Origin of the sequence: Polynucleobacter sp. IMCC 29146 (assembly GCF_021395195.1) — a bacterium.
In the GTDB taxonomy this organism is placed as follows: Bacteria; Pseudomonadota; Gammaproteobacteria; order Burkholderiales; family Burkholderiaceae; genus Polynucleobacter.
The window spans coordinates 1-115,343 of record NZ_JAJVCR010000003.1; the positions used below are offsets into that span (position 1 = coordinate 1).

Sequence of the window (115,343 nt, forward strand, 5' to 3'; positions counted from 1 at the left end):
GCAAGAGCGGCTATGCGTTGATCGCTAAAGTGAGCAACAAAACCTCGGATCTGGTGAGCCAGGCCATCATTACTAAATTAAACCCCGTGACCCCACTCGTTAAAACCCTGACTTTTGACAACGGGAAAGAATTTGCCGAGCACGCTAGGATTGATAAGGCATTGCAATCAATAACGTATTTTGCTGATCCGTTTGCCAGCTGGCAACGCGGATCAAACGAAAACTTCAATGGTCTATTGCGTCAATATATCCCGAAAAAGAGACCTCTATCTACTGTGACCGATAAGGAGCTTAGAATGATTCAAGAAGAACTAAATAGTCGCCCTAGAAAGCGCTTGGGATTTAAAACCCCCAATGAAGTGTTTATGCAGTCCTTAAACCGTGTTGCACTTCGTGTTTGAATCTACGGGCTTTAACTAAGCGTAACTTAGGATAATTCGCTTTAGCGCCATCAAGGAAATTTTCAATTGATCGGGTTAAGTAGCCTTCAAAATTAATTTTAGTCTCGTGGTTAAAAATATATTTACGGGTAGCATAAGCAAAGAAACTACCATGTAAGACCCAAACAAATTCTCGCTCATCATCGGAGATTGGCCCCCAGCTTTTATCATCACCGCAGAGGGCTCTTAAGGCCATGCAAACTGGATCAATCAGCCGTTGACGAATCATCTTGAGGTATTTCTGATTCATGCCAGTGCCCGCTAAACCTGAATATAAATACACCCGAATCCACCGGCGCGAGAAGCTATCCTCAAAATATTGTTGATAAAAGGTTACGAGGCGCTTTTTTAGGGGAATAGTTTGGTTTTCTAGTAACGCATCCCACTCTTTTTGCCAAGAGTCTAAGAAGATGATTTCGAACACTTCTTCCATCAAGACCTGTTTTGAAGGGAAGTAGCGGTAGAGTAGGGGTTGGGTAATGCCTAGGCGCTCAGACAGTTCCCTAGTTTTGCCAGTAAAGCCTAGTTCAGCAAAGTAATCGATAGCCCCCGCCAAAATGAGCTCGCGCCGCTGACTCGGCGCCATTCTGATGCGCGATTTTTGTGGCGCCTTTTTGGCTGGTTTGCGTTTAGCAACTTTAAGGGGCATATGGTGTTATAAAACCTAGTAAATGCTGCAATATTGAAATACCCAAAAATCGTAAAAGGCTTGATAAGCTATTGTATTTACTTGGATGCCCCTTAGCGTTGCAGGTCGTCTAAGTAGTTTCCCTAATTAATTGTTGATAAATACTGTGAAATTTTTGCATTAATGTTGTATAGTTCTAATTATCAATAGATTAATTAAGCTTTAGGCCGTCTTCAGATAACCGTTAATTTTACAGAGGTTCAAATGCCAAGTGATATCGAAATAGCTCAAAAAGCGACCATGAAAAAGATCGCCGGCATTGCCAAGGAGCGCTTAGGCATTCCTGAAGACTCGCTAGAGCCATTTGGGCATTACAAGGCCAAGGTCTCATTAGCTTATTTAGATACCTTAAAAAACAAAAAAGACGGCAAACTTATCTTAGTAACAGCAATTAGTCCAACCCCCGCAGGCGAAGGTAAAACCACCACTACGGTTGGCTTGGGCGATGCGCTGAACCATATCGGCAAAAAAGCCATGATTTGTTTGCGTGAACCCTCTCTTGGCCCAGTGTTTGGCGTAAAGGGCGGGGCAGCCGGGGGAGGCTACGCCCAAATCGTGCCCATGGAAGATATTAATTTGCATTTCACGGGCGATTTTTCGGCGATTGCCTTGGCTAATAACTTGCTAGCGGCTTTAATTGATAACCATATTTATCATGGCAATACCTTGGGTATTGATGTGCGTCGTATTCAATGGAAGCGGGTAGTGGATATGAATGACCGCGCTCTACGCTCCATTACTGCTGGCTTGGGAGGCCCTGGTAATGGCTACCCCCGTGAAGATGGCTTTGATATTGTGGTTGCCTCAGAGATCATGGCAATTTTCTGTTTGGCCACGTCAATCGAGGATTTAAAAGAGCGTTTGTCAAAAATTGTGGTTGGCTATACCCGCGATTTAAAGCCCGTTTTAGCAAAAGATCTGAATGCGCATGGTGCCATGACGGTATTGCTTAAAGATGCGCTGGCACCTAATTTGGTGCAAACCTTAGAAAATAATCCAGCCTTTGTTCATGGTGGCCCCTTTGCCAATATTGCCCATGGTTGTAATTCAGTTATTGCCACTCAAGCCGCATTGAAGTTAGCGGATTATGTAGTGACAGAGGCAGGGTTTGGTGCGGACTTGGGCGCTGAAAAGTTTATTGATATTAAATGCCGTAAGTCAGGTTTGCGTCCTGCGGCTGTCGTGATCGTAGTAACAGTGCGCGCGATGAAGTATCACGGTGGAGTTGATGTTGCCAATTTAACTAAAGAAGACTTAATTGCCTTAGATAAGGGTTTGGTCAATTTGGAGCGTCACGTTGAAAACATTACTCAGGTCTATAACTTACCCTGCGTTGTTTCGATCAATCAATTCTTGAGTGATACCGATGCAGAAATCGATTTGATTCGTAAGCGGATGGATCGTTTTGGAGCAAAAGTAGTAGTGGCTTCGCATTGGGCCCATGGCGGTAAAGGTGCGGCAGATCTAGCCAAGATTGTTGTTGACCTTTGCGAATCTGATAAAAAAATGCAGTTTGTTTACGAAGAAGAAGATACGCTTTGGGAAAAAATTAATAAAATCGCAAAACGGGTTTACCGTGCTGGGGAAGTAAATGCGGATTCAAAAGTCCGTGCGCAAATTGCCAGTCTGCAGGAGCAGGGTTATGGGCATTACCCAGTATGTGTAGCCAAAACTCAAAGTTCTTTTTCAACCGATGCAAAATTACGTGGCGCTCCAGAGGGACACACCATTACTGTGCGTGAAGTTCGCTTGGCTGCTGGCGCTGAATTTATCGTCATGGTTTGTGGTGACATCATGACCATGCCTGGTTTACCTAAGGTACCTTCGGCAGAAAAAATTGACTATATTGACGGCAAAGTAACAGGCCTTTTTTAATCAGCAATCTTTTATCAGCGTAACTTCAATCAATTTATCTTAATTAGGGAGCGAAATATGTCTCGTAATTCTGCCGAATGGCTGCAAACCCCGAGTTTTCCGAACTCACATTTTGTCGACAGCCGCATTTACACCGATGAAGGTTTATTTAAAGAAGAGCAAGAAAAAATCTTTAACAAAAGCTGGATTATTGCTTGCCATGAGAGCGAGTTAGTTAATGCTTTCGATTATCGTACCTTTAGCCATCCAGGCGGAGCGCCCTTAATTATTGTGCGCGGTGAAGATATGCAGGTCCGCTCTTTTTACAATATTTGCCCACACCGTGGCAACACGTTGTTGTACGATCCGGTGGGCAATGCGAAGCGCATCACTTGTATTTTCCATGCTTGGATGTTTGATACCAAAGGTAAGTGTATTGAAATTTCACGTGGCACACAGGGCTACCAAGATCGTTATACCTGTGAAAATGCTGGCTTGAGAGAAGTTAGAACTGAAATTGGTTACGGTGGCTTCGTTTGGGTTAACGTTGATGATCAAGCGCCAACACTAAAAGAATATATCGGCGATTCGATGAATATGCTGGATGATAATTTATCGATGCCATTAGAAGTATTCCACTACCACAAGGCTATCGTCGATACGAACTATAAATTGTGGCACGACACTAACAGTGAGTTTTATCACGATTACATGCACTACTTCAATAAAGCTACAGGCATGATGCAGCCTGGTTATTTTGATCGCAAATATACCGGTTATCCCAATGGTCACGCAACGGTAGGTTCAATGGAAGTAAAGTATGACGCCTATACCAAAGGTAGCAAAGAACGTGCTGTAGGTTGGCCTGGGCTTGCGCCAGGGGGCTGGATCTTGATTGATATCTTTCCTGGGATGACATTTAATTTACGCACGTCGGTTTTACGCATGGATACCGCTATTCCACTCGGCCCTAATAAATTGATTATTGAATTTAGGGGTCTTGCACCGAAAAGCGATACTCCAGAACAGCGTGCTGAACGTATTCATGATCACAATGTCATTTGGGGTCCATTTGGCCGTAATCTGCATGAAGACTTGCTTGGCGTTCATGGTCAAGGCAGAGCGATGCGCGATGGGACTGATAGCAAGTGGGTGATTCATGGTCGCGAGGAAAATTCGACGATTCATGATGAAGTTGGTATGCGTCATTTTTATGCAGAGTGGAGCAAAAAAATGCAACGGCCCGCTTTTAATCCGCTTGGCGATAACAAGTTAAATGCTGTGAAAGAAGTTGCTTAACTTACAGACTGCTTTATTTTTGAGAGAGTAATAATGGATGATCGTATACAAATTTCAGAGCTTATTTATAAAAGTTTTTTGACTTTAGACGATTTGAATTTTGCCGGTTTTATAGCCTTATGTGATCCCCAGTACCACTACAAAATTACGGCTTATAGCCCTGAAATACGTAAAGAGATGATTTGGCTAGAGGAGTCGCGTGATTCTCTCAAGTTGTTATTTGATAACTTACCAAAACATAATAGCGATCACTCACGCCTCTCTCGCTTAGGGAATGTGTACTTAGTCAGTAAAGCAGGCGCCCATGAGTGGGATGCAGTCACTTTTCTAGAAGTTTTTAGAACCACCCTAGATGGGGGTGCAACCGAATTATTTGCGGTGGCTAAGGTGTATGACAAGATTACTGAAGCCAACAAAGAATTTAAATTACTGAGTCGTGAAATTAAGATGGAGACCCGCATGTTTGGCTTTGGTCACCATATTCCTTTTTAAGGCTTGATAAGTACCACGATGAAAGTTGAATTAATCGGCGCGGGCGAAACTACCCAAGTTTATGAGTCTAAAGCGAGCAGCCGCCTTTTATATTCTGGGTTAAAAGAGGGTGCGGATGTGCCCTATGAGTGTGCGACAGGAACCTGTGGTACTTGTAAGGTCAAGCGCATTTCTGGAGAATTTAGTTGGTTATGGGCTGAAGCTCCGGCACGTGCTCTGCTGAAATCGACGGATGATTTTTTATTATGCCAGTGTGCGGCCTCAACTGATTTAAAAATCGAGGTTCGTTCAAAATTAAAGCCGCTTAAGGCAGTCGACCAAAGGCCACAATGGTTAACCGGTGAAATTTATGCTGCGGCTACGGTTGCCCCAGGCGTAATGACTTTTTCGGTAAAACTTTCACAGCCAATCTCTTTTATGCCAGGGCAATTTATGGTCTTAGAGTTTGCAGGGATACAAGGTGGAAGAGCATGGTCAATGACCAATCAGGCCAAATTCACGGATACGCTAGATTTTGTCATTAAAAAGAAACCCCAAGGACACCTATCTGATTACTTATTTGAGCAAGAAAATGTAATTGGGCTGAAGGCTAATTTATTTGGCCCCATTGGCAAAGCAGTTTACGAGGGTGAGTTAGATCGAGATTTAGTCTGTATAGCAGGCGGGACTGGCATGGCTGGAATGATGTCGATTTTGGCAGCCTTCATCGCCTCTGGGGCATACCTGCGTAATCGTGCTGATGTATTTTTTGGTGTCCGCACTCCCGCCGATTTATTTTTTGTCAGCGAGCTAAGACAATTTGTCGAGCAGTCAAAAGGCGCTCTAAAGGTCTTGGTAGCCTTTTCAGATGGCCCTGCGAGCGCTGAATTAATCGCAGCAAACCCACTGCTAACCTTCGATCAGGGTTTTGTACATGAAGTGGCCATGCGCGTGATGGAAGGACAATTTACCCCCAAAACAAGAGCCTATTTGGCAGGACCGCCTCCCTTAGTAGATGGTGCCCTAAGAATGCTGTTATTAAAAGCGCGCATACCAGCAACAGAAATTTTATACGACAAATTTGGTTAATATCTGTCAAATTTTATGAAAATAATTCTCTACATTTATTGGAAATAGCATGGCTTCAACTTTTATCTGTAAAAAATCGGATATTCCGCAAGATGGATTTAAGGTTTTTGATGTTGCTGATGGCAAATTACTGATTGCCAATTCAGATGATGGCTACTATGGCTACAACGGCTATTGCCCACACCAAGAAGTTTGCCTTGCGGAAGCCCTTTATGACGGTAAGGTTTTAACTTGTCATGAGCACTTGTGGCAGTGGGACATTGTTTCTGGCGAGCCGCAGGGCTTGGCTGAAGGGCCTTTAGTTACAAAGCCAATTGAGCAAATTAATGATGAAATTCACTTGCTAGACGCCGCATAATCACCTATTTTTACGTATTTAAAAGAACTCTTGCAGAACTAAGGGATAACACCGATTCAGAATTTTATAAATTCCTATATTTTCCAATGGTAGGCTTATTTATAGGAATTTAAATAACGACCAGTTAATCAAACTGGGTAATAAATTGGGAGACACGAATGAAATTTGCATCAATTAAAAAAAATAGCTTGAAATATTTGTTGGCTGGGCTTGTAAGTGCTGGCTGTATTTCGCCTGGTTTAGCCCAAACAATTGATTATGGAAAAGTGGGCTCGCCAGTTAATTTAGTGGTGGGCTATCAACCCTATTACACAGAGGCTTGGTCGGGCGTGATTATGCGCGGTAAAAAGTTTTACGAAAAATATTTACCCAAAGGCTCAACAGTTGAGTTTCAAGTCGGCTTGCAGGGCGCTATTATTGTAAATAATATGTTGGCCGGTAAACAACAAATTGGTTACGTTGGCGATATGCCTGCGATTGTTTCCACTACCAAGCCAGAGGTTGCCGATATTCGTCTTGTTGGTGTGTTGGGTATGGGCAAGGATATGTGCAATATTGTTTTAGTAAGGCCTGATGCGCCAGATTTTAAAACGCCCAAAGATGCCTTTCAATGGTTAAACGGTAAAATTATGGCCTCACCGAAGGGCTCTTGTACCGACAGGTTTGTGCAAGATGCTTTCAAAAAAGAAAATGTTAAACCTGAAAATTACCTGAACCAAAATATTGAAGTAATTACCAGTAACTTTAGAGCGAAAAAAATTGATGGCGCTGCAATTTGGGAGCCAACTGCCTCTAAATTAGTTGAAGAAGGTTTGGCGAAGCGGGTTGCCTCGGGTTTTACGGTTGGCTTAAGCGACGGCGGTTTTTTAACCATGCGTGACGATTTAATTAAAGCTAGGCCTGACGTTGCCCAAGCTTGGTTGAACGCTGAGCTAGATGCGCAACTCTTTTTGGCTGATGAGAAAAATGCTAAAGAGGTAATTGATATTGCTATGGCCCAACTTACTGGCTTTACCCGTTCATCTATTTCTAAATCGGTGTATGGTCAAAGCCCAGATCAACTGGGTAGTAAAGTACGTTTTAATTTGCCATTTACCTTTACTCCTGATGTTCGCTCACTACTTACGGGGGCCACAACGTTTTTAAAAGATATGAAGGCAATTAATGTTTCTGAATTACGCAGTGATGCGATCGTTTCCAAGTTTGCTGACGAAGCTTTGAAGGCGAGAAATTTAAAAGCGCCAATTGGTGATGTAGCAGTAATTAATCCGGCACCAATTTAATTTTTATGCGACCCCCTTTGTAATTAAAGGGGGTTTTTTTCGAGTATTAATTTATCAAATGATTTTTAGTTTACCGATTATTGCTATTTCATGACGAAATCAAATGATTCAAATCCAACAGTAAAGCAGCAGCGGCTGAGTTTCGAAATTCGCGAAGGCTCGTTGTTGGCGAAAATTTTAAGCCCACGCCTTTTTTTGATGCTGGTAGGTTTCATTATTTTTTTAGGTTTTTGGCACTTATCCGTTGAGGTTTGGCGGTTACCACGTTTTGCACAAATGCCAGCTTTGCGCACCGTTGTTACCGAGATACTCAGCCCCAATCCCACTTATGGCATTTCTTTTTTTGTCGGCGAATACTATCAACATATTCTTGCCAGTTGCCTGCGTGTTTTCATTGCTTTTGCGTTGGCGACAATTTTAGGTGTGCCGCTTGGGCTTTTCTTAGGTTGGTCGACGAAATTTAGGGAATATGTCTTTCCGGTGTTTGAAATGTTGCGACCCATACCGATCTTAGCTTGGGTGCCACTGGCCATCATTATGTTTACTAGCCTAGAGGCGCCAGTCATTTTCTTGGCTTTTCTAGCTTCATTTTTTGTGACCGCCCTAAATACCATGCTCGGTGTCGAATCGATTGATGAGTCTTATTTCAGAGCTGCAAAGTGTTTAGGTGCTAAGGACTACCAAGTCTTTTTAAATGTGGTGATTCCAGGGGCTACGCCGTTTATTTTTACGGGCTTACAAATTTCGATTGGCGTTTGTTGGTTTTCTCTAGTGGCAGCTGAAATGGTCTCGGGGCAGTTTGGACTTGGCTACATTATTAATACTTCATATACCAATGTACGTTATCCAACCATCATTATTGGGATGGTGACTTTAGGGTTTATCGGTTACTTAACGAGCGCAATGGTGCGTGCGGTTGGTAAGCGATTGATGCAATGGCGTATGCGTGAGTTAGCGCTATCTGGAAATTAAGCAATGAATGAATCTGTAAAAACAAGCCAACATATGGGTCGTGGTCAAATTTCAATTGATAACGTCGTCAAAATTTATGATCCTGAAGGTGCTGCAGTGATGGCAGTCGATCATTGCTCGCTGGAAATCGCAGCTGGTGAAATTTGCATGATTGTTGGCCCATCAGGTTGCGGTAAAACTACTCTATTGAATGCGATAGCAGGCTTTCATAGTATTAATAGTGGCAGCATTACGCTGGATGGAAAACTTCTCTGTGGCCCCGGTAAGCCCCAAGCAACACCTGGCTCTGATCGCATCGTAGTCTTTCAAAACGGCGCTTTATTTCCCTGGAAAAATGTGCTGGATAACATGATGTTTGGGCCTGTAATGGCCGGCAAAATGGGTATCAAAGAAATTAAAGAAAAAGCCTTTTCGATGATGGCTGATGCAGGGCTCTCGGGTACTGAAAATAATTTTCCTGGTGAGCTTTCCTCAGGCGTTCGGCGCCGCGTTGAAATAGTGCGCGCGTTAATGAACGACCCGAGTGTGTTGTTGTTAGATGAGCCCTATCGCGCGCTAGATTCATTAACAAAATCGGTAATGCATGAAGCTCTGTTGGATATTTATTATAAAAATAAAGTTACTATATTTTTTATTACTCATGATTTACAAGAGGCTTTATTTTTGGGCAATAAAGTAGCGATTATGACAAGTCGCCCTTGTAAGCCAAAAAAGGTATTAACCGTTGATATTCCGTATCCAAGAAGTTATAGCGTAGTAACCGATCAACGCTTTAGAGATTTAATGGAAGAGACTAGTGATTTAGTGCATGAAGAGGCGAAAAAATCATTCGCTGCTGGCGAAAGGGAGGGCTAGTTGATGATTCGCTCAGTGCAAAAATTCTTTTTTAATCGCTCTTCCCGTCGAGCCACGATTGCAATCATTGTCTTTCTGTTGTTTTGGGAAACCTGTTCACGTTCAATGGGCTGGTTCGGTTTTCAAGTGCCGTGGATTGGCAAAATTCCCGCTCCCTCTGCTGTTATTACAGCCTGGATTCCATTGCTTACCGATAGCGGCTATTGGACGAGTTGGTACCTAAGCTCTAAACGCGTCTTCACCGGTTTCTTAATGGCCATGATTCTCGGTATTCCTTTCGGATTATTGTTAGCGATTAATCGGACGGCCTATGGAATCATGTTTCCAACTTTTGAGGTATTACGTCCCATACCACCTTTGGCATGGGTGCCTGCAGCGATTATTTTCTGGCCCACTGCCGAAATGTCAATTGCATTCGTCACCTTTTTAGGCGCCTTTTATACGATTGTGATTAATGTGCTTGGTGGAGCGCAATCGATTGACCAGCGTTTTTTCCAGGCTGCCCGCTCAATGGGTTCATCACAATGGGATATTTTTAAACGGATTGTCTTGCCAGCTACGGTACCCTCCATTGCGGTTGGTGCTTCAGTGGGAATGGGTATTACCTGGGAAGTAGTAGTTGCAGCTGAAATGATTTCTGGCGGCGGTTCAGACGGCGGTGGTAAGGGCGGTGGGCTTGGCTTCTTTATTTGGGACTCTTATTTAGGGGGCTCGTACCAACAAATTGTAGTGGGAATGATTTCGATTGGTATTGCGGGATATTTATCAAGCTCACTAATTCGCGTCTTAGGTGATCATTTCTCAAAATGGACTCGCAGGTAATTGGGTGCTAACGCTATGACAAATATCAATATGAAAAATAAAGCTACAGGCGAAATTGTGCTCAAGTCAGTGAGTAAATCTTATGGCTACGGTGACAGCCTTAAAGAAGTGATTAAAGATTGCTCGCTCACTATTGAGTCTGGAAGGTTAACGGTCATGATTGGCCCTTCAGGATGCGGTAAAAGTACCCTAATTCGTTTGTTAGCGGGCTTTGAAAAACCAACTAGTGGCGCTTTAACTATAGATGGCAAGTCGATTACTGGACCAGGTAAAGATCGCTTAGTGGTATTTCAAGAGTCGGCTTTATTTCCTTGGCAAACTACCGCAGATAATATTATGTTTGGTCCGATTGCCCGAGGTGAAAACACCAAAGAATCGCGCGATTTGGCCGGCTTTTTGTTAAATAAAGTAGGCTTAAGTCAATTTAAAGCAAAATTTCCAAATCAATTGTCGGGCGGTATGCAAAGGCGTTGTGAATTAGCGCGGGCTTTGGTTAATTTACCCGAGGTGATGGTGCTCGACGAACCATTTCGTGGTTTAGATGAAATGAGTAAAGAGTTAATGTGGGAATACTATGCAAATTTGTATGAAGAAAATCGACATACTAATTTTTTTGTGACCACTGATATTGATGAGGCAATTTTTTTGGCTGATCGCTTAATCATTATGACAAATATTCCTACTCAAGTAGCGCACGTTATCGAGGTTGATATTCCTAGGCCTAGAAGGCTAAAAAGCTTATTCGAGCTAGACCGTGCAAATGAAATAAAAATGGAAGCCTTAAAGATTTTGCATACTGAGGCAATGAAATCATTTAAGAGTGGAAGTAAGGCGGCTGCAGATTTTATTGACGCCTATTCAAAACGGGTTGAGCCGCTTGCGTCTTAATTTTATAGTGTGGTTTGTAATTTATGTTAATGAGGAGATTTAGAAATGTCTGATACACCAGTAAAAAGAAAAAAAATGACCATTCCGATGTTGAATGCGAAGAAAAAGAATAAAGAGCCGATCGTTCAGCTTGCAGTTTATGACTATGAGAATGCCATCATTGCCGATCGTTTAGGTATTGATATTCTTTGTGTTAGTGATACTGGTGGCATGGTGCTATTTGGCCATGAATCAACCACTTCAGTGTCATTTGAAGAAGTCATGTTTATGGCTCAAGCAGTAAAGCGTGGCTCGCAATATGGTTTACGCATGGTTGATATGCCCTACATGAGTTTTCATCTTTCCGAGCAACAGGCTGTTGATAATGCTGCTCAATATGTTGCAAAAGCTGGTGCCGAAGTGATGAAGTGCGAAGGCAATATTCATCACGCCCGCAATATTGAAGCAATTATTAAAGCTGGTATCCCTGTGCAAGGCCATATCGGTATTTGCCCAATGAGAATGCCTCAATTAGGCGGTTTCGTTGCCCAAGGTAAAACAGCACAACGCGCTAAGGAATTGGTTGAAGATGCACAGGCATTCGTCGACGCCGGTTGCTTCTCAATCATGACGGAAGTTTGTACTTCAGAAGTAAGTCAGTATTTGGCTGAAACGTTAGATGTGCCAGTCATTAGTCTGGGTTCCGGAAGCACCTCGGACGGCGTGCATATTATTGGTTCTGATTTATTCCATCTATATGAAAAGCATGTACCACGCCATTCTAAAATTTATTGTGATTTAGTGCCTATTTTAGAAAAAGGCTATACCGAATATATGCATGACGTTAAAACTCGTCAATATCCCGGTAAAGAGCATACCGTTTTTATGAGTCCAGAAGAGTTGGATAAATTTAAAAAACTGGTTAATTGGTAAGCGTTTTACTCAGAATTTTGAGATGCTATAAATAGAGGGCTGTAAGGCCCTCTATTTATTTAAGGAGATCGAACTGGGATTATTTTTATTAGCCACAACTGCATTATTGGCGGGAACATTTATTGGTGCGGTGGGTGTGGGTGGGGTACTTTTGATTCCAGCCCTAATTGCATTTGCTGGCTTAGATATTCATCAGGCTAGCGCTTCAGCGCTTATCACCTTTATCTTTACCGGCGCTTTAGGTACTTATTTATTTCAAAGACGGGGTTCAATTAATTGGCGGATGTCGGTACCAGTGTGCCTCGGTACATTAATAGCTAGTTATTTGGGTGCCGAAGTGAATGCTATTACAGGCGATCATTTACTAATTGGCATTATTGGTTTGTTGGTTATTGCGGCCGGTGTCTGGGCATTAACGGCGCCCATTTCATCAGACCTTGCAGGCAACTCGGCTTCTCAGGTATTGACAATTAAAAAAACAGTTGTACTAATACTAGTTGGTTTAATTGCCGGATTTGGTTCAGGTCTTTCTGGAGCTGGCGGCCCACTATTTTTTGTACCCTTGATGCTAGTCTTAAAATTTAGTCCGCTGCTGATTATTGGTATTGCCCAAGTGATTCAGATTATTGGTTCAAGCTCAGGATCGGTGGCGAACATTCTTAATAGTGCGGTTGATTTTAAAATTGTCGCCTTTATCTTGCCGTTTGAATTAATTGGAATCTGGATTGGCGTCATCATTGCTCATCGTGTTCGCGTTGATCGCTTAAAGAAGGTGGCAGCTTGGTTATGTATTTTGGTAGGCGTTTATATGACAGTCAACTCCTTGGTTTAGTGTGATGCAGTCATCAGCGCTAAGTGATTATTTTGCGCAGCGAAAAATTCCTTTATTGGCACTCGGCCCTAGTCTTCTTTTGCCAGCTGAATTTTCATCAGTTGAGCAAGAATACTGGGCAGTAAGAAGATCAGTTGGTATTTTTGATTTTTCTTTTATGAGTACAGTTGAGTTAGTGGGTAGTGATGCTCTTGCCTTGCTTAAGCTAATTCAAAACCGTGATTGCGAGAAATTGGCGATTGGTAAAATTGCCTACAGCATGTTGTTAAATGAAAATGGTGAAGTTTGGTTAGATGCCACTGTTTGGCGACTGGGCCCTGAACATTTTTATTTAATTACCGGCAGTGCCATTTTGTCTTTTTTGTTGACTGCCGCAAGACCTTATAGCAATTTGCGTTTGCTAGAAATTTCAGAACAATATCAAGTCATTGCCGTGCAAGGACGGCATAGCAGCGCCTTATTGGAGACTGTTTTGGGGCTTAAGGCTAGTGATTTACCACAATATTTTGCTTTTAATCGGCCAGCTCGCTACCCCTCGTTATTGATTGCTCGTCTAGGGTATACCGGTGAACTAGGTTATGAGTTATTAGTGCCTCGCGCAGAGGCTATTACACTGTGGCAGCAATTACAGGCTATAGCTACTTTACCTGCCTTAGAATGTGGTTTTCTAGCCGCTAATATCTTGCGTATTGAAGCGGGCTTTATTTTATTTAGCAATGAATTAACTAAGCCACGCACACTTGCAGCCCTCGGAAAATTATTTGGCGCCGCAAGCGAGAGTGGGGCAGCAGGTTTGCAAACCAAACTCGTGGGTTTGCATTTTCCGCAGAGCGCTAAGGCGATAAATAGTGAGGTAAATTTCGACCGTGATTTAGGTCAAAAAATCGAGCTGACTAGTCACGCTTTTTCCCCTCAATTGGGATATGAAATTGGGCTCGGTTTTAGCTCTCAAGCAGTCTTAGTAGATGGGCCCCTGAACCCTCAAGCACGCCATGTTGCAGTGCTCCCTGGGGGCAGCAATTTAGGCCCTGTTTATATAGAAAAATTACCCTTTTCTGGCCTGTGTGCAAAGACCTAAAATAAGCCCTTCAGCTAATTTATCTATTTCTTTATCGTTTGATAGATAAGGGTAAATACTTAAGGGATTTATCTATGTATAAATAAGCCTAATCGGGCTATCCTAATCAACACAAATAAGCGTATTTATATAAAATTAAAGAGGAGCGTAGATTGAAAGAATCGGAAAAGATGCAGGCCATAGTGGCGGCTTCGCAAAAAGAACTCCAAGCCTCTACCTCAATGTCGCAGGAAGTTACACGACGATCATTTTTACGCCAAACGGTTGCGCTGGCTGGGGGAGCAGGAACCCTAGGAATGGCCAGCACTGCAGTCTTGGCAGACCCATTACCCATTCCTGCCTCCAATCAAATTATGGGCGCACCCTTAGTTGCTGCTTACGGTATGCCATCGAAATATGAAGCGAATGTGATTCGGCGTCGCTCCGATGTTTTGGTTAATAAGCAAACCTTGTCGGACTGGAGTATGACGCCACTGCAATCTACGCCAGGCATTGTCACTCCTAACGGATTATTTTACGAGCGTCACCACAATGGGGTGCCTGATATTAATCCAGATACCCATAAATTAGTGGTACATGGCATGGTGAGCAAGCCACTGGTATTAACCATGTCAGATTTAATGCGTTATCCAACTGTTACCAAATTTTATTTTATGGAGTGTTCCGGTAATGGCTTAACCGATTGGCTTAAGCCCGCTTCGAAAACAGTTCAACAAACTCATGGTTTACTCTCTTGCGCGCAATGGACTGGCGTACCTCTTTCGTGGGTGCTCGATGAGGCTGGTATTGATCCCAAGGCTACTTGGATTGTGGCAGAGGGAGCCGATGCTTCAGGCCACTTGCGTAGTTTGCCCCTAGATCGCATTATTGATGAGGCCATGTTGGCTTATGCTATGAATGGCGAAATGCTGCGCAGTGAAAATGGATTTCCTTTGCGCTTAATGATTCCGGGTTGGGAAGGTAACGTCAGCATTAAATGGCTGCGCCGTATTAAAGCGGGCACAGAGCCTTGGCATGTGCGCGGCGAAACTGCTCGCTATACCGATCCAATGCCAGATGGCAAATGGCGTAAGTTTAGTTTTGAGATGGAAGCTAAATCAGTCATCACTAACCCATCGGGAAGTATGAAGATTAAGCCGGGATATAACGAAATTACCGGCTTTGCTTGGTCTGGTAAGGGCAAGATTGCTGCGGTTGACGTTTCAGTTGATGGTGGTAAAAATTGGCAACAAGCTCGCTTGGAAGAGCCCGTAATTGATAAGTGCCTAACGCGATTTAACTTCAACTGGAATTGGCAGGGTGGCCCTGCGGTTATTGCTAGCCGCGCGGTTGATAGCACTGGATATGTGCAGCCGACTGTTGATGATATAAAAAAGGTACGTGCAATTACAGGCTTTGTACAACATCACAATGGCATTTTCCCATGGAATGTCAGCGCAAATGGGGAGGTGACAAATGGCATTGGTTAAAAAAATAATAATAATTACAGCAGGCTTAACTTTATTGGCGGCTTGTTCAACAGCGCAAAATACGGCGCCTAAAAATACCTCTGGGGCTGCTTTTGGTAAACCTATTGCAGAGAAAGATCTGCAGGCTTGGAATATTGATATTCGCACCCAAGATGGTCAGGGGTTGCCAGCCGGACAAGGGAATGCTGTATTGGGGGAAAAAGTGTATAACGCCAAGTGCGCTTCGTGCCACGGACCTGATGCTAAGGGCGGCCCAGTATTTGGCCCGATGGTTGGTGGTATTGGTTCGTTTAAGACCAATGCACGCGTTCTAACTCCAGGCAGTATGTATCCCTATGCACCGATCTTATTTGATTACGTGCGGCGAGCAATGCCGATGGATAAGCCACAGTCTTTAACAAATGATGAAGTATATGCACTGTCAGCCTATATCCTGAATTTAAATGGCTTAGTGGGTAAAACGGATGAAATGAATAGCAAGACTTTGGCAGCAGTAAAGATGCCTAATCGCGATGGCTTTATGGTTGATGATCGGCCTGATACCAATGCAGTGCGTTGCATGACCAACTGCAAGCCATGAAGTCTTGATGCGGGAAATGAAAAATCGCCTGCGGGCGATTTTTTTATGGCTGTGCGGTTAAGCGCAGCGCCAGAGCGGTAGACGCCACTCGAGAAAATACAGAGTCAGCGCGCGAGGTCAAAATAATCGGTACTTGTGCACCCAGAATAACGCCAGCACATTCGGCGCCCGCCATATAAATTAAGGCCTTATACAAAATATTGCCGACCTGTAAATCCGGCACCAATAAGAGATCGGGTTCTCCCGCCACAATGGATTCAATTCCTTTGGTTTTGGCGGAAAGGGCAGAGAGCGCATTATCAAAGCCAAGTGGACCTTCAATGACTGCACCAGGATAAATGGGTGTAATTTGATGGGCATCGACAATGGATTTTGCATCCATGGTTGCTGGCATGGCAGGGTTGACAACTTCAGTGGCCGCAATGATTGCAACTTTAGCCTGATGAATTCCCAGGCGGTCGAGCGCCTCTAGGCTACTCAATAAAATTTGCTGCTTTTGCGCTACATTCGGCGCGATATTGACGACGCAATCGCTGATACCCAGTAATTTAGGGTAGCTAGCCATCTCAAAAAGAAAAAGATGGCTGGTACGCCGTTTGGTACGTAAGCCGTCACGATCAACGATGGGACCCATTAAATCTTCGGTATGTTGTGAGCCTTTCATCAGCGCAGCAAATTCTCCTTGCTTGACCATTTGTACTGCTAATTGTGCTGCGGCAATAGGATTGTCGGGGGTGTCAATGAGACGAATATGGGTTAAATCTAAACCCACCTCTTTAGCCAATGAAGTGATGCGCTGTGCGGGGCCAAGTAAAGTGGGAAGGCATAGTTGATGCGCGAGAAGCTCACGCACAGTTTCAAGGGCTGGCAAGCTTAAGGGATAAACCACGCCCAGCGGCAAATGACTTTTGGCAGAAGCAATGAGCTGCTGCAAGCGCGGATAGGTAAAGCGACTCATTAGCTCAGGGTTTGTGAGACGCGTTGAGCCGCCTCTTGTAGTTGCGGAATATATTCCATCGCTTGATTTAGTGGCAGCCTAGCTGTGGCTGCGTGAATGGCAATTGCAGCAACCACGTCTTGGTTACTGTCGTATACGGGTACAGCAACACAAGATACGCCAATCACATATTCTTCATTATCGACCGCATAACCCGTCGTCACAATGCGCTCTAATTCAGACTCTAAAAGCGTGCGATCGGTAATCGTGCGATGGGTAAAAGGTTGTAGTGGAATATTTTGTAATAGTTGGCGGCGCTCCTCGGCGACTTTAAAGGCAAGCAGTAATTTACCGCTTGCACTGCAATGTGGAGGGAGCACTGTACCGGGAGGTAAATGTAAGCGCAGTGGCCAATCAGCCTCAACGCGGTCTAAATAAAATAACTCACCTCTACGCAATACCGCAAGGTTGCAGGTTTCGCCAACTTCAGCGACTAATTTTCTCAATACGCTATGGCGAATTGCGGCCACACTATCGTGCGTAATCGTAGCAATAGCTAATTTAGCGAGGCGTTCGCCAGGGGCATAGGTTTTCCCCCCAGGTTCTCGTGAGACTAAGCCAGCTTCTTCAAAGATGGCTAAGGTGCGGTGCAAAGATGCCTTTGGCATGGCGGTAATTTGCATCAGTTGCGCCAAAGTAGCCGGTTGAGAAAGGGTAGCTAGTGCCTCCAAAATAACCACGCCCTTCAGCATGGACGAATTTTCATTGGCGGGGTCTTTTTTAATGCCCTCCACTAGGTCTGTCAGGGTCGTTTCAAACATGACTAATCAATCTCAGGAAATGGGTGAATTTGTTGATTTTAATTGAACGTTTCACTAATTAACCCATAAAATACCAGTATTTGCACTTATACGAAACAACTTGTTCCGTTGAGTAAGATTAGTTATTCTATAGGCTTTGGTCTGTGCGACCTTAAACGACCTTATTTATGATAAAAAAACGGGTACAAGAAGATAAAGGAATCAAGATGTCAAAATCATTTATTACCAAGTTACTAATTACCCTATTTATATCTAGTTTTGGGTTGATTTTTTCTGCGGGAGCTTGGGCCCAAGCATGGCCCACGAAGTCAATTAAATTTGTTGTGCCTTACCCGCCTGGAGGTGGAACTGATGTCATTGCGCGTATTGTGCAAGAGCCCTTGAGTCAGGCTTTGGGTCAGCAAATTATTATTGATAATCGCGGCGGCGCAGGGGGCTCGATTGGTACTGACGCGGTTGCTAAGTCACCAGCGGATGGCTACACCGTATTATTTACTTTATCCTCGCACACGATTAACCCGGCTATTTACCCCAAGCTTGCCTTTAATACCGAGAAAGATTTCTTGCCTGTATCTTTGGTGGCTTCCTTGCCGCAAATCTTAGTTGCTAATCCTGATTTTCCGGCAAAGACTGTTAAAGAAGCCATCGAGTTAGCTCGCCTTAAGCCCGATACGATTGCGTTTGCATCTGTCGGCAACGGCTCACCAGGGCATTTAGCAGGCGCGATGATGGCAACAGCAGCGAATGTGAAGATGACCCATATTCCATATCGTGGCGGCGGCCCAGCGGTTACTGATGTGATGGCAGGACAAGTACCCTTGTTATGGGTTTCAATACCTGCTGCAACCCAATATATTAAGGCCGGAAAATTGCGTGCTTTAGCGGTATCAACCACTAAACGCTCAGTGATTTTTCCCGATGTGCCAACCATGGCCGAGTCGGGTTTTAAAGATTTTGAGGTTGACTCTTGGTACGCTATGTTTGTGCCCGTGGGCACACCTCAAGCTAGTGTCGATGCGCTATATAACGCGGTAGTCAAGGTCTTAGCGCAATCGAGTACGAAAGAAAAATTAATCGCGCAGGGCGCTGAAGCTGTGGGCAGCACACCCGCGCAACTAGGAGCGATTGTGAAAGCTGAACTAGCTAAATGGAGTAAGGTCACTAAAGAGTCGAGCATTAAGGCGGAATAATGTCACCAGTAGAAAATTTAGTTGCGCGTGCCCGTGTGGCACAAAAGTCCTTTGAGCAACTAACTCAAAGTGAAGTAGATTTAGTCGTCGAGGCTGTGGCGTGGGCTATTTTGGAGCCGAAACGCAACCAAGAGTTGGCAGAGTTAGCTGTGTTCGATACAGGACTTGGCAATGTAGCAGATAAATTTAAGAAAAATTATCGGAAAACTTTGGGTTTGATGCGTGATTTACAGCATGCGAAGACCGTTGGTTTAATTGCCGAGGATGCGGCTACAGGATTATCGGAGTACGCCAGACCAGTCGGAGTGGTTGCGGCAATCACCCCTTCGACTAATCCTGGAGCTACCCCGATTAATAAAATTCTGAATGCCTTAAAGTGTCGCAACGCGATTATTGTTGCACCATCCCCTAAGGGCCAAACGACTTGCGCACGTCTATTAGAATTTGTGCATCAGCAGCTCGATTTAGTGAAGGCGCCACGTGATTTAGTACAAGTATTGCCAAGCCCCATCACCAAAGATGCCACCTATGAATTAATGCGCTTGGCTGACTTAGTGGTGGCGACAGGTTCACAAGCGAATATTCGAGCGGCTTATACCTCGGGAACACCCGCCTTTGGCGTTGGCGCTGGTAATGTCGTAGTCATCATTGACGAATTAGCCGATTTAACCGCGTCAGCTAAACGAATTGTTCAATCAAAAACATTTGATAACGCCACCAGTTGCTCGAGTGAAAATGGCGTGGTAATTTGTGCGCCCGTTTATGCTAAAGCTATCCAAGCTCTCGAGCTTGCAGGTGGCGTGATGCTTGATGCAGACGACAAACAACGCTTACAAGAAGTGATGTTTCAGAACGGTAAATTAACCGCCACGCTCACTGCACAAACGGCAGAGTTTATTGCTGAGCGAGCAGGATTAAAAAATCCACTTGCTAAGACAGCCCGTTTTTTAATGGTAGAAGAAGACAGCGCTGGTGCGAATGCCCCATTTTCTGGGGAAAAATTAAGTCCGGTACTAACAGTTTGGCAGGTTGCTGATTTTGCGGCTGCTAAAGCAATGGTTGCCAAAGTTTATGCGTATCAGGGCTCTGGGCATTCGGTGGGTTTGCATACTCAATTGCAGGGCCCAATAATGGATCAACGCGCTGCCGAGTTAGCTAATGAATTGCCTGTTGCTCGAGTTATTGTGAATCAAGCCCATGCGATCGCCACGGGCGGCAGTTTTGATAATGGCTTGCCCTTTTCCTTATCTATGGGCTGCGGCACTTGGGGCGGCAATAATTTTTCGGATAATCTGAATTATCGTCATTATTTGAATATTTCTCGCGTAGTTAGGCCCATACCTGAAATTGTGCCGACAGTTGAAGCTTTGCTGGAGAATTATTTCAGCAAATTTTCACGTTCTTAATTGTGTTTCTTTCCAATTAAATCTATTTAATTATTTAGATTTGACTTAATCATTATGTTAGATCACATGAATTCAACCTTACCGCCAAGCTCGTGTTTGACCATTGGCGACGTAATGACGTACTGGCATCAACAGCAAGCAGAGCACCCCTTTTTATATGCTCCCGAAACTGATGCTGTGCTGACCTATGGTGAGTTAGCTCAAGAGGCGCAACATCTTTTCACCTGGTTTGATGAGCAAGGTATTAGTGCGCACGGGCATGTGGGTTTATTTATGCATAACGGTCGCCAAACAGCGAGTGTTTTTCTGGCGACGATGGCGACTGGTCGCGTTGTCGTGCCAATGAATTTATTGGCACCAATAGATCAACTTGCTTGGGTGTTTGAGCACAGTGAAATTGAAATATTGTTTTATGCGCCTGAGAATAAAGCCCATTTATGGAATGCATTAAAAAAAATTCAAGCTAAATTTAAGCTAGTTGAATTAGACCCTGATGCGGCTCAGGGCCCATTTATGAGTTCAGCAGCGGGAGTTTTGCCACAGCTCAGGGCTCGTGATCCCGCTTTATTAATGTATACCTCTGGCACAACTGGCACGCCTAAGGGTGTGCTTCTAAGCCACGCTAATGTTCTCTATGCTGCCAAGACCGTAAGCGAGTGGCATGGGCTTACTCCAGCAGATACTGTTTTAAGTTCTTTACCGATTTATCACATTAATGGGCAAGTGATTGCAACAATTTCCCCCTTCTTTTCAGGGGGTGCCATTGTTGCGCCACATCAATTTTCGGTGAGTAACTGGTGGCAGGTAGCTATCAAGTATCGGTGTACTTGGATAAACATGGTGCCAACCATTATTGCTTATTTAATTAATGCAGCTAAAGCAAATAGAGTGGATACTCATTTAGCGGCGCAATTAAAACGAATCCGTTTTGGGCGTTCGGCTTCAGCACCGCTGCCACCCGAGCATCACCGCGAATTCGAAAGTCTATTTGGCATTCCTGTGATTGAGGGGATGGGCATGACTGAATCAGCCTCGATGGTATTTTGCAATCCGCAAGATGGTCCTCGCCGTTACGGCAGCCCTGGCTTACCTTGCGGGGTTGAAGCTAAAGTTGTTGATCCCGCTGGAATTGAATTAGCTAATAAGCAAATTGGTGAGGTCTGTTTACGCGGCGCAAATGTAATGCAAGCTTATTTCCATGGCGAAGCTGAAACAGCAAAAGCTTTTGCTACTGATGGCTGGTTAAAAACGGGCGACTTAGGCCTGCGAGATGATGATGGTTTTTATTTTATTACTGGCCGTTTGAAGGAGTTAATTATAAAGGGCGGCGAAAATATTGCGCCACGCGAAATCGATGAGGCCCTGTTAAAACATCCTGCCGTTCTCGATGCGGCTGCAGTCGGAATACCTGATGCGAACTATGGCCAAGAAATTTTGGCTTGCCTTGTTTTGCGTCCTGATGCTCATTGCACAGAGATTGAAATGCGCAATTTTTGTTTGGAGCACTTAGGCAAACTGCGCACACCTAAGGTGATTCTTTTTGTTAATGAGTTACCGCGTGGCGCCTCAGGAAAAATTCAGCGCTTAAAGTTACTCGATTTGCCCGGTGTAGCCAGTTCTACTTAGGGTGAGTTTTGGCTTTAAATAAATGGTGAGAGAGTAGCGAAGTAAAAATACCCGCCAGAATTGCCCATTCTAGTGAAATTGTAATGGTTCCAATAAATGTAATGACCATAGGTAGCCACTCTTTTGCCCCATGACGAAATTCTTTACGAATCTCTTTAGGATCAATTAAATTCCAAGCGACGACTAGTAATAAGGCGCCAATAACGGGATAAGGGAGATATTTAGCGAGCGGACCAACAAAGGCCAAAATAACCATTAAAAAAAGTGCCGCACTAATAGCTGATAAGGGTGTTTTTGCACCAGCAGATAAATTCACGCCAGTGCGATTAAATGAGCCACTTGCGGGGTAAGCCGAAAAAAACGATCCGGCGATATTGGCTAAGCCTTGACCAATAAATTCTTGATTGGCATTAAAGGTATCTTTTGTTTTTAGCGCAATCGCCCGGGCGATGGCCATGGCCTCAGTAGAGGCTAATAAAGCCATGATTAAGGTTGGACCAAATAATTGATTCAGGGTATTCATCTCTAACTGCGGAAAGGATATAGCTGGAAAAGCTCCTGGAATGCTACTCACGCGCTTAAAAGGGGCGAGCTCGGGGTAGAGGCTTTCGATATAGAGGGCAATAAGGCTGCCAATAATTACCGCCACTAGCATGCCAGGGAACCAGCGATTGAGTGGACGCCAGACAATAATAATTAAAATTGTTGCAATCACTAAACCAAGCACTGCGGGATGCCAAGGGTTTTGCATGAGGGCTAAATAGAGCTCATGCAGGGTTTCATGCGGGCTAATGCCCCGCGGAATAGCAAAACCTGTAACAGTGCCAATTTGACTATTCATAATCAGGATGGCAGCGCCTACAGTAAAGCCCACAATTACAGAGTGAGGCACTTTTTCTACCCACTTACCCACACCGCCAAATCCTAATGTAATTTGAATAAGGCCAATTAAAAAACTCAGGGTGAGTACTAAGCCAACGTATTCTGCCGACTCTGGGGTAGCGAGGGGGGTCATTAAGGCCATGGTTGTTAGGGAGATGGCATTTGCTGGTCCCGTAACCATGAGGCGACTTGAGCCAAATAGGGCAGCAATTAAACAAGGTACCATCGCGGCATAAAGACCATATTGGGGTGGCATACCAGCCAACATGGCAAAAGCAATACCTTGCGGCAAAACGACTACTGCACCAGTTAGACCTGCTAGTAAATCAGCGCGTATAGTGCCAGGGGTTTTGTATTCCGGTAGCCAGCGTGAAAAGGGCAGTTGAGGCATGGATGAATTTAAATTAGCGATTGATAATTAATTATATCAGCCGCTTTTTCAGCAATCATCACTACGGGCCAGTTGGTATTGCCCGAAACTAGTCGTGGCATGATAGAACAATCGATGACCCGTAAACCAGTAACGCCGCGAACCCGTAAATCAGCATCGACTACCGCCATCGAATCATCAGCAGTACCCATTTTGCAGGTTCCAGAGGGATGAAAAATAGTTGCGCCAGTTTCGCGACAAAACGCCAAAATTTCTTCATTGCTTTGCGGATTATTGGGCTTCACTTCGCGGGAAATTAAATTACTCAGCGGTTGGGTCTGCGTAATGCTACGAGCAAAGTTGACGGCGGCAATACTAATATCACGATCATATTGGGTGTCTAAATAGTTGGCAAAGATGCGTGGCGGTATGAGTGGGTCAGCCGATTGAATGTGTACATATCCTCGTGACTCTGGGCGTAACTGACAAACCGACATCGTAAAACCGGAAAAAGGGTGAACTTGTCCTCCAGCCATATCTGCCGAGAGCGTGCCTAAATGAAATTGAATATCCGGTCTACTTGAGGTGGGCATAACTTTAGTAAATAAACCACCTTGGTTAATGCCTATCGACAGCGGGCCACCTCGAAACAGTAACCAATCTAAGCCCATTTTTACTTTACCGAAGATCGAACGTAGCTGATCATTGGTCGAGATGGGTTGATTTAATTCATAAATTAAACGGTATTGCAAATGGTCTTGTAAATTTTCTCCCACGCCTGGTAAATCTTGAACCAGCGGGATACTCAATTCTTGCAGCAACTTCGCTGGACCAATACCAGAGAGCTGCAATAGTTGCGGGCTTTGAATTGCGCCTGCGCATAAGAGCACTTCTTTATTCGCTTGTAGCGTGATTTTTTTACCTTGGCGGAAAAGTTCAACCCCACTGGCTTTGCGACCTGTAAATAAAATCCGTGTGGCCTGGCTGTTGGTAAGCACCGTTAGATTCGAGCGCTTACGCGCAGGGCGCAAATAAGCGACTGCAGTGCTACAGCGCAAACCCTTATGGGTTGATAGCTGGTAGTAGCCAACACCTTCTTGCGTGAGATTGTTAAAGTCCTCGGTAGTAGGAACGCCGAGGGCATTAGCAGCCAGCTTAAAGGCTTCCACCAAGGGATGTTTTTTGGGAATCGACGAAGCCTTTAATGGCCCTTGTTGTGAGTGCAGTGGTTCACCTAGGCGATCATTTCCCTCAGCTTTTTTAAAGTAGGGCAGTACGTCATCCCAGCCCCAACCGACATTACCTAAGTCACGCCATTGGTCGTAATCTTCCTTTTGCCCGCGAATAAAAATTAAACCATTAATTGAACTCGAGCCTCCAAGACATTTGCCTCTTGGCCAATAAATTTCTCGGTTATTCATGCCCGGTTCAGGCGCAGTATTAAATTTCCAATTAACCCTGGCGTCCCACATGGTCTTGCCGTAGCCAATTGGCAAATGAATCCAAGGCAAGCTATCTTCTGGACCGGCTTCAAGTAAGCAGACGCGATTCTGCGGATTAGCAGATAGTCGATTAGCTAGAACACAACCTGCAGATCCACCGCCAATAATGATGTAATCAAACTGTTGGTTCGTTAAGGAAGTAGCTTCAGTCATACGGCGATAGGCCTTAAGCCTAACATTTCACGCGCTTGCTTGCCGCTTGCTACAGGGCGACCGCGATCGCGTGCCATTTTTGCGACCCGCGCAACTAGTTCCGCATTATCTTTAGCAACCCGGGTTTCATCGTAGCGTAGATTATCTTCTAAGCCCGTTCGTACATGGCCTCCCAGCTCTAGCGCCCATTCATTAACCGTTAATTGATGTTTACCAATACCCGCTGCTGTCCAAGTGGCAGTGGGCATCACATCTTTTAGTTCTTTTATTAAAAATTCTAAAATAGAGCGCCGTACCGGCATTGCATTCGGAACTCCCATGACAAATTGCACATGAGGCGGTGAGTTAAGCAGACCTTTTTTAACTAAATTCGCAGCGTTGTAGAGCATCGCTAAATCAAATATTTCAATTTCCGGTTTAATTTCATATTTCAACATCTCGCTCGCCAACCCCTCAACAAAATCAGTCGGATTTTCGTAAATACCTACTGGAAAGTTCGTTGAGCCGGTTGCTAAGGAAGCCATATCGGGTCGATGGAAGAGCATCGCCCCGCGCGCAGCTTGATCGCGACCACGACCACCAGTAGAAAATTGTACGATCATCTCGGGACAGTATTTTTTTACACCCTCTTGTACTGCGGCATATAGGTCTGGGTTAGAGCTGGGGCTTTCATCGGGGTTGCGCACATGAATATGTACCAATGAGGCTCCAGCTTCATAGGCTTTCTGAGTTTCTTCGATTTGTTCTGGCGGAGTAACGGGCAAACCCGCGCAATCTTTTTTGCGCGGAACTGCGCCAGTAATAGCAACGGTAATGATGACGGGTTGATTCATGAATACTCCAAAAAAATTAGAATAAGGTAATTTATTGGGTGAGGCTATTTTCTAATTCCAACGCTGCGGCACGTAAAATTGCGACCGATTGCTCGGCGAGTTTTAAGGTAAAACGCGGGGTTGGGCCATGGGCCGCTAATGCAGCAAACACCTTATTTTTAGCGTCGCGCACTGGCACGGCAACACAAATAGACCCCTCTAAATATTCACAGTTATCTAAGGCGTATGCGCGGGTACGAATTTTATCAATTTCCGCCATTAATGAGTTGTAGTGGGTCATGGTTTTAGAGGTGTGACTTTGCAGTGGCTCTGCCCCAACTATTCGTTTAATTTGTTGGTCGCTCATGAAGGATAAAAATAATTTACCGCTAGCAGTGCAATGCAATGGCACATGCATACCTGGGTCGATATGCAAGCGAATCGGCGCACTCGTTTCGATGCGATCAAGATAAAGCACTTCATTGCCATCCAGAATATTAAAGTTACATGTTTCTCCTACCGCTTCTACTAAGCGCTTCATAACCGCAACCCGTTGCGAACGAATTGAGTCGGCTGAGAGGAGGCTTAGGCCCATGAGGCGAAATTTTGCGCTGGGCTGAAAGCGACGACCATTTGGGTCGCGCTCGACAAAACCTTGTGCTACTAGAGTATTTAACAGTCGGAAGGCGGTAGGTTTAGCCAAGCCAATACTGGAAGAGATATGTTCTAGGGTAAGTGGAAATTCTGAGTTAGCAATGACTTCCAAAATGAGCAACACTTTTTCCGCCATGCTGGATTTGCTGCCTTCTAGAACCGTTACAGAAGCTAGCCTGCTTGAAGTTTTGGTTGAGACCGTACTAAATTTATGCATTTTTATTGTTTATTTAGCTTAAGAGGGGTTTTTAGGTATTTACCCTTAAATCATTTCATCTAGTGATACTTTATATTCCATTAGAGAAAAGATCAATCAAAAACTACTGTCATGGCAATTAAAAAATCACCACTTACTAAGGCTAGCCCCAAATTGAAGCCTAAGACTAAGACCAAGACTAAGCTTAAGACCAAGACTCAGCCTAATACCAAGAAATCGATTACGCCAGTTGGCACTATTTCTATGCAACAAGTGAAAGAAGTGATTGGCCTCATTAAGGATGCCGGTTATTTCAATATCTTTTCTTATAAAACACCAGAATTTGAAATAGAAATCGAAGTTGGAAATAAGCGCTCGTCTGAAGTTAGCTCCGCTGCTAGCCCATCAGGAGTGACTCTAGCCACAACTCCTCAAGCTGCAGTAGCTAATAAGCCAAGGAGCCAAGCGGGTCTTTTCGAGGTCTTAAGCCCAATGGTGGGAACTTTTTACCGCCGGCCCAATCCTACTGCACCGCCTTTTGTCGAGATTGGCGCGGAGGTAAAACCCGATACTCCAGTGTGCATTGTCGAGGTGATGAAGCTACTCAATACGATTGCAGCTGAACACGCTGGAAAAATTATCGATATCTGTGTAGCTGATGGCGAAACTATTACAGCAGGTCAAGTCTTAATGGTGATCGAGTTGTGATGTTGAAAAAACCCGTCACGCAGGGCCACTCAGCCCCATTCCAAATGATTGATGTCACACTGCGCGATGCGCATCAATGCTTGTGGTCAACCCGCATGACCACCGCGCAAATGTATCCAGCTCTAGATAATATCGATCGAGCAGGGTACGGCTATATCAATATTTTGGGTGGCGCGGTGTTTGATGTGATGGTGCGTTTCTTGCGTGAAGATCCATGGAAACGCATGGCATTTCTTAGTCAAGAACTAGAAACGCCTACCGATGCCTTAACTCGTGGACAAAGTATTTATACCTTTGAATTATTTCCTGATGATGTAGTTGATTTAAATATCGCCTTATTGGCAGAATCAGGCGTTAAGGTGCTAACGGTTTACGACGCGCTCAACGATAACCGCAACATTACTTCTTCGATTGCCTCAGGTAAAAAACAGGGGATGCTGATTAATGCAATGCTCACTTATGCATTAAGCCCGGTTCATGACGATGCTTATTTTGTGGCGCGCGCCAAAGAGCTAGTGGACTTAAAAGTCGATTTTATTTCTGTTAAAGATCCAACGGGATTATTGACGCCAGAGCGTGGCGCTACTTTATTTCCGGCGCTGGTGGCCGTAGCCAAGGGCATTCCCTTGAAATTGCATTCCCATTGTCAATCAGGCTTAGCCCCATTAGTGTATGAAGAAGCAATTAAAGCCGGCTTTAGTTATGGTTACGTTGCTACGAATTGCTTAGCCAATGGCGCATCGTTACCCTCGGTAACTGAAGTGTTGGCTAGTGCAGTGCGTCTCGGTAGGGCGCCTAAGATGAATTTGTCTGCCTTGCAAGAGGTTGATGAGTATTTCGATTGGATCTGTACGCGCGATAGTTTGCCTCGGGGTGAAAAGCTAGCCTATGACCCAGCACTATATGAGCACCAAATTCCCGGAGGCATGATCTCTAATCTGCGGGCGCAGTTAGCAACTCTGGGCATCGCCCATCGAGAACAAGAAATCTTAGAAGAAACTGCGCAAGTGAGAAAAGACTTAGGCTATCCCATTTTGGTCAGTCCTTTTGCCCAGTATATTGTGACCCAAGCTGTACTCAATGTGATGCAGGGTGAACGCTATAAAACCATTCCAGATGAAGTAAAGCTCTATTTGCGCGGGCATTATGGAAAATTGGCAGGTCAGGCGAGCACGGAAGTAATGGCGCGCGCTGGGGTGGAGTATGACCCAAGTCAGCGACCGGGTGATTTCATCAAACCTGCTTTAAGTAATTTAAGAAAGCAGTGGGGTAAGTCGGTGTCGCGCGAGCAGCTTTGCCTGCGTGCCTTCTATCCTCCCAATTTAGCCTTAGGCCTACAAGATGGTACTCTAGCAGCTCTCAAGCAGGGTAAGCAGTTGCAGCCTTTTTCTGAGCTCATGAAGTATTTGGTTCAAGGTAAGGATTTTTCAAGCGTTAAAACGCGGTTTGGTAGTGTAGAGTTAAGTTTTTCAGTTTAAATTTCTTTTAATAACCAAAAAGAGGGTCAAAATGAAGCCAAATTTAACCGATCTAAAAAAGGTCATCATCACTGTTGCAACAACGGGCGGTCTTCATGGAAGGGAGTCCAATCCTGCTTTACCAGAGCAACCTCAGGATATCGTGCAAGCCATGCACGACTCATTTAATGCAGGTGCCTCAATAGCGCATTTACATGTGCGAGATAAAAATGGACTCACTTCCGCAGATCCAGCAATTTATGGAGAAGTACTTAGTGGAATTAATTCTCGCTGTAAGGGAATGATTACACAAGTGGGAAATGGAATTGGTGTCCGCTATATTAATGGCCTACATAGACCAGCTGAAGGATTTACGCAAGATCAGAGAATGGCATTATTAGATCTTGTTCCGCGCCCAGATATGTTGACTGTGAATGCAGGAACGTTTCATTTTCAACATAAAAATACGGAGTTTTTATTCGACAATTCTAAATGGTGGAACACTATCTTTATCAAAGGATGTAATGAGCGAAAAATTCATAACGAGTTGGAAGTTTATGATATTAGTCATATTACAAATATGCTCAAGTTAAGAGATTTAGGAGTAATAAGAGGGCCAATGCATTTCAGTTTAGTAATGGGAATTGATGGCGGTATTCCCGCTTCGCCGCAAAATTTGATGGCTATGATTGAAAACCTCCCAGATGGCGCTACATGGCAAGTGGTGTGCATTGGAAAATATCAAGTACCACTATCAACGATGGTTTTAGCAATGGGTGGAAATATTCGAGTTGGATTTGAAGATAACGTCTATTACTCTCCTGGAACATTAGCCGTTAGTAATGCCCAAATGGTTGAGAGAGCAGTTCGAATAGCGCGTGAGCTGGGAAGAGAGATTGCTACACCTCAAGAAGCGCGCGAGATGATGGAGATGTATTGAATTGGAGTAACCAAACAACATAACTAAATTAAAATATTGGAGATAAAATGAAAAGACGCAACTTTATTGCAGCAGTTGGAGTTGGTGGTTTAGGGTTAACTATTAATCCAATGCTTGCTGTAGCACAGCAGCAAAAAAAGTTTACCGAATGGGGAATGCCTCAGCCTTATGAAATGGTCTCTGCAAGTTCGATTGCTTTTTTAAAAGAGAAGGGCTGGTGGCCTATTAAAATTGGTAGTCAACCGGGATTTACATCTCTCCCTGTTGCAGGTCCTAAAGGGTTTTTTAAGTCCCGTGGCTTAGAAGTTGAGGTCATTTCTTTTTTAAGTGGACCTGCCATTAATGAAGCAGCAGCAGCTGGCCGAATCCAGGGGGGTATAGAGGGGAATCTACCCTTTACAAGTTTAATAGCTAACAATGCTCAGGTAAGGTGTTTGGCTATTGCGGCACCTGTGCTTAAGCATTCAACTATGGTGCCCCTAAATTCTCCCTTAAAGTCCCTAGCTGATATCAAACAGGCGCCAAACAAACCCCTTGCATTTGGAATCGTAGCTGGATCATCTGCCGAATTTTATTTTCAAGAGGCCTTAAAGACTAATGGCCTTGAGGTTGGCAAGGACGTTATTCTAAAAAGCTTAACCCCACCAGACTTGCTTTTAATGCCTGAAGGGTTGGCCGGAGTGGTTCAATGGGCTCCATATACTTGGACGCAAACTAAAGTTAGAAAAAATGCCCGTGAAATTGACACTATTTTTCCTTACAATTTTTACCAAGGTAATGTTTGGATGATTAAGGAAATTATTGATAAGGCCCCAGATGTAGCTCAAGCTTTTGTAGATGCTTATGTAGAAGGAATTCTATATTCTCGTTATGATGAAAAAGATGCAAATGCCATAACCGAAAAAGACCCAATGTATAAAAGTTTTACGCCTGAATTAATTGCTTTACTTACACGTGTTGTTAATAACAGTTACAAACCTACCTGGTTTTATCCTTATACCGATTTTTGGGCTGCCGAGAATTCTAGGGTTTCAGCATGGCTAGCTAAATCAGGTCGGTTAAAAACATTGGTAACCGCTGATATGTACAAGGAATATTTTGATACACGTTTTGCCGATCGGACCATGCAAAAACTGGGCTGGAAAGTGCCGCAAAGACCACCATGGATCCCTGCAAATTGGACTGGTAAGGTAGGACAATTGCCATATCCAAGCTATCCCAATGAAGATAATATGACAGAGCCTCAATTATTTCCAGATAAAGGAGATTTAACAAGTCCGTGGTACTTTAATGGCCGAAATTTTAAGCCATCCTAAAAACAAAATATGAGAGTTAAGTCAAATAAGTATTTTCAATTAAGCTAGCAAAATAATAGTGGAGGCGTACGGCATGGAGCTAGAGGATAAATCTGAGCAGGGATTTAATTGGAATGATTTAGAGAGGCGCTATGCAGGATTTATTATTATTTTAATCTTAATTGGCATATGGGAGCTAATTGCGCAATTCTTAGTTCCTCAATTAAATCCTCAGCTGTCGATTTTAGTTTCTCCTCCATCCAAGGTTCTCTTGGCAGCAGCTACTACAGCACAATCCGGAGAGTTGTTAGAACACGTTTTGGCTAGCTCAAAACGTGTTCTGATGGCATGGGGTTTTGTGATGATAACCGCAGTGCCTTTGGGAGTTGCAATTGGTTGGTGGCCCCGTTTTAATCGCTATGTTGAAAAAATTATTGAATTACTTAGACCAATACCACCAATAGCATGGATACCAATTAGTATTCTTTGGTTTGGTATTGGACTTACACAAAATTTATTTATCATTATTATTGGCACATTTTTCCCAGTTTTACTTAGCACTATCCATGGGGTAAAGGGTATTGATCCAATCTTAATTCGTGCTGCCCGTAACCTTGGTGCACCGCCGGCTAAATTACTTTTTAAAGTTGTACTGCGTTCAGCAATGCCAGCCATTTTTAATGGCTTAAGAGTAGGTTTGGGGGTGGCTTGGATGGTTTTAGTTGCAGCTGAATTGGTTGCCGCAACATCTGGACTGGGTTTCATGATTCAAGATGCGCGTAATTTTCTTCGAACTGACATCATTTTTATGGGCATGATCATGATTGGAATTATGGGGATCGCGATGGATTTTGTTTTGAGAATGGCTGCCCGCCCTTTTTTAACCTGGTATCACGGCTCAAGCGAGTAAAGGATTCATTAAATGAATGCGCTAGTTGTTGATAATATTAGTAAGACTTTTATTACAAAAAATAAAAAAAAAGTTCACGCAATTTCTAACACCTCATTTACTATTAATGAGAACGAATTCGTTTGTATTTTGGGACCTAGCGGCGGAGGAAAATCAACTTTATTAAATATCATTGCCGGTTTTGAAGAGCCTACAAGCGGTCAAGTTATTGCTCATGGTCAAAAAATTAATGGACCAAGTCCGAGTAGGATCATGGTTTTTCAAGAATTTGCACTTTTCCCATGGTTATCTGTATTGGATAATATTTCATTTGGACTTGAGATGAAAGGCATGGGGCGAGCAAAACGCTATGAACATGCAAAATATTATGTAGCACTTGTCGGGCTTGAGAAATTTGTTGATAGCTATCCTTCTGAACTATCTGGAGGAATGAAACAGCGAGTAGCGATTGCTCGCGCACTTGCAATGCAACCAGATATTTTATTGATGGATGAACCCTTTGGTGCATTGGATGCATACACTAGAGAAAATTTGCAGCAAGAATTATTAAATATTTGGGAAAAAGAACGGAAAACAGTACTTTTTGTAACCCATAGCGTTGATGAGGCTGTAACTATGGCCGATAAAATTATTATTATGGCTGGTTCACCCGGTACCATACATAATGAAATTTCTAATACGCTAGATAGAAAACGCATAAATACGGAACCGGGATTTGTTGAATTAAAAGCACAAATTCAAAAATATGTACAAAGCGCTGGTAACTTAAACGCTTCATTAAAAAATTAGTTATAAGCTAGCTTAAAAAGTGACTATTCAAATTTATGATTTAGCTGCAGCCAATTCTGAAGTGCGGTTTAGTCCATTTTGCTGGCGAGTAAAGCTTGCTTTAGCATTTAAGGGTCTAAAATTTGAATCAATACCTATTCGGTTCGTAGAAAAAAATAGAATTTCATTTTCAGGGCAAAAGCTATTACCAGTTTTAGTTGACAATGAAAAAGTAATTGTTGATAGCTGGGACATTGCCTGCTATTTAGATAAATTTTATCCAACCAAAAGTAATTTACTTTTAGGAAATAAATCTAAATTTCTCAATTACTATATACAACTCTCAGTACAACCCTTGATTCTAAAAATGGTAATTTTAGATATTTTTAATTGTATTGATGCGGGGGATAGGGATTATTTTAGAACGTCACGGGAGGCTCGATTTGGTAATTCACTTGAATTAATTAAAATTCCAGCTGAGCAAGGTATCTTATTGTTGCAAGAGCTTCTGCAACCTATTCGACTTATTTTGCAAGAACAACCATTTTTAGGTGGAAATGCTCCGGACTATCAAGATTTTATTGCTGCGTCTCCCTTGCTAATGGCAAGATTTGTTTCTTCACTCCAATTTTTTGAGCCCACTGATCCAATTTATATTTGGTTAGAAAAAATCCTTGATTTATATGGCGGATTGGCAAGAAATTCCCCAACTATTTATTCGAAGGAGATGTGATATGGGTTTAATTTGTGAGTCACGACATTTTTTTAGTGAGGGGGTTCGCTTAGCTGCCGACTTATATTTACCTTCTGATGCTCCACCACCGGAAGGGAGACCAGGGGTTGTCATGTGCCATGGATACAATGGCATGAAGCATTTATATCTCCCAGATGCAGCAAAACGTCTTGTCAATGCAGGTTATGCAGTTTTATGCTTTGATTACAAAGGTTGGGGCGAAAGTGATGGGCCAGTGCGCCGGTTAGATCCCCATGGTCGTGTAGCAGATGTTCAGGCGGCCTTAACCATTCTCTGTGCAGAGCCAAATATTAACCAGTCTCATATTGGCCTTTTTGGCTGGAGTTTTGGTTGCTCAACAGCCATTTGGACTGCATCAATTGATCAGCGAGTAAAAGTAGTAGTTGGCGTTGTTGGGGTTGGAGATGGGGAGCGTTGGTTGGAAAGTGTTTGGCCAGCTGATAAATGGCAGCAACTAATGCAAGATTCTAGAGAGGATCGTTTGCAACGCGCAAGAACTGGAAAATCAAGTTTTGTCGATCGTGGCCGGATACTTTTTCTTGACGCCGCATCTCAAGCTAAGTCTCAAGCAGCACGTAAAGCTGGGGGAGTAAATCGCGATGAAATTCCTTTAGAGTTTGTGGATGAAACCATTATTTTTAAAGCTGAGTGGGTTGTAGCTAAGGTTTCTCCTAGGCCATTACTTTTAATCTCTTGCTCTAATGACCAGGTAGCTCCGCCCTACGAAATGCAGGCTTTATATGATGCTGCACTTGAGCCTAAGAAGCTGATTATTTTAGAGGGCAAGGATCACTATGATGTTTATTCAGGTCCAGCATTTGATTCCGTAATGGCAGAAACTTTACTATGGCTTAGTTCAACTTTTAAACTAACTTAGCATTATTTAAAAAATTTATAACTAAAATGAAAAATCTACAAATTCTCTTAAAGAATAGGCCAGTAGGAATTCCAAAGCCTAGTGATTTCGAATTATTTGCAGCGAAAGTCACCAACCCTAACGCGGGGGAAGTATTAGTCCGCAATCTTTGGCTCTCTTTAGATCCCTATATGCGAGGCAGAATATCAAATGCAAAATCTTATGTAAATCCTGTAGAAATTGGTGAAGTAATGGTTGGAGCAACGGTAGGAGAAGTGGTTGAATCATTACACCCTGATTTTAAAGTCGGTGATAAAGTTGTAGGTACGCTCGGGTGGCAACTTTATGCAACCTCGAAGGGCGATGCATTACGTAAAATTCCTGACTCTCAAATATCTCTTTCAGCTTATTTAGGAGTTTTGGGAATGCCTGGGGTTACTGCTTGGATTGGGGTCAATAAAATATGTTTTCCTAAGCCTGGAGAAACTTTAATCGTATCTGCAGCAGCCGGGGCGGTTGGAAGTACTGTTGGTCAAATTGCAAAACTGATTGGTTGTCGAGTTGTTGGTATTGCAGGAGGCAAAAAAAAATGTCTGCACGTAGTTGAGGAGCTGGGTTTTGATGCATGTGTTGACTACAAGGCCAATAATCTACATGAAGATCTCGAAATAGCCTGTCCAAATGGCATAGATGTTTGTTTTGAAAATGTTGGAGCGCAAATATTTGATGAGGTATTAAGCTTGGTTAACCCATTTGCGCGCATTGCACTGTGTGGATTAGTAGCTCAGTCTAGTGCTATTGAGGCATATAGATACTTAAATATCAGAAATATTTTAGTTAATCGAGTAAGGCTGCAGGGCTTTATTGTTTTTGATCATATGGCAGACTGGGATAATGCAGTTAGTGAATTATCTCAATTACTCTTTGCAGATAAATTAAAATATTATGAAACTGTCGCAAATGGCTTAGATAGCGCTCCCGAGGCTTTTATTGGCATGCTTCAAGGTGCAAATTTGGGTAAGCAACTAGTTAGGCTTACGTGAGTAATCTGCTGTAGTTCTCACTCGCGGTAATTTTCCCTTGCTGAGGATCGCTAGTTTTGATTGAAGGTTAAAAATACTGGATCAGTTTGCGCCTAAAATATTTTTTTAAAAATATTCAATAAATTATTAGTTCAACTTTAAAAGTTAGCAATTTTATGAAAATTGGATTTATCGGACTTGGTAATATGGGTGCACCTATGGCGCGTAATTTAGTCAAAGCGGGACATGATTTGGTGGTGTATGACGTGGTTGAGGCTAATATGAATAAATTAGCTCAAGCCAATAAGGATAAGGTTACGATTGCCACTTCATTATTTTCTTTGATCTCTTCAAAGGTTGAAATTATTATCACTATGCTTCCTACTTCCAAAGAAGTTAAGTCGGTATATCTTGATGAAAGTGGAGTTTTGTCACAGGATGTAAATGGATTGATATTGATTGATTCTTCCACGATTGACCCTATGAGTTCGCGTGAAGTTTCTAAAAGAGCAACAGATAAAGGTGCGCTAATGTTAGACGCACCAGTTTCTGGAGGAACAGGGGGTGCAGAAGCTGGCTCCCTTACATTTATGGTGGGCGGGGAACTGAGTCTTTTTAATCAGATGTCATACCTCTTTCAAGCTATGGGGAAAAATATCGTTTACTGTGGCGATTCTGGCAACGGTCAGGTTGCTAAAGTTGCCAATAATATGTTACTTGCAATTTCTATGATTGGCACAGCTGAAGCAATGAACTTAGGGGTTTCTTTGGGCATGGATCCTCAAGTTTTAGCTGGGATTATTAATTCTTCAAGTGGAAGATGTTGGAGTTCTGATACCTATAACCCATATCCTGGTGTGTTGGAAAATACCCCCGCTTCAAGAGGTTATAGTGGCGGCTTTGGCGCAGATCTAATGCTTAAGGATTTGAGTTTGGCTACTGAGGCTGCAAAGTTAGTAAAACTACCTGTTCCTATGGGAGGTTTAGCGCAGCAACTTTACCAGGCATTTAACACTCAGGGCAACGGCAGTTTTGATTTTTCCGCAATTATTAATCTTTTTAAAAAAAATGATTAAAGATTTAATTATTGAGAAAATAAATCACCTTGGCTTAATTACACTTAATCGCCCAGCTGCCTTAAATAGCTTAAATTTAGATATGGTTAGGTGCATGCACAAAACCTTAGATCTTTGGGAGCATGACGATACTATTTTCGCTGTAGTTATAAAGGGGGCCGGTGAAAAAGCGTTCTGTGCAGGAGGCGATATTCTATGTTTACATGAAAGTATCAGTAATGGTTTTAATCAGCATATGAAATTTTTTAAAGAAGAATTTCTTCTTGATGAGTATATTTACCAATTCCCAAAGCCTTATATTGCAATAATGGATGGCTATGTCATTGGAGGAGGAATGGGGATTGTTCAGGGCGCAGATTTTAGGATTGTGACTGAGCGATCAAATCTTGCGATGCCTGAAACATCGATTGGTTACTTTCCAGATGTTGGCGCAAGCTATTTCTTATCACGTTGCCCTGGTTTTATTGGCAGCTATCTTGGTGTAACAGGGATCACTATTAAGGCAGAAGATGCTTTATATGCTAAGTTAGCCGATTGGTATCTTCCATCAAACCAACTCAATATTTTTCTTCAAGGACTGGGTTTGCTTACCTCTGACACATTTGATGAAAAGACAATTAGCCAGTTACTTACCCAGCTTGGCGGAAGAAAAAAGGCCATTTCACCATCACTCTCAAAACAGAGACATTTGATTGACTCAATTTTTTCATTGTCAACTGTTCAGGACATCGCTCATTCGCTCAAAATGACGAAGAATGCTGACTATAAAAAATGGGCTGAAGATACGCTTAATATAATGAGTAAACGTTCACCATTATCCTTAGTGGGCGCTTTACAGACTATTCACTTAGGAAGAGGCCTATCGCTTCATGAGTGTTTTGCGATGGAAATCGCCCTTGTAGAGCGATGGATTGATGTGGGCGACCTTCTTGAGGGTATCAGAGCGTTAATTATTCATAAGGATAACTCTCCACAATGGAAGTATCGAATTGATGAGTTAACAAGTACACGCCTTCAAGCCCTTTTACCGTCGATTTTTTAAGGATATTTTTTGGGATTTTTAGAGTTTTCTCCTGAGCAAATTATGGTGCGAGATATGGCGCGTAATTTTGCTCGTAATGAATTAATGCCTCATAGTGCTCGATGGGATCATGAGGGATGGGTTGATGAATCAGTATTAATGCAAATGGGAAAACTTGGATTGATGGGTGTTTTGGTCCCAGAGGAGTGGGGTGGGGCAAACTTAGATTTTATTTCTTACGCCCTAGCAATTGAAGAAATTTCATTTGGGGATGGTTCAGTTGGCGGGATAATGAGTATTCATAATTCAGTTGGTTGTGGGCCGTTAATGCAGTTTGGTACTTTTTCTCAAAAACAAGAATGGTTAACTGAGCTTTCAACTGGAAGAGTAATTGCTTGTTTTTGTTTAACGGAACCTCAGGCAGGATCAGAAGCACATAATTTAAAAACCACAGCAGTTTTAAAGAATGGTCATTGGGTACTTAATGGCCATAAGCAGTTTGTAAGCAACGGTAAGCGTGCAAAGTTAGCAATCATATTTGCTGTTACTGACCAAGAGCTTGGAAAAAAAGGACTTTCAGCTTTTCTTGTTCCTACTGTTTCACCTGGATTCATTGTTAATAGAATTGAAAATAAACTGGGAATTAGAGGATCGGATACTTGTTCAATTACTTTAGATGACTGCATAATTCCAGAGAGTAATTTACTAGGGCCGCGCGGTAAAGGTCTTGCAATTGCTTTATCAAATCTAGAGGGTGGTCGAATTGGAATTGCTGCACAGGCGCTAGGTATAGCGCGTGCTGCATTTGAATCTGCCCTGAAATATTCTAAAGAGCGCATTCAATTTGGCGCTCCAATTATTGAGCTCCAAACTATTGGTAATTATTTAGCTGATATGCAAACACAAATTAATGCCGCTCGACTATTAATATTAAAAGCCGCCAGTATGAAAGAGGCTGGCAAAGTTTGCTTATCTGAGGCTTCTCAGGCTAAATTATTTGCCTCAGAAATGGCGGAATTTGTTTGCTCTAAGGCAATACAAATTTATGGAGGATATGGATACCTCCAGGATTACCCTGTAGAGCGATTTTATAGGGATGCTCGCATTACCCAGATTTATGAAGGAACTAGTGAAATTCAGCGATTAGTCATTGCTAGAGCCCTAAAAAATGAGAATTTTTAGCTAAAAATATATGACGAACTATGCAGTCTGCTAAATTGGGATCGAGTTTGAGGGAAGGGAGTCTTAATGGAATATAGCCTCTAAAGTTGATAGAATAAGGGTAGACTTTATTATCAAAAGCAGTATTTTATAAAAATGACGACAGGAGACAGCTATGACAGCTTTAACGATTTCTCGTAGAGTATTTAGTGCTTTAGCCATTGCCATGGTAGCCGGCTTAGCTTTGCCAGCTGCCGCACAAACCACCCAATTTAATGATTATGGCTGGCCAGAAGGGACGGATGAAAAAATCTCCCCTAAATCGATTGCCTGGCTTAAAGAAAAAGGCTGGTGGCCAATTCAGGTCGCGTTTCAGCCGCCTTGGTCTGGTCAAAATACGATTAACTTAGTCATGGATAAAAAAGGCTTATTAGCCAAGCGTGGGGTAGAGGCGAAGTGGCAATCTTTCCCTTCAGGCCCAGCGATTAATGAAGTGATTATTTCAGGTCGTTTTCAATTTGGTAATGGCGGTAATTTTCCCTTCACCACTTTAGTAGATAAAAATATTCCCGTTAAAACGATTGCCGTAATTAATGTGAATTTGTTGCACGCCATGTTAGTTCCAACTGATTCAAAAATCAAAACGATTAAAGACTTTAAAGGCTCTAATCCGCCTGCAACTATTGGCATCGTGACTGGATCCTCAGCTGAATTTTATATTCAGGCAGCCGCTAAGGCCAATGGCCTTGAAGTGGGTAAAGATATTATTTTGAAAAATATGCCTCCCGGCGAACAAATGGCAATGCCTAAGGGTATCGATGCCGTAGTTCCTTGGGACCCAACGCCAACGATTATGGTACAGGAGCGTAAAAATGCCCGCATCGTCAGTGATAGCTTCCCTTACAATATTTATGAGGGCACCTTCTATGCGCGTCAAGAAATGATTGATAACGCACCAGACGTGGTACAGGCTTTTACCGATGCGATTGCTGAGGCTACTTTATGGATTCGCAAAAATCCGGATGCTGCAGTAACGGCAATGCAAGAAGATCCTAATCTGAAGAATTACTCCACAGAAATTTTGCGGCAACAAGTTTCTGCTTATAACCTCTTATATAAGCCAACCTATATTTATCCTATTCCTTTATTTTGGGGTCGCGCCAATGAGCCAATTTATAACTGGCTATATGAAAGCAAGCGAATTCAAAATAAGCTCACGGGAGTCGATTTTGCGCGCGCTGTAGATACCCGCTTTATGGATAAAACGTTTTCTAAGTTAGGTTGGAGTATTCCCAAGCAGCCGTCTTTCTTGCCAGCTAATTGGAGTACGCCAATGGATAAAACGCCTTATCCAACGTATATGACGTCACTCAATACGACAAAACCTCAGCCTTTCCCTGAAAAGGGTGATTTAACTAAAGACTGGTCGTTTGATGGCAAGGTATACAAAAAATAATGCCTTTTTTTCATTCAGTTAAGCAGTTACGGCGTTTAATTCTGCTCTTGATATTACTGGCTGGCTGGGAGTTTGCCAGCCGGTATATCTTGGATAAAACCCAGGCTACACTTTTACCACCGCCTACTGGAGTATTAAATGGCGCAATTGAATTGGGTTTTTCTGGTGAATTATGGAAACACATCCGTGATAGCTTAGCGCGTGAATTTATTGCTTTTTGTTATGCCAGCGTAGCCATTCCGCTAGGTATTGTGATGGGGTGCTTTAAGTGGGTGAATGAACAGGTTGATCCCATTATTGAAATTTTGCGACCCATTCCGCCCATTGCGTGGATTCCGTTGAGTATTTTATGGTTTGGTGTGGGCAATACCCAAAACCAATTCATTATTTTCTTAGGTATTTTCTTCCCGATTCTATTAAATACCATTGATGCTGTGAAGAATATCGAACCTAATTTAATCCGCGCAGCTCGGTGTTTGGGTGCACGTGGATGGAATGTAATCACGCGGGTGGTATTACGTGCCGCCTTGCCGCAAATTGTCACTGGTATCCGTATTGGCCTTGGAGTGGGTTGGATGGCTTTGGTTGCCGCTGAACTAGTTGGCGCTAATTCTGGCCTTGGTTTTTTAATTAATGATGCGCGAACAGTGTTGCGTACCGACTATATTTTAGATGGCATGCTGGCGATTGGTCTCATTGGCTTGACACTAGATCGGCTCATTCGTTATGCCGCTAAAAAGTTTATGCCATGGTCACGTGCTTTAAATGCGTAATGTTTTCTTAATGGATAGTAATTAAATTAATGTCAGATTTAAAAGTAGAACACCTTAGTAAAATTTACCCCGCACTAAATGGTCAAGGCCAAGCGGTTCAGGCCTTGGAAGATGTCTCATTAGAGGTGAATAAAAACGAGTTCGTCTCGATCTTGGGTCATAGCGGCTGTGGCAAAACAACCCTCCTGAATTTAATTGCTGGTTTTGAGGTGCCTACTGCCGGTCGAATCGAATGCGCAGGTAAAGAAGTAAAAGAGCCCGGCGCAGATCGTTCGATGGTTTTTCAAGACTATGCTTTATTTCCTTGGCTTACTGTGCGTGACAATATTGCGTTTGGCCTTAGCATTAAGGGCATTGATGCGGCAACAATCAAAAAAGATGTCGAGCATTTTGCCGCTCTAGTGGGTCTTAGTGCCTTTATTGAAAGCTACCCCCATCAGTTATCAGGTGGTATGCGACAACGGGTATCGATTGCTCGTGCCTTAGCAGTTGATCCTACGGTATTGTTGATGGATGAGCCTTTTGCAGCATTAGATGCCCAAAATAGGGCGATGATGCAACAAGAGATGATTCGCATTTTGGCTGAAGAAAGTAAAACCGTTGTACTAGTAACACATAGTATTGAAGAGTCAATTAATTTATCAGACGTGATTATCGTCATGACACGTAGGCCTGGCCGTGTTAAAAAAGTTATTCGCGTGCCAGAACCCAGACGCATGGTAGAAGATACCCCTAGCTATCTCGAAGTGCGCAAGCAAATTCGTGACTTAATTTCTGATGAGCATGATTTAAGTGATGTTAGTTGAATTCATTTGATTGGTTTGCAATCGCCCTGTTAGCAATTTCCGCTACCTTAGGGGGATTATTTCGGCGCTTAAGTGGTTTTGGGGGCGCGATGGTGATGTCACCTTTACTAATGGGCTTTTTGCCCTTGGCAGTACTCATTCCTGTGGTGATGTTCATCGAGCTTCTTGGCGGCGTCTGGTTAGCTCGAAATTGGCGAGTTGCTAAGGAGGATCGCCCCCGTATGTATCGCTTACTTTTAGGCGCGGCTATTTTCCTGCCGATTGGCATTTTAGTGAGCACGCAATTTTCAGTGCAACTTCTAAAGATTGGGGCTAGCTCCGCAGTACTATTCTTTGCGCTTTATTTATTATTACAACCCCATGTGCAGGTTAACTTATCGAAGATCAAGGATAACTTAGTAGGTTCGGGCGCTGGCCTCTTGTTGGGGTCATGCGGTATTGGTGGGCCGGTAGTTGCACTGTATTTAAATGCGAGTACGCTAGAGTTCACTCGCGCCCGCGCACTACTATCGCAAGTGACTTCAGGTATGGCGCTATTTGCCATTATTACTGCCAGCTTAATTGGTAGCGATTTAACTTGGCTCCCTTTACTTTTAGTGGGCCTGCCTGCATTCTTGCTAGGTTTTTATATAGCCCACCGTATTGATCAGGAGCACCTCATTAGCCAAGCGAAGATTAAAAAAATCTGTCTTTATCTTTTAGTTGTGAATGCAATTTTTAATTTAGCTATCAGTGCATTAATATAAATTGGAAATCATCCTTACCTTAGTAGCAGCTGCGGCGATCGTTTCATTGGCCTATTTCATTTTTGGCATTACTGGTTTTGGTTCATCAATTGTCTCGGTGCCATTATTAGTCCAGCTATATCCTTTGCAAACCGTAGTGCCGCTAATTGTAGTTTTAGATTTATGTGCCTCTTTTTATCAGGGTAAAAAGTCATTTAAGCAAGCAAGTTTTAAGGAGCTATATTGGTTAGCTCCTTTTACCTTAGTAGGAATGGCAATTGGTGTTACTTTATTATTAGATGCCCCTAAGAGCCCCTTGCTAATTACCTTAGGAATTTTTGCTGGCTTGAATGGAATTCGTATTTTGGTGGGCCGAAATTCCGCCATAGATAAGACGATTTCGCAGTTTTGGTCTATTCCCTTTGGGGTAAGTGGGGGTATTTTTACCGCCTTATTTGCCACTGGCGGACCCATTTATGCTTCGTATTTGGCTATGCGTATTCATGAAGCAGCTCAGCTAAGAGCGACCATGACGGCAATTATTTTTTCTCTAGTTCTATTACGTTTGCTGTTGATGATAATTACGGGCCTCCTTTTAAAGGCAGATGTTGCATTATTAGCCTTATTTTTAATTCCCTTTATGGCTATCGGCGTTTGGGCAGGCACTCGGGCACATATCGGTATTCAATTAAGTACATTAAAGTTAATATATGGTTTGATCTTATTATTATCAGGGTGTGGTTTACTATTTAGAGAGGTGTTTTAAATGTTGAGAAATTATCTTTCTTCTAAGAGCATTCAATTAGGCCTATTTCTTATCATTATTGGCCTCACTAGCAGTATCAGTAGCGCGGTATTTGCGCAAAATTTTCCTGATAAACCACTGCGCTTAATTGTGCCATTTCCCCCTGGCGGACCAACTGATATTGTCGCTAGGCCGCTCGCGCAGTTACTAGGAGATGAGCTCAAGCAGCAGGTGATTATCGACAATAAAGGTGGTGCTGGCGGCACGATTGGCGCAGATTTTGTGGCCCGTGCTGCGCCAGATGGTTACACGCTTTTTATGGGTACAGTTGGCACCCACGCGATTAATCCTAGTTTGTATAAAAAATTATCCTATGATGCTATTAAAGATTTCACCCCGATTGCATTAGTTGCTAGTGCGCCGATTGTGATTGCCGTTAATGCCAATAATTCGATTAAAACTTTAGATGATTTAATTAAACAAGCCAAGCAAAAACCAGAATCGCTGCAGTTTGGCACGGCGGGCAATGGTACCCCTGGGCATTTAACTGCAGCTTTATTTGAATCTACTACGAAGGCAAACTTAAAACATATCCCCTATAAAGGTAGTGCTCCAGCCGTTACCGATTTGTTAGGTGGTCAAATTGATTTGGTTTTTGACCCAATTCAATCAGTTTTGCCCCATATTGTTTCGGGTAAATTGCGCGCCCTAGCGGTAACCAGTAAAGTACGCTCGCCAGTGCTACCGGCCATTCCAACAGTAGCAGAGCAGGGCTATCCCCAGTTTGAATCGATCGCATGGTGGGGTGTATTTGCACCAGCCAAATTACCCAAGAATGTTTATACCCTGCTCAAGGCCGATACTGAGAAGATTGCCGCTTCAGCAACCTATAAAGAAAAGCTAGGTAATTTAGGCGTGGTGCCAAATACCGATTTTAGTGAACCATTTGCTGATTTTCAGGCGAAGGAGCTAAGCAAGTGGGCACGGGCCGTACGTGATTCGGGTGCGACGTTAGATTGATTAATATCATTATCATTTTTAAGGGGGAATTTAAGTGGCTACTGTAGATTCAAAGTTAATAAGTCAATATTTAAATGTATCAGCTTCAAATGTTTCTGATGCCTTAGATCGGCTTGGCATTAATGGCGCCCCCCAAGGAATATTGCCAATATACCCATGCGCTAAAATTGCTGGTCCAGCAGCTACTTTGAAGTATTTACCATTTGGACAGGCAGAAGAGTCAACCGTTATCGGTACGCTAAAAGCAATTGTTCTAGGTGGAGCAGGCTCAGTTCTCGTAGTCGATGCATCAGAAAATCCCTTTGTTAATTCCTTTGGCGGTGTTGCTGGGGCAACTGCTAAACATAATGGTTTAGTTGGCTGTGTCACTGATGGCGTAGTACGTGATGTTGACGAATACAAAATTTATGGCATGCCTGTTTATGCCAAAGGTATTGCACAACAATCTGTTCGTGGGCGCTCTTCTTGTGCGGGTTATGGCATACCAGTTATGCTAGCTGGTGTACCAGTACGACCTGGTGACTTTATCTTGGCAGATGAAAATGGAACTGTGGTTGTGCCCATGGAGCACATTGCAGAAGTGCTCGCTTTTGCCCAAAAAGTGAAGGCTACTGAAGATCGTGTCATTGCTGAAATTCGCGCGGGTGCTGATCCCGTAGAGGCGCATCTAAAAGTCAATTACGACAATATGTTAAAAAAATAAGCCTGCAATGCCCGATAATTTAAAGAAAAATCATCGAGCTTCTTTATTTTGGGGTGGATTGCGCCTGAGTGAATTAAATAATGAAGCTGAATGTGCTGCTGATATTGTTTGTATCGACTTAGAAGATTCGGTACCATTAGACCGAAAACAGGATGGCCGATTAGCACTTAAACAATTTTTACAAACCTATAAACCGACAAAGTCAGTGCAATATATCGTGCGAATGAATTCACTTGATTCAGCAGATGGGCAAAGTGATTTAGCGATGTTAGTCAATCAACCAGCCTTTATTTCTACCTTATTAATTCCTAAACTTGAATCAGTAGAAGAGTTAATCCAGGTTGGTCATTTTTTAGAGGAAAAAAATTCTCCACTGAATTTATTTGGCATCATCGAAACAGCAAAGGGCCTAGAGCATGCCTCACTTATTGCTTGCGCACATCCAAAGTTAAAAGGACTGTATTTCGGCGGATTTGATCTTTCAACGGCAATTGGTTGTGAGATGAATTGGGAGCCATTGCTCTATAGCCGCTCTAAGGTGGTACATGCCGCTGCCTTAGGAGGTATTTTAGTATTTGATTCTCCTGCGTCATTTGTAGATGCATCTGCAGACCAAGAAAAGCTATATAACTATTGCTTGAGATCTAAAGCGTTAGGCTTGATGGGGATGGTGACTAAGCATGGCAGTCAGGTAAGCACGATTAAGCGGGCATTTTCTCCCAGCGCAGCAGAAATCGAGCGGGCAGAAAAAATACTGGCAATGTTTGCAAAAGATCCCAGTAGGCCCATTGTTTACGAAGGTAAATTAATTGAGCTGCCAATGATTAAAAAACTAAGGCAACTTTTTTAGTTATGGCAACGATTCAATATTTAACTCGTATCGAATTCGATCATGGGGCGATTAAGACACTTGCCAGCTTACTAAGCAGTTTGGGAATTCGTAAACCGCTATTGGTCACCGATCCATTTCTTAGCAAAACTCCAATAGTGAGTGATATCGAACAATTGCTTAGCCAATTTAATCCCATTTTATTTGCTAAGACGCCACAAAATCCCACCGAAGATGCGGTGGAGGAAGCCGTCCAGGTTTATTTAGTAGAAAAATGTGATGGGATCATTGCTATTGGTGGTGGCTCATCAATTGATCTGGCTAAGGGCGTGGCCTTATTGGCTACCCACCCAGGACCCATTGAGCAGTATGCAGTCATTTTGGGCGGCCTTGAAAAGATCAGCGCTAAAGTTGTACCGGTAATTGCAGTGCCCACAACTGCCGGCACGGGTAGCGAAGTAGGGCGGGCAGCGTTAATCTCTCTTCGAGACGGTCGTAAATTGGGTTTTATCAGCCCTCATCTCATTCCTAAAATAGCGCTTTGTGATCCTGAGTTAACTCTGGGATTGCCTCCCAGTCTTACTGCGGCAACGGGTATGGACGCGTTGACTCATTGCATAGAAACGTATCTTTCTCCGCGCGTTAACCCGCCGGCTGATGCCATTGCAATTGATGGAGCTAAACGAGCTACCGCATGGGTCGAGATAGCATCTAAAGATGGTTCAAATCGTGAGGCTAGATGGAACATGATGATGGCTTCACTACAAGGTGGCCTAACGTTTCAAAAAGGACTTGGCGCAGTTCATTCGATGTCGCATCCATTGGGTGGTATTAAGTCGCCGGTGCTTCATCATGGCACCTTAAATGCGGTAATTCTGCCAGCAGTACTGCGCTTTAATGAATCGTATTGCACGGAAAAATTTGCAGAGTTAAAGATAGCTATGGGTGTACCTAATGGCACTTCACTGGATCGATTTATTGAGAATTTAAATCAAAAACTCAATCTACCTAAATCGTTAAGTGCAATGGGAGTAACGCGCGAGATAATTCCTGCAATGGTGGAGGGTGCCTTGAAAGATCATTCAAGCGCATCGAATCCACGTCCGCTAAATAAAAAAGATTTTGAGATGCTATTTGAAGAAGCGTTAAATTAATTGATTAAAGGGTTAACAATCATGAAATTTTTATTTATCCGTGTATTTATTATTTTTATCGCTTTCATTGCTAATGTAAGCGCTCAAAGCCAGCCTTATCCCAATAAACCCATTAAGATTATTTCGCCATTTGCGACCGGTGGAATTGCTGATACTTTTTCTCGTGTAGTGGGCCAGGGATTAAGCGAGTCTTTGGGACAACCGGTCGTGGTTGAAAATAAAACAGGCGGCGGCGGCAATATTGGTGCAGACTTTGTGGCAAAAGCACCAGCCGATGGATATACCTTGGTAATGGGTAATATCGGTAGTCATGCGGTAAACCCATACCTCATAAAAAATATGCCCTATGACCCGCTAAAAGATTTTGAGCCCGTTGCTTATGTTTTAGATGCTGAAGGCTTATTGGTTGTTAATCCCACAATTCCAGTTAAAAATGTCACTGAATTAATTGCTTATGTTAAAGCGCGTCCAGGCCAAGTTTCTTATGGCTCTGGCGGCATGGGAACAACAAGCCATTTGGCTGGCGAATTATTTAAGTCCTTAGCAAAAGTGGATATGACGCATATTCCATACAAAGGTAATGCCCCTGCAATTACTGATTTAATTGGCGGCCAAACCCAAGTTATGTTTGCAACGATGCCCACAGTTTTGCCTTATGTTAAGACCGATAAATTAAAGGCTTTAGCAGTGATCGGTAGTAGCAGAGCCAGCTCACTACCCGAGGTGCCCACAGTGGCTGAAACATTACCTGGGTTTGATGTCAGTAACTGGATTGGCATTTTTGCCCCAGCAGGTACACCAAAACCCATTATTAATAAGCTCAATGCGGAGATTATTAAAATCATGCAACAGCCTGCAGTGCAAAAGCGTTTAGAAACTGAGGGCGCTAAATTTAAGCCAATGACCCCTGAAGCTTTTGGTGCTTTTCAAAAGAATGAAGCGCTGAAATGGGCTAAAACGATTAAAGATTCCGGTATTAAGCCTGAGTAAGCTAGAAATAGAGCTTGTCATGAGCTTGTCATGAGCTTGTCATGAGCTTGTCATCAGTTTGTCATAAATTTCCATTATTATGGAAATATGAAAAATAGTGAAGCCGTAGAAGCATTTGTCGCCCTAGGGCAAGAAAGTCGTCTCAATATCTTTCGCCTAATTGTGCAAAGGGGTGATATTGGCTTAACGCCCACGCAAATGATTGAAAAATTGGGCATTCCTAATGCAACTTTAAGTTTTCACTTAAAGGAATTGGTGCAGGCAAGTCTATTAGTGGTTGAGCGTCAAAGTCGCAATTTAATTTATCGACCTAATGTCGCCTTAGTAACGGATCTAAGTGAATTTCTTTTGGAAAATTGCTGCAGTGGCAAGACGTGCGCTATTAAAAGAGTAAATAAAAAAGTAGCCTGTAAATGAAGCCATACAACATCCTTTTTTTATGTACCCATAATTCAGCCCGCTCGATAATTGGAGAGGCATTAGCGTCTACGCATCCCAGTGGGAAATTTAGAGGGTTTTCTGCAGGCTCTACACCGGGTACCAGCGTAAACCCAATCGCTGCAGACATTGCTGAAGAATTGGGAATGGATCGGACTTTATTGAAATCGAAAAGTTGGGATGTCTACGGTGGGCCTGATGCCCCCAAGATGGATTTTGTGATTACCGTTTGCGATAACGCTGCTGGTGAGGTTTGCCCATTTTGGCCAGGGCAGCCAGCTACTGCGCACTGGGGCTTTCCTGATCCATCTCAAGTGCAGGGTACAGATCTAGAAAAGCGTAAAGCATTTAATGACGTGAAGAATGGCCTTAAAAGGCGCTTAGACATAATGGCTGCTATGCCTTTAGAGAAACTTGATTCGATCAGTTTGAAGGCAATTCACACTCAAGCATGAAAACTTACGCAAGCGAATTTATTGGCACAGCTTTACTATTAGCCATCATTGCCGGCTCTGGAATTATGGGTGAAGCTTTGGGTGGTGGTAATGATGCCGTGGCTTTACTAGGTAATAGCATTGCCACAGGAGCAGGCTTATATGTCTTAATTACCTTGCTTGGACCAATATCAGGAGCGCACTTTAATCCGGTTGTGAGTTTAATGTTCTGGAAATTAGGTCATATCAACAGAAGCAAAATGCTTGCCTATTGGGTTTGCCAATTTACTGGTGCGATTGCCGGAATTTGGTTTACCCATTTCATCTTTAGCTTACCTATTTTGCAAGAATCCAGCAAAGTCAGAACCGGCCTAGGTATGTGGGCTAGTGAATTTTTTTCAACCCTAGTTTTACTTAGCGTTATTTATCTTGGCGATCGAAGTGCGAAGGACCGCATTCCCATGTTAGTTGCTCTAACAGTTACTGCAGGCTATTGGTTTACTTCCTCCACTTTCTTTGCTAACCCAGCGGTAACAGTAGCAAGAAGCCTAACCAACACCTTTGTCGGGATCGCTCCAGCCGATACCTTAGGCTTTATTGCTGCTCAAATCGTTGCAGTAGTTCTACTAGCGCTATTCTTAAAGCGTTAATCTCTTTGATTTCATTCAGTTTTTTGTTTAGCCCTGGCTTTGGCAAATTACTTCGATCCCCTTAAAGATTAATTTATACTGTTATAAATTAAGGGTATATACCTTGCGGGGTTAAAAGCGCTTCTAGTGTTTGTAATTATTCTTTTAAGGCTATAACAATAATGAAATTAAACCAAAAAGAACAAGCCATGCTAGCTGGTGAATTTGGGCCAGTAAAGCAAATGGCAATACAGCATCAAATTAAAGTCGGTGATTTTTTTGAGGCTGAAGATTTTGTTGAGGTAGCGCAGGCGCACATTATGGCCGACACAGAAAGTCTTGGCGAGGCTGGGGTAGTTTGGCTTGAGGGCTTAGCGAAGAACTCTTCTAAAGATCGGGTGGTTAGCATTCCGACGATTACCGACCCACGGGGTACAGACTTTACTAAAGCCCAGCAATTAGGCCAAACCGAGAAAATGCTTGATCTCGAGCGGCGTGCTATCGCTGCCTTTGTCAAGATGGGCGTATCGATGACCGATACCTGTATTAATTATCAAACCATCATGGCGCCGATTTATGGTGAGCATGTGGCTTTTGGTGATACGGGTGTTGTCATTTATTCAAATTCAATTTGTGGTGCACGCTCCAATTTTGAGGGTGGTCCATCGGCATTATCAGCGGGCTTAACGGGTCGAACGCCGCGCTATGGCTATCACCTGGATTCCTATCGTCGGCCATCACAACGCTTTTCTATTGATTGGATGCCAAGCTCATTAAACGAATGGGGTGCTTTAGGCGCTTATATTGGTAAGCAAACAGGCAATTACTGGGCTGTACCCATTTTGGAAGGGGTGAGTGCAGTACCCACTTCAGATAGCCTCAAGCACTTTGGGGCGGCGATGGCCAGTTTTGGTTCTACAGCACTATTTCATATTGCTGAGATTACCCCTGAAGCACTGAGACCACAAGATTTAGGAATTGATCAACTATCGCCAAACAAGATTGCTTACTCAGATGTGATGGCTTTGCAAAGCTCGTATCGAGTAACTGATGACGTGGACGTAGTCGTTTTTTCAGCGCCACAGTTAAGCTTAATTGAAATGCGTTCGATAGCTGATTTATGTGCAGGCAAGCAATTTAAAATTCCTTTACTTGCAGTGACTAGCCCGCAGGTCAAAGCAGATTCAGACCGCATGGGGCTTACTAAAACCATTGAAGATGCTGGTGGCACCGTATTTTCTGGGATGTGCTTTTATCAATCGTATGCCAGAGAAATTGCCACCGCTAATGGCTGGAAGCGGCTTGCTACCAATAGCGCAAAAATGGTCAATATATTAGGTGGGTATGGATACATTCCGATGTTGGCTTCAATGGAAGAGTGTGTAAGAGCAGCTGAGACAGGAAAATTATCATGAGTGCAATTTATTATGCCAAGCATGCCTTAGGCAATATTGTTGAGGGCGAGTGTTTATGTGCCAGCGATGGTTTCTCGGCGCGCTACGATCTAGACCGAATTAATGGCACCTTCTCTAGACCCAGTCATAAGCTATTTGGTAAATCGTATAAGGATAAAATTTTAGTGCTCGATACTGCTAAAGGCGGTGTTGCAAGTGCTTGGATGTTGTATGAAATGAAGTCACGCAATATTGCCCCATTGGCCATTATTTTTAATTCTGTAAATCCAATCTTAGTGCAGGGCGCAGCGCAGGGCGATATCAGCATGCTGAGCGGTTTTACTGAAGACATTACTCAGGCCTTACAGAGCGGACAAATTTTACGGGTTGACCCCAGCAAAAAAATGCTTGAAGTGATTAATGGGGCAGATAATTAAGTGAAGTTATTCTTAATAGCCTGACATTTTTTAACATCTAAAGAAGTGCGAAAATAATATGCGGATTAAATTCAAATTTTTATTGCCACTTTTGATTTTAGTTGCTAGCTATGGAACTGCTGCTCCTGCTCAGACCTCTTATCCAGATAAATCCGTTAAGATTATTGTGCCGTTTCCGCCTGGCGGCGCAACCGATGTTGTTGGTAGAGCCCTAGCGGTAAGGCTTAGTCAACTATGGAAGCAACAAGTGATTGTAGAAAACAAGCCTGGAGCAGGTGGAAATATTGGCGCAGACTTAGTCGCTAAAGCTCCAGCTGATGGCTATACCTTGCTCCTAGCTTCGCCTGCTGAAATCACCATCAACCCGTATTTATATGCCCAGATGCCGTTTGATCCCAGTCGAGATTTTATTCCGGTAGCTCGCGTTGCCTCATCACCTTTAGTTTTAGTGGTGAATAGCAAGTCAGCAGTAAAAAATATGCCTGAATTACTTCAAATGATTAAAACCCAAGGCAGTAAAGTCAATTACGCCTCTTCTGGAAGTGGCGGACCACAACATCTAGCGGGTGAACTTTTTCAATTAATGGCCGGCATATCGATGACGCATATTCCCTATAAAGGTGGAGCTCCAGCAATTACCGATTTGTTAGGTGGTCAGGTCGACTTATTTTTTGCCGGTATTCCACCAGCATTACCGCATATCATTGCTGGAAAATTGCGACCATTAGCGGTCACGACCCTTAAGCGATCACCATTGTTACCACAAGTGCCGACTATTTCAGAATCAGGCTTTCCAGGTTTTAATATTGAAAATTGGCAGGGCATTTTTGTTCCTAAGGGAACAAATAGTCAGATTGTCGAAAAGATTGCTGCTGATATTGGTGTAATTGCGGCAGAGAAAAATTTTTATGATCTCTTATCAGCGCAAGGCGCAGTTCCTGCACCACTAATTCCCAAAGAGTTTGCAGTATTTGTGAATGCTGAGGCGCAAAAATACAGCAAATTAATTAAGGATTCTGGGGCTAAGCCAGACTAATAAAGCAACACATTCATGAGACACCATGAGTGGTTATGAACTTTATGATGTGTAATTTTCTTTGAGGCTGTAATGGAAATTAAAAAAATTGCCTTTATTGGTCTGGGAGTGATGGGGCGCCCAATGGCTTTGCGACTTGCTAAGGCTGGCCATGAATTAGCAGTTTACGACATTAATCCTCAGGCAATGGCTGAATTTAAGGCCTATAAAAATTGCCGAATGGCCAATTCTCCGGCGGATGCTGCGCAGAATGTGAGTTATGTATTTACGATGCTACCCGACTCTGATTTTATTGATGAGGCGCTATTCGGTGCGAATGGAGCTGCGACAAGTATGCCTAAAAATGCGCTCTTAATCGAAATGAGCACTGGTAATGCGACCCGTTTTATGAAAACAGTCGAACGGCTTGAGGCGCTGGGATTAAGAGCCATTGACGCGCCAATGGGGCGTACTCCGACAGACGCTGCTCAAGGTGACTTATTGGTTTTGGTTGGAGCAGATGAAGCAATCTTGAATGAGGTTAGACCTTTATTAGAAAATTTTGGCAAAGATATTATGCATATCGGCCCAGTTGGTAATGCGATTAAATTAAAGCTGATTAATAACTATATGAGTATGGTGAGTATGGTGCTCACTGCTGAAACACTCATGTTTGCTGGCAAGTTGGGCCTCGATCGCGATACGACAGTTAAGGTTTTGCAAAATACGGTTGCTGGTAGGGGCCAAATTAATGTGAATTTTCCGAAAAAAGTTTTAGCAGGTGATATTACGCCAGACTTCCCATTAGCGCTTGGTTTGAAAGACATTAGTTTGGCAATTGAGCTTGCCAAGTCTGCAGGGGTGCCGCTCTTTTTGGGCGGCGTTTCTCGCGAGCTATTTTCCTTAGCAAAACCGTGGGGTAGAGCACAGCAAGACTGTACGGCGATGCTGCTGCTGTTAGAGGATATATGCAACACTCCAACTACATCGAAATAATGGGGTATTTCAACTGATTAGCACCATTTTGAGGAATGGTGCAATCCCTCGTAATGTAGTTTGCTTTAAAATTAGTTTATGAAGCCTAATCAGTACCTTTATATTTCCATCGTCTCTTTTTTGCTGATCATTGTCGCAATCTTTTTGCAGCAAGTGGGCTATCAAGGCGTTTTCTATGCACCGTGCCCCTTATGTATTTTGCAGCGAGTTGGCTTTTTGGGGATTGCAATTATGTGCTTTATGGCCGCTAGCTTTGCCTATTTTGCGCGTTGGTTTCAGGCCCTCGCTTTGCTCTCAAGTATTTTTGGTCTAGGTGTTGCAAGTCGGCACGTATGGATTTTGTATCACCCTGAGGTGTCCTGCGGGATTGATCCGCTAGAAACCTGGATTAATCAATTTCAGATCGTCAATGGCTTGCCTTGGCTTTTTAAGGCCGATGGATTTTGCACAGCGCAATTGCCCTTGATCTTTGGGTTAGCAGTACCGGTTTGGTCTTTAATTTGGTTTGTCATTTTAACCAGCGTGCTCTTAATCACCCTGTTCAAAAAGAAATAAACTACAACTTACTTCTAACTTTTAGTACTTAGCTAATAGCAACTTCATCTTAGCCTAAGGTAGTTTTAAGGCCTGAATGTGAATACAATCATGATTCCTCTTATTTTAAGAATGTTAAGGAATTTCAATGACCTATTTTGCGGATAACTCAGAAACCATTGGTGGCACCCCCTTGGTACGCTTAAATCGGGTTACTGATGGCGCCAAAGCGACTGTACTTGCAAAGATTGAGGGGCGTAATCCTGCCTATTCAGTGAAGTGCCGCATTGGGGTAGCGATGATTAATGACGCTGAGAAGCGTGGCATCTTAGGACCTGGCAAAGAATTAGTTGAGCCTACTAGCGGTAATACTGGTATTGCATTAGCGTTTGTTGCGGCTGCACGAGGCATTCCACTCACCTTAACGATGCCCGAGACGATGAGTCTTGAGCGGAGAAAACTATTAACTGCCCTAGGCGCCAAATTGGTATTAACTGAAGGCGCTAAAGGGATGAATGGCGCTATAGCAAAGGCCAGCGAAATTGTGGCGTCTGACCCCAATAAATATGTTTTATTGCAGCAATTTAGTAATCCATCCAATCCTGCTATTCATGAGGCTACAACTGGCCCAGAAATTTGGGCTGATACCAATGGCAAGATTGATGTTTTTGTCTCTGGTGTTGGCACAGGCGGTACCTTAACTGGGGTCAGCCGCTACATTAAAAAAACCCAAGGCAAAGCAATCGAGACCGTAGCAGTAGAGCCAACTGCTAGCCCAGTCATTACCCAGAAACTGAATGGCGAGGAAATAAAGCCAGGCCCCCATAAAATTCAAGGAATTGGCGCGGGCTTTATTCCTGAAAATTTAGATTTATCGCTGGTCGATCGTGTAGAGCAAGTAACTAATGAAGAAGCTATTGCCATGGCGCGCCGCATAGCTAAAGAAGAAGGAATTCTAGTTGGCATTTCTTGTGGAGCGGCGGCGGCTGCAGCTGTGCGTTTAGCAAAGCTGCCAGAGTATGCGGGCAAAACGATTGTGGTGGTATTGCCCGATACAGCCGAGCGTTATTTAAGCTCAGCTTTATTTGAGGGCGTATTCGATGAAAAAGGCTTGGCTGCTGCTTAAGCTTTAGGAGCGGTTAATTTTCTTCTTCTCTTCGTAAGTGGGGAAAGAGGATCACGTCACGAATATTCGGAGAATCAGTCAGTAGCATCACTAGACGATCGATCCCAATACCGCATCCACCGGTGGGGGGCATACCATATTCAAGGGCGCGAATGAAGTCGTGGTCAAAGTACATGGCCTCTTCATTGCCAGCTTCTTTTTCTGCAACTTGTTTACGAAAACGCTCAGCTTGATCTTCAGCATCATTTAGCTCTGAGAAACCATTGGCAATTTCACGGCCTGTAATAAATAACTCAAAGCGTTCGGTAATGCCTGGGCGGGTATCCGATTCTCTGGCGAGTGGGCTCACCTCAATTGGGTAGTCGATGATGTAGGTGGGCTCCCAGAGATGCTCTTCTGCTACGAGCTCAAATAAGGCTAATTGCAAGCCACCTAGACCAGCATTTTTTAAGGCAGGACCGTTTGGATCGATACCGCCTTTTTTCAATTCAGCACGAATAAAATCAGCGTCTTCTAGCTGATTAGCAGCATAATTTTTATTCGCTAAGGGGGCGTATTTTAAGATTGCCGCAGTAATACTGAGGCGTTGAAATGGCTTACTTAAATCGAGTTCACGGCCTTGGTGGCTAAGCACTGCAGTACCCTGTGCGTGGATCGCAGCAACTCGAATCAGGTTTTCAGTGAAATCCATGAGCCACAGATAGTCGGTATACGCAGCGTAGAATTCCATCATCGTAAATTCAGGGTTATGACGCGGGCTTACTCCTTCATTACGAAAATTACGATTAATTTCGAAAACCCGTTCAAAGCCACCCACCACTAAGCGCTTTAAGTAGAGTTCAGGCGCAATACGTAAAAACATTTGCATATCAAGCGCATTGTGATGCGTTATAAATGGTTTTGCCGTGGCGCCACCAGGAATGGAGTGCAACATGGGAGTTTCTACTTCCATAAAACTCGCATCAATCATCTGCTGGCGAATTGAAGAAATAACTTTGCTGCGCGCTAAAAAAGTATTTCGACTTTCAGGGGTCACAATTAAGTCGACATAACGTTGACGGTATTTCAGTTCTTGATCTGCGAGCCCATGAAATTTATCGGGTAGGGGGCGCAGAGATTTAGTGAGGAGCCGCAAATTTTTACACTCGACTGAAAGCTCGCCTTTATTGGTTTTAAAGAGAATGCCTTCAGCAGCGATAAAGTCGCCTAAATCCCAGTGTTTAAAGGCGTTGTGTTTATCCGCCCCAAGGTGATCATCGGTAATATAAAACTGAATCTGCCCGCTACGATCTTGAATGGTGGCAAAACTGGCTTTACCCATGACGCGCTTTAACACCATACGGCCAGCGACTTTGACAGAAATTGCTTGGGAAGCTAAATCTTCTTTGCTGATGGCATCATAATGTTGATGCAAGTCAGCAGATAAGTGGCTTGGTACAAAATCATTGGGAAAGGCAACGCCAGATTCGCGTAGCTTACTGAGTTTTTCTCGACGCTCGGCAATGATGTGATTTTCATCTAGCACTTCAGGGGAGGCTGGGGCCGAGTTAATTTTGAGGTCTTTATCGTTCATAAGAGCACAGTAATTTAGTTAAACACCTTGCTTGAGGCTGGCTTCAATAAAGGCATCGAGATCGCCATCTAATACCTTTTGTGTATTGGAAATTTCAACATTAGTACGTAGGTCTTTAATGCGGCTTTGGTCTAGTACATAAGAGCGTATTTGATGACCCCAGCCCACATCGGTTTTGGTAGCCTCTAGTTTATCTTGCTCGACCCGACGTTTTTGCATTTCATGTTCGTACAGCCTGGATTTGAGCATGCTCATGGCCTCAGCCCGGTTGCGGTGTTGGCTGCGGTCATTTTGGCATTGCACCACGATTCCTGTTGGCATGTGCGTGAGACGTACAGCTGAATCGGTTTTATTAATATGCTGACCACCAGCTCCCGAAGCCCGATAGGTATCGGTACGAATATCTGCAGGGTTGATATCAATTTCAATTGAGTCATCAATTTCGGGATACACATAAATACTAGCGAAAGAGGTATGGCGACCATTGGATGAATCAAAAGGGGATTTGCGCACTAAACGATGCACGCCGGTTTCAGAACGTAAGTGCCCATAGGCGTATTCACCATCAACTTTAATAGTGGCACTTTTAATACCAGCGACATCACCATCAGACTCTTCTAGAATTTCAGTTTTATAGCCTTTGCGTTCGCAATATTTTAAGTATTGACGGTAGAGCATGCTGGCCCAATCGCAGGCTTCAGTACCACCTGCACCAGCTTGAATATCAATAAAGCAGCTGCACGGATCCATTTCATTATGAAACATCCGGCGAAATTCAAGATCAGCAATGATCGTGCCGTAGGCTTTAATATCCTGCTCAAGCGCAATTAAGGTTTCATCTTCATTTTCATCGCGGGCCAATTCAAATAATTCTTGCGCGCCAATAATATTGTGATTGAGTTGCGTTAGGGTGAGTACTACCCCTTCGAGCATTTTCTTTTCTTTACCCAGTGCTTGGGCTTGCTTTTGATCGTCCCAAATTTTGGGATCTTCAAGAATTTGATTAACTTCAGTTAGGCGACGTGATTTGACGTCGAAGTCAAAGATACCCCCGAAGCGCTTGCTCGCGAGCCAGCAAATCGTTGAGGGTATTACTAATCAGATTAAGTTGTTCAGCTTCCATGACTTGATTATAAGGGCAGCGGCAAAAGGAGCTGAGGTGTTTATGAGCTGAGGTCGTAAGCCTCGATCATGAGCTGTACTCGGGCTTGCCCTTGATACCGATCCGTTACTAGTCGATAAGCTAGCTTAACCTTAGCGGGTAGGGTTTGGGTTTGATTAAACCAAACTCCAGTAACGGGTTTGCTAGTTTGCGTACCCGATCCACTTTCGATAGTGCGTAACTGTAAGCGCAGATGCTTTTCTTTCATGAGGCTTTGTTGTAATACCTCAAACTCGCCATAAAAGATCGGCTGAGGAAAGCCTTGTCCCCAAATTTCACTGGCTAATAAATCACCAATTTCGGGCGTTAATTCAGCGCTTAAAAGCGCGCCATCATGCATACAACGCTTTTCTAGCAAATCTGCAGAGAGTAATTCACCGGCGACTGTTTGAAACGTTTGGTCAAAGAGCGCAAAATCCGTACTTTTAATCGTAAGGCCAGCAGCCATGGCATGGCCACCAAATTTTAGAATTAAGCCAGGCTCTCGCTTGGAAACTAAATCGAGGGCATCGCGCAAATGAAAACCGCTTAGTGATCTTCCTGAGCCGCGTAATTCGTCGTTTTCAGCAGGCGCAAATACAATTGCCGGCCGATTAAAACGTTCTTTAAGGCGTGAAGCAACAATACCCACGACACCCTGATGCCAAGCAGAATTCCATAAACAAATACTCGAACGTGCAGCAAAGTCGTGTTGTAATTCTTGCTCAGCTAAATGGGCGAGAGCGGTTTCTTGCATGCCGCTTTCGATCACGCGGCGCTCGCGGTTAATGTGGTCTAATTCATTGGCAATCGTTTGCGCTTCTACGGAATCATCAGTGAGTAAGAGACGAATTCCTAGCGTCATATCGGCTAAGCGGCCAGCAGCATTCAGTCTGGGACCAAGGGCAAAGCCTAAATCAAAAGCACTGGCTTTCATGGGATCGCGCGCCGCGGCATTAAAAAGAGCAGTAATACCCAGTTGGCAATTGCCATTTTGCATCCGGCGTAAACCATTGGCTACTAAGATGCGGTTATTGCGATCGAGTTGAGCGACATCCGCTACTGTGCCTAGGGCAACCAAATCGAGGAGGTTCTCAATTTTAGGTTGGTTAGCTTGGGTAAAGTGATCACGTGCACGTAGCTCTGCACGCAGGGCAATTAAAAGATAAAACATCACACCTACCCCGGCAAGAGCCTTACTGGGGAAAGGGCAGCCAGTTTGATTTGGATTCACAATTGCCAATGCTTTAGGCACTTGTGCAGCTGGCAAATGGTGATCGGTAATGATGACTTCCATTCCTAGCTCACGCGCACGGTTGACCCCAGCTTCACTAGCGATACCGTTATCGACTGTAATTAAAAACTCGGGACGCGGAATTTGTTGGGCAGCGAGCTCAACCACTTCTGGCGTTAGCCCATAACCCATCGTAAAGCGATTAGGCACTAAAAAACTTACTGGTGATGCAGGACTTAACATTTTCAAACCGCGTAGAGCAACAGCACAAGCCGTAGCGCCATCGCAATCGTAATCGGCAACAACTAGAATAGGGCGTTTTTGTAACAGGATATCGGCCAATATTGAAGCAGTACTGAGACAATTTTTTAGCTCTTTAGGCGCAATCAGTTCTTTTAAATTGAGCGACAGTAGATTGGGATTTTCAATACCGCGCGCTGCATAGAGTTTTGCGATTAGCGGATGCACACCACTTTGCGCTAACCAATTTACAGAGCGCTCAGAAAAAGGGCGGGGAATAAAACGCATTAGGGGTTTTTCTCCATAAAGTCTTCCCAGCTTGGTAGGGCAGGCGATCGCCAAAATAAAAGGGGCTGTAATATTGACAGAAGTCCTTTATTGGAAAGTAAATTACTACGGGTATAGAGGCGCTCGCGTGGCGCGGCAGTTGGAAAATCGATAATGGTGATCTCGTCTAAGTGTCCGGCAAGTAAAGCTGCACATAACTGAGGCCAAATCTCAGCGGGTTTATTAAGCCAGGCAAACGCCCCAACAAGTGGATTATTGGGCTTTGCAAAATCACGCGCTAAGCCATCAATCTCATGCATATACGGTTTATTTAAATACTGCGCCAAACCTGCGAGTAAGAGATGATCACCAATGAGTGTAGTTGCCCCTTCAATCTCGGGTGGTGCGTAAATATCAGCTAAGGCGCCAATGCCACTGAGCCAAATAGAATTGACCCGAGGTAAACCTTGTTCTTCGCGCGCATCGTTTGTGGAATCAATATGCCAGAGCATTTGAATTTCATTTTGGAGTTTGCGCCAGCGCTTAGCTACCCCGTCTAAGGAAGTATCGCGTGGTGACCACCAGTCGATATTGCGGCCATGGGCCTGATCCGTACTATGGGTATTGAGGGTAGCAAACTCGGTCACTGCTAAGCCAAGTTCTACGAACCAATACGCATGGTGAGGGTTAATTGGCGTAGTGCCAAAATCTTCAGCTAACAAGGGTTTGGCGGCAGTAAATAAAGCTGATCCATCAGCTGGGCTAAGCGCTAAGAGGGCTGGGTTCGTAAGGATCAAATGATCGCGGGTCGCATGCAAATGAATGGCTTGTAGGCAAGCAAAGACCCGATTTTTTACTTGCTCTTGGGGTAGACCAAGACCCAGCATCAGAATGGGGGCTAGTGGCAAAGCTTGCTTAGGATGAGCGTAAGCCAGCAAAAAACGTTCGTGTGGTAAGCCCACAGGCGGCTCTATGGCTGTGTCAGCAAGGGCATCTTCGCCTGCTAGCATCAGGGTAAAGCGGCGCAAGGGGGTTTCCAAGGAACGAGTCATTCCCTTGATTTTATGGGGCATTTAGTAATTCCTGCATAGTGTTGTGCTGAATTCACTAAACTGATGGTATGAAGACACTTCCCATTGAGTTAGAAATTGGCTTACGCTATACCCGGTCGAAGCGCCGCAAGGCCGTGGGTAAGCAAGATGGATTTTTATCGTTTATTTCCGCCATTTCAACCGCGGGCATTGCTTTAGGGGTTGCTTCACTTATCGTGGTTTTATCAGTGATGAATGGTTTTCAAAAAGATGTGCGTGATCGCATGCTTTCGGTCTTATCCCATATTGAAATTACCACTGCGGATAGCATGGGCGACTGGCAGTCCTTGGCAAAGAAAGTCGCGACCCAAGCCCATGTGGTTGGAGTAGCGCCGATGGTGACGTCCCAAGGTTTACTCAGTCGGGGCGGCACGATGCGCGGCGTAGCCTTACGCGGCGTATTACCTTCTGAAGAAGGTCAAGTAAGCGATATACCGAAGCAATTTGTTGCCGGCAGTATTGATAACTTACAAGCAGGATCTTTTGGTGTGGTGCTTGGTGCTGAGCTGGCTAATATGCTCGGTGCTCGTATGGGTGACCGAGTGAATTTAATTGTGCCCGAGGGCGATTTAACCCCTGCTGGAGTCATGCCGCGCATGCGTTCCTTGCAAGTGGTTGGTATTGTTGATAGTGGCCATTATGAATACGATAGTTCCTTAGCGATCTTGCATTGGCAAGATGCCGCAGCTTTACTGCGTTTAAATAACCCATCGGGCCTGCGCGTGAAGGTCGATGACATGCAACGGGCGCCGGAAATTGCCCAGCAACTCTCGGCACTATTACCTCAGGCTTTATGGGTCACCGACTGGTCTCGCTCGAATCGCAATTGGTTTGCCGCAGTACAAACCGAAAAGAAAATGATGTTCATTATTCTCACTTTGATAATTGCCGTAGCAACCTTTAATTTAGTTTCTACATTAGTGATGACAGTGAATCAAAAGCAAGCTGATATTGCAATTTTGCGCACCATGGGTGCAAGTCCTGGTTTAATTCAGCGCATTTTTCTAATTCAAGGTTTAGCGATTGGATTAATGGGTTCTTTGGCAGGAGTGGGCTTAGGCTTATTAATTGCTCTCAATATTGATGTCATCGTCCCAACCATTGAAGCCATCTTTCGGGTGCGTTTCTTACCGCGTGATGTGTATTTTATTAGCGAACTTCCTTCTGATGTGCGCTTAAGTGATGTCTTAACCGTCGGCTTAATGTCATTTGGCTTATCGATTTTGGCGACCCTTTACCCCAGTAGACGCGCTGCTAAAGTGCAACCCGCCGAGGCTTTACGCTATGAATAAGATCATTACTGCACATGGCCTAGCTAAAACCTATGGCAAGGGACCAACTGCAGTTGAGGTGTTAAAGAATGTTGATTTAGCGGTGAATGCCGCTGAGAAAGTGGCAATTGTGGGTTCTTCTGGTTCGGGTAAAAGTACCTTGTTGCATTTATTGGGTGGCTTAGACAACCCAAGTGCTGGCGAAGTAATGTTAGTGGGCGAGAATATAAAACAGCTTTCAGTTGAAAAAATCGATCGCTTGCGAAATCAAAGCTTAGGATTTATTTATCAATTTCATCATCTGCTGGATGAATTTACCGCCCTTGAAAATGTTGCTTTGCCATTACGGATTCGTGGCCTTTCTAAAGAAGAGTCGCTTGATCGGGCCCGCGCACTCTTACAAGCAGTCGGTTTAAAGGCCCGCGAGCGCCATACCCCAGGTGAATTATCTGGCGGTGAGCGCCAACGCGTTGCGGTTGCTCGCGCTTTAGTTGGTAACCCCGCTTGTGTTTTAGCTGATGAACCGACTGGGAATTTAGATACCGAAACAGCCGATGCTGTGTTTGATTTAATGCTTGATGTTGCGCGCGAGCAAAATACTGCTTTTGTTATCGTTACCCATGATCCACTGCGCGCTAAACGGTGCGATCGTATTTTGCGTTTAGATCACGGTATCTTGCAGCCCTATGTGGCTCGATAGTCATTGTCATTTAGACGCACCTGAGTTTGCAGCGCGTCTGCCTTTAGTAGTTGAGGCGGCAGCAAAAAATTCAGTAAGTGCCATTCTTGTTCCTGCAGTAGAGGTAGCTGATTTTGCGCAGGTGCGTGAGTTAGCGCATCAGTACGCAGAAGTTATTCCTGGACTCGTCTATACCTTAGGAATCCACCCTTTATATATAGGGCGTGCGAAAGATACCGATCTCAAAGTATTGGCAACTGCTGTAGAAAAAGCGCTGGATGATCCTCGCTTTGTGGGGATTGGGGAAATTGGCCTAGATTATTTTGTCGAAGGTCTTGATCCCAAGCGCCAAGCTTTTTTCTTTGAGGCGCAACTCGATTTAGCGCAGCAAATGAATTTGCCTGTGATCATGCATGTGCGCCGCTCGCAAGATGCTATTTTGAAAGCACTACGTCAAAGAAAAATTACTGGTGGTATTGCCCATGCTTTTAATGGCAGCTTTCAACAAGCTGAACAGTTTTTAGAGCTAGGCTTTAAGTTAGGCTTTGGTGGTGCAGCGACTTATCCACGCGCATTGCAAATTCGACGCTTAGTGAGTGATTTACCTATTAGTACGATAGTGATTGAAACCGATGCCCCAGATATACCACCAGCATGGTTAAGAGAAGAGGGGATTCATGATAACGAACCGGCTTTTTTGCCGCGTATTGCCAAGGAACTAGCAGAGCTACGTAATTTAGAGCCCGCCGAATTTGCTCAAGCGGTTTGGCAAAATGCTGCTGAAGCATTGCCGCGCTGGGCGCCTGCACTAGAAAAAAGGATTAATTGATTTTTGGGTTAATCGCTGCATCATGTATTATATTTACAATGATCACTAAGATCATCCACCGTCCATGAATAAAATCACTATTATCAGCCCAAAACTTCAATAATGGGGCATCAGTCATTCGCCTTGATTACGGGGGCAACTAGTGGAATCGGTAGGGCAATTTCTGATTTACTAATTGAGCAAGGTCAATCAGTCATAGGGATTGCTCGAAATCCAGACCCCACCTTTAAGGGGCAATTATTTTTAGCTGATCTTTCGGATATTTCATCTAGAAATCAAATTTACAAAGAAATTACCACTTCTTTTCCGATTGACCGTTTAGTGAATAACATTGGGTTCAATCAGTTGCAGGGATTGCCCGAAATTTCTGCGCAAAATTATCAAAAGATAATTGATCTTAATTTAACCGTAGCTTTGGAATTGACTCAGGCAGTATTACCCTCGATGCTAGCCCTAGGTCAGGGCAGAATAGTCAATATTTCCAGTAGATCAATGCTTGGTAAAAAAAATAGCAGTGTTTATGCTGCAGCTAAAGCAGGCCTAGTGGGTTTCACGAAATCTTGGGCTATTGAACTTGCCCCCTCATCTATCACAGTAAATTGTGTTGCTCCAGGGTCGACTGAAACAGAGATGTTTAATCGAAATAATCCAATAGGATCTCCTGGAAGAAACTCAATAATGGATTCCATTCCTATGAATCGACTTGGAGATCCGCGCGAGATAGCTTCTGCAGTGATTTACTTTTTATCAAAGAGCGCTTCATATACAACTGGCCAAACGATTTTTGTTTGTGGTGGCGCCAGCATTTCTCAGCAACAATTTTAAAGAGGCCCTGCGGCTATTCTGAGACTGAAAAAGCATCATTTTTAAGTATTACTATTGCATTTCGAGTGAGACTATCGCCTAGAGGAGCGCTGCTGGCTACTGGACTTCGCTCCCCACTAGCGTGGTCCGCTGCATCAGTCGGCGTTGCGGCAGCGCGAAGTCGACGTTTAGCCGGTGAACGGTCGTACAGTTGTCCCACATCACGACATCGCCGACTCGCCATTTGTGGCGGTAGCGAAATTTGGCTTGCGTGCAATGCGCATACAGCTCTTCCAGTAGCGCACGCGACTCGCTGTCTGACATACCGACGATGCTGACGGTGAAACCTTCGTTAACGTAGATGCTTTTGCGCCCGGTCACCGAATGGGTGCGAATCACCGGCTGGATTACGTCGGGAAGTCCGGCCCTGCGCTCGTCGCTGATCACTACTTCGCTGCCCGCCGCCTTGCGCGAGCTGATATAACGATCCCAGAAACGGTGCACTGCTTTGAGGCTCTGAAGCTTTGTCTTCATTTCCTCCAACAAGCTGTCATAGGCGGCGGCAGTACTGGCAAACTCGGTGTCGCCAAGCGGCGTGCCGTCCGCGGCGTGCGGTACTTCGATCGCATAAAGGATAGAACCGCGGCTTGGCGACTTGGTATAGGACAAGTCGGTGTGCCAGTAACTGCCGGCGTCCTTAATACCGATGGGCTTGCCGTTCTCGACGATGTTGGAGAGCACATATACCTCTGGGTGCTCTGGCTTGGAGAATTCCCTGAGTACGTGCACCTCGAGCTCTCCAAGGCGGCGGCTGAAATCGACGTGCTGCTCGTCCGTCATCTTCTGGTCACGGAACAGCAGCACGGAATACTTGCTGTAGGCCGCTTCGATGGCAGAAAAAGTTGCGTCGTCGAGCTTGCCGGACAAGTCCACCTCGACAATCTCGGCCCCAAATAGCGGGGATATTGGCCGAATCTGCATGCTTACGCCTCCACGAACTTAGCACCCCGTTGGAACGGGGCGTTTGTTGAAAAAATTGTTTTCAATTATTATAACAATTATAGTATTAGGATTAGCTTAACTATTCTGCGGCAAGCTGTCAATGCAGTTAAACGGGTCTAGAAAATTCAAGACCGCGCACCGTCTTCGAGGAGAATTTTTTAATGTTCATCACTATGCGTACACTCTGTATTGGCCTGCTTCTTCTGCTCATCCAGGCGTCAGCGCTCGCCGAATACCCCGAGCGCACAATCAGGCTGATCGTGCCCTACGCCGCAGGTGGCACAACCGACATTCTCGCGCGCATCATCGGGCAGAAACTCTCCGCCGCCTGGAAGCAGCAGGTAATTGTTGAAAACCACGGAGGCGCGAACGGCAACATCGGCTCGGATATCGTTGCCAAGGCTGAACCTGACGGCTACACTCTGCTGCTCGGCACCTCGGGATCGAACGCAGTCAACCCCAGTCTGTATACGCGCATGCCCTATGATGCAAAGCGCGACCTTGCGCTCGTCACACCAGTGGCGGTAACAGCCAACATTCTTTTGGCCAACCCCAAGTTTGCCGCCAACAACATCAAGGAGTTGATTGATCTCGCCCGTGCCAAGCCCGGCAAGATCAACTATGGGTCGTCGGGCACCGGTAGCGTGCTACATCTATCCGGTGAGATGTTGAAGACCATGGCCGGCATCGACATCGTGCACATCCCGTACAAGGGCACCGGCCCCAGCCTCACTGATCTCATGGGTGGGCAGATCGACATCGTATTTGCGAATCTGCCCTCGATCGTGCCGCAGGTGAAAGCTGGAACATTCAAGGCAATCGCGGTCACCACTGCGCAGCGAGCGAGCGCGCTACCGGATGTGCCGACGATCAGCGAAGGCGGCGTGCGCGGCTACGACTTGAGCTCGTGGTTCGGCATCCTTGTACCTGCGAAGACGCCGGATACGATCACCAACAAAATCAATGCTGAAGTCACTCGTATCTTCGCCGATCCGCAGACGCGCGCGCGCTTGGCCGAACTGGGTGCGGAACCGGTGGCCATGACCACCGCCGAAGCGAAGAAGTTCTTTCACAGCGAGATCGATAAATGGGGGGGTGTCGTGAAGGCGTCCGGTGCGAAAGTAGATTAAAGCCCCAGCCTCTTAGTTGCAAGAGGCCAAAAATTTACTAGTTAAATATGATCATTTACGTACTAAGTTCTGCTGGCATACCCTTACTTTGAGATGATGACCGTCTCATCAACAAATCTCTTAGACCCAAGGTACAGCTCAATTGCTAGGCGACTAAACTGTAATCCTCTATACGTCAATTTTTTAAATAAATATAATGGGAGTATATTAATTATAATTTTTAGACTTTATAGAAGCAAGGGGGCAAGATTATTAAATGATATTAATTTCTAGAAATAATCGTCTATTCAGGGTGGCTTAAGCTCTAGGGTGTTTTAGCCTTTTTATTTATTTCTTAACCTTTATTTGTTCACCTCAGTATCTGTATATAGCCGCTTTTTTTACAGCATCTTTTGTTGTGATTGTCGGAGTTATTGCAATTATTGATTTATTGAAAGATAGACTGAAGTTACGTAAATTTGCACTTAAACAGTAAGTAAGGCGAGCTACGATCGACATGACTATGAGTGAATCGAAATGAAAGAGCTTGACGAACTAGTAAGTGTGCGGGAGCAGATAATTCCGCGCGCAAATCTGAAGCGGCTTGCGAAGCGTAATAACTATGCTGGACTGCTTTTCTTTGCATTTCACTTCGGGGTAATTGCATGCACCGGATGGCTCGTTTACGTCAGTCTCGGGACGATGTGGATTATCCCGGCGATTTTTGTGCACGGCGCGATGCTGGCGACATTGTTTGCGCCCATGCACGAGACGGCTCACGGCACGGCTTTCAGGACGCTGCGGCTCAATGAGGCCGTCTTGTGGATTTGCTCGTTGATCTATATTTTTCCGCCTCACTGGTTTAGGTATCACCATGCGTTTCACCATACGTATACTCAGGTACGGCGCATGGATTCCGCAATGGTGCTGCCGAAACCGATCACACTGAAGGAATACCTGTTCTACGTTTCGGGACTGATGGTATGGAAACGCAATCTATCTTACCTGTTCGGCCACGCTCTTGGCCGCATAGATCCAGCAGAAAGATTGTATGCGCCCGAGGACCAATTTCCTGTTCTGATACGTCAGGCGCGCATCATGCTCTTCATCTACGCCACGGTTGGAATCGTTGCAGTTGCCTATGGCTCTTGGGCACCGGTTATCTACTGGCTCTTACCGCGAGTCGTAGGGGAATCATATGCGCGGTGGATTCGGGTTGCGGAGCATACCGGCTGCGCCGAAGGATCAGATCCTAGGGTTAATACTCGAACCACGCTGACTAATTCATTTATCCGCATCCTTTGGTGGAACATGCCTTATCACGCAGAACACCACCTATGCGCGTATATACCATTTCACGCTCTGCCGAAATTTCATCTTCAGGTTAGGGACAAGGTGACCGTGTCTTCAGGTGGATATTTCAGCGTACATGTGGATCTATTTCGTAAGTTTATACGGTTGCGACATGCCCCACGTGCGCAGTAAGTATATGATCGGTGGGTGAGAAAATCACAGCACAGGGGGAATGGAGGAGTTTGAAATGATAGGTACGAAACCGGGCAAATGGCATCGAGCCGCCGCGACATCGAATATTGAGGACGACGACGTATTAGGAGTACTTCTTGGCGATCAAGGGGAGCATGAAGTCGCCCTGTATAAGATCCAAGGAAACTTTTACGCAACGGCAGATCGTTGCACGCATCAGACAGCCCGTCTGTCGGACGGGCTGGTGATCGACGACTGCATCGAATGTCCGTTGCACCAGGGGCGGTTTCATGTTCCTACTGGAAAAGCTAAAAATGCGCCGGTCAGCATCGACCTAAAGACGTATCCGGTGAAAGTGGAGCAAGATGTGATCTATGTCCTGATCGAGGACACCCAGTTCGACTAACTGGACACTCAGCTAATGGTGCTCTGGATTTATCCTTATATCAATACCCAGCTAGAGGGATTAGAAAATACCTTCACAACAAATTTTCTACCTTAATGACTTCAGGCACAGGTTCATATCTAGTAAAAATAATATTTCTATAATTTAAAACAATATTCTAACTAATTAATCCTTTATAAAGGAACGCGAAATATGAATAAGCAGAACCTAATACTAGTAGCTTTTTTCATGTTTACCCTTTAGTTGTGGTGGCAGATATACCTAAAAAGTATTCGAACTCTCAGAAAGTGCAGTTTAATTAGTTAGGGAACATACTAATTGACCTTTCGTCTAGTGGTGACTAGATTTAAGGTTCTCTCTTGTATTTCAATTAATAATAAAAGGCCATCTATATTTTGCCAGATAACCTTGGAAGCTTTTTACAATAAAGTTCTTGATGTCTATGGGTAAACTACCAAGATTTGCCGACTCGTTCTAATTGGGAAAGGATTGGATCGAGAGTTTATCAATAGGAAATTTTCTACTTGTATAGCTCATGAAATACCATTATTTAATATGACATCTGGAGCAATTTGAATACCCTTATGATCGCTTTTTAAAATAGGATTAATGATGAGTGGTATAGCTAATGGTAGATCTGCGATTGAATTAACAAAAGCGATTGCAGAAAAAGAAATTTCTCCAGTTGAGTTAATGAAGGAGACTCTCGATCAAGCAGAGGCTTTGGAGTCTAAACTTAATTGTTTCGCTACTTATACGCCAGAGTTCGCGATGCATCAGGCAAAATTAGCGGAGCAGGCGGTAATGGATGGCGCACCTCTTGGCTTATTGCATGGACTTCCCGTCTCAGTAAAAGATCTCATATCAGTAAAAGATATACCTTTTTCCTCAGGCTCAAGAGCCTTGGTTAATAATATTGGCCTATATGACGCTCCATCTGTTGAGCGGCTTTTTAAATCTGGCGGGTGTTTAATAGGTAAAACGACTACCAGTGAGTTTGGATGTAAGGCGGTAGGCGATTCTCCTTTAACTGGGATAACTTGTAACCCATGGGATCTCAGTAAAACTCCCGGTGGATCAAGTGCTGGGGCGGCTGCGAGCATAGCTGCTGGCATTACTTCTATTGGTCTAGGAACTGATGGAGGTGGGTCAATACGTATACCCGCATCTCTATCAGGTATTTTTGGAATTAAAGCCCAGTTTGGACGGGTTCCTATTTTTCCTGTATCCGCTACTCCTACGCTAGCGCACGTTGGTCCATTAGCCCGCACCGTTCGTGATGCTGCACTTTTGCTAAAAGCTATTAGTGGCTTTGATAGGCGTGATCCATTTTCTTTATCTGAGTCTGTACCTGATTTTTTAGCTGCATGCGATCAGCCTATTAAGGGTATGCGGATTGCTTGGAGTAAGACGCTTGGGTATGCTAATGTTGACAAAGAGGTGACCGCGATTCTCGAGAAGGCAGTCAAAATTTTTGAAGATTTAGGCTGTCAAGTTATTGAGATTGATTCATTTTTTGAGTCTGACCCAATTGAATTATGGATGTCTGAATTTTATGCTGGTGTCGGAGTGCGGTTAAAAAATACGTTAAGAGACCAGCGTGAATTATTAGATCAAGCCGTAGCTAGTGTTTTAGATAATGCCCTAAGCCAAACTTCAGAAGAGTATTACTCCAATGTTTTTAAAAGATATGAATTTAGAGAAAAGGTAAGGATTTTTTTCGAAGATTTTGATTTATTACTTACGCCAACCTCACCATGCGCAGCATTTGATATAGGCTTGAATACGCCACCAAAATTAATAGATAGAAATATAGTTTCTTGGGTTTATTACACTTACCCATTCAATTTGACTGGGCAGCCTGCGGCCTCAATTCCCGCTGGATTTACCCAGGCAGGATTACCAGTAGGGATACAACTAGTTTCTAAGATTAATTCTGAGGTTGATATCTTTAGGGCTGCCTCTGCTTTTGAGGCAGCACAACCATGGATTAGCTACCATCCAAAACATTTTTATCCACTATAACTATTTAATTTTATTAAGAATAACTAGATATCAGAACAATTCGTTGAAGATAACCATGGACCTTCTAGCGATTGCTAAAAAAATCTGGGGTACTTGCAAAATCAACAACAAGAGGAGCCCGGATAAATTAAGGATACCGAACTACTGTCAAGATAGCCACTTACAATACTGAAGTCCTAGTATTGCAAAAAACTAGCGTAACTCTCTGAAGAACTCTAGAACTTCAGATGTCAATGCAGCAGGTTGTTCCATTGCGGCGAAATGGCCTCCCTTGGGCATCACACTCCATCGCCGTATATTGCTGAAGACCATTTCTGCAATTATCCGTGGAGGACGCAGGATTTCAAATGGGAACTGCGCATAGCCTATCGGCACATCGATAGTTTTTCCTTCAGGCACTATTGAGGGGCTATGTAGCCGGTCGTAATATGGCCAAAACGAAGCACCAATACAACCGGTGAACCAATAAAAACTGATATTTGCTAGCATCTTGTCACGGTTGATGGCGCTATCGGGATTGCCGCCACAATCTGTCCAACTACGGAACTTTTCAACCATCCAAGCTGCAAGTCCTACTGGGGAATCGATTAGAGCGAAGGATAGAGTCTGGGGCTTCGTTCCCTGGATCCACTGGTAACCAGTTTCTTCGGCATTGAAGTGTTTTAGTTGGGCAACAAAGTTCTGAACTTCAGGCGATTGATCCTGATAAAGTGCTGGATCGCGCTTTATCGCGCCAAGAAAGTTAAGGTGAATGCCTTTAAGTCGATCAGCGTGATGCAGGCTCAGACTAGTCGAAATCGTAGAGCCCCAATCACCACCTTGAACGCCAAATTGATCATAACCAAGTGCTGACATTAACTCGGCAACGATATCAGCCATCTGCTTTACTCCAAAGCGTTTTTGTCCCTGCTGGAATGAAAGACCGAAGCCGGGTAAGGAGGGCGCCACTACCGTAAAGGCATCGGCTGGGTCACCCCCAAAAGCAGCCGGATCTGTTAAACGTGGAATGATGTCAAGGAACTCGAATACTGAACCTGGCCAACCGTGTAATAAAAGTAGGGGCATCGGATTTGGCCCCTTTCCCTGAACATGAAGCGTATGGATGTTTATTCCAGAGATAGGAACCATATGCTGGACAAAGGCATTGAGGTCAGCTTCTTGGGCACGCCAGTCAAAGTCACTGAGCCAATATCTTACTAGATTGTGTAAATAACCAACATCAGTACCGAAGGCCCAGGGAGCATCTGGCGCCTGATCCGGCCAACGTGTTAGTGCAAGCCGCGACCTAAGGTCGGTGATTTCGTTATCGGAAACGTGGTATTTAAAAGAATTCATAGTTATGGTTATACAACTTTTCAATACGTAAATTAAGCTTGAGCTAGATTAAGGCTAGGATTTATATTTTATTGATCATTACTTTCAGTAACGCTTGTAGAGTTAATTAATCTAATTTCCTAGGCCCAGACTCAAGTCCTAGAGGGCCAAATTAACTAACTAGTATTTTTATAATTACAACTTACTTCATCTTGCTTTGATAAGAATGCTTTTAATGTAGTTGCTCGACTCGGCCCCTTCCCATTGAGATCAGTTTTAGCTTGTAGGGGTTGCCCTGGCGCACTCTTTTGCGCAATAGCCTGAATAGTTTTAGGTGTTGCTTCAGACATACCAATACCAAAAGCAATTCTGGCGCACTGCTGCATAACTCGGTGGCGCAGCATCCTTCTAGGCATTTTTTGCCAGATAGCGTGATCGTTTTGGACTTCAAGCAAGTATTCGCGTACCGTCGTTGGAATAGCTCGGTCAGTACGGTAAATAGAGCAGCTAATCCAAGTGGGAACATTATTAATGCTTTCCGGTGATTCAGTAAACTCAATCCCGCAAAAGGCGGGGTGTTGATTCATTAATTTAGACCAACCATCTACAGTAATAAAGACTTGCCAAGATCCATCTTCATATTGAGTGAGGCTTACTTCATCTTTGATTGGGTCAAGCCGGTGTTCACTTGCGGTACGCAGTAAAGAAAGAATTACTTTGGCGGGTGCCAATGGGTTTAAGTCAAGCCAGGCTTTTAGCTCCTCGTGCTCTAAGCCAAGGATGCTGGCGGTTTTAGTAACTTCTTTTGCAATGAGCTGCTCAATTAAATCTATGGGCTGATTGTGGGCCGCACCCCTTATTTGCCTTATCTGAGATATCTGAGAAGCTTCATGAGCGATTGGTTCAAGTAGATCCTCTCGCAAATCTACAATTGTGTGTAGCTCCTTAGGACTATTTGCAGTTTTTCTTTTCATGGCTTTCTCCTAATTGGTTTTGAACTCTTTAATTAATAAGCGCCGTGAATTCTGTACTGGGCTTTTGTACTTAGCGCATAGATCTGGATGATCAAGCTCTAACCGCTTGGTATCTAAGCGAAAGCTGGGCTTGGGCGCTTTCCAGGTTGCTAGCGTTTGATTTTGATAGGTAAGTAACTCAGCATTCTCTAGCTGCCCCATTACATGCTGCTTAATTACTGAGATCTCTTCTTCTTTAGTACTGATTTCTGCGTTGAGTAAATGTAAGCGGGTAATTTGCTTCACGGTTTCTAAATTGGCTTCAATCGATTGCTCTGCATTGCCGCGCTTAAAGAGAGCCTGGTAATCAGCTTCACTTTGTGGGGGTGGGGGAAGATCCTTTAGTACATAGTCCTGCCAAAAGCTAGAGGCCTTTTCTAATAGGAGGTCTTCTAGTTCTTTGTCACGCAGAATTTGGTAGATCCGAAAGTCACTATTACCAAAAAGGACTGCCAGATCTGCTTCATCAATCCCTGTAATTGCTTGGTACCAAGCGCACTGACACAAATAACTCATGGGTACCTGATCGGATCCGATATCACCCCAATCACTTTGGGTAAATGGGTTTGCTGTTTTGCATTCCAAAATCTTCGTTGGTGCCATAGCAATACCATCACCATGAACAAAGCGATCGATGTGCGCGCTCATATAGGAGTACTGGGAATGTAGGTAAATGGATTCATCATGAATAAGCTCAAGCCCTGTATAACGCGCGTATTCGCTAGCAACAAACTCCTCGGCAAAGGACCCAAAGCGTAGCGGCAGGGAATCCAAGGCTTTCACCTCCTTACCTGTTTTTTCCATCCAGACATCAAGGGCACTGCGAAATTTGGATAAGCCCAAAATGGCGCCAATGTCAGACCCCCCTATATATTTAGTGCGATCCTGTGTAAAATCTTGATTAATAAGCATTTTTTATCCTTTATAAACAATAAAATATTGAACTACTAGAATATTTTATCCTATTATAGCTAATTATTATTGTGATTACAAGTAGTCAAATAAAAGCCGCGCGCGCTCTTTTGGGCATTACTGCTACCAAACTTGCAGAACTATCTGGTGTGGCGTTTACTACCATTGTTCGACTTGAGTCCTCCGAAGGTATTCCGTCAGGTCAGGTAAAAACTTTGGACGCAGTACAGCGTGCAATAGAAGATGCCGGCATCGAATTCATCGGCACGCCAGAAGAGGGCGCTGGGGTGAAGTGGAAATCTAGCTTTGCAAATAAATAGCTATGGGACGCGGCGTTGAGGTTAGTAAGGGGCGTTATATTGATATTTCAGGGGATCCGCCTACCCATGAACAAGCGCTTCAAGAAAAAATTCGCAAACTTTTAGAAAAAGCCAGATTTAAGCGCGCGACCTTAAGATCATCCATTCGCATTACCCAAGCGATTCTCAATTGCGAAGAGCACCGCGCAGCACCCTACAACAGTTACAAAGGTAAAAAAGTTACCCGCATCTCATTTGGAGGTGTTCGTAAGGAAGGTAGAAACGATGAAGAGTTATTGCGCTTTCAGTTTATTAGCGCAATTTGGTCCAGCTGGAATGAGGGCACAGAAATAAAGCCAACTATCAATAATAAGGGTGATGAGCAAACTCCATTTGTTGAATTTGCCATGCCTTTTTTTAAATTAGCGCAAATTGGTAAGGTATTGACACACTTAGAGGACTATGAGTCTTACCGCCAAGCCTTACTCAAAAAAAATCAAACCTATGAAGAGTGGAAAGCAGAACGCCTGCAAGTAAAAGCCTTTAGAAAAAATTTGCAAATAAAAGAATAATTTTTAGATTTTGGGTTTGTTTCCGGGGGGTATTTACCAAAAAAGTGCCTAGAAAATAATAGAAGATTTTCTCGCTGTGAGAAAGTCATTAACCTATTATTAGGAGATTTAAAATGGCTAAAACCATTCAGAAGCAAACCGGTCCTAAATCTATTGCCGGCAAAAAGATAGTAGCAAAAAATGCGCGCAAAGGGAATATCTTTACTAAGGGCTATTTACCCAGTGAAGATGTCACACAAAAGCAAGTTGAGTTTGAAGCGATGTGCGATCAGTGGAAGGCCTATGATCCCAGTAGGCAGTTGGTATTACGAACCATTGAGCAAGCAAGCTTAGGCCTTGAGCGCATGATGGCTGTTGAAAAAATCAAAATTGAAGCAGCGATGCAGTCCCTCGATATTGTACAAAAATTTACTATACGTGCAGGCTTAAGTGCGATGCTTGGCAATTCGCTTCCGGCTTGGTATTTTATGGAGAATGATGGCGGACAAAAAAAGTATGCCATCTACCTCGATTTGGTGTGGCAGCAAGCAGAAGAACTACGTGTAAAGTTTAGTGATCGCATCGTGCCACAGATTAAGGAATACTTTCCTGATCTGTATCACTACATCATGCAAAATCAACCCGCAAATGCTTCATTTTTGATGGTGCTTGGCCAGCGCTACCAAAAATCAGCTGTCACATTAAACCTAACTGAGCTCATGAATTCTCTAACCTCAAAGTTTGGCGATCACCTAACCTGGGCACAGGATCCGGCGCGCTATCAACTCATTATTAATGGTATCCGCGCTGAGCAAATGTATGAGGTGATGGATTTAGAGCGCAATAACCGGATAGCTACGAGTTTACAAAATCGTATCTTTAAGGCTTACCAAGCTTTAAGTTACTTTAATCAGATTGAAGCAAGGGATGTGCAGCAGGTTATAGAAAAAGCCCAGCTACCGATTCTTGCAATGGATGAGCCTGAACCCGATTCTGAGAGCAAGGCGGAAGAGGAAAGTGCAAATGTGGTTGATGAAAAAGTAGTTTGATATACGAAAAAAGTGCCATTTTGAAAAAACGAAATGGCACTTTTCTAAAGTAAATCAAGCACTTAATGATTTTAGATTAAGGATGAATTGCGAGAGGTCCTTACTAGTGTATTGCTAACTAAGCAATCTTGGTTTTAAGGATTGGCAAGCCAGCGACATAACCTTCAAGCACATCCCCTTTTTTTACTGCAGCTACACCGGCAGGGGTGCCAGAAAAGATTAAATCACCTGGTTCTAGTGCAAATAAGGTAGATAGATAGGCAATCGTGTCAGGCACAATCCAAATCATCATGGCAAGATCACCTTCTTGTTTAATCACGCCATTGACTTTGAGATTAATGAGTCCTTTGGCCAGATGGCCGCATTGACTGACTGGAACAAGGCTTGCGCAGGGTGCTGATTCATCAAAGGCTTTACCGGTATCCCAAGGGCGCCCCATTTTTTTTGCCTCACCTTGTAAATCGCGGCGCGTCATATCAAGACCCACGCCATAACCCCACACATGATTAAGTGCATCAGCGGGTGCAATGTTAGAGCCACCAATACCAATAGCTACGACCATTTCAATTTCATGATGCAGATCTTGCGTTAAAGAGGGGTATTGCATGTCTTTACCATCGGTCACAATTGAAGTGGCTGGCTTCATAAAAAAGAAGGGCGGTTCACGGTCGGGATCATGGCCCATTTCACGGGCATGGTCAGCGTAATTACGACCTACACAATAGATGCGGTTAACAGGAAAGCGACGGCTATCACCCTCAATTGGAATGGAGTTGACTTTTGGGGCGGCGATAACAAATTCGGTACTCATGATGGTCCTTTGAGGGGGATAAAATGGAAATTGCTAGTTACTATAGCATCAGTTACAAGGCCATACTTCAATGCTAGAATCAAAATCAATTATTAGAAAAAACATGAATTAATAGGAGATATGCTTGATGGGATACTTGCCGAACTTGGTTGCTTGCTTAGCATTTCTGGTGGGCACTATTTTTATGCCGTTTTCGGTGCACGCTCAAGCTGATTACCCCAATAAACCGATTCGGCTCATTATTGGCTTTCCGCCAGGGGGCTCTACTGATATTGTCGGTCGAATCGTTGCGCAGAAGTTAGGTGAGCGCCTTGGCCAGACGATAGTTGTTGAAAATCGGGCTGGAGCAGGCGGCACGATTGGTGCAGAGTTGGCTGCCAAAGCAGCGCCTGACGGGTATACCCTAACGATCGGCACTACCAGCACTCATGCCGTTGCTGCAGGGGCTTATTCGAAGTTACCGTATGACCCTGTTAAGGGTTTTATGCCCATTTCTTTGGTAGCGGTAACACCCTATTTATTAGTAGTGAATCCCAAAGTGCCCGCAAATAATTTGGCAGAGTTAGTAGCTTTAGCCAAAAGCCAACCTGGCAAACTCAATTATGCTTCAGCCGGCAATGGCTCAACCACCCATTTAGCGATGGAAATGTTAAATGATGTGGCGGGCATTAAAGTGGTGCATGTTCCTTATAAAGGAAATGCCCAAGCCGATTTAGCAATTCTGTCGAATGAAGTTCAGGTATTGTTTGGTTCAATGCCCGCTTTATTACAAAATGCTAAAGCAGATAAAGTCAGGCCTTTGGCAGTAGGTAGTGCTAAGCGCTCAGTTGCCTTACCAAATGTACCTACGGTTGCTGAAAGCGGGTACCCCGGCTTTGAGGCGGCACTTTGGTTGGGAGTTTTAGCTCCGGCTGGCACCCCTAAGCCAATTATTGAGCGATTAAACAAAGAGTTGGTCAGTATTGTGGCTACGCCTGATTTTAAAGTGCTGATGGAGAAGAATGGTGCAGAACCCATCAGTAATTCGCCCGATCAATTTGGCAGCATGATACGTGCTGAAGTAGAGCGGTATGGCAAAGTTGTTAAAAATATCGGCCTTAAATTAGACTAAGTAAAGACCAAAAATAGTGCAAAATAGCGTGATTCATTTTATCCACCAACAGTAGAAAGTAAGACCATGGCCACCAAGAAATCCCCAAGTAAAAAAATGGCCTCTAAAAAAGCAGTTAAAAAAGGTGTTAAGCGCGTTGCCACTAAAAAGCCAGCAGTAAAAAAGCCAACTGCTAAGGCCGCAGCTAAGCCAGTAGCAAAAAAACCTGCAGCGAAAAAGCCAGCAGCAAAGAAGTCAGCCGCTAGATCGAATGCTAAAGCGACCCCTTCTACTGCAGTGAAAAAAGTGCAAATTGAAACTTTTGATCAGCCACTTGAAACGCTATCGCAGTTACAACCCATTACTTACGCTTTAATGCGTTGGGCTAAAAGCTTAGGCTTTCAAGATTCGATTGAAATCGATCCCGATGGTAATGGCGCGCAGTGGGAATTAACCGTTGAATCGAGTAATTCTAAAATTGAGTATCAGTGCTTCTTTAATACCTTTGAAGAAAGCGGCTTAATTACGATGTCGATTTATTATCTTGATCATGAGATTCCTGCAAAGAATTTAAGTAAAGCAAAAGATTTAATTTTGCAAAGCAACTTGAACTGTTTTGTTGGTCAGTTTCAATTAGCCAATGAAGATAAATTCTTGCGTTATTACTCAGCAGTTGATCTTGAGGATATTGAAGCCATTGATCCCCGCTTAATTGGTAATATGTTCCATGCTGGTAACCAGTTTATGGGCGGCTTTATCGATCAGTTTATTAAGATCGCGATCAAGGCACGCTAAAAGGCACTAAAAACCAAAAAGGCTTTAAAGACATAATCGCCTTTAAAGCCTTATAAAAACTGGTTGCGGGGGCAGGATTTGAACCTACGACCTTCGGGTTATGAGCCCGACGAGCTGCCAGACTGCTCCACCCCGCGTCTGAGCCTTTGATTCTAGCATTTTTAAGCCTATTTTGTCGAGCCTTACAGGCTTTTAAGGGTATATTGTGTCAATTAATCGGGAAAAATAAGGGCTCAAAGGAGTAATATATTGCCTTGCAATATCAATTTGAGGTTAAGTAATGTCGGTTAGCAATCCCGAATATTCAGAATCGACGTTACTACGTCCTATCGAAATTTCTCATGGTGCCCATCACGAACATCGCGGTGCCTTACCTGGTCTAGTCGTTGCAGCTATTGGTGTGGTCTTTGGCGATATTGGTACTAGCCCACTGTATGCTTTAAAAGAATGTTTTAGTGTTGCCCACGGCATTCCATTTTCAGCAGAAGCAGTCTATGGTGTGATCTCGATGGTGTTTTGGGCATTTACCATCGTCGTTTCATTAAAGTATGTGCTCTTCATTATGCGTGCTAATAATCAGGGCGAGGGCGGCACTTTAGCTTTAATGGCTTTGGCATTACGCTCGGCACCGGTTGGCTCTCGCCGTGCGATGACCTTAATGATGATGGGCGTGTTTGGCACTTGCATGTTTTATGGTGACGCCATTATTACGCCAGCAATTTCGGTTTTATCTGCTGTTGAGGGGCTTGAAGTTCTTTCGCCAAACTTAACTACTTACGTTATTCCTGTGACTTTAGCAATTTTGACTGGATTATTTTTAATTCAGAAAAAAGGCTCGGCATTAGTGGGTAAATTATTTGGCCCCATCATGGTTACTTGGTTTGTGGTTTTGGGTGTGATGGGTATTTACCAAATTATTAGTAATCCCATTATCTTGCTCGCCTTTAATCCCCTATACGCAATTGATTTCATGCTCAACCATGCGTTGCAGGGCTTTATTGTGCTCGGTGCAGTATTTCTGGTGCTAACAGGTGCTGAGGCTTTGTATGCCGATATGGGGCACTTTGGTATTAAGTCGATTCGGGTGGGTTGGTTCTTTTTAGTGATGCCCTGTTTATTATTAAATTACTTTGGTCAGGGAGCCATGCTGCTACTCAACCCTGAGACAGCAAAAAATCCCTTCTATTCCATGGTGCCCGATATATTTGTATTTCCCTTAATTATTTTGGCAACGCTAGCGACAGTCATTGCTTCGCAAGCTGTTATTTCTGGGGCATTTTCCATTACTAGCCAAGCTATTTTGTTGGGTTTCTTGCCACGCATGAAGATTCAACATACGTCGGATAAGTCGATCGGACAAATTTATATTCCTTTAGTCAATTGGATTTTATTTATCTTTGTGATTGTGATTGTGTTGGCATTTAAAAAGTCTGAAAATTTAGCCGCTGCTTATGGCATTGCAGTTACAACAACCATGATTATTGATACGGTTTTAGCTGCAATTGTGATGCGGGTTTTATGGCGCTGGAATGCCTATTTAGTTACCCTTGTGATTTCCGCTTTTTTATTTGTCGACGCCGCCTTCTTTACCGCTAACTTATTAAAAGTATTAGAGGGGGGCTGGTTCCCCTTACTGCTTGGTGCCATTTGTTTCATGCTGCTCTTAACCTGGTATCAGGGCCGACAAATGATGCGTGAGAGGGCAGTAAATAATGGCATTAAGCTCGATTCTTTCATGAGCTCCTTATTAAAGCATCCTCCCCATCGCGTAGAGGGCACCGCGGTTTTTCTTACTGCGCATGTTGATTACTTGCCGGTGTCTTTCTTGCATAACTTAAAGCACAATCATGTCTTGCATGAACGGGTTTTCTTCTTGAAAGTGAGTATTTGGGATATACCCCGAGTGCGAAATGAAGACCGTATTACTCTAAGTGAAATTGAGCCGAATATTTTTATTGTGCGGGCGGTGTATGGCTTTAATGAAACCCCTGATATGAGTCAAATCATGCATTTGATTGAGACTAAAGCGAACTTGAAATTCGACTTGATGAGTACCTCATTTTTCTTATCGCGTGACACCATTGTGCCTACTGATATGAAAGGCATGGCTCTTTGGCGTGAAGCCATATTTGCCTGGATGTATCAAAACGCGAGCCGTCAATCTGACTTTTTCAAAATTCCGGCAAATCGCTTAGTTGAATTAGGCGCAAAGGTTGAGATTTGAAAGCCGTATTTGCTGCGCTTACTATGGTATTTGCCATTTTGTGTTGCGCTAATTCAGTATGGGCTAATACTCCTGAGGAAGATGAGTTAGCAGAGCTGAATAAAATTGAAGCGCAATTACTATTACAGCGTCAGTGGATTGATTACCGTTGGAAAAAAGCCTCTGCAGCATGTTACAAAGATTTCTTCGTAACCTATTGCTTAAAAGGCACGCGCGCTGATTATCGCGAAGAAATTGATCCCATTCGTGCGCAAGAAGTGGCTTTACATGAAAGCCAGCGGATTGTGCGCGACAAAATTAAAGATGCCAATGATGCCAAGCGGGCTGCTGAGCGCGCTGATCCCGCAAAAGCAGTGCAACGTGCTGATAATAAAAAAGCGTTTGAACAAAAACAAAAAGACGAAGCTGAACGTGCCGCTGATTTAGAAAAACGCCGTAAAGATGCGCCACGGCGTGCGCAAGAAAATAAAGCGGGTACTCAACTCGATTAATTTCCTATGGCAAAAGTAAAAACAATATACGTGTGCCAAGCTTGTGGCGGCACTTCTGCTAAATGGCAGGGCCAATGCCCAACTTGTCAAGCATGGAATACGCTGGAGGAAAGCATTGCTGAAACACCCAGTGCACCTCGCTTTCAGGGTTTAGCACAAGCGATTCCACGGCAAAAATTAGCCACCATTCAAGCGGAAGATTTGCCGCGCCTTCCTACTGGCATTGAAGAGTTTGATCGGGTTCTGGGTGGCGGTTTAGTGCCTGGCGGAGTGGTGTTACTTGGCGGAGACCCTGGTATTGGTAAATCAACTTTACTACTGCAGGCCTTAGCGCAAATGAGCGCGGCTGGAGTTTCAGCGTTATATAGCAGTGGCGAAGAATCGGCTGCTCAAATTGCACTGCGTGCTAAACGGATTGATTTAAAAGCCCCTCAGCTTGAAGTATTGGCCGAAATTCAGTTAGAAAAATTGTTAATGATCATGGATACGGTGCGCCCGCAAGTAGTCGTGGTTGATTCGATTCAAACGATTTATTCCGAAGCCTTTAGCTCTGCACCAGGATCAGTTGCGCAGGTGCGCGAGTGCGCAGCCCAGTTAACCCGTTTTGCAAAGTCCACGGGCATTTGTGTTTTATTGGTCGGTCATGTGACTAAGGACGGTCATTTAGCTGGCCCACGGGTGCTTGAGCACATTGTCGATACCGTTTTGTATTTTGAGGGTGATACCCACTCGAGTTTTCGTTTAGTACGCGCGATTAAAAACCGTTTTGGTGCAGTGAATGAACTTGGTGTTTTTGCTATGACGGAAAAGGGTTTACGGGGGGTATCAAACCCTTCAGCCATATTTCTTTCGCAGCATGCTGAAATGGTGCCAGGTGCTTGTGTATTAGTAACGCAAGAAGGTAGTCGCCCCTTATTAGTGGAGATTCAAGCCTTAGTTGATACCGCGCATATTCCCAACCCGCGTCGCTTGGCAGTAGGTTTAGAGCAGCACCGTTTAGCCATGCTCTTGGCGGTCTTGCATCGCCACGCTGGGATTGCTTGCTTTGACCAAGATGTTTTTTTGAACGCAGTTGGTGGAGTCAAGATTTCTGAGCCCGCGGCTGACTTAGCGGTGTTGCTAGCGATTCAATCCTCGATTCGTAACCGCGCTTTACCGCGTGAATTAATTGTTTTTGGTGAAGTCGGTTTGGCTGGCGAAATCCGGCCGTGTCCACGGGGTCAAGAGCGTTTGAAGGAGGCTGCTAAATTGGGCTTTACTGTTGCCATTATTCCTAAAGCGAATATGCCCAAAACTAAAATTGCTGGTCTACGCATTATTAGCGTTGAGCGCATTGATGAGGCGATTGCTGCGGCTAATGATTTAGAGTTAGCGTAAGTCTTCAGCCTGAATGAGGACCACTTGCTGATTGCCAGCTGATACCTCCATCCAAATAACGGGTATCTGGGGAAAAGCCAAATGAAAGTGCTCGGCCTCATTACCAATTTCAATTAAGAGTGCGCCGCGCTCATTTAGATAGTCTGGCGCAGCATCAATAATGCGCCGGATCAAATTCATCCCATCGCTGCCACCCGCTAAAGCAATTGCTGGCTCAGCTTGATACTCTGCTGGTAAGGCTTGCATTGATGCGTCGTTGACATACGGTGGGTTACAGATAATTAAATCAAAACGTTCTTCTTCATTCGGATCGGGTAAAGCGTCAAATAAATCACCATGCAAAAGCTCTATTTGTTCGCTAAACCCATGGCGCTTTAAATTCCGCGCGGCTAAAGCTAGGGCGGGCATACTAATATCACAGGCTGTAACGCGAATATCGGGGCAAGCTAGGGCAGCCAAAATAGCTAGCGAGCCATTGCCAGTACAAAGGTCGAGTACCTTACCATCAGCTGGCAGCCAAGGCTCGAGATCGCCTGATGTAATCAGTTCGGCAATAAACGAGCGGGGCACAATGCTTTGCTCATTGCAATCAAATGGCACCCCCATTAACCACGCCTCTTCCAGTAAGTATGCAAGTGGCTTACGGCTACGAATGCGTTCAGTAGCAATGGCTAAGGCATGCGCTTGTTGTGCGCTAGTTAATTCAGTATGCATTTGCTCAAGTGCTGCACTGGGACTTAAACCCAACTCTTTACTGACAATCCAGAGTGCTTCGCTTTGGGCATCGATAGCACCATGACCAAAATGCAAGTTAGCCATAGCCAGCTGCGTAGCTAGCTGTTGGCAGCATGCTTCAATTGAAATCGGGTTAGCAGCAGAAGGCTGCTGTGGCGCTAGAGGCTCAGGGTCCATGAAGGGAATATTTTGCGGAAGGGATTCTAGTGCCAGCTTAGAGGGATAACGATTAAGCCAGCAGATTTTCTAAAACGCGTCGATAGATATTTTTGAGAGGTTCAATATCGTTTATTGAAACACACTCATTGAGCTTATGGCTAGTAGAATTTATTGGACCAAATTCGACTACCTCTTTACAGATTTGCGAGATGAAGCGACCATCGCTAGTGCCACCGGTGGTAGAAAGCTCAGTAACTACCTGAGTTTCAGTTTGAATCGCCTCTTGGAGTGCAAGCGCTAAGGCCCCTTTTGGCGTCAGAAAAGGGCTAGCACCTAGCTTCCAATCGATTGCATAGTCAAGTTTAGCTTCATCCAAAATTGCACTAACCTTTGCGCGTAACGCTTCTGGGGTACTGGCAGATGAAAAGCGAAAATTAAATTCGACGGTCATTTCCCCGGGAATAATGTTATTTGCACCAGTGCCAGCATGAATATTAGAGATTTGAAATGTGGTTGGCTGGAAATAGTCGTTACCCTGATCCCATTCGGTGCTGGCTAAGGTAGCAATCGCCCCAGCCGCTAAATGAATGGGGTTGGCACCGAGGTGAGGGTAAGCAATATGGGCTTGAATGCCTTTGACACTGAGCTTCCCAGATAAAGACCCGCGCCGACCATTCTTAATCATGTCCCCTAAGCGATTGACTGAGGTGGGCTCGCCAATGACACAGTAATCTAAGGCTTGACCGCGTTTTTTGAGGCGTTCACACATCACTACCGTGCCATCGTGTGCAGGGCCTTCTTCGTCACTAGTGAGGAGAAAAGCAATGGTGTCCGCATGATTGGGGTTACTTCGTACGTATTCTTCAGTGGCCACGACAAAAGCCGCTAATGAGGTTTTCATATCTGCTGCACCACGTCCAAAGAGGTAGCCATCACGCTCACTTGGGGTAAAGGGGTTGCTATCCCATTTGTCTAATGGACCCGTGGGCACGACGTCGGTATGGCCCGCAAAGACAAAGACTTTTCCAGCTTTGCCTAGCTTGCCTAATTTAATGGCCCATAAATTCGTTACAGAAAAATCTGCCGGACCACTGATCACCGTTTCAATCTCAAAACCGAGCGCTTTTAAACGTCCAGCGATGACCTGCTGGCAACCACCATCGGCTGGCGTAATCGAGTGGCAAGCGATGAGCTCTGCAGTTAAATCGGCGGTAGCCGAATGGGTGGCTAAAGGCATGCTTAGTCGCGTAATAACTCATTAATAGCGGTTTTGGCCCGCGTTTGTGCATCGACTTTTTTAACAATAATAGCCGCGTAAAGGCTATATTTGCCATCGCTTGAGGGTAGTGAGCCAGGCACCACAACTGAGCCTGCTGGTACGCGACCATAATGGACTTCGCCAGTGTCGCGATCATAAATTTTGGTACTTTGGCCAAGGTATACGCCCATGGAAAGAACGCTATTTTCTTCGATAATGACACCCTCAACGATTTCTGAGCGAGCGCCAATAAAGCAGTTATCTTCAATAATGACGGGTCCAGCTTGAATGGGTTCGAGTACCCCACCAATGCCGACACCACCGGAAAGATGGACATTTTTACCAATTTGGGCGCATGAGCCAACGGTGGCCCAGGTATCGACCATCGTGCCTTCATCTACATAGGCACCAATGTTGACATAAGAGGGCATCAGAACCACATTTTTGCCAATAAAGCAGCCTCGTCTAGCCATTGCAGGCGGGACAACGCGATAGCCGCCAGCAGCAAAATCGGCGGCCGTAAAGTTTTCGAACTTGCTGGGAACTTTGTCGTAAAACTGGGTATACCCTCCAGCTCCCATGGGCTTGTTATCTTCCAGGCGAAACGAGAGTAAAACAGCCTTTTTAACCCACTGATTGACCTCCCACTGGCCTCTGCCCTTTTTTTCAGCAACCCGAATATGGCCCGAATTAAGACCCTCAAGAACTGCAATTACAGCCTTGCGGATATCGGCGGAAACGTCTTGAATAGAAAGGTTGGCACGGTTTTCCCATGCTTGTTCAATGATGCTTTGTGGTGATTGGCTCATACTTTTTAGTTAACTATCAGATTGTTAAGGGGTTTTGTTCTAGGAGGACGAATTATCATTATATCGGTGGGTCAAAAATGGGTGTTGATGCCCCTAACTTGCTATCATCTTCCACAGTGCCATTTGTCATTAAATTGCCTTTTTAATCCCTTTCTTTACAAAGTACGCCGTGCAACTTAAATCAATCAAACTCTCAGGCTTTAAATCTTTTGTTGATCCCACTCATTTTGAATTACCTGGTCAATTGATTGGTGTAGTGGGGCCCAATGGTTGCGGTAAGTCAAACATTATTGATGCGGTTCGCTGGGTTTTGGGTGAGTCACGTGCCAGTGAGTTGCGTGGCGAATCAATGCAAGACGTGATTTTTAATGGCTCTGGTTTGCGTAAACCATCGGGCCGCGCCAGTGTGGAATTAATTTTTGATAATGCTGATGGACGCGCGCAAGGGCAGTGGAGTAGTTTTGGCGAACTCTCGGTAAAGCGGGTGTTAACTCGTGATGGCAATTCTAGTTACTATATTAATAATCAAGTAGTACGCCGTAAAGATGTACAAGATATCTTTTTAGGCACTGGCATGGGGCCACGTGGTTATGCCATTATTGGTCAGGGCACGATTTCTCGAATTTTAGAATCTAAACCAGAAGAGTTGCGGGTTTTTCTTGAAGAGGCTGCGGGCGTTTCAAAATACAAAGAGCGGCGCAAAGAAACTGCCGCAAGGCTAGAAGATACCCAAGAAAATTTAGTGCGCGTACAAGATATTTTGCGCGAGCTGGAATTGCAATTAGCGCGCTTAGAAAGTCAAGCGACAGTTGCTGAGCGCCATAACCAGTTGCAAACCGAAATGAAAGCGCAGCAGCAATTATTATGGTTTGTACGCCAAACCGAGGCAGGCAAAGAGCAAGAACGTTATGCCAATGCAATTCGTGACTCACAAGTGCAATTGGAAGAGCAAACAGCGAAGTTACGGCACGCCGAAACCGAACTAGAAACGATGCGTACTCGGCAGTACGCCTTACAAGATAAAGTCTCTTTAGCCCAAGGGGATTTATATCAAACCAACTCAGATGTAAGTCAAGTTGAGTCACAAATTAAATATGTGCAGGAATCTCGCTTGCGTTTACAGCAACAAACCCAAGACCTACAAGCCCAACTACAGCGTTGGACCACGCAAGAAACCGATGCCGCGCAAGCCCAACGTAGTACCGAGCATGAATTAAGTGCCGCTTCTGACCATGAGCAAGTGATGTCAACTGAGCTTGCTGATTTGCAGGCCGATGCACCCATTAAAGAAACTGCGTTTCAAGATGCCACAAAAAGTGTTGATGACTTACGAATTGCTTTAGCTAATGTCGATCAGCGCTTAGCGAGTTTAGGAGAGCGCATCAAGGCGGTAGCTGAGCAAATGGAAGATGCAAAAGGTCGCGAGGCGCGTTTAACAGCAGAATTGCAAGGCTTGCGACAACCTGATGCAGAAGCCTTAAAAATGGCCCTCGATCGCTATGCAGTTGCGGCGCGCAAGGTTGAAGAGAGCAAAGTCCAGGCAGCAGAAACCCAGGCGCGCGTACCCGCTACAGATGCTGCTCGTCAAGCGGCTATGGAAGAAATTCAAACGGCAAATCAAGATCTAGCGCAAACCGAAGCCAAATTAACTGCCTTAACAGCGCTGCAAGCGAGTGTGCAAGCCCAAGGAAAAATTGGCCCATGGCTAGACAGTAAAGGCTTAAAAGAGAGCAAGCGCCTATGGCAAGACATTAAGGTTGAAAAGGGTTGGGAGCCAGCATTGGAATCGGTGTTACGCGAACGGCTTGCCGCCTTAACTGGCAAGGATGTTAAAGCTGCGCTGACATTAGCTAAAGACGCCCCTCCAAGTCGTTTGGCGATTTTATTAACCGATGGTTTAAAAACGGTGACGCTGAATGTGCCGACGGGTTTTACCCCTTTAATGACGCGGGTGCAATGTGTGGCAGGATCGAGTATTCAGCTAGTACTGCAAGAGTGGCTAAATGCTATTTTTATCGCCGATAGCTTAGATGATGCTTTGCAGCGGCGCGAAAAATTACCCCTTGGTGCAGCCTTTGTCACCGCACAAGGTCATCTAGTAACTCGCGTAGGTGTGCAACTGTATGCGGCTGATTCGGAGCAGGCTGGGATGTTAGCTCGTGCGCAAGAGATGGAGGGGCTGGAAAAACAATTACGCGCGCAACGCCTCATGCAAAGCGAGTTACAAGGTGCCTTAGATCAATGTACTGCAAACTATCAAGCTGCCTTACAAGCCGCTGAGCGTGCTCGACTCAATGCCGAGGGGGCTGTGCAAACAGCCCATGGTTTTGAAGTTGAGCAAATGCAGTTAAGTCAGGCCGAAGAGCAATATACCTTGCGGGCTACCCAAATTAACACGGAACTAACTGAATTAAGTCAGCAAATTGAGCAAAGTAATTTACAGGTAGAACAAGCCAGAGCTGACTTTAATCAATCCGAGCAAACCCAAGCGAGTACGCAGACAGAATTGACAGCTGCTCACCAGCAATATGAGTTAGCTACGCAGGCTCGTGACCAACTACGTGAGGCCTTACGAACTGCTGAAATGGCGGCGCAGGAAGCAGCTTTTGCAGCCCGCTCTTTACAGCAACGAATTACCGATTTGCAGCGCGACCAAACTACGGCGCGTACCCAAATTATGGAAATTCAAGATAAATTTGCCGCCGCTGAAACTGAGTTAGCAGGTTTAAGTGATGAAGATGCTCAGGATAAGTTACAAACTTTACTGGTGACTCGTACTGATCGTGAAACTGCCTTAGCGAATGCGCGTACAGAACAGGATGCATTACTACATGAGTTGCGTGAAGCAGATGAAGCACGGATGTTGGTAGAGCGTACCCTACAACCATTGCGTGATAAAGCGACTGACTTGCAATTACGGGAACAGGCTGCACGTCTCAATTATGAGCAATTTGCCACTTTATTATCAGATGCTGAAGCTGATCTTGATAGTCTTGAGGTTCGCTTTAGCACTGATTTAAAAGTCAGTAGTTTACAAAGCGAGGTTACCCGCTTGAATAATGAAATTCAATCATTGGGCCCTGTCAACATGACTGCGCTAGATGAGTTGGTGAGCTCGCGTGAGCGTAAATCATTCCTTGATGCCCAATCGGCTGATTTGCACGAGGCCATGCAAACCTTAACCGATGCAATTGCCAAGATTGATGCTGAAACTCGTGATTTATTACAAGGCACTTTTGATCAAGTTAATGCACACTTTGGTCGTTTGTTCCCTGAGCTCTTTGGTGGTGGTCATGCCGAATTAGTGATGACAGGCGAGGAGATTTTAGATTCCGGTGTGCTGGTCATGGCGCAACCGCCTGGCAAGAAAAATAGTTCAATTCACCTTTTATCGGGTGGAGAAAAAGCCTTAACTGCAATTGCCTTGGTCTTTTCACTTTTCTTATTAAATCCTGCGCCGTTCTGTTTATTAGATGAGGTGGATGCGCCCTTAGATGATGCAAATACCTTACGCTATGCCGAAATGGTTGCCAGAATGTCAGCTAAGACTCAATTTGTTTTTATTTCGCATAACAAAATTACCATGGAAATTGCTCATCAACTCATTGGCGTGACCATGCAGGAGCAAGGTGTATCGCGCATAGTGGCAGTCGATATTTCTTCGGCGGTATCGATGGTGGAGCCGGCTTAAATGCCAATAAATGAAATGATTGGCAAATTAGGACTGTCAGACCTGCAATTGGCTTTAGTTGTCATTGGGATTTTTTTATTACTGTTAGTGGTGATTGTCAATTTTAGGCATGGGCGCGCTCGCCGCAAATTGAATGAAATGAGGAGCACCGGAAAATTTGATCCTGAGCTGGGATCGCAGCAACGACATGAACCTTCTCTTGGTGAAAGCGATCCTGCAATGAGTTCTTCATTGCTCGCTGATTCAGCAACAAATAGCAGCAAGATGACTATTGATCCTCGCATTGATTGTGTCGTGACCTTGCGTTTTACTGAGCCGATTCAGGCAACGGAGATCTTGGCAGAAATTGCCACCTGGCCTCGTTTTCAATTTAATTGGGGGGCTGAAGGCTTAAAGGCAAATTGGATTGATGGCGATACTTGGGAAAAAATTCAAGCGGGCTCTGCTTATAGTGAATTACAGTTGGCAATGCAACTCGCCAATCGACAAGGGCCAATTGAGGTTTTTGACTTATCCGATTTTTTCACTCATTGCCAAAATTTAGCAGAAGCTTTAGGCGCACAAATTGACATGCCTGGGGTTAACGCGATGCTAGATAGCGCTAAAGAATTAGATGCCTTGGCAGCCCAAACCGATATACAGCTGAGTATTAATATACTTTTTGATAGCACCCCCTTAAGCTGGAATGATTTAGGGGCTTTGCTGCAAGCAAGGGGCTTTCGTCTTAGCGCGAATGGTCGCTCCTTTGAATTTTTTAATCAGCAGCAATTACTGTTCTTCAGTAGCGAATTAAACCCTGCTGAGCCAGTTAGCCAACTTACTTTTTTACTTGAGCTGCCACTGGTAGCAGTTGAAGAGCGGCCCTTTGAGAAAATGTTAGCGGAAGGTGCGGCAATTGCTGAGACAAAGCAGGGTCGCTTGGTTGATGATAATGGCATTAATTTAACGGCGATGGCAGTTAGTAGCATTCATCATCATATCGATGGTCTTTATGCCGAATTAGAGCGGGGCGGCATTGTTGCTGGTTCTGCCACTGCTCAACGGTTATTTAGTTAGGTTGTGATTTTGTCGCAGAAGGATCCGGCAAAATTAGCCGAGCGATATCGGTGGCTTCAGTTAGAGCTAGCTCGTCTAGAGCATGCTTATTATGTACTTGATGCGCCTTTAGTGCCTGATAGTGAATACGATCGACTGTATCGCGAGATGCTCGATATTGAGCTCATGCACCCTCAATGGGTTAGGCCCGACTCACTCTCCCAGCGGGTTGGCGGTGTTGCTTTAAGTGATTTTAAATCAGTGCAACATGCGGTACCCATGCTTTCCTTAAATAATGCATTTGAATTAAAGGAATTAGAAGCTTTTGAGCGGCGCTGTCGTGAAGGTCTACATCTGCAGCAAGTTGAATTTGCCGGCGAATTAAAGTTTGATGGTTTGGCCATTTCCTTACGCTATGAAAATGGCGTACTCGTTCGGGCTGCGACGCGTGGTGATGGCGCTAACGGTGAAGATGTTACTGCTAATATTCGTACCATTCGCGCTATTCCTTTGCATTTATTGGGAAAATCAATACCTACTGTGCTCGAGGTACGTGGTGAGGTGTTCATGTATTTGCGCGACTTTGAGCGGATGAATCAATTAGCGGCTGAACTGGGTGAAAAGGAATTTGCCAACCCCCGTAACGCAGCTGCCGGTAGTTTGCGGCAGTTAGATTCGAAAATTACCGCACGTCGCCCACTTTCTTTTTTTGCTTATGGATTAGGCGAATTAATTCCAAATTCTTGGTTACCTGCAACCCATCGAGAATTATTGGATCGTTATATTGAATTGGGTTTACCGGTTTGTCCTGAGCGTCGTTTATTAAACTCAGTAAAAGAGATGCTGGCTTTTTACGATGAGGTGGGTACGAAACGCGCTAATTTGCCCTATGACATTGATGGCGTAGTTTATAAAGTCAATTCCTTTGCCGAGCAAAATCAATTGGGTTTTGTTTCTAGGGCACCCCGTTTTGCTTTAGCACATAAATATCCTGCACAAGAGGCGTTGACTACGGTCTTAGGAATTGATGTGCAAGTGGGCCGCACTGGCGCGATAACTCCGGTGGCACGCTTAGCGCCAGTTGAGGTTGGGGGGGTTACCGTTACCAATGCGACTTTACATAACGAAGATGAAGTACGCCGTAAAGATGTGCGCATTGGCGATACCGTAGTTGTGCGTCGAGCAGGCGACGTAATACCCGAGGTAGTAGCGGTGCTACCCGAGCGACGTCCCAAGAAGACCGCACAATTTGTAATGCCCAAGCGTTGTCCGGTGTGCGACTCCCATATTGAACGTTTGGCTGATGAAGCAATTGCGCGCTGTAGCGGTGGCTTATTTTGTGGTGCGCAACGTAAGCAAGCTTTATTGCATTTTGCCCAACGTCGGGCAATGGATATTGAGGGATTGGGAGAAAAAATTGTTGATCAATTGGTCGATTTGAATATCGTACGCACCCCAGCAGATCTTTATCGCCTCGGGTTTAATGCTCTAGCTAATTTAGAGCGGATGGGTGAAAAGTCGGCGGACAATTTAATTCAAGCAATTGAGCAATCCCGAAAAACGAGTTTGGCGCGCTTTATTTTTGCCTTAGGCATTCGCCATGTCGGCGAAACTACGGCTAAGGACTTAGCTGCCCACTACGGCAGTATGAGTGCCTTGATGGCAGCGTCTGCCGAGGAACTATTAACCATTCATGAAGTTGGCCCAGTTGTAGCCGACTCAATTGCAAGCTTTATGGCTGAAGCACATAATCGCGAAGTCATTGAACAATTGCTAGCCTCTGGTATGCAGTTGAGTGTGACTGAAAAGACCTTGAATGCAGCGGTAGCAGGTAAAACCTTTGTTTTGACTGGTACCTTGCCATCCCTTTCACGTGAGGATGCTAAAGCGATGCTGGAAAAAGCCGGCGCAAAGGTCGCTGGCTCGGTTTCAGCGAAGACCAATTATGTTGTCGCCGGCGCAGATGCTGGTAGCAAACTAGCCAAAGCAAAAGAGCTTGGTCTTGCCGTAATTGACGAAGCAGAAATGCTGGCTTTATTGCGCTAAATAATTACATTATTTCGCGATACGCAACTTTGCTCTATTAACTTCCCAGTACTTCCAGTAATTCAGTTTCTAATTGAATTTGTAAGCGCGGATTTTTACTGAGTTCACTAGCATTTAAAAGTAAGACGTCTTCAACTCGCTCGCCTAGCGTATTGATGCGCGCAGTATGCAGTGAAACGTGGTGTTTAGCCAATACTCTTGATATAGCATAGAGCAAGCCTGCGCGGTCGCTGGCGGTGAATGAGAGAGCATAGTATTGACCTCGTTCATCGGGCTGCATATGGACCCTGGGTTGAATGGGGAAGCTGCGTGACTGACGCGATAAACGACCCATCGCTGGCGTAGGTAGAGGAGTGGCTTTTTGTAATGCTTCAGTAAGGGCATATTCAACTAATTGAATTTGATTGCGGTAACTATGAGGCTCATCATCGAGTTCGCTACTAGCGACTTCAAAGGTGTCTAAGGCGTATCCGTGGCGAGTAGTATGAATGCGCGCATCTAAAATTGAAAAACCGTTACGTTCAAAGTAGCCACAAATGCGCGAGAAAAGGTCTGCTTGGTCAGGCATATAAATAGCAACTTGTAAACCTTCTCCTGCCGGTGATAGCCGTGCAAGCACAATCGGTTTGGTAGTTTCAACTTGATCCATTAAATGGCGCGATAGCCAAGCAATATCACCTGCCTCTTGGCGCAAGAAAAAAGCCACATCGAGTTTTTGCCAGAAGTCTTCATACGCTGAGTCTTGAAAGCCATGTAAACGCAAGTTACGTCGCGCCTCTTCTTGATGCTGAGCTAATTCCGATGAGGCATCAGGCTTTGCACCGCCTAAAACCCTTAGGGTAGCGCGATATAAATCTTCCAGTAACTTGGCTTTCCAGCCATTCCAAACTTTAGGGCTAGTGCCACGTACATCGGCAACAGTTAGTAAGTAAAGCGCTGTGAGATGACGTTCATCGCCAATTTTTTTTGCAAAAGCCATAATCACATTTGGGTTGCTAATGTCTTGTTTTTGCGCAACCTGACTCATATTTAAGTGCTCAGCTACTAGCCAAACTAATAATTCGGTATCTTTTTTATCAAGCCCATGGTCTTTGGCGAATTCACGGACATCGCGTTTACCTAGTATTGAATGATCGCCCCCACGCCCTTTAGCGATATCGTGAAATAAAGCCGCAATAACTAGTAGCCAAGGCTTTTCAAAGTGCGCAATTAAACGACTACATAAAGGGAACTCGTGAGCATGTTCGACCAACATAAAGCGGCGCACATTTCTAAGGACCATCAAAATATGTTGATCGACCGTGTAGACGTGGAATAAATCATGTTGCATTTGCCCGACGATGCGCCGAAAGGGAGGTAGGTAGCGACCCAGTACACTGGTTTGATTCATGAGTCTAAAGGCATTACTGACACCATCGGCTTGCTTTAAAATTTCCATAAAGAGTTGGCGATTTATTGGGGCCTTACGCCATTGACTATTCATTTTTTTACGCGCGTTATACAGTGCACGCAAAATCGTAGCTGATAAGCCATTGACTGCTGGGGTTTGGGTTAATACTAAGAAGGTCCGCAAAATTTGCTCAGGGTGTTTTTGATATAAATTGGGATCTTGAATATCTAAGAGGCCTTGGCGCTCAATAAAATCACTGTTCTCTGCACCCGCAATAGGATGAATGGTGCGTGATTCTTGGGGAAATAATAAAGCTTCAATATTTTGTAACAAAATAGTATTGAGTTGGGTAACCGCCTTGGCTACCCAGTAGTAGCGCCGCATGATGGCTTCACTGGCTTGACGGGCTGAGCTTTCTTCAATACCCATGGACTTCGCTAAACCCGCTTGCAAGTCAAACGCTAAAACATCTTGATGGCGTTTAGCAAGTAAATGTAAATTAGCGCGAAGCGTTGCTAGAAAGCGCTTATTGCGTTTTAATTCAGTAAGCTCGCGCTCGGTAATGAGATTTTTTTGGAACAAATCATTAAAGCTATTGCCCAGTTGAGCGGCCTTACTTACCCAGAGGATTACTTGTAAGTCGCGGAGCCCGCCGGGACTTTCTTTGCAATTGGGCTCAAGCGCATAGGGCGTACCCTGATACTTTTGGTGACGTTGGGTTTGCTCTAGCAATTTAGCTTGGAAGAAGGCCTTGGGATCAAGTGTCGCAGTAAATGCGGTTGCAAATGATTGAAATAGATACCGCGAACCGCAGATGAGCCGAGCCTCTAACAGTGAAGTACGCACGGTTATATCTTGTTCCGCTTCACTTAAGCATTCTGCTAATGTGCGCACTGCCGAGCCAATTTCTAGTCCCGAGTCCCAGCATTGCGTAATAAAACGTGCCACCTTTTCACTCTCAGCTTTTGTATCCAGCTTCGATTCGTTGGGTAGTAATACTAAAATATCAATATCAGAATAGGGAAAAAGCTCTGCGCGCCCAAAACCACCGACTGCAATCAGCGCCAAATGAGCTCCCATAGCGCAGTCTTGCCATAACTGTTTTAAGGCCAGATCATTTAATTCGGTGAGTTTTTTTGTTAGTCGCGCGACATTTTGATCTGCTAGAAATAGTTCGTATTCAGCAGCGCATGAGCTACGTAGATGAGCAATGGCCTGATGCGGTGCGAGTGCAGTCACTGAATTCATGGTCGCAGAAGGACTAATTTGGGGTGGTACTTAGGCCGTAATTAGTTGAGGTCGAAATACTAAGCCCTTAACGCAATTTGGCGGCGCGTTACTGCCTGCCGACCAAGTTAAAACTTCCACACCTTGTGACGTAACAAGCAAGGTGTGTTCCCATTGTGCTGATAGGCTGCGGTCTTTGGTTTTTACTGTCCATTGATCGGGCATGGTACGAATTTCGCGGCGCCCAGCATTAATCATGGGCTCTATCGTAAAGGTCATTCCTGCTTGCAATTGTTCTCCCGTATTGGGCCGACCATAATGCAAAATTTGCGGGTCTTGATGAAAGACTTTGCCAATACCATGACCACAGTATTCCCGAACGACCGAATAACCCGCTTGTTCAGCATGCGTTTGAATTACATGACCAATATCGCCTAAATAAGCCCCGGGCTTTACTTGGGCAATTCCCAGCCACATACATTCAAAGGTAATTTGCGTTAAGCGCTCGGCTAACACTGAAACTTCACCCACCATAAACATGCGGCTGGTATCGCCATAGTAGCCATCTGGGGTAATCACGGTGATATCGAGATTGACCACGTCACCGCCCTTTAATACCTTATCTCCTGGAATACCGTGGCAGATGACATCATTGACCGAGGTACAGATCGCTGCTGGAAAAGGGGGGTAGCCGGGGGGCTGATAATTTAATGGGGCTGGAATAGTATTTTGAACATCACGCATAAAGGTGTGGCAAATTTGATCGAGTTCGCCAGTACTAACGCCCGGACGAATCGCTGGGGCCACGTGGTCGAGTACTTCGCTGGCGAGTCGACCCGCCTCACGCATGCCTTGGAGGTCTTTTTCAAGGGTAAAAACACTATTCATGCCTTGATTATCAACGACTTGAGGTTTTTTGGCTCTTTTGCGCCTAGATGATTGATATATAAGCTATAATTTGCCCATCGAAGCAATTCGAAATAGCAGGCTAAGCCTTCCAGGGTAGCGTTTTTTAGCGCAGTCAGGACTTAGCCTTAGTCCAAACCCTTAGGAGAATGTTATGTCAGTAACCATGCGTGAAATGCTAGAAGCCGGTTGCCACTTTGGCCACCAAACGCGCTTTTGGTCCCCCAAGATGGCCCCTTATATTTTTGGCCATCGCAATAAAATCCACATTATTAATTTGGAAAAGACTTTGCCCATGTTTCAGGATGCCCTGAAATTTGCAAAGCAAATTGCTGCAAATCGTGGCACGATTTTATTTGTTGGTACGAAGCGTCAATCACGCGAAGTGATTGCAGAAGAAGCTGCACGTGCTGGCATGCCTTATATCGATAGCCGCTGGTTAGGCGGCACCTTAACTAATTTTAAGACTGTCAAAGGCTCTTTGAAGCGCTTAAAAGACATGGCTGTTGCTAAAGAAGCGGGTGATTGGGATAAGCTCTCAAAGAAAGAAGCATTAACCAACGATCGTGATCTCGACAAATTACAAAAAGCCCTAGGCGGAATTCAAGATCTGAATGGCGTACCCGATGCAATTTTTGTGGTTGACGTTGGGTATCACAAGATAGCTATTACCGAAGCGAAAAAACTTGGCATTCCCGTTATCGCCGTAGTTGACACCAACCATTCCCCTGAAGGTATTGATTACATCATTCCTGGTAATGATGATTCTAGCAAGGCAGTACTTCTTTACGTACGCGGCATTGCCGATGCGATTCTAGAAGGCAAAGCGAATTCAGTGCAGGAAGTCTTAGACGCTGTTAAAGAAGGCGAAGAAGAGTTTATTGAAGAAGGGAAGGTAGAGTAATGACGGCTATTACTGCTGCAATGGTTGGCGAATTACGTGCCAAAACCGATGCTCCAATGATGGAGTGCAAAAAAGCATTAACTGAAGCATTTGGCGATATGGCGAAAGCAGAAGAAATTCTGCGGGTGAAATTAGGTAGCAAAGCCAGCAAAGCTGCTTCACGTGTGACTGCTGAAGGCGTCGTTGCGAGTTACATCGATGATGGCTCTGGCGCTTTAATTGAAGTGAACTGCGAAACCGATTTCGTTTCAAAAAACGATGATTTTCTAGCCTTTAGTAATGCTTGTGCACAGTTGGTTGCTAAGCAGAATCCGGCTGATACCACTGCTTTATTAGCCTTAGCAATGGATGGCAAAACGGTCGATGCTGTGCGTAGTGAATTAATTGGACGCATTGGTGAAAATATGACGCCGCGTCGTTTTCAACGTTTTGCGAGTACCGGTAAATTAGTATCTTATCTACATGGCACTCGCATTGGCGTTATGGTGGAATTTGAAGGCGATGAAACAGCCGCTAAAGATGTTGCGATGCACATTGCAGCAATGAAGCCGGTCGCCTTATCTGCAGCTGATGTTCCTGCAGCCAACATTGCTGCCGAACGGAATATTGCGCAGCAGAAAGCGGCCGAGTCGGGCAAACCTCCTGACATCGTGGCAAAAATGGTTGAGGGTACGGTGCAAAAGTATCTTAAGGAAGTTTCTTTGCTTGATCAAACCTTTGTTAAAAACGATAAGCAAACGGTTGAGCAAATGCTCAAGGCCATGAATACTACGATTAAGTCATTTACTTTGTATGTCGTGGGTGAGGGCATCGAGAAGCGCCAAGACGATTTTGCCGCGGAAGTTGCTGCGCAAGTAGCTGCTGCAAAGGTAAGCGCTTAAGATTAATCACTTTAATAAGGTCTTTCACTATGCCTGCTTATAAGCGTGTCCTCCTCAAACTATCGGGAGAAGCCTTGATGGGGGATGATGCTTTTGGGATCAACCCCATCACGATTGATGCGATGGTGGCAGAAATTGCTGAAGTAGTTGGAATTGGCATCGAGTTAGCCATTGTCATTGGCGGCGGTAATATTTTCCGCGGCGTCGCGGGAGGTGCTGCCGGCATGGATCGTGCAACTGCCGATTACATGGGTATGCTAGCCACAATGATGAACTCCCTCGCATTACAAGACGCCTTGCGGCAAAAAGGCGTCGAAGCTCGCGTGCAATCAGCTTTACGTATGGATCAAGTAGTTGAGCCTTATATACGGCCGCGTGCTATTCGTGCTATGAGCGAGGGTAAAGTAGTCATTTTTGCCGCTGGTACTGGCAACCCATTTTTTACCACCGATACTGCAGCTGCTTTGCGTGGTGCTGAAATGGGTGTTGAGGTGATGCTCAAGGCCACTAAAGTGGATGGTATTTATAGTAGTGATCCCAAACTCGATCCTACCGCGACCTTGTATCAGTCGATTACCTTTGATGAAGCATTAATTAAAAATTTACAAGTGATGGATGCAACGGCGTTTGCTTTATGTCGTGATCGCAAGCTACCAATTCGGGTATTTTCTATTTTGAAGCCAGGCGCTTTAATGCGTGTGGTGTTAGGTGAGTCGGAAGGTACTTTAGTACACGTTTAAAAGGAGTGCTGTGATGTCTGCTGCTGAAATCAAAACGAGTGCCGAGCAAAAGATGCATCGGTCGCTGGAATCATTAAAAAGTAATTTAGCAAAAATTCGTTCAGGCCGCGCGAATGCTGGCATTCTTGAGCATATTACGGTTGACTATTACGGTAACCCAACGCCCTTAAGTCAAGTGGCTAATTTAGGTCTTGCCGATGCGCGGACGATTAATGTGCAGCCTTTCGAAAAAACCATGGTTGCGGTAATTGAAAAGGCCATTCGTGATTCTGATTTAGGTCTAAACCCCGTTTCGCAAGGTACTGTCATTCGCGTACCAATGCCGCCACTTACCGAGGAACGTCGGCGCGAGCTGACTAAATTAGTGAAGAGTGAAGGCGAAGAAAGCAAAATTGCTATTCGTAATTTACGGCGCGATGCTAACGAACATTTAAAGCGATTGAGTAAAGACAAAGTAATCTCAGAAGATGAAGAGCGCCGTGCCCAAGATGAAGTTCAGAAAATGACCGATCGGGCCGTAACGGATATCGATAAAATTGTTGCTGAAAAAGAAAAAGAGATTATGACGGTCTAGACCCGTTTGATCTAAAAAATATGTATTTCTACTTATTCACTTTTTATGTCTAAACATAGTAGCTCTACCTTAGTCATTCCCGAGGTAAGTGAAGTACCTCGTCATGTTGCAATCATCATGGATGGTAATGGACGTTGGGCTGGAAAGCGTTTAATGCCGCGAGTGACAGGGCATTCAGAGGGTCTAGAGTCGGTGCGCAAAGTGGTGGAAGAATGTCGCCGTTCTGGTGTTGAATACCTGACTATTTTTGCTTTTAGTTCGGAAAATTGGCGCCGCCCACCTGAAGAGGTAGGGTTTTTAATGAAGTTATTTTTAAAATCGTTGCGCCGTGAGGTCAGTCGCTTAAGTGATAACGATATCCGCTTTAAGTTAATTGGCGATTTAAGCCGCTTTGATACCGCAATTCAAGATATGGTGCGTTTTTCGGAAGAGAAAACCGCCCATTGCAAAGGTTTAACCTTAACTGTAGCCGCTAACTATGGCGGACGATGGGACATTTTGCAGGCGATGCGCAAATGTTTGTTGCTTAATCCTACCTTGCAGGCCGATCAAATAACGGAGGAATTACTGCAAGAAAATTTATCGATGGCGTATGCACCAGAGCCCGATTTATTTATCCGTACGGGCGGTGAACAACGCGTGAGTAATTTTTTATTATGGCAACTAGCATATACAGAGCTGTATTTCACCGATATATTATGGCCCGATTTTGATGCTGCGCAATTACAGCAAGCATTTGATTGGTTTAGTCAGCGTGAGCGACGCTTTGGCCGAACTAGTGCACAACTCGCCACCAAAGTCTCTAAAGTTTCTGCTCAGGGCACTGTTTAAGCGCAGTTGCGTCTAAACACTCTGCGATGCTAAAGACCCGTATCATTACCGCGTTACTTTTGCTTGCAGTGCTATTGCCTAGTTTATTTTTGCTTAATCCGCTTTATTTGAGTGGCATCTTTTTATTAATCTTGGCATTAGCAGCATGGGAGTGGAGCCGTTTAATTGCGCCACAAAAAGGGCGCTTAGCTTGGTTCTATGCGTTGCTTTTGATTTGCGTTATTGCCGCCTTGTTGTATACACAAATTCCCGTTATTGAATTTAGTATCTTATTAGCGGCGAGTTGTTTTTGGCTCGTTGGCGCCCCTATTTTGTTGTGGCGAGGACTGCGTTTACCGATAACAAAGTGGCCACTGTCATTCGCATTGTTAGGCCTACTTATTTTTATTGCAGCCTGGTTTGCGCTCATTTTATTGCGTCAGTTTGGCGTGATATTTTTACTTTCTACTATGGCCTTAGTTTGGGTTGCCGACATTGGCGCCTATTTCGTTGGTAAAGCGCTTGGTCGCCGTCGCTTAGCCCCGCAAATTAGCCCTGGTAAAACGCTTGAGGGAGCAGTTGGGGGCCTAATCTTGACTTGTATTTATGCCAGTATCTGCGCTTGGTATTTACCTTTTAATCTTACTTTATTTGGCTTTGTCGTGATGCGATTGGGTTTTCCCTCGATGCTGGTCTTGGTTATCGGCTTAACGATGTTTAGCATCATAGGTGACTTATTTGAATCACAGGTAAAACGTTTGGCGGGCGCAAAAGATAGTAGCGGCTTATTGCCAGGCCATGGCGGAGTATTAGATCGGATTGATGCCTTATTGCCTACTATGCCGCTAGCAGCGCTTTTAGTTGGCTTGATGTTATGAGTTTATTACGGCGCATCACGATTTTGGGCTCAACTGGCTCGATTGGAGTGAATACCTTAGATGTGATCCGCTCGCATCCTGAGCGCTATCAGGTAGCCGCCTTAACTGCGCATCAACAAGTAGACCGCTTACTCGCGCAGTGTCGTGAGTTTAAACCTCGTATTGCAGTTGTAGGTGATGCGCAGAGTGCAAAAAAATTGGCTGCAGCCGTGCTTCAGGAAAAAATTCCGACTACTGTTTTATATGGGGCTGAAGCATTGGTTAGCGCAGTAAGCGAATCGGATTGCGATACTGTGATGGCGGCTATTGTAGGCGCTGCTGGCTTGTTGCCAACCTTGGCTGCGGCTCGCGCAGGTAAACGTATTTTGTTAGCGAATAAAGAAGCGCTCGTCATGTCTGGGGATTTATTGATGCAAGCGGTACGTGATAGTGGCGCTGAATTAATTCCTATCGATAGTGAACATAATGCGATATTTCAGTGTTTACCAGCGGGTTTTAATGCTCTGCATAGCGACGTTGCAAGGGCAGAGTGTGGGGTTGAAGAATTATGGCTCACTGCCTCTGGGGGCCCATTTCGTACCACGCCTTTAGTTGAGTTGGCAGATATCACTCCTGATCAAGCTTGCGCTCACCCTAATTGGGTGATGGGGCGCAAGATTTCAGTTGATTCAGCGACCATGATGAATAAAGGGTTAGAGGTGATTGAGGCACGGTGGTTGTTTGGCGTACCACTAGCGCAAATTCGGGTCCTCATTCATCCTCAAAGCGTAGTGCATTCAATGGTGCGTTATCGCGACGGCTCGGTCATTGCCCAACTGGGTCAGCCTGATATGCGCACTCCCATTGCCTACGGCTTAGCTTGGCCGCAGCGAATTGCGGCGGGGGTTGAGCCGCTTGATTTAACCCAGATGAGTGCTTTACATTTTATTCAGCCTGACTTAAAGCAATTCCCTTGTTTAGCTTTAGCTTTTGCCGCTGCACACAGCGGCGGTACTGCCCCAGCAATTTTGAACGCGGCTAATGAAGTGGCTGTGGGTGCCTTTTTGGCTAGTGAATTACCGTATTTACAGATTCCTACTTTAGTTGAGCAAGTGCTTGAGCAAGTAGCGGCCGCTCAAGCTCAAACTCTTGCCGAAGTATTAGACGCTGATCAAACAGCTCGGCGCGTTGCTATGCAATGTTTGGCGCGTTTGCGCAGTCATTAAGCGAGGCCAGCACCGATGCAAGCACTGAGCACTTTATTGGCTTTTTTAGTGGCGCTAGGAATACTGGTGAGTTTTCACGAGTTTGGCCATTATTTTGCCGCTCGGTGTTGCGGGGTAAAAGTACTGCGCTTTGCGCTCGGTTTTGGTAAGCCACTCTTCATTTTTCATGATCGCCATCAAACGGAATGGGTTATTGCGCTGCTCCCTTTAGGTGGCTATGTCAAGTTATTAAACGGACGCGATGCGGAACAAACTATCTCGATAGCTGATCAAGCCAGTGACTTTGAGCGGAAGCCATTATGGCAACGCTCACTGATTGTAGCGGCGGGCCCCCTCGCGAATTTTGTCTTAGCTTTACTATTATTGAGTGTGATTTATGTTAGCGGGGTACCGCAATTGCCTGCCCAACTGCAAACCCCACCCGCCGTATCTTTAGCGGCTAAAGCCGGTTTAAGTGCTGGCGATCGGGTTATTGGCTGGCGCAGCTTGGGAAATGAAGAAAATGTCGATGACCCAGCGAATGCCTTTACTTCAGTAGTGAGCTGGAATGCTTTGCGGTGGTATTTATTGGATAGCATTACGGCACACACTGGTTTTGCGTTGCAAATTGAAAATGCCCGCGGCGGAAAATCAACCGTACGATTTTTAAGTGAGCAATTACCTGAAGTCAAACCAAAGACGGATGTATTTCGTGAGCTCGGACTTTTTCCACTGGTTGCCAATTCTCCGCAATGGTTTGAATTGCAATTAGCGCCGTTACCTGCCATGGCTTATGCCGCAGAGCGAGTATGGTTAATTACAAAAGTATCAAGCCGCATGATGCTGGGTTTAGTGACAGGCAGTACTTCTTTAGCGCAAATTGGCGGCCCACTGAGTATTGCCGATATGGCGGGCAAGTCTGCTCAAGTGGGTTGGCAACCCTATTTAGCATTTTTGGCGCTTCTAAGTATCAGTATCGGCTTGCTTAATTTGATTCCAATACCTATGCTTGATGGCGGTCAGCTACTGTATGATGCATGGGAACTGCTGTCGGGTCGACGCCTACCAGAAGCCTTGCAAGCGGTTTTACAAAAAAGTAGTTTTATCTTGTTAACGTTTCTAATGCTGTTGGCTTTGTTTAATGATTTTCAACGCTATCTTTCGCCTTGAGTCCACCAGAATATGAGTCTTAAAATTCGTCTAAGCTCATGCCTTTATGGCACCTCTATTGCTTTAGCTTTTTTTGGTTTTGCCGTTTCAGCTGCCGAGACCAATAGTAATTTGGTTACTGAGGCTTTACCCGACAATGCACCCGGACCTGCGGCTGCCCCAGCGCCAAGTACTCCGCCAAAAAATTCCGCAAGCAAAACTAGTGCGCCAGGCGATCTTCCAGCAAGCGCAACAGATTCAGGCGGGTTTGTCATAAAAGATATTCGCTTAGAGGGCTTGCAGCGGGTTGAACCAGGCACGGTATTTAGTTACCTGCCTTTGCAGGTTGGCGATAAATTTACGCCAGAAAAAGGCGCGGAAGCAATTCGCGCACTTTATGGCACTGGCTTTTTTCGTGACGTACAAATTCAAGAACAGGGCGATGTCTTAATTGTGAGTGTGGAGGAGCGGCCTACGATTAATCGCATTGAATTTACGGGCATGAAAGAATTTGATCAAGACATTGTCCGGAAATCGCTAAAGGTAGTAGGCCTTGCGGAAGCGCGTTTTTATGACAAAGCATTGATTGATAAAGCTGAACAAGAATTAAAGCGCCAATATGTGAGCAAGGGCTTATTTGCCGCCGAGGTTGTCGCAACCGTTACTCCAATGGAGCGCAATCAAGTTTCAGTGTATTTCAATGTCGATGAGGGCCCCGTTGCAAAGATTCAAGAAATTAATTTTATTGGTAATAAAGTATTTAGTGAAGGCACTTTGCGCGATGAAATGCAACTCAAAGCAAAAGGCTGGCTGTCTTTTTACACTAACGATGATTTATATTCAAAGCAAAAACTCACAGCCGATTTGGAAACGATTCGTTCCTATTATTTAAATCGGGGTTACTTAGAATTTTTAATTGAGTCAACGCAGGTGTCAATTACTCCGGATAAAAAAGGTATTTACCTGACTATTGGCTTGAAAGAAGGCCAGCGCTTTAAAGTTAAAGACATTAAGCTCGCTGGCGAATTACTTGGCAAAGAAGCGGAACTCAGCAAACTACTACAGCTTAAAGCGGGGGATGTGTACTCTTCGGCAAAGTTAGCCGAGAGTACAAAATTGATTGCCGGCTTATTAGGCTCTTATGGCTACGCTTTTGCGACAGTAAACCCCCAGCCCGACGTACGGCAAGATTTAAGTGAAGTCGATTTAACCCTAGTCATTGATCCTGGGCGCCGAGTTTACGTGCGTCAAGTAAATATTACCGGTAATTCCCGAACGCGTGATACGGTCATTCGTCGTGAACTGCGCCAGTTTGAAAGCTCTTGGTTTGATGGCGACAAAATTCAATTGTCAAAAGAGCGGATTAATCGCTTAGGCTACTTTACTGAAGCTGACATCATGACTAAAGATGTGCCAGGCGCGCCCGATCAGGTTGACGTTGACGTGAAGGTAGCCGAAAAACCGACTGGCTCTATTAGCCTTGGTGCTGGTTACTCATCAACTGAAAAAATTATCTTAACTGCGGGTATTAATCAAGAAAATGCCTTTGGTTCGGGTACGGCAATTGGCTTAAATGCCTCATTGGGAAAAATTAATCAAAACCTGGTCCTATCCCAATACGACCCTTTCTTTACTGATGATGGTATCAGCCGCTATACCGATTTATTCTATCGCTCTTCAAAACCGCTGTATTACACCGGTGATCCCGCCTACCAAATTAAGAGTGCTGGCGGAACTTTGCGTTTTGGGGTGCCTTACTCTGAAGTGGATCGGGTGTTTTATGGTACTGCGGTTGAGGCCTACCAAATTAATGCCACGTCGAATACGCCGGTACCTTATCAAACTTATGTGCAGGATTATGGGGTAACCATTCCGGGTACCTTAACCACCTTTAACGTACCCCTTACCGCTTCATGGACCCGTGACGGACGCGATAGCGCTTTAGTCCCCTCAACCGGCTCTTTAATCAGCCTTTTAAGTGAAGTTGGAACCCCGGTAGCCAATATGCAGTACTACCGTATTTATGGCAAATATCAGCAATATCACTCTTTCTCAAAGGCCCATATTTTGTCCTTTAATTTTGAGACGGGCTACAGCGAGGCTTATGGCAAGTACCCCTTTCCAATTACCAAAAACTACTATGTGGGTGGTATTGGGTCGGTTCGGGGCTACTCCCCTGGATCTATCGGCCCACAGTACTTTAATACCTCTACTGGCACCTATCAGCCTACCGGCGGGCAGTCTAAAATTGTGGCTAACCTTGAATATACCGTGCCATTCCCTGGGTCTGGCAACGACAAAACCTTACGGGCTTTCGTCTTTACTGATGGCGGAAATGCCTTTGGCACCAATATCAACCTCGTTCTAAGGTATTCTTATGGCTTAGGTTTAGAATGGATATCACCGCTGGGACCGTTAAAGTTTAGCTATGGCATTCCGATAAAATCGCAGCCAAATGATAATATTCAACGTTTACAGTTCCAAATTGGTACCGCGTTTTAACCATCTTTAATTGTTTTAAGGAAGACTTATGAAGCAACCTTATCTACCGAGAGGTTTTTCTGTTGGCTTATACACAATCTCAACATTGTTTGGGCTTGCGTTTGGTTCTTCAGTTTTTGCCCAGGAGATGCCGCCAACGCGATTGGCAGTCGTGAGCGTGGAAAAAGTGTTTGGCGAATCGAACATGGCCAAGGCAACGCAAAAAAAATTGGAACTTGAATTTGCTAAGCGGCAAAATGAATTACGCGATTCAATGCAAAAAATTAAAACTGCAGCTGAAAAATTAGATCGCGACGCCGCCGTGATGCCAGAGGCAGATCGAATTCGTAAACAGCGTGAGTTGGCTGATCAAGACCGTGAACTGCAGCGCAAGCAACGAGAATATACCGAAGATTTAAATCAACGTAATTTTGAAGAGCGCGCCAAGATTGCCGAGAAGGCCAATGTAATTTTGCGCCAAATTGCAGAGCAACGGAAAATTGATGTCATTATTCAAGATGCTGCTTACGTAAGCCCGAAGATTGATATCACTGATGATGTCATCAAGGCTTTAAATAATCTAAAGTAAGTTTCATGCCCACCGCCATCGAGCTGGCTAAACAGTTTCAAGCGGAGTTGGTGGGCGAGGGCTCTGCGCCGTTAAGGGGTTTAGCCCCACTAGAATTGGCCCAAGCCGATCAAATTGCGTTTCTATCCAACCCCCTTTATCGTCAACAAGCGCTCGATAGCGCTGCTGGCGTCCTAATTGTTAGTGCGGCTGATTGCGAATTTATTCAAGCTGCGAGTACGAAACTGCGTAGTTTTATTGTGGCAAAAAATCCGTATGCAACTTTTGCGCGCATTGCGCAACTATTTGAGGGAAACGTGAATACGAAGTATGCGCCCGGTATTCATGCGCAGGCTGCTGTGGATGCATCGGCCATAGTCCCACCCTCATGCCATATTGGTCCTTTTGTGCAAATTGCTGCTGGTGTAGTCTTGGGTGAGCGGGTAACCATATTGGGGAATAGCTCAATTGGTAGAAATGTACGAATTGGCAGTGATAGCGTGCTACACCCGCTGACAACGATTTATCACGGCTGCGAAATTGGGACACGTTGCATTATTCATAGCAGCACTGTAATTGGCGCTGATGGCTTTGGCTTTGCACCCGATTTTTCGGCGACGGGTGGCGAGTGGGTCAAAATTCCGCAAACTGGTAAGGTAGTGCTAGAAGATGATGTAGAAATTGGCGCCTCGACTACTATCGACCGTGGCGCAATGAATGAAACTCGCATTGGGGCAGGTTGCAAAATTGATAATCAAGTGCAAATTGGTCATAACGTCCATATTGGCGCTCATACTGTTGTGGCTGGCTGTGTAGGTATTTCCGGCAGTACAACGATTGGTAGTTATTGCATGATCGGAGGCTATGCTAATTTTGCCGGGCATTTGACAATTGCCGATCGCACGACGGTTTCAGGTGGTACGTCGATTATTCGCTCTATTATTGAGCCAGGACAGCACTTTACTGGCGTGTTTCCATCGATGTTACATGCGGCTTGGGAGAAAAACGCGGCGATCTTGCGTGGACTCGATAAAATACGCCAACGATTGCGTTTTTTAGAGCGTGGCAAATCTTCGACTGATACTTAATTCTTTCCTCACTGGCATTTTTATATGAACAAAGCAGCTTTATGACCCAGCCCATCTTGATCGATATCAATCAGATTTTGCAATTACTCCCGCATCGCTATCCTTTTTTATTGGTCGATCGGGTTTTAGATTTAGTGCCTCGTGTCAGTATTCGGGCATTAAAAAACGTCACCATGAATGAGCCTTTTTTTCAAGGACATTTTCCTGGGTTGCCGGTCATGCCTGGGGTGCTCATTATTGAAGCGCTTGCACAAACTGCAGCGTTGCTGACATTTTCTGAATCTCAGCAAGAAGACTCACTGTATTACTTTGCTGGCATTGATGGCGCCCGCTTTAAAAAACCGGTAGTTCCTGGCGATCAACTGATCATGACCGCTCTGTATGAACGTGAACGTGCTGGCATCTATAAATTTCAAGTTAGCGCAACTGTTGATGATAAATTGGTTGCCGAGGCTAATATTACCTGCGCAGTGCGCAAAAAAGGTGTTTAATGGCGCGCATTCATGCAACGGCGATTATTGACCCGCAAGCAAAAATTGGCGATACCGTTGAAATTGGTCCTTATGCGGTAATTGGGCCTGCAGTAGTGATTGGCGCAGGCAGCAAAATTGGTTCGCATACGGTCATTGAGGGGCGGACCACTTTAGGTATTGATAACGTGATCGGGCATTTTGTCGCTCTGGGCGGCGCACCCCAAGATATGAAATATCGAGGTGAGGCTACACAATTGACCATTGGCGATCGCAATACGATTCGCGAATTCACGACCATCCATATTGGCACTGCACAAGATACTGGAGTCACACGTATTGGCAATGACAATTGGATTATGGCTTACGTACACATTGCCCACGATTGCCAAATTGGCAATCACACTATTTTTGCTAGCAATGCACAAATTGCTGGTCATGTGGAGGTAGGCGATTGGGCGATTTTGGGTGGTATGACAGGTGTGCATCAGTTTGTTCGTATCGGACAACATGCCATGTTAGGTGGAGCATCGGCTTTAGTGCAAGATATTCCGCCCTTTGTCATTGCTGCTGGAGATAAAGCTGCGCCGCATGGGATTAACACTGAAGGCTTGAAACGGCGTGATTTTTCGACTGAAACGATTACTGCCTTACGTCAAGCCTATAAATTGTTATATAAAGATAGTCTTAGTTTTGAAGACGCTAAATTAGCTATTCATGCACTGTCGGTAAGCCCCGGTTTAGATGCTGCCACCAGCGGCAAGTTGACAGAATTTCATGATTTTATTGCCGCCTCAACGCGCGGCATTATTCGTTAGGCTTACTTTGCCAACTTTGGCATGTGTCGCAGGTGAACCCTCGGGCGATTTATTGGCAGCCTCGAGCTTGCAGGCATTAAAGCAAATTCCGGCGCAGGCGGGGCTAGAGATGTATGGCATTGGCGGCCCCTTCATGCAGGCTCAAGGCCTACAATCTTTATGGCCAATGGAAGTTTTGAGTGTGCGGGGCTATGTTGAGGCTTTACGGCAACTGCCCACCATTCTGCGTGTACGAAAAGCGCTGATTACTGATTTACTAGGCGCAAAACGCCCCGATGTTTTTTTGGGGATTGACGCGCCAGACTTTAATTTGGGAGTTGAAGAAAAATTACGCTCGGCGGGTATTCCTACTGTGCATTTCATTTCGCCATCCATTTGGGCTTGGCGCGGTAGTCGGATTAAAAAAATTCAACGAGCAGTAGATCATATGCTGTGCATTTTCCCCTTTGAAAAAGCGATTTATGAAGCTGCGGGTATTCAAGCCACTTATGTCGGCCATCCTTTGGCGAGTTCCATTCCTCTAGAGCCTAATGTGTCAGAAGCTCGAGCCCGCTTATTAGAACTTGATCCCAGTCTGCAAAATTTAACGACGGCTAAAGTGGTGGCTGTTTTGCCTGGTAGTCGTCATTCAGAAATTCAATTAATTGCGCCAATTTTTTTTGCAACGATGCCTGTTTTAGCTGAACAGCTTGAGGAAGCGGTACCCATTTTTGTTATACCCGTGGCTGCACCCCACTTAAGACCAGCCTTAGAACAGCTTCGCCTTGAGGTTTTGACTCGCCATCCACAATTACAAATTTATTTGTTCGATGGTCAAGCTGATCTTATTTTAGAGGCCGCTGATGTCGTACTCATTGCAAGTGGAACTGCCACTTTGCAAGCAGCCCTGTGGAAAAAACCAATGGTTATTTCGTATCGGGTGCCTTGGCTTACTGCGCAAGTAATGAAGCGTCAGGCTTACTTGCCCTATGTTGGTTTACCTAATATTTTGTGTGGGGAATTCGTGGTGCCCGAGTTGTTGCAATCTCAGGCCAAACCACAGAAATTGGCTAAAGCCCTGCTCAATTGGCTGCTCAACCCCGACCAAGTTGCTGCCTTACGCCAACGTTTTAGTGTGCTGCATCATGAATTGCGTCAACCGACTGCGCTCTTAGTTGCGCAAGTGTTGGCTGAAAAGTTATCACAGCGTTGAGTGCCGCAAAATGAATGCGCGGGCGATTTCTCTCTACTCGGCGATTGAAGAGGGGGTATGGATTTGTGGCGTAGATGAGGCCGGGAGAGGACCATTGGTTGGTGCGGTCTTAGCTGGGGCCGTACTCTTAAATCCCTTGCAGCCGATTCTAGGATTAAAAGATTCAAAAAAATTAACGCCAGCGAGGCGTGAATTTTTATACGCTGAAATTATGCTCAAAGCTAAAGCCTGGGGAGTGGGTGAAGCGAGCCCACAAGAGATTGATCAATTCAATATTTTGCAGGCGACGATGCTGGCGATGCAACGGGCGATTGAAAATTTAGTTGTCGCTTTAGGCGCTTGGCCTGATAAAGCGCTGATCGATGGAAATCGTTGCCCAGTCTTACCGATAGCAGCTGAGGCAATAATTAAAGGCGACACTAAAGAGCAGGCGATTTCAGCCGCTTCAATTTTGGCTAAGGTAAGTCGCGATCGACAAATGGATGAACTCCATGCGCGCTTTCCTCAATACGGTTTTAATCAGCATATGGGTTATCCAACCCCAACCCATTACGCCGCCTTAACTGAGTTTGGAATTTGCCCAGAGCATCGTATTAGTTTTGGGCCCGTGCGGCGGGTATTAAATGGTGAAGCCCCATGAATCTATTTGGTAATACCGAAGTTGAATTCATTAGCTCAAAAGACAATGCACTGCTCAAGCAAATTCGCTTGTTACAAGCGCTAGGCAGCAAAGGCCAGAAGCAACGTTTGGCAAACTCCCAAGCAGTGCTAGAGGGAGTGCATTTATTACAAACCTGGGCTGGTGACCCCAGTTTAAGCATCGTACTAACGAGTGCAGCTGGTTTGGCAAACCCAGAAATACTGGAGTCGCTAGAACGCCATTTGGCTTTATGTCCGCAAACCCGCTTAGTTGAGCTAGATACTGCACTCTGGGACTCAATTAGTGAGTTAGAGAATGCCCCCCATTTTTTGGGATTAGTGCAGCTTCCCGATTCTGTCATTCAGCCTATCGCCAAGCAATTTCTGCTAAACGGAGATGTGGTGATTCTAGAAGGTATTCAAGATGCTGGAAATGTCGGCGCCATTTTGCGTACTGTGGCAGCAACCGGGGTAAAAACGGTTGTGGCCTTAAGGGGGTGTGCCCATTTATGGTCTAGTAAAGTATTGCGGGCAGGGATGGGCGCTCACCATCAACTCACCTTATATGAAGATTGGACAATAACTAATCTCATGCAGTATCTTGATGCGCCGTTGCTGATCACTGCTGCCGAAGCGAAGACAGACTTATATGCCTTGCAAGCGCAATTAAAAAATCCTGTAGCTTGGGTATTTGGTAGCGAAGGTCACGGCGTTTCTGTTGCGCTGCGGTCCCAAGGCCAACTCGTGCGAATTCCGCTAGCAGCAGGGGTTGAATCCTTAAATGTTGCAACTGCCGCAGCAGTGTGTTTATTCGAAACTGTGCGGGTACGCAGCAGCTAATAACGCGATCTGGTTCATAAAGTTTTATCCGATTTAATCGCTTGTAAGATCGTCGTGGCAATTTCTTCAATTGACTTGCTAGTAGTAGCAATCCAAGGAATTGATTCGCGGCGCATCATCGCCGTAGCCTCGTTAATTTCATAGCGACAGTTTTCTAACTTAGCATAATTACTTCCTGGACGCCTTTCATTACGAATTTCAGCGAGTCTTTCGGGATCAATCATCAAGCCAAAGATTTTTGATTGAAATGTGCGTAAATCTTGGGGTAATTTACCGCGCTCAAAATCTTCAGGAATGAGCGGGTAGTTAGCCGCTTTTAAGCCATATTGCATGGCTAGATACAGGCTCGTGGGGGTCTTGCCAACCCTGGAAACCCCCACCAAAATGACATCAGCAGAGGCTAAATTTTGATTTGATTGCCCATCGTCATGGGCGAGTGAATAATTGATGGCTTCTATACGATTTTTATATGCATCGGTATCGGCGTTGTGGTGTAAGCGATTAATGGCATGGGTCGATTTTTGGCCCAACAATTGTTCGAGCGGCGCAACAAAGGTTTGAAACATATCGAGCACCAGGCCTTCCGCTTTGGCCACAATGCTGTTCATTTCAGGATTGACGAGGGTAGTGAAGATAATTGGCTTAAACCCCTTGTCTTGGCATGCCTGATTAATCGTTTCTAGAGCTTTATAGGCCTTTTCTGGGCTATCTACGAAAGGAATGCGGATTTGCTTAAAGCTCAGCTCAAACTGCGCCAAAATCGACTGGCTAAAGTTTTCGGCCGTAATTCCCGTGCCGTCTGAGACGATAAAAACGAGCCTAGTGGAGTTGGTCATAGTTTAAGGGTCAATTAGGTCAGTTTAGACTGACCGAGGCAAGCGGGGTACTACAATAGCGATTAATGAAGTATGCCGCATTTTTGCTGGCTGCTGAACCGCTTTCTTTATTTTTTGCGAGTGTATTTATGTCCAACCAACCAACTGTAGCCCAGGCGGGCGATGCGTATGTATTGCCTTTTGAACAACTAAGAATGACCGATGTTGAATCGGTTGGCGGTAAAAATGCCTCTTTAGGGGAAATGATTTCGCAACTAGCGAGTGCTGGCGTGCGAGTTCCAACTGGCTTTGCCACCACGGCTTTAGCTTTTCGTGATTTCTTGCAGCACAATCAGTTAACTGAGCGTATTCAACAGCGTTTAGTCAATTTAAACATTGACGATGTACGTGCTTTAGCGCAAGCGGGGGCGGAAATTCGCCGCTGGATTGAAGAAGCGCCGTTTCAGCCTCGTCTTGAACAGGAAATTCGCCGAGCGTTTGCTCAGCTAGACGCCTCAGGCCAAGGATCGTTTGCGGTGCGCTCATCAGCAACAGCCGAGGATTTGCCTGACGCCTCGTTTGCGGGTCAGCAAGAAACTTTTCTGAATGTGGCGGGTATTGAGGATGTTTTACAGAAGATCCGCATTGTTTTTGCTTCTTTGTACAACGATCGCGCTATTTCGTATCGGGTACATAAGGGCTTTGCTCATGCTGAAGTTGCTTTATCGGCCGGCATCCAGCGTATGGTGCGCTCTGATTTAGGCGCAGCTGGAGTGATGTTTACACTAGATACTGAATCGGGATTTCCGGATGTCGTGTTTATTACCTCAAGTTATGGCTTGGGTGAAACAGTAGTGCAGGGCGCAGTCAATCCGGATGAGTTTTATGTTTTCAAAACTACTTTAGCCCAGAATAAAAGCGCCATTATTCGCCGCTCGCTCGGTTCTAAATTAATTCAAATGGAATTTGCCCCTGCTGGCTCTGCAGAGCGGGTCATTACCACCGATGTTGCTCCCGAAAAACGCAATCGCTTTTCTTTGGAGGATGCCGATATTACTGAGCTTGCCAAGTTTGCCGTGATTATTGAAAAACATTATGGTAGGCCGATGGATATCGAGTGGGGTAAAGACGGTAAAGATGGCCTGTTATATATTTTGCAGGCGCGTCCAGAGACTGTGAAGAGTCAGGCCATTGGTCAATTAGAGATGCGCTATAAGTTAAAAGGTAGTTCAAAGATATTGGCGAAGGGTCGAGCAATTGGCCAAAAAATTGGCGCTGGACCAGTACGTATTATTCGCGATGCAAACGAAATGGATCGAGTGCAACCCGGCGATGTTTTAGTAGCGGATATGACCGACCCCAACTGGGAGCCCGTGATGAAACGAGCGGCTGCCATTATTACCAATCGCGGTGGCCGTACTTGCCATGCCGCTATCATTGCCCGCGAGTTAGGTGTGCCAGCCGTTGTGGGTTGCGGTGATGCGACCGACGTATTACAAGAAGGCGCGGTGGTAACGGTTTCTTGTGCGGAAGGTGATGAAGGGCATATTTATGACGGTCTGATTGAAACCGAGATAACTGAAATATCACGCGGAGAATTGCCAGAGATACCCGTAAAAATAACGATGAATATTGGTAATCCGCAATTGGCTTTTGATTTTTGCCAAATTCCGAATAGTGGTGTTGGTTTAGCGCGGCTCGAATTTATTATTAATAATTACATTGGCGTGCATCCCCGAGCGGTTTTAGAGTATCCGAATATCGACCCCGACTTAAAGCGCGCAGTAGAAAGTGTCGCGCGCGGTTATGCCAGTCCACGGGCATTTTATGAGGATAAATTGGTCGAAGGGGTCGCAACAATTGCTGCTGCTTTTTATCCTAAATCGGTCATTGTGCGCTTATCCGACTTTAAATCGAATGAGTATAAGAAACTGATTGGTGGATCGCGTTATGAACCTGACGAAGAAAATCCGATGCTCGGTTTTCGTGGTGCTTCGCGCTATGTGTCTGCCGATTTTGGTGAGGCCTTTGCTTTGGAATGTGTAGCCCTGAAACGCGTTCGTGAAAACATGGGCTTAGATAATGTTGAAATTATGGTGCCCTTTGTGCGCACCACCAAACAGGCTGAGCGCGTTATTGACATGATGGCTAAGCTGGGTCTACGGCGAGGGGAAAACGGCCTGCGCTTAATAATGATGTGTGAGGTGCCGTCGAATGCAATTTTGGCAGATGAATTTCTGACCTATTTTGATGGTTTTTCGATTGGCTCGAATGATCTGACACAACTCACGCTTGGCTTAGACCGCGACTCAGGAATGGAGCTCTTGGCGATTGATTTTGATGAGCGCGATCCAGCAGTGACCTTCATGATTGAGCGCGCTATAGACGCCTGTCGCCAGCAAAATAAATATGTTGGTATTTGTGGTCAAGGACCCTCTGACCATCCTGATTTTGCTAAGTGGTTAGTGGAAAAGGGTATTACCTCAATTTCCTTGAACCCCGATAGCGTAGTGCAAACTTGGGAAATGTTGGCGAAATAAGCGAGATTAAAGCGCGCGGGCGAAGTAGTTTGCTAAAAAGTTTATTTTTTATGGCTCTGGCGCTTTGGTTTCGTAGCGGACTTCTTTTTATTTTCATGCTCAATGGGTACCGCGCCAAGCTCTTTTGAGCTCGACATAATGGCTGTACCTCGGCGTGAACTATTCCAACTGGGTTCCGGTATTTCCATAAAAGCGGCACGTAATTTTTGTCCCCAGACCTGATGAATCATTTGGTAGTAAGGGTTACTTTCGTCAATCGTCACCAGTTTGCTGGGATGAAACGAGTTGGTTTCATAAACTAGTAAATCGAGGGGTAAACCAACCGAGATATTGCTTTTGAGAGTGGAATCCATCGAAATTAAAGCGCATTTTGTCGCCAGATTTAAAGGAGTTTGAAAATTGACAACCCGATCTAATATGGGTTTGCCATATTTTGATTCGCCAATTTGGAAATAACAATTCTCAGGTGTAGCCTCAATAAAATTACCCGCTGAATAAACATTAAATAGCCGTGGATTTTCACCGCGTACTTGACCACCAAAAATGAGATTGCAATTAAAGTCAATACCTGCTTTTTTAAGTGCTTCAAAATCACGTTCATACACTTTTTTAATGGCGTCACCAACAACTTCAGCTGCTTCATGTGCATTGGCAGCGTTCCATAAATTTTTCCCACTGAGTAATTTTCCTTGCAGTAGAATTTCTTTTACAGCTTGAGTAATAGCTAAATTTCCAGAGCTCATCAGGGCAAAGAAACGATCTTTATCTTTTTGAAATAAGGTCATTTTGCGGAAGATGCCAATTTGATCAACACCCGCGTTCGTACGGGTATCAGCTAAAAAAACCAAGCCATTTTTTAGGCAAAGGCCAACGCAATAGGTCATGGCAAGAATCCATTCTTCATAAAAATAGTTACTAGGATAATTGATGGATGGAAATAGTCGCGGTCAGTTCTTCTTCGCCACCCCCAGAGCGAACCCCTTTTACGGGCGCGGCTGAATAGTAATCTCGCCCCACGGCCAGGCGAATATGGCGCGCATCAGTAAAACAGGCATGGGTAGTATCTACACTAATCCAATGACCGCGCTCAATGTCAATACAAGCATCAATCCAAGCATGGCTGGCTAAATCGGGTGAGTCTTCAGTAAAGAAATAACCACTTACATAGCGAGCTGGAATGTGGCTGGCACGACAGAGGCCCAAGAGTATATGGCTGTGATCTTGACAGACCCCAGATTTTAAGGCGAATGATTGCGCTGCTAAACTAGCAAAATTGGTTGAGCCAGGAATATACGCAATGGCTTGCTGTACGGCCGTGGCTAAATTTAGAATAGCATCAGGCTGATTATTTTTTGGTAAGTCGGCGGCAAAAAAATCGAGCATGTCTGCAGTGGGTTCGGTAAGGCGGGTCTGTTGTAATAAATAATAAGGCGAAACCGTTTTGCTTGAATCGATAAATTCATAGGCTGCACTCGTTTTAACAATTCCTTCAGCTTCAATCATCATTGCAGTATAAGGATTATCTTGCACAAAGGTACTGCAGGTATTTTGAAAGGCATCAATTGACAGATTGGCTTTAATGGGCGTCTGAATGCACCATTTTTCAACGTCTTGCCCGGCAGTTGTAGTGGGGGTTAAGCGTAACTCTTGAATTGAGTAGCGGACTGGCAATTCATAATGGTACTCGGTGCGGTGAATAATTTTTAATTGCATGAATTGGGCAGTAAAGGGTGATTAAGCAACAGCTAGGGGTATTAGGAAGGTATTACTAAAATCATCGGCAATATGATTAATGCGCGCTAAGAAAACTTCCATAAATTCTT

At 44.6% G+C, this 115,343-nt stretch carries 111 protein-coding genes and 1 tRNA gene (1 of these 112 running past the window's edge); 86 read left to right on the forward strand and 26 right to left on the reverse strand.

Features of this window, described 5'->3' with window-relative positions:
- Positions 1-401, forward strand: a 401-nt coding sequence (locus tag LZT22_RS03835; protein WP_233923745.1) for an IS30 family transposase, incomplete at its 5' end; no start/stop codon positions are given.
- Here the strand turns inward: LZT22_RS03835 and LZT22_RS03840 are convergent.
- Positions 364-1,089, reverse strand: coding sequence for a TetR/AcrR family transcriptional regulator (locus LZT22_RS03840; RefSeq protein ID WP_233923746.1), 726 nt, complete (start codon positions 1,087-1,089; stop codon positions 364-366). The genes LZT22_RS03835 and LZT22_RS03840 overlap by 38 nt on opposite strands.
- A 243-nt stretch (positions 1,090-1,332) precedes the next feature.
- On the opposite strand from LZT22_RS03840, the gene LZT22_RS03845 reads away from it, so the two are divergent.
- From LZT22_RS03845 to LZT22_RS03915, 15 genes are all read left to right on the forward strand, one after another.
- Positions 1,333-3,003: a formate--tetrahydrofolate ligase gene (locus LZT22_RS03845; protein WP_233923747.1), complete on the forward strand. Its 1,671-nt coding sequence runs from the start codon at positions 1,333-1,335 to the stop codon at positions 3,001-3,003.
- A gap of 57 nt (positions 3,004-3,060) precedes the next feature.
- The gene (locus LZT22_RS03850; protein WP_233923748.1) at positions 3,061-4,281 is read left to right on the forward strand and encodes an aromatic ring-hydroxylating dioxygenase subunit alpha; all 1,221 of its coding nucleotides are present in this window, start codon (positions 3,061-3,063) and stop codon (positions 4,279-4,281) included.
- A 33-nt stretch (positions 4,282-4,314) separates the two neighbouring features.
- Positions 4,315-4,773 carry a methanesulfonate monooxygenase gene (locus LZT22_RS03855; protein ID WP_233923749.1) on the forward strand — a complete coding sequence of 153 codons (459 nt, stop codon included), beginning with the start codon at positions 4,315-4,317 and terminating at the stop codon, positions 4,771-4,773.
- Positions 4,774-4,791: 18 nt separating this feature from the next.
- Complete coding sequence (locus LZT22_RS03860) at positions 4,792-5,841, forward strand: 2Fe-2S iron-sulfur cluster binding domain-containing protein (RefSeq protein ID WP_233923750.1); 1,050 nt, start codon at positions 4,792-4,794, stop codon at positions 5,839-5,841.
- Positions 5,842-5,890: 49 nt separating this feature from the next.
- Positions 5,891-6,199 (forward strand): Rieske 2Fe-2S domain-containing protein, encoded by a 309-nt coding sequence (locus LZT22_RS03865; RefSeq protein ID WP_233923751.1) that lies wholly within the window; start codon positions 5,891-5,893, stop codon positions 6,197-6,199.
- 158 nt (positions 6,200-6,357) lie between these two features.
- Entirely contained in the window at positions 6,358-7,482 is a 1,125-nt protein-coding gene (locus tag LZT22_RS03870) for an ABC transporter substrate-binding protein (RefSeq protein ID WP_233923752.1), read from the forward strand.
- A 90-nt stretch (positions 7,483-7,572) separates the two neighbouring features.
- Positions 7,573-8,454 carry an ABC transporter permease gene (locus LZT22_RS03875; protein ID WP_233923753.1) on the forward strand — a complete coding sequence of 294 codons (882 nt, stop codon included), beginning with the start codon at positions 7,573-7,575 and terminating at the stop codon, positions 8,452-8,454.
- Positions 8,455-8,457: 3 nt separating this feature from the next.
- The gene (locus tag LZT22_RS03880) at positions 8,458-9,309 is read left to right on the forward strand and encodes an ABC transporter ATP-binding protein (RefSeq protein WP_233923754.1); all 852 of its coding nucleotides are present in this window, start codon (positions 8,458-8,460) and stop codon (positions 9,307-9,309) included.
- Positions 9,310-9,312: 3 nt separating this feature from the next.
- Complete coding sequence (locus LZT22_RS03885; RefSeq protein WP_233923755.1) at positions 9,313-10,131, forward strand: ABC transporter permease; 819 nt, start codon at positions 9,313-9,315, stop codon at positions 10,129-10,131.
- 30 nt (positions 10,132-10,161) lie between these two features.
- The gene (locus LZT22_RS03890) at positions 10,162-11,019 is read left to right on the forward strand and encodes an ABC transporter ATP-binding protein (RefSeq protein WP_233923756.1); all 858 of its coding nucleotides are present in this window, start codon (positions 10,162-10,164) and stop codon (positions 11,017-11,019) included.
- A 45-nt stretch (positions 11,020-11,064) separates the two neighbouring features.
- Entirely contained in the window at positions 11,065-11,931 is an 867-nt protein-coding gene (gene panB / locus LZT22_RS03895; RefSeq protein WP_233923757.1) for a 3-methyl-2-oxobutanoate hydroxymethyltransferase, read from the forward strand.
- Between the two features lie 73 nt (positions 11,932-12,004).
- Positions 12,005-12,763, forward strand: a complete 759-nt coding sequence (locus LZT22_RS03900; RefSeq protein ID WP_255700908.1) for a sulfite exporter TauE/SafE family protein — start codon at positions 12,005-12,007, stop codon at positions 12,761-12,763.
- Positions 12,764-12,767: 4 nt separating this feature from the next.
- Positions 12,768-13,841 carry a hypothetical protein gene (locus LZT22_RS03905; protein WP_233923759.1) on the forward strand — a complete coding sequence of 358 codons (1,074 nt, stop codon included), beginning with the start codon at positions 12,768-12,770 and terminating at the stop codon, positions 13,839-13,841.
- Positions 13,842-13,993: 152 nt separating this feature from the next.
- Entirely contained in the window at positions 13,994-15,310 is a 1,317-nt protein-coding gene (gene soxC, locus LZT22_RS03910; protein ID WP_233923760.1) for a sulfite dehydrogenase, read from the forward strand.
- A complete protein-coding gene (locus tag LZT22_RS03915; RefSeq protein WP_233923761.1) occupies positions 15,297-15,890 on the forward strand; it encodes a c-type cytochrome in 594 nt (197 codons plus the stop codon). Before soxC ends, LZT22_RS03915 begins: the two co-directional genes overlap by 14 nt.
- A 43-nt stretch (positions 15,891-15,933) precedes the next feature.
- Here LZT22_RS03915 and LZT22_RS03920 read toward each other — a convergent pair whose 3' ends face one another.
- Positions 15,934-16,848 (reverse strand): bifunctional enoyl-CoA hydratase/phosphate acetyltransferase, encoded by a 915-nt coding sequence (locus LZT22_RS03920; protein WP_233923762.1) that lies wholly within the window; start codon positions 16,846-16,848, stop codon positions 15,934-15,936.
- Positions 16,848-17,648 carry an IclR family transcriptional regulator gene (locus LZT22_RS03925; protein ID WP_233923763.1) on the reverse strand — a complete coding sequence of 267 codons (801 nt, stop codon included), beginning with the start codon at positions 17,646-17,648 and terminating at the stop codon, positions 16,848-16,850. The genes LZT22_RS03920 and LZT22_RS03925 overlap by 1 nt, the downstream gene beginning before the upstream one ends.
- A gap of 206 nt (positions 17,649-17,854) precedes the next feature.
- On the opposite strand from LZT22_RS03925, the gene LZT22_RS03930 reads away from it, so the two are divergent.
- The 3 genes from LZT22_RS03930 (at position 17,855) to LZT22_RS03940 (ending at position 21,870) form a co-directional block, all read left to right on the forward strand.
- Entirely contained in the window at positions 17,855-18,838 is a 984-nt protein-coding gene (locus tag LZT22_RS03930; RefSeq protein ID WP_233923764.1) for a tripartite tricarboxylate transporter substrate binding protein, read from the forward strand.
- A complete protein-coding gene (locus LZT22_RS03935; protein WP_233923765.1) occupies positions 18,838-20,244 on the forward strand; it encodes an aldehyde dehydrogenase family protein in 1,407 nt (468 codons plus the stop codon). Before LZT22_RS03930 ends, LZT22_RS03935 begins: the two co-directional genes overlap by 1 nt.
- A gap of 66 nt (positions 20,245-20,310) precedes the next feature.
- Entirely contained in the window at positions 20,311-21,870 is a 1,560-nt protein-coding gene (locus LZT22_RS03940; protein WP_233923766.1) for an AMP-binding protein, read from the forward strand.
- Here the strand turns inward: LZT22_RS03940 and LZT22_RS03945 are convergent.
- The 4 genes from LZT22_RS03945 to LZT22_RS03960 are packed head-to-tail and all read right to left on the reverse strand — an operon-like array spanning position 21,863 to position 26,460.
- Entirely contained in the window at positions 21,863-23,143 is a 1,281-nt protein-coding gene (locus LZT22_RS03945) for a SulP family inorganic anion transporter (protein WP_233923767.1), read from the reverse strand. The genes LZT22_RS03940 and LZT22_RS03945 overlap by 8 nt on opposite strands.
- 8 nt (positions 23,144-23,151) lie before the next feature.
- Complete coding sequence (locus LZT22_RS03950) at positions 23,152-24,777, reverse strand: GMC family oxidoreductase (RefSeq protein WP_233923768.1); 1,626 nt, start codon at positions 24,775-24,777, stop codon at positions 23,152-23,154.
- Positions 24,774-25,610, reverse strand: a complete 837-nt coding sequence (locus LZT22_RS03955) for a 3-keto-5-aminohexanoate cleavage protein (RefSeq protein ID WP_233923769.1) — start codon at positions 25,608-25,610, stop codon at positions 24,774-24,776. The genes LZT22_RS03950 and LZT22_RS03955 overlap by 4 nt, the downstream gene beginning before the upstream one ends.
- A 31-nt stretch (positions 25,611-25,641) precedes the next feature.
- On the reverse strand, positions 25,642-26,460 hold the full coding sequence (locus LZT22_RS03960; RefSeq protein WP_233923770.1) for an IclR family transcriptional regulator: 819 nt from the start codon (positions 26,458-26,460) through the stop codon (positions 25,642-25,644).
- A gap of 111 nt (positions 26,461-26,571) precedes the next feature.
- Between LZT22_RS03960 and LZT22_RS03965 the strand changes: the two genes are divergently transcribed.
- The 31 genes from LZT22_RS03965 to cysK all read left to right on the forward strand — a co-directional run bounded on the left by LZT22_RS03965 (position 26,572) and on the right by cysK (position 54,611).
- Positions 26,572-27,147 carry an acetyl-CoA carboxylase gene (locus tag LZT22_RS03965; protein ID WP_233923771.1) on the forward strand — a complete coding sequence of 192 codons (576 nt, stop codon included), beginning with the start codon at positions 26,572-26,574 and terminating at the stop codon, positions 27,145-27,147.
- A complete protein-coding gene (locus LZT22_RS03970; protein WP_233923772.1) occupies positions 27,147-28,625 on the forward strand; it encodes a pyruvate carboxylase subunit B in 1,479 nt (492 codons plus the stop codon). Before LZT22_RS03965 ends, LZT22_RS03970 begins: the two co-directional genes overlap by 1 nt.
- Positions 28,626-28,656: 31 nt before the next feature.
- Entirely contained in the window at positions 28,657-29,544 is an 888-nt protein-coding gene (locus LZT22_RS03975; protein WP_233923773.1) for a 3-keto-5-aminohexanoate cleavage protein, read from the forward strand.
- 47 nt (positions 29,545-29,591) lie between these two features.
- Positions 29,592-30,860, forward strand: a complete 1,269-nt coding sequence (locus tag LZT22_RS03980) for an ABC transporter substrate-binding protein (RefSeq protein ID WP_233923774.1) — start codon at positions 29,592-29,594, stop codon at positions 30,858-30,860.
- A 73-nt stretch (positions 30,861-30,933) separates the two neighbouring features.
- A complete protein-coding gene (locus LZT22_RS03985) occupies positions 30,934-31,749 on the forward strand; it encodes an ABC transporter permease (protein WP_233923775.1) in 816 nt (271 codons plus the stop codon).
- A 12-nt stretch (positions 31,750-31,761) separates the two neighbouring features.
- On the forward strand, positions 31,762-32,538 hold the full coding sequence (locus tag LZT22_RS03990) for an ABC transporter ATP-binding protein (protein WP_233923776.1): 777 nt from the start codon (positions 31,762-31,764) through the stop codon (positions 32,536-32,538).
- Positions 32,539-32,557: 19 nt separating this feature from the next.
- Complete coding sequence (locus LZT22_RS03995) at positions 32,558-33,250, forward strand: glutathione S-transferase N-terminal domain-containing protein (protein WP_233923777.1); 693 nt, start codon at positions 32,558-32,560, stop codon at positions 33,248-33,250.
- A 1-nt stretch (position 33,251) separates the two neighbouring features.
- Positions 33,252-34,148, forward strand: a complete 897-nt coding sequence (locus LZT22_RS04000; RefSeq protein WP_233923778.1) for an alpha/beta hydrolase — start codon at positions 33,252-33,254, stop codon at positions 34,146-34,148.
- Between the two features lie 26 nt (positions 34,149-34,174).
- Positions 34,175-35,170 (forward strand): NADP-dependent oxidoreductase, encoded by a 996-nt coding sequence (locus LZT22_RS04005; protein ID WP_233923779.1) that lies wholly within the window; start codon positions 34,175-34,177, stop codon positions 35,168-35,170.
- A 155-nt stretch (positions 35,171-35,325) separates the two neighbouring features.
- Positions 35,326-36,225: a 3-hydroxyisobutyrate dehydrogenase gene (mmsB, locus tag LZT22_RS04010; RefSeq protein WP_233923780.1), complete on the forward strand. Its 900-nt coding sequence runs from the start codon at positions 35,326-35,328 to the stop codon at positions 36,223-36,225.
- Positions 36,182-37,267, forward strand: a complete 1,086-nt coding sequence (locus tag LZT22_RS04015; protein ID WP_233923781.1) for an enoyl-CoA hydratase/isomerase family protein — start codon at positions 36,182-36,184, stop codon at positions 37,265-37,267. Before mmsB ends, LZT22_RS04015 begins: the two co-directional genes overlap by 44 nt.
- Positions 37,268-37,276: 9 nt before the next feature.
- On the forward strand, positions 37,277-38,428 hold the full coding sequence (locus LZT22_RS04020) for an acyl-CoA dehydrogenase family protein (RefSeq protein ID WP_255698784.1): 1,152 nt from the start codon (positions 37,277-37,279) through the stop codon (positions 38,426-38,428).
- 154 nt (positions 38,429-38,582) lie between these two features.
- Positions 38,583-39,863: an ABC transporter substrate-binding protein gene (locus tag LZT22_RS04025; RefSeq protein WP_233923782.1), complete on the forward strand. Its 1,281-nt coding sequence runs from the start codon at positions 38,583-38,585 to the stop codon at positions 39,861-39,863.
- On the forward strand, positions 39,863-40,636 hold the full coding sequence (locus LZT22_RS04030) for an ABC transporter permease (protein ID WP_233923783.1): 774 nt from the start codon (positions 39,863-39,865) through the stop codon (positions 40,634-40,636). Before LZT22_RS04025 ends, LZT22_RS04030 begins: the two co-directional genes overlap by 1 nt.
- 29 nt (positions 40,637-40,665) lie before the next feature.
- The gene (locus LZT22_RS04035; protein WP_233923784.1) at positions 40,666-41,442 is read left to right on the forward strand and encodes an ABC transporter ATP-binding protein; all 777 of its coding nucleotides are present in this window, start codon (positions 40,666-40,668) and stop codon (positions 41,440-41,442) included.
- The gene (locus LZT22_RS04040; protein WP_233923785.1) at positions 41,439-42,188 is read left to right on the forward strand and encodes a sulfite exporter TauE/SafE family protein; all 750 of its coding nucleotides are present in this window, start codon (positions 41,439-41,441) and stop codon (positions 42,186-42,188) included. The genes LZT22_RS04035 and LZT22_RS04040 overlap by 4 nt, the downstream gene beginning before the upstream one ends.
- Before the next feature lies 1 nt (position 42,189).
- Positions 42,190-42,933, forward strand: a complete 744-nt coding sequence (locus tag LZT22_RS04045) for a sulfite exporter TauE/SafE family protein (protein WP_233923786.1) — start codon at positions 42,190-42,192, stop codon at positions 42,931-42,933.
- Positions 42,934-43,932, forward strand: coding sequence for a tripartite tricarboxylate transporter substrate binding protein (locus tag LZT22_RS04050; RefSeq protein ID WP_233923787.1), 999 nt, complete (start codon positions 42,934-42,936; stop codon positions 43,930-43,932).
- A 34-nt stretch (positions 43,933-43,966) separates the two neighbouring features.
- The gene (locus LZT22_RS04055) at positions 43,967-44,635 is read left to right on the forward strand and encodes a hypothetical protein (protein WP_233923788.1); all 669 of its coding nucleotides are present in this window, start codon (positions 43,967-43,969) and stop codon (positions 44,633-44,635) included.
- Positions 44,636-44,642: 7 nt separating this feature from the next.
- Positions 44,643-45,485: a CoA ester lyase gene (locus tag LZT22_RS04060; protein WP_233923789.1), complete on the forward strand. Its 843-nt coding sequence runs from the start codon at positions 44,643-44,645 to the stop codon at positions 45,483-45,485.
- A gap of 2 nt (positions 45,486-45,487) precedes the next feature.
- The gene (locus LZT22_RS04065; RefSeq protein WP_233923790.1) at positions 45,488-46,618 is read left to right on the forward strand and encodes an iron-containing alcohol dehydrogenase; all 1,131 of its coding nucleotides are present in this window, start codon (positions 45,488-45,490) and stop codon (positions 46,616-46,618) included.
- 21 nt (positions 46,619-46,639) lie between these two features.
- Positions 46,640-47,608: a tripartite tricarboxylate transporter substrate binding protein gene (locus tag LZT22_RS04070; RefSeq protein ID WP_233923791.1), complete on the forward strand. Its 969-nt coding sequence runs from the start codon at positions 46,640-46,642 to the stop codon at positions 47,606-47,608.
- Positions 47,609-47,695: 87 nt separating this feature from the next.
- The gene (locus LZT22_RS04075; protein ID WP_233923792.1) at positions 47,696-48,025 is read left to right on the forward strand and encodes a helix-turn-helix transcriptional regulator; all 330 of its coding nucleotides are present in this window, start codon (positions 47,696-47,698) and stop codon (positions 48,023-48,025) included.
- Positions 48,022-48,501, forward strand: a complete 480-nt coding sequence (locus LZT22_RS04080; RefSeq protein WP_233923793.1) for an arsenate reductase ArsC — start codon at positions 48,022-48,024, stop codon at positions 48,499-48,501. The genes LZT22_RS04075 and LZT22_RS04080 overlap by 4 nt, the downstream gene beginning before the upstream one ends.
- A complete protein-coding gene (locus LZT22_RS04085) occupies positions 48,498-49,130 on the forward strand; it encodes an MIP/aquaporin family protein (RefSeq protein ID WP_233923794.1) in 633 nt (210 codons plus the stop codon). Before LZT22_RS04080 ends, LZT22_RS04085 begins: the two co-directional genes overlap by 4 nt.
- Positions 49,131-49,291: 161 nt before the next feature.
- The gene (locus tag LZT22_RS04090; protein ID WP_233923795.1) at positions 49,292-50,524 is read left to right on the forward strand and encodes an aconitase X catalytic domain-containing protein; all 1,233 of its coding nucleotides are present in this window, start codon (positions 49,292-49,294) and stop codon (positions 50,522-50,524) included.
- Positions 50,521-50,940 (forward strand): aconitase X swivel domain-containing protein, encoded by a 420-nt coding sequence (locus LZT22_RS04095; protein WP_233923796.1) that lies wholly within the window; start codon positions 50,521-50,523, stop codon positions 50,938-50,940. Before LZT22_RS04090 ends, LZT22_RS04095 begins: the two co-directional genes overlap by 4 nt.
- 58 nt (positions 50,941-50,998) lie before the next feature.
- Entirely contained in the window at positions 50,999-51,976 is a 978-nt protein-coding gene (locus LZT22_RS04100) for a tripartite tricarboxylate transporter substrate binding protein (protein ID WP_233923797.1), read from the forward strand.
- Positions 51,977-52,048: 72 nt separating this feature from the next.
- Positions 52,049-52,951, forward strand: coding sequence for an NAD(P)-dependent oxidoreductase (locus tag LZT22_RS04105; RefSeq protein ID WP_233923798.1), 903 nt, complete (start codon positions 52,049-52,051; stop codon positions 52,949-52,951).
- Positions 52,952-53,029: 78 nt separating this feature from the next.
- Entirely contained in the window at positions 53,030-53,506 is a 477-nt protein-coding gene (locus LZT22_RS04110; RefSeq protein ID WP_233923799.1) for a disulfide bond formation protein B, read from the forward strand.
- Between the two features lie 127 nt (positions 53,507-53,633).
- Positions 53,634-54,611, forward strand: coding sequence for a cysteine synthase A (gene cysK, locus LZT22_RS04115; RefSeq protein ID WP_233923800.1), 978 nt, complete (start codon positions 53,634-53,636; stop codon positions 54,609-54,611).
- 13 nt (positions 54,612-54,624) lie between these two features.
- Here the strand turns inward: cysK and lysS are convergent, their stop codons facing one another.
- From lysS to LZT22_RS04135, 4 genes are all read right to left on the reverse strand, one after another.
- Complete coding sequence (gene lysS / locus LZT22_RS04120) at positions 54,625-56,184, reverse strand: lysine--tRNA ligase (RefSeq protein WP_233923801.1); 1,560 nt, start codon at positions 56,182-56,184, stop codon at positions 54,625-54,627.
- A gap of 18 nt (positions 56,185-56,202) precedes the next feature.
- Positions 56,203-57,307, reverse strand: a protein-coding gene (gene prfB / locus LZT22_RS04125; RefSeq protein WP_233923802.1) for a peptide chain release factor 2 whose coding sequence is annotated in 2 segments (ribosomal slippage) — positions 56,203-57,225 and positions 57,227-57,307 — 1,104 coding nt in all. Because the reading frame shifts where the segments join, the coding sequence is not laid out codon by codon here.
- A gap of 40 nt (positions 57,308-57,347) precedes the next feature.
- A complete protein-coding gene (gene recJ / locus LZT22_RS04130; protein WP_233923803.1) occupies positions 57,348-59,087 on the reverse strand; it encodes a single-stranded-DNA-specific exonuclease RecJ in 1,740 nt (579 codons plus the stop codon).
- Positions 59,087-60,139, reverse strand: coding sequence for a hypothetical protein (locus LZT22_RS04135; RefSeq protein ID WP_233923804.1), 1,053 nt, complete (start codon positions 60,137-60,139; stop codon positions 59,087-59,089). Before LZT22_RS04135 ends, recJ begins: the two co-directional genes overlap by 1 nt.
- Positions 60,140-60,186: 47 nt before the next feature.
- On the opposite strand from LZT22_RS04135, the gene LZT22_RS04140 reads away from it, so the two are divergent.
- From LZT22_RS04140 to LZT22_RS04155, 4 genes are all read left to right on the forward strand, one after another.
- A complete protein-coding gene (locus LZT22_RS04140) occupies positions 60,187-61,449 on the forward strand; it encodes a lipoprotein-releasing ABC transporter permease subunit (RefSeq protein WP_233923805.1) in 1,263 nt (420 codons plus the stop codon).
- Complete coding sequence (lolD, locus tag LZT22_RS04145) at positions 61,442-62,128, forward strand: lipoprotein-releasing ABC transporter ATP-binding protein LolD (protein WP_233923806.1); 687 nt, start codon at positions 61,442-61,444, stop codon at positions 62,126-62,128. The genes LZT22_RS04140 and lolD overlap by 8 nt, the downstream gene beginning before the upstream one ends.
- The gene (locus tag LZT22_RS04150; protein WP_233923807.1) at positions 62,115-62,936 is read left to right on the forward strand and encodes a TatD family hydrolase; all 822 of its coding nucleotides are present in this window, start codon (positions 62,115-62,117) and stop codon (positions 62,934-62,936) included. Before lolD ends, LZT22_RS04150 begins: the two co-directional genes overlap by 14 nt.
- 102 nt (positions 62,937-63,038) lie before the next feature.
- Positions 63,039-63,761 carry an SDR family oxidoreductase gene (locus LZT22_RS04155; RefSeq protein ID WP_233923808.1) on the forward strand — a complete coding sequence of 241 codons (723 nt, stop codon included), beginning with the start codon at positions 63,039-63,041 and terminating at the stop codon, positions 63,759-63,761.
- 96 nt (positions 63,762-63,857) lie between these two features.
- Here LZT22_RS04155 and LZT22_RS04160 read toward each other — a convergent pair whose 3' ends face one another.
- Positions 63,858-64,721: a TauD/TfdA family dioxygenase gene (locus LZT22_RS04160; protein ID WP_233923809.1), complete on the reverse strand. Its 864-nt coding sequence runs from the start codon at positions 64,719-64,721 to the stop codon at positions 63,858-63,860.
- A 182-nt stretch (positions 64,722-64,903) separates the two neighbouring features.
- On the opposite strand from LZT22_RS04160, the gene LZT22_RS04165 reads away from it, so the two are divergent.
- The 4 genes from LZT22_RS04165 to LZT22_RS04180 all read left to right on the forward strand — a co-directional run bounded on the left by LZT22_RS04165 (position 64,904) and on the right by LZT22_RS04180 (position 69,767).
- Complete coding sequence (locus LZT22_RS04165) at positions 64,904-65,872, forward strand: tripartite tricarboxylate transporter substrate binding protein (protein WP_233923810.1); 969 nt, start codon at positions 64,904-64,906, stop codon at positions 65,870-65,872.
- A gap of 516 nt (positions 65,873-66,388) precedes the next feature.
- Positions 66,389-67,336: a fatty acid desaturase gene (locus tag LZT22_RS04170; RefSeq protein WP_233923811.1), complete on the forward strand. Its 948-nt coding sequence runs from the start codon at positions 66,389-66,391 to the stop codon at positions 67,334-67,336.
- Between the two features lie 40 nt (positions 67,337-67,376).
- The gene (locus LZT22_RS04175; RefSeq protein ID WP_233923812.1) at positions 67,377-67,742 is read left to right on the forward strand and encodes a non-heme iron oxygenase ferredoxin subunit; all 366 of its coding nucleotides are present in this window, start codon (positions 67,377-67,379) and stop codon (positions 67,740-67,742) included.
- Between the two features lie 612 nt (positions 67,743-68,354).
- On the forward strand, positions 68,355-69,767 hold the full coding sequence (locus LZT22_RS04180; protein WP_233923813.1) for an amidase: 1,413 nt from the start codon (positions 68,355-68,357) through the stop codon (positions 69,765-69,767).
- Positions 69,768-69,959: 192 nt separating this feature from the next.
- Here the strand turns inward: LZT22_RS04180 and LZT22_RS04185 are convergent, their stop codons facing one another.
- The 3 genes from LZT22_RS04185 to LZT22_RS04195 form a co-directional block, all read right to left on the reverse strand.
- The gene (locus tag LZT22_RS04185; RefSeq protein ID WP_233923814.1) at positions 69,960-71,102 is read right to left on the reverse strand and encodes an epoxide hydrolase family protein; all 1,143 of its coding nucleotides are present in this window, start codon (positions 71,100-71,102) and stop codon (positions 69,960-69,962) included.
- A 155-nt stretch (positions 71,103-71,257) separates the two neighbouring features.
- Positions 71,258-72,055, reverse strand: coding sequence for a recombinase RecT (locus LZT22_RS04190; RefSeq protein ID WP_233923815.1), 798 nt, complete (start codon positions 72,053-72,055; stop codon positions 71,258-71,260).
- Between the two features lie 9 nt (positions 72,056-72,064).
- Complete coding sequence (locus LZT22_RS04195) at positions 72,065-73,006, reverse strand: YqaJ viral recombinase family protein (RefSeq protein ID WP_233923816.1); 942 nt, start codon at positions 73,004-73,006, stop codon at positions 72,065-72,067.
- 71 nt (positions 73,007-73,077) lie between these two features.
- Between LZT22_RS04195 and LZT22_RS04200 the strand changes: the two genes are divergently transcribed.
- From LZT22_RS04200 to LZT22_RS04210, 3 genes are all read left to right on the forward strand, one after another.
- Positions 73,078-73,326: a helix-turn-helix transcriptional regulator gene (locus LZT22_RS04200; protein WP_233923817.1), complete on the forward strand. Its 249-nt coding sequence runs from the start codon at positions 73,078-73,080 to the stop codon at positions 73,324-73,326.
- A gap of 2 nt (positions 73,327-73,328) precedes the next feature.
- On the forward strand, positions 73,329-73,877 hold the full coding sequence (locus LZT22_RS04205) for a hypothetical protein (protein ID WP_233923818.1): 549 nt from the start codon (positions 73,329-73,331) through the stop codon (positions 73,875-73,877).
- 113 nt (positions 73,878-73,990) lie between these two features.
- Complete coding sequence (locus LZT22_RS04210) at positions 73,991-74,905, forward strand: hypothetical protein (protein ID WP_233923819.1); 915 nt, start codon at positions 73,991-73,993, stop codon at positions 74,903-74,905.
- Positions 74,906-75,023: 118 nt separating this feature from the next.
- On the opposite strand, the gene LZT22_RS04215 is transcribed toward LZT22_RS04210, so the two are convergent.
- Complete coding sequence (locus tag LZT22_RS04215; protein ID WP_233923820.1) at positions 75,024-75,716, reverse strand: fumarylacetoacetate hydrolase family protein; 693 nt, start codon at positions 75,714-75,716, stop codon at positions 75,024-75,026.
- Between the two features lie 127 nt (positions 75,717-75,843).
- On the opposite strand from LZT22_RS04215, the gene LZT22_RS04220 reads away from it, so the two are divergent.
- Entirely contained in the window at positions 75,844-76,827 is a 984-nt protein-coding gene (locus tag LZT22_RS04220; RefSeq protein ID WP_233923821.1) for a tripartite tricarboxylate transporter substrate binding protein, read from the forward strand.
- Between the two features lie 66 nt (positions 76,828-76,893).
- Complete coding sequence (locus tag LZT22_RS04225; RefSeq protein ID WP_233923822.1) at positions 76,894-77,601, forward strand: hypothetical protein; 708 nt, start codon at positions 76,894-76,896, stop codon at positions 77,599-77,601.
- A gap of 60 nt (positions 77,602-77,661) precedes the next feature.
- Here LZT22_RS04225 and LZT22_RS04230 read toward each other — a convergent pair.
- Positions 77,662-77,738 (reverse strand) — tRNA-Met (locus LZT22_RS04230).
- A gap of 143 nt (positions 77,739-77,881) precedes the next feature.
- Between LZT22_RS04230 and LZT22_RS04235 the strand changes: the two genes are divergently transcribed.
- From LZT22_RS04235 to radA, 3 genes are read left to right on the forward strand one after another with little or no spacing between them, the layout of a single operon-like run.
- A complete protein-coding gene (locus LZT22_RS04235; RefSeq protein WP_233923823.1) occupies positions 77,882-79,825 on the forward strand; it encodes a potassium transporter Kup in 1,944 nt (647 codons plus the stop codon).
- Entirely contained in the window at positions 79,822-80,316 is a 495-nt protein-coding gene (locus LZT22_RS04240; RefSeq protein ID WP_233923824.1) for a hypothetical protein, read from the forward strand. Before LZT22_RS04235 ends, LZT22_RS04240 begins: the two co-directional genes overlap by 4 nt.
- Before the next feature lie 6 nt (positions 80,317-80,322).
- Positions 80,323-81,693 (forward strand): DNA repair protein RadA, encoded by a 1,371-nt coding sequence (gene radA / locus LZT22_RS04245; RefSeq protein ID WP_233923825.1) that lies wholly within the window; start codon positions 80,323-80,325, stop codon positions 81,691-81,693.
- Here the strand turns inward: radA and prmB are convergent.
- Genes prmB through dapD form a run of 3 tightly spaced genes read right to left on the reverse strand, consistent with a single transcriptional unit; the run spans position 81,685 to position 84,654 of the window.
- Positions 81,685-82,605, reverse strand: a complete 921-nt coding sequence (gene prmB / locus LZT22_RS04250) for a 50S ribosomal protein L3 N(5)-glutamine methyltransferase (RefSeq protein WP_233923826.1) — start codon at positions 82,603-82,605, stop codon at positions 81,685-81,687. The two genes, radA and prmB, sit on opposite strands and share 9 nt — an antisense overlap.
- Positions 82,606-82,657: 52 nt before the next feature.
- Positions 82,658-83,824: a succinyl-diaminopimelate desuccinylase gene (gene dapE, locus LZT22_RS04255; RefSeq protein WP_233923827.1), complete on the reverse strand. Its 1,167-nt coding sequence runs from the start codon at positions 83,822-83,824 to the stop codon at positions 82,658-82,660.
- Positions 83,825-83,826: 2 nt separating this feature from the next.
- Positions 83,827-84,654, reverse strand: coding sequence for a 2,3,4,5-tetrahydropyridine-2,6-dicarboxylate N-succinyltransferase (dapD, locus tag LZT22_RS04260; protein WP_233923828.1), 828 nt, complete (start codon positions 84,652-84,654; stop codon positions 83,827-83,829).
- 169 nt (positions 84,655-84,823) lie between these two features.
- Between dapD and smc the strand changes: the two genes are divergently transcribed.
- From smc to ligA, 3 genes are read left to right on the forward strand one after another with little or no spacing between them, the layout of a single operon-like run.
- The gene (gene smc / locus LZT22_RS04265; RefSeq protein WP_233923829.1) at positions 84,824-88,345 is read left to right on the forward strand and encodes a chromosome segregation protein SMC; all 3,522 of its coding nucleotides are present in this window, start codon (positions 84,824-84,826) and stop codon (positions 88,343-88,345) included.
- Entirely contained in the window at positions 88,346-89,401 is a 1,056-nt protein-coding gene (locus LZT22_RS04270; protein WP_233923830.1) for a cell division protein ZipA C-terminal FtsZ-binding domain-containing protein, read from the forward strand. It begins immediately after the preceding gene.
- Between the two features lie 9 nt (positions 89,402-89,410).
- Entirely contained in the window at positions 89,411-91,426 is a 2,016-nt protein-coding gene (gene ligA, locus LZT22_RS04275) for an NAD-dependent DNA ligase LigA (RefSeq protein WP_255700904.1), read from the forward strand.
- Positions 91,427-91,463: 37 nt separating this feature from the next.
- Here the strand turns inward: ligA and LZT22_RS04280 are convergent, their stop codons facing one another.
- Both LZT22_RS04280 and map read right to left on the reverse strand, forming a co-directional pair.
- Positions 91,464-94,064, reverse strand: a complete 2,601-nt coding sequence (locus LZT22_RS04280) for a [protein-PII] uridylyltransferase (protein ID WP_255698793.1) — start codon at positions 94,062-94,064, stop codon at positions 91,464-91,466.
- Between the two features lie 30 nt (positions 94,065-94,094).
- Positions 94,095-94,931, reverse strand: a complete 837-nt coding sequence (map, locus tag LZT22_RS04285; protein ID WP_233923832.1) for a type I methionyl aminopeptidase — start codon at positions 94,929-94,931, stop codon at positions 94,095-94,097.
- 172 nt (positions 94,932-95,103) lie between these two features.
- Between map and rpsB the strand changes: the two genes are divergently transcribed.
- Genes rpsB through LZT22_RS04365 form a run of 16 tightly spaced genes read left to right on the forward strand, consistent with a single transcriptional unit; the run spans position 95,104 to position 110,165 of the window.
- The gene (gene rpsB / locus LZT22_RS04290) at positions 95,104-95,853 is read left to right on the forward strand and encodes a 30S ribosomal protein S2 (RefSeq protein WP_233923833.1); all 750 of its coding nucleotides are present in this window, start codon (positions 95,104-95,106) and stop codon (positions 95,851-95,853) included.
- Positions 95,853-96,734, forward strand: coding sequence for a translation elongation factor Ts (gene tsf / locus LZT22_RS04295; RefSeq protein ID WP_233923834.1), 882 nt, complete (start codon positions 95,853-95,855; stop codon positions 96,732-96,734). The genes rpsB and tsf overlap by 1 nt, the downstream gene beginning before the upstream one ends.
- 29 nt (positions 96,735-96,763) lie before the next feature.
- A complete protein-coding gene (gene pyrH, locus LZT22_RS04300) occupies positions 96,764-97,474 on the forward strand; it encodes a UMP kinase (protein WP_233923835.1) in 711 nt (236 codons plus the stop codon).
- Between the two features lie 13 nt (positions 97,475-97,487).
- Positions 97,488-98,048: a ribosome recycling factor gene (gene frr / locus LZT22_RS04305; RefSeq protein WP_233923836.1), complete on the forward strand. Its 561-nt coding sequence runs from the start codon at positions 97,488-97,490 to the stop codon at positions 98,046-98,048.
- A 45-nt stretch (positions 98,049-98,093) separates the two neighbouring features.
- Entirely contained in the window at positions 98,094-98,879 is a 786-nt protein-coding gene (uppS, locus tag LZT22_RS04310; RefSeq protein WP_233923837.1) for a polyprenyl diphosphate synthase, read from the forward strand.
- Positions 98,880-98,905: 26 nt separating this feature from the next.
- The gene (locus LZT22_RS04315; protein WP_233923838.1) at positions 98,906-99,736 is read left to right on the forward strand and encodes a phosphatidate cytidylyltransferase; all 831 of its coding nucleotides are present in this window, start codon (positions 98,906-98,908) and stop codon (positions 99,734-99,736) included.
- Positions 99,733-100,941, forward strand: coding sequence for a 1-deoxy-D-xylulose-5-phosphate reductoisomerase (gene ispC / locus LZT22_RS04320; protein ID WP_233923839.1), 1,209 nt, complete (start codon positions 99,733-99,735; stop codon positions 100,939-100,941). The genes LZT22_RS04315 and ispC overlap by 4 nt, the downstream gene beginning before the upstream one ends.
- A gap of 15 nt (positions 100,942-100,956) precedes the next feature.
- Positions 100,957-102,090, forward strand: a complete 1,134-nt coding sequence (locus tag LZT22_RS04325; RefSeq protein ID WP_233923840.1) for an RIP metalloprotease — start codon at positions 100,957-100,959, stop codon at positions 102,088-102,090.
- Between the two features lie 12 nt (positions 102,091-102,102).
- On the forward strand, positions 102,103-104,571 hold the full coding sequence (bamA, locus tag LZT22_RS04330; protein ID WP_233923841.1) for an outer membrane protein assembly factor BamA: 2,469 nt from the start codon (positions 102,103-102,105) through the stop codon (positions 104,569-104,571).
- Between the two features lie 28 nt (positions 104,572-104,599).
- A complete protein-coding gene (locus LZT22_RS04335; RefSeq protein WP_233923842.1) occupies positions 104,600-105,139 on the forward strand; it encodes an OmpH family outer membrane protein in 540 nt (179 codons plus the stop codon).
- A gap of 5 nt (positions 105,140-105,144) precedes the next feature.
- Positions 105,145-106,206: a UDP-3-O-(3-hydroxymyristoyl)glucosamine N-acyltransferase gene (lpxD, locus tag LZT22_RS04340; protein WP_233923843.1), complete on the forward strand. Its 1,062-nt coding sequence runs from the start codon at positions 105,145-105,147 to the stop codon at positions 106,204-106,206.
- A 41-nt stretch (positions 106,207-106,247) separates the two neighbouring features.
- The gene (gene fabZ / locus LZT22_RS04345) at positions 106,248-106,697 is read left to right on the forward strand and encodes a 3-hydroxyacyl-ACP dehydratase FabZ (RefSeq protein ID WP_233923844.1); all 450 of its coding nucleotides are present in this window, start codon (positions 106,248-106,250) and stop codon (positions 106,695-106,697) included.
- The gene (gene lpxA, locus LZT22_RS04350) at positions 106,697-107,494 is read left to right on the forward strand and encodes an acyl-ACP--UDP-N-acetylglucosamine O-acyltransferase (RefSeq protein ID WP_233923845.1); all 798 of its coding nucleotides are present in this window, start codon (positions 106,697-106,699) and stop codon (positions 107,492-107,494) included. The genes fabZ and lpxA overlap by 1 nt, the downstream gene beginning before the upstream one ends.
- Positions 107,454-108,686 (forward strand): lipid-A-disaccharide synthase, encoded by a 1,233-nt coding sequence (lpxB, locus tag LZT22_RS04355; protein WP_233923846.1) that lies wholly within the window; start codon positions 107,454-107,456, stop codon positions 108,684-108,686. Before lpxA ends, lpxB begins: the two co-directional genes overlap by 41 nt.
- Positions 108,687-108,696: 10 nt before the next feature.
- Complete coding sequence (rnhB, locus tag LZT22_RS04360; RefSeq protein ID WP_233923847.1) at positions 108,697-109,326, forward strand: ribonuclease HII; 630 nt, start codon at positions 108,697-108,699, stop codon at positions 109,324-109,326.
- Positions 109,323-110,165 (forward strand): RNA methyltransferase, encoded by an 843-nt coding sequence (locus LZT22_RS04365; protein ID WP_233923848.1) that lies wholly within the window; start codon positions 109,323-109,325, stop codon positions 110,163-110,165. The genes rnhB and LZT22_RS04365 overlap by 4 nt, the downstream gene beginning before the upstream one ends.
- A gap of 14 nt (positions 110,166-110,179) precedes the next feature.
- On the opposite strand, the gene LZT22_RS04370 is transcribed toward LZT22_RS04365, so the two are convergent.
- Entirely contained in the window at positions 110,180-111,001 is an 822-nt protein-coding gene (locus LZT22_RS04370; protein WP_233923849.1) for a pyruvate, water dikinase regulatory protein, read from the reverse strand.
- 128 nt (positions 111,002-111,129) lie between these two features.
- On the opposite strand from LZT22_RS04370, the gene ppsA reads away from it, so the two are divergent.
- Positions 111,130-113,520, forward strand: a complete 2,391-nt coding sequence (gene ppsA / locus LZT22_RS04375) for a phosphoenolpyruvate synthase (protein ID WP_233924081.1) — start codon at positions 111,130-111,132, stop codon at positions 113,518-113,520.
- A gap of 41 nt (positions 113,521-113,561) precedes the next feature.
- Here ppsA and LZT22_RS04380 read toward each other — a convergent pair whose 3' ends face one another.
- The 3 genes in view from LZT22_RS04380 to LZT22_RS04390 are tightly spaced (at most 31 nt apart) and all read right to left on the reverse strand, a layout consistent with a single transcriptional unit that may run on beyond the window.
- On the reverse strand, positions 113,562-114,404 hold the full coding sequence (locus LZT22_RS04380; protein WP_233923850.1) for a peptidase: 843 nt from the start codon (positions 114,402-114,404) through the stop codon (positions 113,562-113,564).
- A 31-nt stretch (positions 114,405-114,435) separates the two neighbouring features.
- Complete coding sequence (locus LZT22_RS04385) at positions 114,436-115,233, reverse strand: transglutaminase family protein (protein WP_233923851.1); 798 nt, start codon at positions 115,231-115,233, stop codon at positions 114,436-114,438.
- 21 nt (positions 115,234-115,254) lie between these two features.
- Positions 115,255-115,343, reverse strand: partial view of an alpha-E domain-containing protein gene (locus LZT22_RS04390; protein ID WP_233923852.1) — the 3' portion only. The gene runs 889 nt beyond the window's last position; only the last 89 of its 978 coding nucleotides appear in the window; its start codon lies off the right edge, out of view; its stop codon occupies positions 115,255-115,257.

Coding starts and splice junctions, on each gene's coding strand:
- LZT22_RS04325 (WP_233923840.1), top strand. CDS start 100,957: ATGCAAGCACTGAGCACTTTATTGGCTTTTTTAGTGGCGCTAGGAATA.
- LZT22_RS04065 (WP_233923790.1), top strand. CDS start 45,488: ATGGCAACGATTCAATATTTAACTCGTATCGAATTCGATCATGGGGCG.
- lysS (WP_233923801.1), bottom strand. CDS start 56,184: ATGAACGATAAAGACCTCAAAATTAACTCGGCCCCAGCCTCCCCTGAA.
- LZT22_RS04175 (WP_233923812.1), top strand. CDS start 67,377: ATGGAGGAGTTTGAAATGATAGGTACGAAACCGGGCAAATGGCATCGA.
- pyrH (WP_233923835.1), top strand. CDS start 96,764: ATGCCTGCTTATAAGCGTGTCCTCCTCAAACTATCGGGAGAAGCCTTG.
- radA (WP_233923825.1), top strand. CDS start 80,323: ATGGCAAAAGTAAAAACAATATACGTGTGCCAAGCTTGTGGCGGCACT.
- LZT22_RS04075 (WP_233923792.1), top strand. CDS start 47,696: ATGAAAAATAGTGAAGCCGTAGAAGCATTTGTCGCCCTAGGGCAAGAA.
- rpsB (WP_233923833.1), top strand. CDS start 95,104: ATGTCAGTAACCATGCGTGAAATGCTAGAAGCCGGTTGCCACTTTGGC.
- LZT22_RS04025 (WP_233923782.1), top strand. CDS start 38,583: ATGACAGCTTTAACGATTTCTCGTAGAGTATTTAGTGCTTTAGCCATT.
- LZT22_RS03860 (WP_233923750.1), top strand. CDS start 4,792: ATGAAAGTTGAATTAATCGGCGCGGGCGAAACTACCCAAGTTTATGAG.
- LZT22_RS04335 (WP_233923842.1), top strand. CDS start 104,600: ATGAAGCAACCTTATCTACCGAGAGGTTTTTCTGTTGGCTTATACACA.
- LZT22_RS04380 (WP_233923850.1), bottom strand. CDS start 114,404: ATGACCTATTGCGTTGGCCTTTGCCTAAAAAATGGCTTGGTTTTTTTA.
- LZT22_RS04135 (WP_233923804.1), bottom strand. CDS start 60,139: ATGCCCCATAAAATCAAGGGAATGACTCGTTCCTTGGAAACCCCCTTG.
- lolD (WP_233923806.1), top strand. CDS start 61,442: ATGAATAAGATCATTACTGCACATGGCCTAGCTAAAACCTATGGCAAG.
- LZT22_RS03960 (WP_233923770.1), bottom strand. CDS start 26,460: ATGCATAAATTTAGTACGGTCTCAACCAAAACTTCAAGCAGGCTAGCT.
- LZT22_RS04165 (WP_233923810.1), top strand. CDS start 64,904: ATGTTCATCACTATGCGTACACTCTGTATTGGCCTGCTTCTTCTGCTC.
- LZT22_RS03935 (WP_233923765.1), top strand. CDS start 18,838: ATGTCACCAGTAGAAAATTTAGTTGCGCGTGCCCGTGTGGCACAAAAG.
- LZT22_RS03980 (WP_233923774.1), top strand. CDS start 29,592: ATGAAAAGACGCAACTTTATTGCAGCAGTTGGAGTTGGTGGTTTAGGG.
- LZT22_RS04190 (WP_233923815.1), bottom strand. CDS start 72,055: ATGAAAAGAAAAACTGCAAATAGTCCTAAGGAGCTACACACAATTGTA.
- LZT22_RS04280 (WP_255698793.1), bottom strand. CDS start 94,064: ATGAATTCAGTGACTGCACTCGCACCGCATCAGGCCATTGCTCATCTA.
- LZT22_RS04000 (WP_233923778.1), top strand. CDS start 33,252: ATGGGTTTAATTTGTGAGTCACGACATTTTTTTAGTGAGGGGGTTCGC.
- LZT22_RS03850 (WP_233923748.1), top strand. CDS start 3,061: ATGTCTCGTAATTCTGCCGAATGGCTGCAAACCCCGAGTTTTCCGAAC.
- LZT22_RS03970 (WP_233923772.1), top strand. CDS start 27,147: ATGTTGAAAAAACCCGTCACGCAGGGCCACTCAGCCCCATTCCAAATG.
- dapE (WP_233923827.1), bottom strand. CDS start 83,824: ATGCCTTTAGCCACCCATTCGGCTACCGCCGATTTAACTGCAGAGCTC.
- LZT22_RS04060 (WP_233923789.1), top strand. CDS start 44,643: ATGCCCGATAATTTAAAGAAAAATCATCGAGCTTCTTTATTTTGGGGT.
- LZT22_RS04155 (WP_233923808.1), top strand. CDS start 63,039: ATGGGGCATCAGTCATTCGCCTTGATTACGGGGGCAACTAGTGGAATC.
- mmsB (WP_233923780.1), top strand. CDS start 35,326: ATGAAAATTGGATTTATCGGACTTGGTAATATGGGTGCACCTATGGCG.
- LZT22_RS03905 (WP_233923759.1), top strand. CDS start 12,768: ATGCAGTCATCAGCGCTAAGTGATTATTTTGCGCAGCGAAAAATTCCT.
- LZT22_RS04370 (WP_233923849.1), bottom strand. CDS start 111,001: ATGACCAACTCCACTAGGCTCGTTTTTATCGTCTCAGACGGCACGGGA.
- LZT22_RS04270 (WP_233923830.1), top strand. CDS start 88,346: ATGCCAATAAATGAAATGATTGGCAAATTAGGACTGTCAGACCTGCAA.
- LZT22_RS04085 (WP_233923794.1), top strand. CDS start 48,498: ATGAAAACTTACGCAAGCGAATTTATTGGCACAGCTTTACTATTAGCC.
- LZT22_RS04095 (WP_233923796.1), top strand. CDS start 50,521: ATGAGTGCAATTTATTATGCCAAGCATGCCTTAGGCAATATTGTTGAG.
- LZT22_RS04080 (WP_233923793.1), top strand. CDS start 48,022: ATGAAGCCATACAACATCCTTTTTTTATGTACCCATAATTCAGCCCGC.
- LZT22_RS04070 (WP_233923791.1), top strand. CDS start 46,640: ATGAAATTTTTATTTATCCGTGTATTTATTATTTTTATCGCTTTCATT.
- LZT22_RS04050 (WP_233923787.1), top strand. CDS start 42,934: ATGTTGAGAAATTATCTTTCTTCTAAGAGCATTCAATTAGGCCTATTT.
- lpxD (WP_233923843.1), top strand. CDS start 105,145: ATGCCCACCGCCATCGAGCTGGCTAAACAGTTTCAAGCGGAGTTGGTG.
- LZT22_RS04150 (WP_233923807.1), top strand. CDS start 62,115: ATGTGGCTCGATAGTCATTGTCATTTAGACGCACCTGAGTTTGCAGCG.
- LZT22_RS04205 (WP_233923818.1), top strand. CDS start 73,329: ATGGGACGCGGCGTTGAGGTTAGTAAGGGGCGTTATATTGATATTTCA.
- LZT22_RS03940 (WP_233923766.1), top strand. CDS start 20,311: ATGAATTCAACCTTACCGCCAAGCTCGTGTTTGACCATTGGCGACGTA.
- LZT22_RS03990 (WP_233923776.1), top strand. CDS start 31,762: ATGAATGCGCTAGTTGTTGATAATATTAGTAAGACTTTTATTACAAAA.
- LZT22_RS03925 (WP_233923763.1), bottom strand. CDS start 17,648: ATGTTTGAAACGACCCTGACAGACCTAGTGGAGGGCATTAAAAAAGAC.
- LZT22_RS03890 (WP_233923756.1), top strand. CDS start 10,162: ATGAAAAATAAAGCTACAGGCGAAATTGTGCTCAAGTCAGTGAGTAAA.
- LZT22_RS03885 (WP_233923755.1), top strand. CDS start 9,313: ATGATTCGCTCAGTGCAAAAATTCTTTTTTAATCGCTCTTCCCGTCGA.
- LZT22_RS04100 (WP_233923797.1), top strand. CDS start 50,999: ATGCGGATTAAATTCAAATTTTTATTGCCACTTTTGATTTTAGTTGCT.
- LZT22_RS03855 (WP_233923749.1), top strand. CDS start 4,315: ATGGATGATCGTATACAAATTTCAGAGCTTATTTATAAAAGTTTTTTG.
- LZT22_RS04235 (WP_233923823.1), top strand. CDS start 77,882: ATGTCGGTTAGCAATCCCGAATATTCAGAATCGACGTTACTACGTCCT.
- LZT22_RS03985 (WP_233923775.1), top strand. CDS start 30,934: ATGGAGCTAGAGGATAAATCTGAGCAGGGATTTAATTGGAATGATTTA.
- LZT22_RS03845 (WP_233923747.1), top strand. CDS start 1,333: ATGCCAAGTGATATCGAAATAGCTCAAAAAGCGACCATGAAAAAGATC.
- ispC (WP_233923839.1), top strand. CDS start 99,733: ATGAGTTTATTACGGCGCATCACGATTTTGGGCTCAACTGGCTCGATT.
- LZT22_RS03920 (WP_233923762.1), bottom strand. CDS start 16,848: ATGAGTCGCTTTACCTATCCGCGCTTGCAGCAGCTCATTGCTTCTGCC.
- LZT22_RS03875 (WP_233923753.1), top strand. CDS start 7,573: ATGACGAAATCAAATGATTCAAATCCAACAGTAAAGCAGCAGCGGCTG.
- cysK (WP_233923800.1), top strand. CDS start 53,634: ATGACCTATTTTGCGGATAACTCAGAAACCATTGGTGGCACCCCCTTG.
- LZT22_RS04140 (WP_233923805.1), top strand. CDS start 60,187: ATGAAGACACTTCCCATTGAGTTAGAAATTGGCTTACGCTATACCCGG.
- panB (WP_233923757.1), top strand. CDS start 11,065: ATGTCTGATACACCAGTAAAAAGAAAAAAAATGACCATTCCGATGTTG.
- LZT22_RS03950 (WP_233923768.1), bottom strand. CDS start 24,777: ATGACTGAAGCTACTTCCTTAACGAACCAACAGTTTGATTACATCATT.
- LZT22_RS04315 (WP_233923838.1), top strand. CDS start 98,906: ATGCTAAAGACCCGTATCATTACCGCGTTACTTTTGCTTGCAGTGCTA.
- LZT22_RS03880 (WP_233923754.1), top strand. CDS start 8,458: ATGAATGAATCTGTAAAAACAAGCCAACATATGGGTCGTGGTCAAATT.
- LZT22_RS04110 (WP_233923799.1), top strand. CDS start 53,030: ATGAAGCCTAATCAGTACCTTTATATTTCCATCGTCTCTTTTTTGCTG.
- ppsA (WP_233924081.1), top strand. CDS start 111,130: ATGTCCAACCAACCAACTGTAGCCCAGGCGGGCGATGCGTATGTATTG.
- LZT22_RS04035 (WP_233923784.1), top strand. CDS start 40,666: ATGTCAGATTTAAAAGTAGAACACCTTAGTAAAATTTACCCCGCACTA.
- LZT22_RS04105 (WP_233923798.1), top strand. CDS start 52,049: ATGGAAATTAAAAAAATTGCCTTTATTGGTCTGGGAGTGATGGGGCGC.
- recJ (WP_233923803.1), bottom strand. CDS start 59,087: ATGCGTTTTATTCCCCGCCCTTTTTCTGAGCGCTCTGTAAATTGGTTA.
- lpxA (WP_233923845.1), top strand. CDS start 106,697: ATGGCGCGCATTCATGCAACGGCGATTATTGACCCGCAAGCAAAAATT.
- prmB (WP_233923826.1), bottom strand. CDS start 82,605: ATGGACCCTGAGCCTCTAGCGCCACAGCAGCCTTCTGCTGCTAACCCG.
- LZT22_RS03840 (WP_233923746.1), bottom strand. CDS start 1,089: ATGCCCCTTAAAGTTGCTAAACGCAAACCAGCCAAAAAGGCGCCACAA.
- LZT22_RS03865 (WP_233923751.1), top strand. CDS start 5,891: ATGGCTTCAACTTTTATCTGTAAAAAATCGGATATTCCGCAAGATGGA.
- uppS (WP_233923837.1), top strand. CDS start 98,094: ATGTCTAAACATAGTAGCTCTACCTTAGTCATTCCCGAGGTAAGTGAA.
- tsf (WP_233923834.1), top strand. CDS start 95,853: ATGACGGCTATTACTGCTGCAATGGTTGGCGAATTACGTGCCAAAACC.
- lpxB (WP_233923846.1), top strand. CDS start 107,454: ATGATTTTATTGCCGCCTCAACGCGCGGCATTATTCGTTAGGCTTACT.
- LZT22_RS04170 (WP_233923811.1), top strand. CDS start 66,389: ATGAAAGAGCTTGACGAACTAGTAAGTGTGCGGGAGCAGATAATTCCG.
- LZT22_RS03975 (WP_233923773.1), top strand. CDS start 28,657: ATGAAGCCAAATTTAACCGATCTAAAAAAGGTCATCATCACTGTTGCA.
- LZT22_RS04005 (WP_233923779.1), top strand. CDS start 34,175: ATGAAAAATCTACAAATTCTCTTAAAGAATAGGCCAGTAGGAATTCCA.
- LZT22_RS03915 (WP_233923761.1), top strand. CDS start 15,297: ATGGCATTGGTTAAAAAAATAATAATAATTACAGCAGGCTTAACTTTA.
- fabZ (WP_233923844.1), top strand. CDS start 106,248: ATGACCCAGCCCATCTTGATCGATATCAATCAGATTTTGCAATTACTC.
- LZT22_RS04225 (WP_233923822.1), top strand. CDS start 76,894: ATGGCCACCAAGAAATCCCCAAGTAAAAAAATGGCCTCTAAAAAAGCA.
- map (WP_233923832.1), bottom strand. CDS start 94,931: ATGAATAGTGTTTTTACCCTTGAAAAAGACCTCCAAGGCATGCGTGAG.
- LZT22_RS04365 (WP_233923848.1), top strand. CDS start 109,323: ATGAATCTATTTGGTAATACCGAAGTTGAATTCATTAGCTCAAAAGAC.
- LZT22_RS03945 (WP_233923767.1), bottom strand. CDS start 23,143: ATGCCTCAACTGCCCTTTTCACGCTGGCTACCGGAATACAAAACCCCT.
- LZT22_RS03965 (WP_233923771.1), top strand. CDS start 26,572: ATGGCAATTAAAAAATCACCACTTACTAAGGCTAGCCCCAAATTGAAG.
- LZT22_RS04090 (WP_233923795.1), top strand. CDS start 49,292: ATGAAATTAAACCAAAAAGAACAAGCCATGCTAGCTGGTGAATTTGGG.
- LZT22_RS04215 (WP_233923820.1), bottom strand. CDS start 75,716: ATGAGTACCGAATTTGTTATCGCCGCCCCAAAAGTCAACTCCATTCCA.
- LZT22_RS04160 (WP_233923809.1), bottom strand. CDS start 64,721: ATGCAGATTCGGCCAATATCCCCGCTATTTGGGGCCGAGATTGTCGAG.
- bamA (WP_233923841.1), top strand. CDS start 102,103: ATGAGTCTTAAAATTCGTCTAAGCTCATGCCTTTATGGCACCTCTATT.
- LZT22_RS03870 (WP_233923752.1), top strand. CDS start 6,358: ATGAAATTTGCATCAATTAAAAAAAATAGCTTGAAATATTTGTTGGCT.
- LZT22_RS04195 (WP_233923816.1), bottom strand. CDS start 73,006: ATGCTTATTAATCAAGATTTTACACAGGATCGCACTAAATATATAGGG.
- LZT22_RS04030 (WP_233923783.1), top strand. CDS start 39,863: ATGCCTTTTTTTCATTCAGTTAAGCAGTTACGGCGTTTAATTCTGCTC.
- LZT22_RS04210 (WP_233923819.1), top strand. CDS start 73,991: ATGGCTAAAACCATTCAGAAGCAAACCGGTCCTAAATCTATTGCCGGC.
- rnhB (WP_233923847.1), top strand. CDS start 108,697: ATGAATGCGCGGGCGATTTCTCTCTACTCGGCGATTGAAGAGGGGGTA.
- frr (WP_233923836.1), top strand. CDS start 97,488: ATGTCTGCTGCTGAAATCAAAACGAGTGCCGAGCAAAAGATGCATCGG.
- LZT22_RS04220 (WP_233923821.1), top strand. CDS start 75,844: ATGGGATACTTGCCGAACTTGGTTGCTTGCTTAGCATTTCTGGTGGGC.
- LZT22_RS04185 (WP_233923814.1), bottom strand. CDS start 71,102: ATGAATTCTTTTAAATACCACGTTTCCGATAACGAAATCACCGACCTT.
- LZT22_RS04385 (WP_233923851.1), bottom strand. CDS start 115,233: ATGCAATTAAAAATTATTCACCGCACCGAGTACCATTATGAATTGCCA.
- dapD (WP_233923828.1), bottom strand. CDS start 84,654: ATGAGCCAATCACCACAAAGCATCATTGAACAAGCATGGGAAAACCGT.
- LZT22_RS03930 (WP_233923764.1), top strand. CDS start 17,855: ATGTCAAAATCATTTATTACCAAGTTACTAATTACCCTATTTATATCT.
- LZT22_RS04180 (WP_233923813.1), top strand. CDS start 68,355: ATGAGTGGTATAGCTAATGGTAGATCTGCGATTGAATTAACAAAAGCG.
- LZT22_RS03955 (WP_233923769.1), bottom strand. CDS start 25,610: ATGAATCAACCCGTCATCATTACCGTTGCTATTACTGGCGCAGTTCCG.